A 113,970-nucleotide genomic window follows, 5' to 3' on the forward strand; every position below is an offset into this window, starting at 1 on the left:
CGGGCCCTAAGCGGTGCTGGCGGCGGCTTCCAAAGTGCTGATCTCGGCGGCGGCTTCGAGCTGCCGGGGGTGGTTCAGCCGGACCAGGGCTTCGTGGGCGGCCCTCAGGGTTTCCCGGGCCTCCTCGTGACGACCGAGGTGACGCAGGACGACGCCCAGCTCGAGCCGGGCGGTCTCGCTCCAGAAGGACATCGGGTTCGCCGCACGAAGGGTCAGCACCTCACGCAGTGGAGCCTCCGCCTCGCTCCACCGGCCTAGCGCGGCCAGGTCGTTGCCGACGTTCTGGCTGACCAGAGCCAGGTAGGAATTGCTCACTCCGGTCGGCCGCCCCGGGATGCCCGCCCGGCAGAGCGCCTCGCTGCGGCGGTGGATGGCCAGTGCCTCCTCAGGCCGGCCGTCCATGCGCAGGACCTGGCCGAGCGAGTTGAGGGCGGTGAGTTCGGCCAGCCTGCTCTCGCCGCAGGACAGCCCGGCGAACTGGGCCACCGACGACCTCAGCCGGGCGACGGCCTCCCCGGTCCGACCGAGCCGTTGGAGCGCCCCCGCGCCGTACCCGAGCGCCCAGCCCACCTGGAGCTCGTCGCCCGCCTCCCGGGCCGCCCCCAGAGCGGTGTCCGCTGCGGCCAGCGCTCCGGCGTAGTCGAAGACGCACATGTTGCGGGCCCAGGCGAGGTAGTTCAGCTGCACGGCCACCTCACGGGTGCTGCCCAGCGCCCGGGCGGAGTCGGCGGCCCGACCGAACACCTCGGCCCACAGCTCCCAGTCCATGGTGGCGTCGGAGAACCAGTGCATCGACTCCGCCGCGTCGACGACCTGCCGGTGACGGCCGGTCGACTGGGCGTGGCGCAGGGCCCCGAGCCACTGGGCCCGTTCCTCCTCCAGCCAGGCCCGGGCCTGGTCGCGGCCGACCGGCGCGGTGGCCGGGTCGGGGTCGCCTTCCGCGTCACCCTGGTCGGCGGCCGACCCGTACTCGGCCTCGAAGTGCAGGGCGGCGGCGGTGGCCCGGCGCAGCGTCCAGCGGGCGGCCCGGTCCTCGGCGGCGGCGATCTCCTCGGGCCCGTCCTCCTCGGCCGACTGCTCGGCGGCGAAGAGGCGCAGGAGGTCGTGGTAGCGGTAGCGGTCAGCGGTGGGGTGGGACTGGAGAAGGCCGGCGTCGACCAGGTCCTCGGCATACCGGGCGGCCGTGCGAGTGGGCAGGTCGGCCAGGAGGGCGGCGGTCTGAGGGCTGAAGTCGGGGCCGTCGGCCAGGCAGGAGCGTCGGAAGACGGTCCGTGCCTGCGGGCTCAGTTGCCGGTAGGAGAGGGCGAAGGCGGCCCGGACCTCGAGCGAACCGGCCTTCAGGGTGTCGAGGCGACCGCCTTGTTCGGCGAGTTGGGTGGCGAGTTTGGTGATGTGTTCGGTGGGGCGGGCGGCGAGGCGTTGTCCGGCGATGCGGACGGCGAGGGGGAGGTGGCCGCAGAGTTCGGCGAGGTCGCGGGCGGCTTGGGCCTCTTGTGTGACGCGATGGGGGCCGATGATGCGGGTGAGGAGTTCGACGGCTTCTTCGCGGCGGAGCAGGGCGAGTTCGGTGCGGTGGACGGCTTCGAGGCCGGCGAGGGCGTGCCGGCTGGTGACGAGGGTGAGGGAGGCGCCCTCCCCGGGCAGCAGAGGTCGTACCTGGTCCTCGTCCGCGGCGTTGTCCAACAGGAGCAGGACGCGTCGGTCGCGTAGGAGGGAGCGCAGGAGGCCGCTGCGGTCGTCGGTGTCGGCGGGTACGTCGGTGGAGCCGAGGGCGCGTAGCAGGCGGGCGAGGGCGTCGCGGGGTGGGGTGGGGTGCAGGTCCATGCCGCGCAGGTCGAGGTGGAACTGCCCGTCGGGGAAGTGGGGTGCCAGGGTGTGGGCGGCGTGCACGGCGAAGGCGGTCTTGCCCAGGCCGGGCTGCCCGCAGACCACCGCCACGGGCGGACGGTCGCGGTCGGGGTCGGACTGCTCGGCCAAGGCCGCCAGCCGCGCCAGGGCGGGCCCGCGGGCGGTGAAGTCGCGCAGGTCGCGCGGGAGCGCGAGGGTGTGGCGGAAGACGGGGTCCGGGGCGGTAGCGCCCGCCGGGCCGGCGCCCGCGTACGAGCCGGCCGCCGGCTCAGCCCCGGCCCGGCGCGCGCGGGGCCGTCCCCGGCTGGCGGCCCGTTCCAGTTCCTCGCTGCCGGTCGCGTCCAGCCCCAGCGCCGCGGCCAAGGCCGCCACGGTGCGCCGCTGGGGCCCCCGGGACCGGCCACGCTCCATGTCCGACAGGGCCCGCACGCTCACCCCCGCGGCGTGCGCGAGCTCCTCCTGGCTCTGCCCGGCGTCCGTGCGCAGGCGGAGCAGATGCTCGCCGAACCCGCCGGTGGCCGGTGTGTCCGTCCCCATGCCCGCTTGTCCCCCGGTGCTGCGCGGACCGGTCGGTCTTCCGGTCCTTTAGTCCGGCAGAAGTATGCCGGACCGTACTTCTGCCGGTGGAACTGCCTGGTCCGGATCGGCCCGCCGCGGTTGGCTGGGGCGACCCGGGAGGGAGCCCGACCAGCCCCCGCCCGGATCCGGTCCGTCACCGCTCCGCCCGCGCTCCCGCGTGCGGCTGCGCGCCGGGCACGGGGGACCTCCGTACACCCGGTCGCCGCCGTACCGCGCCCGCGGACGCCGGCGGCCGCTTCTACCAGGGGAATTTCACCATGAGAACCAGTGGTACCGCGTCCCGTCCGGGCGCCGACCGCCGTGCTCGCCTGCTGCGCCTGCTCGCCCTGCCGGTGCTCTCGCTCCTCGTCCTGGCCTCGGCGCTGACGGCTCCCACGGGGGCGGAGGCGGCGAGCAGCAAGTACGGGAACGCGCGCTACCACCAGTGGTCGTTCGTGACCTCGCACAACGCCTACGCCAACACCAACGTGAACTGGCCGTTTCCGGCGCCGAACCAGTCGCAGAGCATCAAGGAGCAGCTCGAGGGCGGGGTGCGCGGGCTGATGCTCGACACGTACGACCCCAAGGGAACCGGTCCCGTCGAGCTGTGCCACGGCGGCACGTCCCTGTGCTACGAGCAGTTCAACTCCGCACTGCTGACCGTCGTGAACTTCCTGCAGAAGAACCCGCAGGAAGTGGTGACGATCTTCCTGGAGAACTACGCGAGCCGCGAGACGCTCAGCAAGGCCGTCACCGACCTGCTGGACGCCAAGGGCGCCGGCAAGATGCTCTTCGACCAGAACGACTGGGGCATCTTCAGCAGCAACTGGCCGCGGCTGAAGGACATGGTCTCCGCCAACCAGCGCCTGGTGATCTTCCAGGACAGCTGGGGCGACGTGGCCGCCGGCTCCGGCACCCTGATGAACACGTGGTCGCACACCGTGGAGAACCGGTACAGCTACGGCCTGGGGCAGCCGTTCGGCTGCGAGTCGCGGAACGGCAACGCGCTGAACACGAACCCGATGCCGGGGACGACCGGCCTCACCCCGCTGTTCACCATGAACCAGTTCAGCTCGGACAACCCCGACCCGAAGGCCTACGCCAAGATCGACAACGGCACCCAGCTCAAGAGCCGGATCGAGAAGTCGTGTCGGCCCGCCGCGGGCGGCCGCAACCCGAACTTCGTCGCGGTGGACTACTACCAGCTCTCCGACAACTCGGGCCTCACGCCCGTGTCGGTGGTCGATGAGCTCAACCGCGACAACTACGTCTTCGAGCCCGACCCGGCGGTGTGGACCGTCAACGACGCCAAGCAGTACGTCAGCACCTACGGCACCAACCGCTGCATGGTGCGCGGCGACGAGTTCCCCGACGGCTCCGGCGGCCTGGTCACGCAGCGGGCCTGCGCGAACCCGGCGCCCAGCAGCCACCAGTGGACGGCCACCAAACCGAACTACGACGGCAAGGGCCACTACTGGATCAAGGCGGGCAACGGCTCCTGCCTGACCGTTCCGTACAACAACGGGACGCCGCCCGGCGCCGGCACGCAGCTCTTCTGGTGGCCCTGCGAGACCAAGTGGTTCTCCGGCAGCCAGCTGTGGAACGTCATGCCGACCAACACCGACAGCAACGGCCAGTCGCACGGCTACTACTTCATCAACCAGTGGACCGGCAAGTGCCTGACCCTGGACCCCGGCACGTCGACGGCCAAGGCCGGCAAGGTCACCCAGGCCGCCTGCCCCAAGCGCTGACGAGGACCGACGTACGACCGGACGCCCGGTCCGGCACCGCAGGTGGGTGGTGCCGGACCGGGCCGTTCCCGTGTCCGCCAGCGGTACTCAACCGTCAGCGCGGGCCGGGGCCGGTGCCCAGGGGTCGAACGCCCCAGCCGCCAGCTCGGCCAGCGCATCGGCGTCGGCGTCCGTCGACCAGCCGGACAACTGGTCATCGCCCTCGGCGTCCTTGGCGTCCTCGGCCAGGACCAGCCACGGGTCATCGAGCCGGAACCGAGCCGTAAGGCGCGCGGCGCCGACCACGACCAGCGAGGCCAGACGCAGCCTGACAAAAGGCGGATCCGCTCGGTCGCTGCCCCCGGACGAGCTACCGGCCGTCGGAGCGGGGCTGCCGACGAGCAGTGGCGTTACGCCAACGTGCAGTGTGAACCTCTGACTTACCTCTGAGCGCGGCCATCTCCGCGGGCCCCTGCACGATTCGGCACGACCCCGAGTCCTGGTCCACGAGGATGGGCCGATTCCCCCCGATCCTGATCTGGCGCCCTTGCTCGTCTCTCGCCGTGGGGTACCAGGTGAAGCCATAGACGCCCGTGACAGCCGGGGTCGCCCACAGGCCAAGCTCGAAGGCCCACTCGTCCCAGCGGTCGGTCATGGTCCGGCCGAACTCTTCCGCGAGTCTCCGTGCTTCGATCTCCTCCAAGAGGCCCCCTCCATCGCTCTCCACGGTCCTGTTGGAACCGGCGTAGGCACGTGGCTCCGATCACTACAACCCGCGAAGAGAGCCACCACGGCCGACCCCGGCGCGGCGCCCATTGCACCTGCGGATATCGTCGGTCGCCCACGACATCCCCGGGGGACACATGCACGCGCGAACGATCGTCTCGATGGCACTCGGCACCACGGCCCTGCTCACCATGACGGCCTGCGGACCCGGCGCGGAGAGCGCGAGCGGCACCTCGACACCGGCGGCCACGCCGTCCGCCGGGCTGGACACCCTGCCGGTCGACCAGATCCTCGCCAAGTCCGGCGCGGCCATGGACGCGCTCCAGTCGGTCCACGTCACCGGCACGCTGTCCAACACGGCGGACGGAAAGACCGCGGACGGAACGCCGGTGGCGGCGGGCACTTCGGTCAAGATGGACCTGGCCGTCGACAAGAAGGGCAACTGCCGGGGCACCGTGCAGATCGCGGGAACCGGGTCGCTCAGCATCATCAAGACCGCCGAGCTCGTCCACGTCAACGGGGACGCCGAGTTCTGGCGGAACATCGCCGCGCAGAAGAAGGCCTCGAAGAAGCAGGAGAACGCGGTGGTCGGCGCGTTCGCCGCGCACTGGGTGCGCATTCCCACGAGCAACCCGCAGGCCCGCCAGATGTCGGCCGCCTGCGACCAGGTCACCCCGTTGACGAGCGTGGGCGCGAACGCGGTCAAGGCCAAGGAGGCCGGGACCTCCCTGATCGACGGCAGGGCGGTGGTCGCGGTCTCCGCTCAGACCGCGCAAGGCCAGGAAGAGACCTACTGGATCGCCACCGAGGGCACCCCCCACCTCCTCAAGGCCCTGGTGGGCGGGGACACGGCCGGAGAGATCGCCTACTCGGCCTTCGACACCCCCGTCGACACCGCGCCCCCGGCGGACTCCGAGGTCATCGACATCGCGAAGCTCACGCCGGCCGGCGCAGGCTCCTGACCCTCCAGCGAGCGAAACGGTCTGTCCAGCAAGCCGGTTTCCACGCCCGGATCCGCAGCCTGATCGGCCGGGGCCTGTCCGTCAGCCGGCCCGATTGGGGACCAGCGGACGTAGGCGCGGAGCAGGGCGTCGTGCTCGGGGTGCCGGGGCGGCGGTCCGTTCCAGGTGCCGGGCAATCCGCACCGCGAGTTCGTCCCGGGGCTGTATTCCGCCATGAGCCGTTCGGGGCTTCGGGGCGCTGGACTGCGCGCTGCACGGGCCGGGTTGCGGACGGTTCGGGAGCGGATGCGGGCGAGCCGCCAGCACCGTACGATCCGGGTCCTCGCGCCGGCGCCTGCGCTGCGTGCCGGACTCGACGAGCAGGGGTGGCTGCGGAAGTGGGAACCCGTCCCCGAAGACGCACCCCGCTCCGGACAGACAGCCCTTCGGGGGCACCGGCGCCGGACGCGGGCTCGCCGGGCGGCTCAAGTTCCGGGGAGGATACGGCGCGTTTCGTAGGCCCACATCGCGATCTCGACCCGGTTACGGGCGCCGAGTTTGGCCATCAGGCTGGCCAGATGCGTCTTCACCGTGCTGAGGCTGATGTGCAGCGCATCGGCGATCTCGGTGTTGGTCAGCCCGCGAGCGACGGCCAGGAGCACCTGCTCCTCGCGGGCGGTGACGGCGGAGACCGGCTGGGCCACTGGGCGGCCGGCGGGCAGGTCCGCGAATGTCTTGAGCAGGCGGACGGTGACGCTGGGGGCGATGAGCGCCTCGCCGTCGGACGCCGAGCGTACGGCCTGGGCCAGGAGGTCCGGTCCCGTGTCTTTGAGGAGGAAACCGCGGGCGCCTGCGCGCAGCGCGCCGTAGACGTACTCGTCGAGGTCGAACGTGGTGATGACGACCACGGCCAGCGGGTCGGCGACGCCCGGACCGGCTATCAACCGGGTGGCCTCGAGCCCGTCGATCACGGGCATACGGATGTCGAACAGGCAGACGTCCGGGCGCAGTTCGCGGGCAAGACGTACCGATTCCCGTCCGTCGGCGGCCTCGCCGATCACCTCGATGCCGGGCTGGGCGTTCAGCATGATCCGCAGCCCGGTGCGGATGATGGTCTGGTCGTCAGCGACGAGGACGCGGATGGGCACGGCTCTCGGTCCTCCCTCTCGGCAGCTCGGCTTCGACGTGCCAGCCCTGGTCGGCGCCGGGACCAGCTCGTAGTTTGCCGCCGAGCAGGGTCGCGCGCTCGCGCAGTCCGGTAAGTCCGTATCCGTCGCGGCCCCGGCCGGTGCGTTGGCCGTTGTCGCGCACGCTCACCCGTACCGTGTGACGTTCGGCGGCGACCCGGACGACGACCTCGGTCGCGTCGATCGCATGGCGCATCGCGTTGGTCACCGACTCCTGCACGATGCGGTAGACGGCCGCGTCCACGGCCGGGGGCAGCGCGTCCAGCTCGCCGTCGAGTCCCAGGTCGACCCTGAGGCGGCCACCCGGGGTGCGCACCATGCGCTCCAGATCCGCGACGCCGGCAGGCGGCGCCAGATCGGCGCCGACGCCGCGATCGCGCAGCGCGGCGACCATGGCGCGCATTTCCTCCAGCGTGCGCGCCCCTTCCTCCTCGACCCCCTCCAGCGCCTCGACGGCGGCGGACGGGTCGGTGCCCGCGAGCACCCGGCCCGCCTGGGCGATGATCACCATGGCCGACACGTGGTGGGCCACCGTGTCGTGCAGTTCCCGGGCGAGCTGCTCGCGCTCGCGGGAGCGCACCTGATCCAACTGCCGCTCGCGCGCGGTCACTCGGAACCGCACGGCCGCCCCGACCACGCCGTTCAGCAGCAGGAAGGCGAAGCCCGCGACCTTTTCGACGAGCGGGGTCTCGTCCGTGACGGTCGCCAGGGTGCAGGCCACGAGGATCACCGCGCCGCCGAGCACGAGCTCCCGTCCCGATCCCCACCTGGGCAGCGCGTACACCAGCACGAGCACGACCGCGCCGGTGTCCAGGCCGACCGACTCGTGCGGTGCAGCGACGAGCGAGGCCACTTGAAGCAGGATCACCGAGCCGAACGCCAGCTTGACCATCGCCAGTGGACGGGTCCGGCGCCACAGGGTCAGCAGGCACAGCCATACGGCGAACACCACCGCCACCGGCCGCCACGCGACGTTCTCGCGCAGGGTGGCCTCCAGCGCCACACCGCCCAGGCCCACGGCGAGCAGCGCCCAGTCCCGCCACACCCGGGTGGGCGCGTCGGGCGGCCGGGGTTCGGTCCACAGGGTTCGCAGGTCGTCTCGTAGCACGGTTCTCAGCGTAGGCACCGCGTCGTGCCGCGCATCGGCCGAAAGGACGGGGCGTCACTCCGCCCTGGGGACGACGGATCCGCGGCCCGCGAGCCGATGCCGCAGAGCGCCGAGGCGACGAGCCTTGGGATCGGCGGCCGTACAAGCACGGCCGACGAGGTGGTTGGAGGACCCGATGCTCTCGAAAGCCCTGTTGCGTCTGGGCGGTAGTGCCGCCCGCCATCCCTGGCGGGTGATCGCGGCATGGCTGATCGCCGCCACGCTTGCCGTGCTCGCCGCGATCGCCTTCGGCGGGCGGACCGCGGACTCGATGACCGCTCCGGGGCTGGACTCTCAACGGGCCGCGGAACTGATCGAGCGGGCCGGCACCGGCCAGGAGGGGATGACCGCCCAAGTGGTCGTCACCCCCCTCGACCGCGGTGCGACGTTCTTCGACCAAGGCAGCGCGCGCACCGCTCTCACACGGCTGCAGACCGAGGTGGAGCGGCTGCCGCACGTGCTCGGCACGAGCGACCCGGCGGGGGCGCTCGACGCACGCGGGGACACCGCCGTGCGCGGCGGCCTTGTCTCGGCCGACGGGCGGATCGCAGTCGTCCGGGTGCAGTATCCCGACCAGAGCCGGCTGTCGGCCGACGACCTCGACGCCCTCGTCGATCTCGGCGACCGGCTGCGCGCCGAGCTGCCCCTGCGCATCGAGATGGGTGGGAACCTCTTCTACGCCTTCTCCGACCCCAACGGCGGCGTAAGCGAGTTGATCGGCATCCTCGCCGCGGCCGCGATCCTGTTCCTGGCGTTCGGTTCGCTCGTCGCCGCCGCGTTGCCGATCGGCATGGCGGTCTTCGGTCTGACCATCGGAGTTGCCACGATGACGGTCCTGGCGGGGGTGACGGACGTCCCGACCTTCGCCCCCGTCCTGGGCAGCATGGTCGGGCTCGGAGTGGGCATCGACTACGCGCTGTTCGTGCTCGCCAGGCACCGGGAGTACCTCGCGCGCGGGCTCGATCCCCACGAGGCGGCGGGGCGAGCGGTGGCCACGGCGGGGAGGCCCGTGGTCTTCGCCGGCGGCGTGGTCGTCGTATCGATCCTCGGCCTGGCGGTCGCGAACGTGCCGTTCATGACCGTGGGCGGGCTCGCCGTCTCGATCGTCGTTCTGATCATGGTGGTCGCGTCCGTGACGCTTCTGCCGGCCCTCCTCGGCGCCGCCGGCCCGCGCCTGGCCCGGACCGGCCGGATCGGCCGGGCCCTGCAGACCGGGAAGCCGGGCCGACGCGTGCGGCGGCGGGACACGGTGGCGGGCGCCGCTCCCGCCGCCGGTTGGCGGCGCTGGATCGGGCACGTCAGCCGGCACCCGGTGCTGTACGCGATCGGCGCGGCGGGTCTGCTGCTGACCGCGACGCTGCCCGTACTCGGCCTGCGGGTCGGCCTGCCCGACGACGGCTCACAGCCCCGCAGCCGTACCGAGCGCCGCGCCTACGACCTCGTCGCGGAGGGGTTCGGCCCGGGCACCAACGGTCCCCTCGTCATCGCCGCGGATCCCGCCGGTGATCCGGGAGTGCTGGACCGACTCGTCGGGGCGGTCTCGGCGGATCCGGGCATCGCATCCGTCTCGCCGACGCACATCGATCGGGCCACCGGCATCGCGACCCTCGTGGTGTTCCCGACCACCAGCCCTCAGGACAAGGCCACGGCCGACACCATCGCCCGGCTGCGCACCGGCGTGCTGCCCACGGCGACCGGGCACGGCCCGGCCAGGGCCCACGTCGGCGGCGCCACCGCGAGCCTGTCCGATGTGGGCCAACGCACCAGCCAACGCCTGCCGGTGCTCGTCGCCGCCGTGCTGGCGATGTCGTTCCTGCTGCTGATGCTGATCTTCCGCTCGATACTCGTACCGCTCAAAGCGGTACTGCTGAACCTGCTGAGCATCGGCGCGGCCAACGGCATCATGGTCGCCGTCTTCCAGTGGGGCTGGGGAGGCGCACTCATCGGGCTGGAAGCGACGGTTCCGATCGTGTCGTTCATCCCGACGTTCCTCTTCGCCATCCTGTTCGGCCTGTCGATGGACTACGAGGTGTTTCTCCTCTCCCGCGTACGCGAGGAGTACCTGCGCACCGGCGACAACGGCGCGGCGATCGTTGAGGGCATCTCGGACACCGCCCGGATCATCACCTCGGCCGCCCTCATCATGGTGGCGGTCTTCCTGTCCTTCGCCGTCGCCGAGGACCCCTCCACCAAGATGTTCGGGCTCGGTCTGGCCACGGCGATCTTCATCGACGCCACTGTTGTACGCATGGTGCTGGTACCGGCGACCATGACACTCCTCGGCCGGGCCAACTGGTGGCTGCCGGGGTGGCTGGACCGGATGCTTCCGCGCGGCCCGGTCGGCACCGACGGCACCGACGGGACCGACGCGGACGCGGACGCTGGATCCACGGGTGAGACCCACTCGTCCACGGCTGGTTGACCGTCCGCTCCTTGTAGATGCGCTCTCTCGCTTTCGTGTCAGTACGTGACCAGCACGTCCCTCACCCGACGACAGCGGACAGCCCCCGGTCTCTCACCTCCGTGACGGTGGCACCGCAGACGGCACGTCCCTCCGACCAGCACAACAAGCCAGTACCGGACAGCCGCACCACTGACACGAAACCGAGAGATCGCAGCCCGCGCGGAGGCGGAGAGCCTCCCGAAGTCGTCCGTCGACGCCGAGTTCTACGAACCGGAGGCCGGCCACCATGTCCCGCCGAACCGCGTCTGGCCTGCGTGGCTGTGCAGGAACCACCTCGTCACCGAGCGCCGCGAAGCACTGCGGCAGGTCGCCAACGGCATCGATCCACTCCACCCAGGCTCCCTCGCCAGCCCCGAGACGGAGCGGGTGGCCGTGAAGCTCGGTGTGTGGATCTCCGACACCAAGACCCGACGCGACCAACTCACCGCCGACCAGCTCACCGCCCTCGCGGAGCTTCGCATCCACTCGGCGCAGCAGCGAGTTGCACCCTGCCGGAAAATCCGCGGGAAAGGGCACCTCGGGCCCAGCCGTAAACGCCCCCCGCGCGCCTCCGGCGGGGCCTTCGCGCTGCTCCGATCCCAGCAGCGGCCCTCCAGGACGGTGGCCTCCGCGCAGCCGTGGACGCGACCACCTGGGACCTCATCGCATAGGGTCTGACCTGCGCATTTACCTCCAGATACCTAGGATGTATCTGCACTGGTGACGGCGTGAAAGCAGCTTCGGCTGCTTCGGCGACATCCGCTCACACAGACATGCTCAGGACGCCCCAGGGAGGGTGCTTCATGACCGAGTCCCGCAAACCCAGTCAGCCCGCGATCGTGAACGAGTACAACGCCAGCCACATCCAGGTACTCGAAGGCCACGAGGCGATACGCAGGCGCCCCGGCATGTACATCGGCTCAACCGGCGAGCGCGGCTTGAACCAGATGGTGTTCGAGGTCGTCACGTACGCCGTCAACGAGCACCTTGCCGGCCACGCCGACACCATCGACGTCACGATCACCGCGGACGGCGGCATTCGCGTCGCAGACAACGGCCGGGGCCTGCCCCTGGAGGTGGAGGAGGCCACCGGCAAGCCGGCCGTCGAACGCGAACTGACGGAGCTGTCCTTCGGCTCCAAGCCCCACACCGGCTACTGGGCCTCCGGTGGCATCAGCGGCCTGGGTCTGTGTGTAGTCAACGCGCTCTCGAGCCGTCTCACGGTCGAGGTCCACCGAGACGGCCACCGCTGGACCCAGGAGTACGAGAAGGGCGCCCGCATCACTTCCTTGACGAGGCACGAGGAAAGCAGCGGACACGGCACCGCGATTGCGTTCCTGCCCGACACAGGCATCTTCGAGACCACCCGGTACTCGTTCGCCACACTGTCGCAGCGCCTCCAGGAACTGGCCTTCCTCAACGGCGGCCTGGCCATCTCACTCACCGACGAGCGTCCGGAGCGACCGGTCCGCCACCACCACTCGGACGGCCTTCGGGCCTACGTCGCCCACCTCAGCCCCTACCCCCCGAGCCTCGTCCACTCCCCCGCCATCGCCTTCGAGTCGGCGAACCAGGACGAGACGATCCTCGTGCAGGTCGCCATGCAGTGGAACACCTGGTCGCCAGGAGAGTTCCGCTCCTTCGCTAACAGCACCCGCACCCAAGAGGGCAGCGCACACGAACAGGGCTTCCGCACCGCACTCACGGACCTCGTCAACGACTACGCGCGCCGTCAACGGCATCTGCGCGTGGACGACGAAGACATCACGGCCGAAGCCATCTACGAAGGCCTGACCGCGGTCGTCTCCGTAAAGCTCGCCCATCCTCTCTTCGAAGGCGCCACCAGGACCAAGCTCAGCAATCCCGAAGCGGACGCCTACGTCCAAGAAGTCGTCCGCGAGCACCTCGCCGACTGGCTCGACCACCACCCGGACGAAGCCGCGGTCATCATCCACCACATCCTCAACGCCTCTACCTGACGCGAGAAGGCACGACGAAGGACCTTCAGCCGGCGCGCACGCGTTCACCGCGGGCGGCTCCGCCACCGCGCTCACCGGCCTCGATCGTCACGTTGGGGTCGTCGCAGCCGGCATGAGTGGCGGCGAACGTGGCCAGGCAAGACGGGACACCGTGCTCCAGAAGGAGATCCCGGCTGGCCGCCTCGTGAGGTGATCCGGGCCCGGAGAGTTCCTCACGGTGCAAGGACTTGCCCACGTCATGGGTTGCCGCGAGGCCCCCGGACAGTTGATCGAGATGTCTGACGTCTCAACCACGCTGCTCAGGGGCCTCGTTGGATGTCCATCCTGCGGCACTCGACCTGCCACATGCGCGCGTGGAGTGGGTCACCATGCTCATCGTCATCCGTGAGGGCGACCGGCGCTGCAAGCTCCGCCCGTCCAGGCGCACGATGGTGGCACCGGTGTACCTACGTAGGCACACAACCTTGACAAAGATCGCTGCCGGGTTCGGGATCAGCGAGTCCACCGCCCACGCCCACACCAGCGCAGTCACCGACCTGCTCGCCCAACGTGCGCCAGGTCTACTGAAGGCCCTGCGCGAGGCCGACCCTCGCCCTGGAGCGTCAAGGCTGAAGAAGCTCATTGATCGATCGCTCTTCCGACACGAGGCTGAAGCGCATCAACGTATGGCAGGGAGAGAACTGCCACCTCTACGCCAGGGCTTGGTCCGTCTGCAAGAACGACTCGTCGCGTATCTGCAGCTGGGGAAACAGGCTTTCGGGGGCGACCGCTACCGACCACGCGGACACCGGGCGGGCGGTGGTCGTTCAGTACTTCGCGATCGCCGTCGCGGACGACGGCGTCGGCCTCGTGGTTCCTCTCGACGAGAGGACGCCGCGGGGGTGAAACGGCGAATAGACCTGCATCTGGCCGGCGTACGCCTCGGCCTCCGCAGGGAGCAGTGGCTCGCGGAGGGCTTGTACGTATCACCTGCCCTGTGGCGGCATCAAACGAGTTCGTATGCACCAGCCGAACACGGGCCGGTCACGGCCCCCGACGGCCTTGCCGTACAGGTGGCAGGACCGGACTGGGACGTGGTCCTGTCCGTCGAACTGCAGCCCGACGGGACGGCGGGTCTGGCATATCACGCACCCATGGGGTGGGTGCAGGAGCGCATGCGTGTCCGCTCCCTCGAATCATGGGACGCCCTGTTGGACAACGCCGTCCAGCGCGCATACGGCCTGCAGGTGCAGCACGCCCAGTTGCTCGCCACCAGTTGCACGACGGGCTGGCTCGACTGGTTGCACGGCGAGTTGTGGCTGCTGCCGGACTCCCTGGTCCGCATGCGTGGCGGATTCGTCGACTCCTTCGTGCACTCACTCAGCCCCGGCGTGCCGGAACACACCGCCACCACTGTGATCGGCTACGACCCGGCGGCCGTGCTGGAGGGGCACCGCACCAACAAGGTGATCCCCTTCGACGGCATCGCACACGCCCGTCTGCACCGCGGTCTCACCACGTCCGGCCTTGCCGTGACGATGACGGACGGCACCCGCCACAAACTGCTGTGGCTGTCCTCCGAACCAGCCCGCCGCATACTGACCGACCGGCTGCTGCCCGTACTCGGCTCCCGCCTGGTCCGGTGAACCGGCCCCACGTGGTGCACGACTGAGGGTGAAATGTGCCGTCCTGGCGGTGCGGCTGTTGTGTGATCACCGCATGGCTGTGCGGTCAGAGACCAGGCCGGCGATCGCCAGACGGGTGTCGTCGTAGTGCTCGCGACGTCCGATGTATCGCTGAAGGGTCCGCCACTGCTTGTGCTCGGCGTTGGCGTGCTCGACGCAGATCCGCTCTGAAGACTGCTGCTTGCGGGCCTGTGCCCATTGCGTGACGTACGAGGCCGGGGCGTCCTTGCCCGGCCTCTTCGGCGGTGCCTGGAGCTGATCGGGAAACCGTTTGGCCAGGCCCCGGTATCCGGAGTCTATTTTCGCCTTGACCGTGGGAAACCGATCGAACAAGTCACCGATCCTCTCGGTGTTTACCGCCATCTGATCGTGCATACGGCCTGGCCGAATCGCCCCCGTCCACAAAGTGCGACCCTTCTCGTCGGTAATGACGGTGGCCTTCTTGGTGTTTTGCCGCATCTTGCCGGAGATGAAGGCCCGGCGGCCGGGCTTGCCGGCCCTCGGGCGCCGTACCCGGATCTCGGTGCCGTCGAGCCGCAGCTCAACGCCCCGCGCGTCGGCATGGGCGAAGACATCGGCCAACGTACGCAGGCGCGATCCGGACTCGCCGGGTACCGCGAAGCCGCGCACGGCCAAGAGCGGGCGGATCTCATGGACAGCGCGGGTGATGATGGAGCGGTCGACGCCGTAGAGGACACCCAGAGCCACGTGCGGAAGCTGGAACCGCAGGACCACAAGGGTGGCAATCACCCGATCGGTGAATACCAGTTGATGGCCAGGCCCGCCTCCCTCGGCCCGCAGGCGGTCGTGACCTCGGCGTTCACGCAGCCGGGAGTCCTGCCGCGCCATCCACGGGACAGCCAACTCAGCGATGAGTGAACCGAGCTGTTTCCTCGGGATGCCAGTGCAGATGCGATGCGAAAGAGCCGTACGGGCCAAGACAGACGTCACAATCTCTTCAACCTATACGGCTCCCCTCATGCCATGGCCCAGCACGACGCTTCGTGTGAATTTGGGTCGCTTTTCGCCCGGCCTAATCGGAGTTGAGGCGGGAAGAGGTCGGGCTAAGCCCCTCACCACCGGAATTCACCGTCGTAGAGGCGTCGGTGCCACCATTCGGCATGCCACCGCAGGCGCCGGTAGGCGTGTGGGTCGGGCAAGGTCCGGCGGCGGAACTCTGCGTCCAGACACGCCACCACTCGCCCGAGTTCGGCGCGGGACGGCTGTGGAAGCGAACGCAACGCTTCTTGCAGAATGTCCCGGGCGTTCGCCGCGTCGACGAGCGAGGAATCCGGATGGGGAGAGGCTGGGAAGCACAGGTCCAGGTAGCGGCCGGGCTGTCGCAGGAACGCCCGGTAGTGCCTGAGCGCGGCTTCCACCGCCCCGTCCCACAAGCCGTCCCGCAGCCCGGCCCAGGAGTCACCGTGCTCACGCTCCGTACGCTGGATCTCGGCGCAGGTGCGCTCAGACAACCCCGGAATTCGACAGGTCCAAGGACTCCAAACGGGCGGGACCGGATATTCGGCGCGAAGCGCGCCTGGCCGTCTACGCGGCATGGACCTTTCGGTTGGTCGTCATGCTCGCGATCATGCCGGACGGCCTGACAGCCCACAAGGCCCTGCGGCCCCCACCGCCTCCCGGCAAACTCGCACCATCCGATCTTCCCGGCTTGCGCTCGCCAGCACCCCACTTGTCGAACGGAGCCTCGATGAACAGCCGCCCACGCCCCGCTTTGTCGCGGCCCCCCACATCGGCGATGCAGCGTGGAGGGCCACCGCCGTTGTCGTGCACGTCGCAGTTTGGCGAGGGGCTCGCCTCCCCAGGCCAGGCCTCCTGGACAAGCGCCCTTCGGCGTTGGGAGACAGATGGCTCAACGGCGTGCGCTTCGCAGGGGATCCGGGCAGCACCCTCGCCATCCCTGGCGCCAGCGAGCCCTCCCTCAGTGGTGGGCAAACTTCTCTGGGATTCTTCGCGGGCGGGTCGGGTGCCAGTTGGCCATGCTGAACTCGTCGCCGACGGGTGCAGCGATCTTGTCGACGCCTGTCAGCGCGGTGAGGGTGGTCCCCGGGGTGGCGCTGCCGGTGGTGGTGGTGGTGTTGCCGGGCTGTCCCGATGGTGCCGACCGCCGTTTCGTGGCCGCGGGTGAGGTCGCCCTGGTCCAGCTCCTGGCCGGCCGGCTCGCACACCTTCCGGTACCGGAACCGCCCACCGTCGGCGAAGCGGGACTGCCGGAAGGAGATCGCGTGGCTCTCGGTCGCCGGGTCCACCTTGATCGGGATGGCGACCCAAGGAGCGCACGAATAGTTCATCCGGCGCAAACGCTGTTTGCGAAGACGACAGCCTTGGGTAGCAGAGTTCGTGATGCACAGAATCCCCGGATCCTCATCTTCGACCTCACCCGATGCGATGCCGTGAACACTGAACTGATCATTGCGTCTATTTCTGCCGTTGTAGCCCTCGTGAGCGTAGCCTACAGCGCCCGAGTAGATAGAAGGAATTCTCTCCTCAGAGACGATCTGGAGCGACAGTCGGCCGAGCGTCATCGCACGCAGGAGCGGCAGGACGTTATGAGTCGGTATCGTGACCCGCTACTTTGGGCCGCCTTCGATTTTCAGTCGCGCCTCTTCAGCATTGCCGGTCAAGGTTTCTTGAGAGTGCACTTCATTCAACGTCATGACCAGGTCTATGCAGTCCGCAGCACCCTGCATGTGCTCGCCGAGTACCTCGGTTGGGTTGAGATTCTCAGGCGTCGCATCTATTTCCTTGATCTCGGCAACCAGGAAGCCAACCGTCGAGTTGTGGAGCTCTTTACGCGCATCGGAAACGTTCTGAACGACGACACCTATCCGGACACCCACTTTCAGTTGTTTCGCAGCGATCAGAGGGCCATCGGTGAACTGCTCATCACCGATGAAAAGGAGGCCGATCGCTGCATCGGATACGCAGAGTTCTGCGCCCGCCTGGAATCTGACCCAAAGTTCGCTGCTTGGTTCTCCCGCCTGTCCGACAGTGTCGTCAAGCTGGCCTCACTCCCCGGACGGCATCCACGCCTGGTGGACCTTCAAGTGGCCCTGATGGACTTGATTGACTATCTGGACCCGGAGCGAGAACGCTTCCCCCAGAAACGCCGATTCCGGTTGCATCACGTCGGACCTCCTGAGGGCTGAGACTCCGTTCACCGTGCTCCAGCTCGTCCTGGGCACCGGCAAGGCCGACCTGCAGTCCCTCGACCGCACCCGAACGATGCCGGTGTCTTCCGAATCAGGTCAGACGTCAGGTGTTGCGGTAGAACATCGTGCACAGCAGGACCGAGTTGTCGTTCACCAGCCAGGCGCGGTAGTCGGTGGAGTCGGTCTGGCTGCGGCGGCAGTTCGTGGCGCTCGCGTTGGCCGGGGCACGGTAGACGCCGGTGATGTGCAGGACGTAGTCGTAGGCGGCGGGGATTCTGGTGGCCTTGCAGTCCACGAGGGTGAAGGTGCCGAGCTCGACGCTGTTGCCCGGCCCCTTCCCGAGGACGCAGTAGCCGATGTGGAAGATGCGCGTCAGGCAGAGGTTGGTGCTCTTGTAGCGCCAGGACGCCCGGCCGGTGCCGCTGGGGCAGTCCCCGTTGACGACGGAGGCGACCTGTACGTGCGCCTGCTCGGTGTCGCACCGGACGGGGCCGGGCGGGACATCCACGTTCCACTTGTCCGGGTAGCCGGTGGCGTAGAGCGGCAGACAGGAACCCTGCTGGACGGCCAGGAAGGCCTCCTCGGTTCGGTCACGGGTGAGAGTGGGGGTGGGGGTCGGAGTGGGGCGGACCGCGTTACCCGTGCCCGAGCCCGTCTTCGCCTCCTGCGACGGGGTGACCGTGGGGGTACGCGTCGGCGTGGGCCTCTCGGACGGAGGGCGGGGTCCGCTGGGAGTGGAGGCGGGCGTGGTGGCCACGGAAGGGGCACCCCGCGCGTCGGCGGACGTCCCCTGCGTGAGCGTCCACGGCTGCCAGACGAGCAGCGCGACGGCCAGGAGCACGGCGGCGGCCCAGCCGGCCGTGCCGCTGCTCCCCCCTGCACCTCCTGCGCCGGCGTTCCGAGCCAGCCTGCGCAGCTCCGCTTCGCGGCGACGGCGGACCTCCTCGGCCCGGCGCTGCCGCTCCTGGCGGACGGCCGCCTCCCCCGGGTCGGTGAGTACGGGTATGCGCGGAGGCGCGTGCCCGGAGACGGCTCCACCCGCCGCGGAGCCGGCCGCGGTGCGGTCCGCGTCGAGGGCGCGCCCGTGGGCCTCGTACGCCGTGATCGTCGCCGTCCACTCCACCGGCAGCCGGCGCCGCCCGCGCCGGGGCACGGAAACGGCGGTCGCCAGGACGGTGGCCAGCTCGGGACGCCGGCGCGGATCGAACTCCAGGCACGGCTCGATCAACGGGGCCAGGCTGGTGGGCAGGCCGGTCAGGTCCAGTCTTCCGCCCTGGACATGGGCCAGCAGCACCATCGAGGACTCCGCCTCCCGGTACGGCGGGCGCCCCACGGCGAGGTGGAAGAGGGTGGCTCCCAGGGAGAAGACGTCCGACGCCTCGGTCGACGCCTCCCCGCGCGCCTGCTCCGGAGAGGTGAAGGCGACGGTGCCCAGGGTGAGCGACGTACGCGTGCGGTCCACGGCGTGCGAGATGCCGAAGTCGATCAGGAGCGGGCCGGTCAGCGGCAGCAGGATGTTCTGCGGTTTGACGTCGCGGTGGACGACCCCGCTGCCGTGCAGGGACATCAGCGCCTGCACCACTCCCGCGGCGACGGACGGCACGGCCCGGGCGGCCAGCGGACCCTGCTCGCGTACGAGATCGGCAAGGGACGGGGCGGGTACGTACTGGATGGCCATCCAGGGCCGCGCGGCGCCGGGGTCGGCGTCGAGGACGCGGGCGGTGTACGCGGCGTCGACGCGCCGGGCCAGGTCCACCTCCCGCGCGAACCGCTCCCGGTCGAGGCGCTCCACGGGGCCTTCGGCGAGCAGGGTCTTGACCGCGACGAGCGGGCCCCCCGCCGCCGGGCGCGCCAGATAGATCCGGCCCATGCCGCCGGAGGCGAGCCGCCACAGCAGGCGGTAGTCGCCGAGGCGTCGGGGATCTTCGGCGTCGAGACGCCGTACTGCGATGCCGGGCATGGCGGCCTCCGCTTCGGTCAGCGCCCGCAGGCGGACACGATGATCAGGAATGAGAGGCCGAGGACGGCCACCGTCGTGCAGCCCACACAGCCCATGCCTTCCCCGGCAGGGTCCTTGGCGGCGGTCTCCACCTGGCCGCCCGGGCGGAGTCCGGGGTGCCGGGTGGCGTAGTGGTCCGTGTGCCCGCGTTCGGCCTCGGACTCGGTGCCCCAGGGGGTCTTGAATCCACAATCGCCGCACCAGAACCGGTAGGTCATCACTCTTCTCCTCGGCTCTCCGGAGGGCGGCCGGTGGTGGTGGGGCGGGTGGCCGCCGGAGGACCTCCTCCTTCTCCGAGCGTGGTGTCCGCGCAGGTCGGGGTACAGGTCATGGGACCGGTCACGTATGACCGGTCGCCGCCCGCTACGCTCGCCTGCGGTCCGGGCCGGTCATCCGGCCCCGGTAGGGGGAGGGATCGTCGCGTGACGTCCGATCAACTCGTGCGACTGGCATCGTTGTTGAAGCTCATGCGGCAGCGGTCGGGGCTGACGCAGGAGCAGTTGGCCGCAAAGTCGGGGGTGAGCGAGAGCACCATCCGGCGGCTGGAGGGCGGCAGGGCCCCGAACCCGACGCTGCTCTCTTTGGAGAAGCTGCAGGAGGCGCTGGCGGCCGGGCCCGAGGACCGCAGGGAGCTGGTCGAGCTGCTCGCGAGCGGGCGCGGCGCTCCGGCTCACCCAGACGGGGTGGTGGGAGAGCCGGGCAGGGCGCATGGGGCAGGCGGGGCGGACGAGCCAGGCGGGGTGCAGCCCGGGCGGTTGCGGTCCCCCGCCGCCCCTTCCGCGGTGCTGGTCCGGGACGAGGTGCTGTCCGCGGCCCGTGACGTGGCACTGGAGATCCGGCGCCGCTGGCGGCTGGAGGAGGAACGGCGCCGGGTCCACGACCCCTTCCCGCTGCCGGTGCGGTGGCGGCGTACCGACCCCGCCCTCAGCGATCACGAGGCCAACGTCGAGCGTCTCCCGCCGGGCGTCGCGGCGCCCGACCCCGACGACCTGGGCGGCGACCTGGGCGGCGACCTGCCCATGGTGGCCGATTTCTACCGGCGCAGGCACTCCGGGCGCCTGGTGGTCCTCGGCCGGGCGGGCTCGGGCAAGTCCGTGCTCACGATCCGGTTCGTGCAGGACTTCCTGGAGACCCGGACCGCTCTGGACCGCGTACCCGTGATCTTCAGCATCGGCTCGTGGGACCCGACGGCCATGACCCTGCGCGCGTGGATGACCGAACGGCTCTTACGGGACCACCCGCACCTGGCGGCGCGTGCGGCGGGCACATCGATGGCCGGCGCCCTGATCGAGGCCGATCTCGTCCTGCCGGTCCTGGACGGGTTCGACGAGATGGCGGAGGGGCTGCGGGCCAGGGCCCTGGAGCGGCTCAACGAGTTCTCCTCGCCGCTCCTCCTGACCAGCCGGCGCGAGGAGTTCGCCGAGGCGGTGGACACGGCGGGAACGCCGCTGATCTGGGCCACCGTCATCGAGCTCGCGGACCTCACGGTCGACGACGTCGCCGCCTACCTGCCGCGGACCGCCCGGCGGAACGGGGGCCAGGGCGGCGGTTGCGGCCGGGGCGTGTGGGACGCGGTGACGGAGCGGCTGCGCGAGCGGTCCGAAGAGGGCGATGGCAACGGTGGCGGTGGCGGTGGCACAGCGGACCCCCTGACCGGAGCCCTGCGCACCCCGCTGATGACCGCCTTGGCCCGGACCCTCTACAGCGAACGGACCGGGGCCGACCCAGCCGAACTGCTGGACGCGAAGACGTTCCCCGACGAGAGCTCCATCGAGGAGCACCTGCTCGCCGGCTTCGTCCCGGCGGTCTACCGACGCCGTGCCCCGGGGGCGGAGCATGCGCGGGACTGGGATCCGGACCGGGCCGAGCAGTGGCTCGGCTACCTCGCTCACCACCTGGCACACCCGGACCGGGAACGGCAGGACCTCGCCTGGTGGGAGATCGGCGACTTCCTGCCGCGCCGGCAGCGCGTGCTGAGCGTGGCGCTGACCGCCACCCTCTGCGCCGCCCTCAGCACCTGGGTGATGGGCCTCCTGATCGGCGGGGTCCCCGCGTGGCGGACCCTGGTGGAGGGGGTGCTGATGGGCCCTGCGGCGGGGCTCGCGTTCGCGGCGGTGTACGGGGTCATGATCGCCCGGGGCGACGGAACCTTCGAGCCCACCCGTGTACGCCTGCGCCTGCCGGGCACCGGTCCGGGGCCGGATCTCGTACGGGGCACCGTGGCGCGTCGCCCGGGCGTACGGGGTCCGGCGCGCGCACCGCTGCGGGTGTTCACGGCGCGGTTCGGCACGGTCATGGCGGGCGGGTTCGTGATGGGCGTGGGCTGCGCCTGCGCCCTGGCGGTCGAGCGGGCACTGGCGTACGGGGACCTGGTGCTGAACCTCGAGGTCCTGGAGGGGTTGGCCGTGAACATGCTCGTCTTCGGCCTGATCTTCGGTGCGGGGACGGGGCTGGTCTTCGGGCTGCTGGCGGCTTTCGAAGCGCCGCTGGACGTCGCCTCCGTAGCGGACCCGATCAGCCTGCTCGCCGCCAACCGGGCCACCGTCCGCCGACAGGTCGTGGCGCTCGTGCCGCTGCTCGCCCTCTCGGTCGCGTTCGGCGGCTGGCTGATCGTGGCGCTGCTTGACGGCTTCCTAGGGGACCTGAGCTGGGAGGTGTGGGACGGGCTCTTCATAGGGGCCGTCGTCGGTCTTGGGGGCGGGCTGTCGTACGCGCTGTCGTTCACCGCGTGGGGGCGTTGGGTGGTGCGGGCCAGGCTGTGGCTGCCGTTGACGGGCAAACTGCCCTGGGACACGGCCGCGTTCCTGGACGACGCCTACCGGCGCGGGGTACTGCGCCAAGCGGGCGCGGTGTACCAGTTCCGCCACGTACGCCTCCAGCACCACCTGGGCCGCACGTACCGGCGCCGCCAGGCGCAGAGGTCGCAGCGGTGGGCGTCGGTGGGAGCGGGGCGCGGGCCGACCGCATTACCGAGGGGCGCGAGGCGGACGAGGCGGTGACGCGCGGCGCCAACCGGCGGCAGACGGTGCCAACCGGTGACAACCGGCCGTCTGCCGGGGTCATCTTGTCGGGACGTCAGCGGGGTTGCCTTCAGCAGCCTCATCGACCGCCGCTGATCTGCCTTGGCCCGCGCCGAGGACGGCGGCCCCGGCGCAGGGACGCGCAGCGCCGGCTCGGCGGCCTGCGGACGGTGCAGGGCGCCCGAGCGCCACACACTGCCCAGCACCACGGCCCAGGCCGGCACGGCCAAGGCCAAAGCCAAAGCCAGGCCCACGACCTCCTACCCGGGCCACGGCGCCCTCCACCCCGTCGCCGCCAGCGCGATCCCCCGCCAACACGCTGCCGCCAGCCGGGCGCTGCCTGCCCGTCAACACCATCCGCGTCCCTCGCCAGCTCTCTCCGGTCAGGCCCCGGGCCGTGCTCGCCATAGGTGTTCGCCGCGGCCCACGCCGCGTCCAGTGCCGCCTTCAGCGGGTCGGGGTCGGCGGCGGCGAGCACGGCGGGAAGAACGATGTGCGGCTGTGAGATCCGTAGAGGGCCACGCGGAGTTCCGGAGGTGTGCACCACCACGACACTGTGGTTCGCGCCCCCTCCCCCGGTCGGTGTCGGGCTGTCCTCGGCGGGCCCCGCCGGCATGAGCGCGCCCAGTCCCCCGCCGAGGCGCCGCCCGTCGTCCCCCGGCCTCGCGGCCGGGAGCGGCATCCACCCAGCCGCCGACGGGGAGGTCAGCGGACGGTACGGCGGTCGTTCGGGAGGTACCGCCGCGAGCACCGACGGCGCCGTGAGCGCCTGGGCGACCCACGAAACACCGCTCAGGCCGGCCGCCTCGCAGGCCCGCCGGGCAGCCAACAGGGCCACCGCGCGCTGGACCTCGGAGCCCACGGCATCCAGCGCGTGCACCAGATCTCTGTCGAACGGGCGCAGCCCGTGGACATTGCCGCCGACGCCGCGCGGTCTCTCGCTCGGCAGCCGACCGCCCCACTGCCAGCGCTCGTAGTCCAGTCGCTGCTCCTCGGCAGCCCGCTCCTGCGCCTGGCGGGCCAGGCGTTCGGTCTCGGCGCGCTGCTCCGGTGTAGGGGGTGGTGGAAGTTCGCTCGCGTGGTGGTGCCAGTAGGCGGCGTGTTGTGAGGTTTGGCGGATCACGCGGTCGGCGCGGGGCGGTGCGGGCCAGAACTGCAGGAGGTAGCTCTCCGCCTGTGGCTCCCCGGACACTCTGGTGTCGAGGTTCCGTCCCTCGTCCATCCCTTGGGCGCAGTAACGCACCCGGTAATCGGTCCGGGTCAGGTTCAGGTCCCACACGGCCTCGCCCGCACACTGCACCAAACCGGTGCTTTCCGACACGGGGTGGAAGGGCACCTCCACCACGTCTTCCCAGAACGGGTCCAGCGCGGGCTCCTCGTCGTGGACCTCCACATCGAAGGCGACGTTGCCCGTGTGCAGCCCGGTGATCAGCCAGAGCACACCCGGGACCGCCCTCCACAGCACGCCGACGGCATGGTGCCCTGGCACGAGCGGGGTACCGTGGCCGGTCCGGTGAGCAACCCCGGTCGGCCCCCGCTTCGCCAGAAGAGAGACCCTGCCCGTGTTGTTCCTTTCAGCGGCTCTGACGGCCGTCCTGGCCCTCTTCCTCGCGATAGCCGCCACGGGCCCTGTCTCCCGGCTCGGCACCGTCGTCTCCGTCGGTTCGATCGGCTGCGTCCTGTCGGCACTCCTGCTGGGCCCGTTCGCCGCGTTCTTGTGGGTTGTCTTCCTCGCCGTCGCCACGGCCGCCGTGCCTCCCATCGCCGTCGAGCAGACCCGAGGCCGACGGACGTGGTGGACAGCCCACCTGCTGGCGAGCGTGATCCTCGTCTGCGCGCTGCGGGTGGGCAACGAGGGGATGCTGCCGCTGTTCCTCCTGCTGTTCGGGCCCGGCGCGTGTGTCGCGGCTGCCCGCCCGGCCCTGCCGTTCCTCCCGGCCCGTACCGCCTGAGCTGTCCGTTGGGTGGCCCCGGAGTGACGGCGTGAGTACCCGCGCCTCACTGTCGGTGGCAGCAAGGCGATACCGCCCGGCTCCGCCCACCCGGCACCCGGGGCGTTTCCGTCGATGTCCTTGAGACAGACCTGTGGGCAGATCAAGGTGCGCCGGCCGGAGCTCGGGCAGGATGGCTCCGTGCAGACATCGGAGCTGATCGTGAGGGCCGCCGTGCTGGCCGAGCGGGGCTCCCGGCGGATCCTGGGCATCGCCGGACCGCCCGGAGCCGGGAAGTCGACGCTGGCCGCGCTGATCGAGGACGCGCTCGGGCCGGAGCGGGCCGTGGTGGTGCCGATGGACGGGTTCCACCTCGCGCAGGCCGAGCTGGAGAGGCTCGGGCGGGCCGAGCGCAAGGGTGCCCCGGACACGTTCGACGCGGCCGGGTACGTCTGCCTGCTCCGCCGGCTGCGGCAACCCGGCGGACCGGCCGTGTACGCACCGGCCTTCGATCGCTCCCTCGAGGAGCCGATCGCGGGGAGCATCGCTGTCGCCCCGGACGTCCCGCTGGTGATCACCGAGGGGAACTACCTGCTCCACGAGGCGCCGGAGTGGGCACCCGTACGGCCACTCCTGGACGAGGCCTGGTACCTGGCTCCGGAGGAGACCCTGCGCGTACGGCGCCTCGTCGACCGGCACGTCCGCCACGGCAAGGACCCGGCGTACGCGAGGGAGTGGGTGGCCCGGTCGGACGAGCCCAATGCCCGCCTCGTCGCACTGGGCCGCCACCGCGCCGACCTCGTCCTGGATGCCGGCTGACGCCCTCCGGCCCGGAGACCGGCGGAACCAGCAGTATCAGTGAGATCGATGACGGTCTCTGAGCCGGCCTGCCGGGGTCGGTGTCGGTTGGGCTCCTTCGCTCTCGCCTGTCCCAGAAGGGCGCCCCAGGCCCTTGTCCCGTAGGCCGAGGTCCAGGTCGACCCCGCCGAAGGAGGCCTCCTCACATACGCGCCGCACGCCGAATCCCTCCAAGCCGTCGACGACACGGGCAACAGCACGCCCGCCCCGACCGCGCACCACCGGGCCGGAGACGCCCACCTCCTGCGCAGCGACACCCCCGCACACCACAACCTCAGCCCGACGGCTCTACACCTGGTGCCGTGGCAGCCGATGTTCGCCCCGTAGTGCCTCAGATCGCGGACGGCACGTGTCTCGGTGAACGCGACGTCGGAAATCCGCCAGCGTGCTCGTGATCGGTCGAGTGAGAATCCGCTCATGACGGCTGAAGCGCAGGGAATCCGTATCCGGCATCGCGGGCATGAACCGCAGGTCCATCCCACCGCCTACGTCGCCCCTACGGCCACGCTCGTCGGTGATGTCCGCGTGGGGCCGAGGGCGAGGGTGATGTACGGTGCGGTGCTCGATGCCGAGGGGTCTCGGATCGAGGTCGGAGAGGCCGCGGTGATCTGCGAGAACGCGGTGTTGCGCGGGTCTGCGGTCGCCGGCGATCAGCCGGTGCTTGTCGCCGATCACGTCTTCGTGGGGCCGCATGCCACGCTGCTGGGCTGCGAGGTCGGCAGGTGCGTCTACGTGGCGACCGCGGCGACGGTCCTGCAGTGCGCACGGCTGGGGGCCGGCTCGGTTGTCGCTGTCGGCGCGCTCGTCCATGCGCGCACCGTCTTGCCGGACGAGTACTTCGTGCCGCCGCACACCGTGGCGCTTGACGCGCCGGTGCGGCTGCTGGCCCCTGGTGATCCGGGCCTGGCCGAGGCCGTCAGGCGGGTGGGCTTCGCGCAGGTGGCGTTCGGCGTCGAAGCGGAGTGGACCGACCGGATCAGCCGGTACGAGCACATCGCGGAGGTGCGCGTCGCCGAGTTCGGCACGCACGCGGACGATGAGGTTCTGAATCTCGAGTAGCGCCGCATCAGCGTGGACCGCATCAACACCCCGATGTGGCAACGACGGGGGCGGTTGGTGGCGTGTCGTCCGGCCTCCCGGCTACTTCGGGACGAGCGTGAACGGTTCGGGCTCGAGACCGTCCACGCACGTGGTGTCGGGCGCGGTCGGGCGAGCGAGGAAGGAGGTCGGCACGCTCTGCGCGCACGAGGACTGCTGGACCACCCAGTGGCCGATTCCGGGGACCTCCACGGCGGTCGAGCGGGACAGGTGGCGGGCCGCGTCCTTCGCCCAACTCGCGCCGGTCTTCACGTCGAACGTGCCGGAAATGACGAATGCCGGCACCGAGCTGACCGTAGCCACACGCTGGACCTTCGTGCGGTCCGGAACGTTCCGGATACCGCACGCCGGGTACTGGAAAGGCACCTGAGGCACCTTGGCCGGCATGCGGAGTGGTCACAACCCGTAGTCGGGCGCGGGCCCGGTCGCCGGCCGGGGCCGGCGGGCGGGCCCGCGCCGTCGCTCTCAGCGGCCCGGGGCCGCGGTGGTCAGAGCATGTTCTTGTAGATGTTCCACCCGGAGCCGAACTTCACCCGGGGAGCGAACGTGGCCGTACCGGTCTTGCCGGTCGAGGTGTACGTGTACACGTCGCCTCCCGGGAGCCGGGCCAACAGGTCGCCCTTGCTGTCGCCGTTGATGTCGCCCGGGACGAACAGCTTGTCGTACTGGTTGAAGCCGCTGCCGACCTGCTCCCGGGCGGCGAACGGCGCGCTGGCCGTGCCGGTGCCCTTGTAGAGGAAGAGGCCGCCGGCGGCGTCCCGGGCGAGCAGGTCGGGCCGCCCGTCCCCGGAGTAGTCGCCAGCGCCGACGAGGGTGTTGTAGACGTTCCAGCCGGTGCCGACCTTGATGGGCGTGCCGAACTTCGTGTACAGCCGGCCGTCACCGGGGTGCAGCCACAGGACGCCGGCGGAGTCACGGCTGACCAGGTCGCCCTTGCCGTCGCCCGTGAGGTCGCCGGGGCCGACCATCATGGTGTAGTTCCACGACGTACTGACCTTCACGCCGCGGACGTAGAGGTCGGTGCCGATGTTCTGCACGTAGCTGGCGTGGTTGTGGCTGTTGAGGCCCGTGGCGAACGTGTTGCGGGAGCCGGGTGTCTCCTTGCCGGCCTGGTACGCCGTCCCGTAGTAGGTGCCGTCGGCCAAGGCGTGGTACTTGACCAGTACGTTGTCTGCCTGGGTCATCAGGTTCTGGCCCTTGCCGAAGAGCGATGTGGTGCCCGCGCCGACGATGAACTTGTTGAGTTCGTAGCCGCTGCCGAAGTAGGCGGGTGCGGCGAACTTGCCGCCACCGATCGACTTGAACCAGTACTCCACGCCGTTGTGGTCGCGGGCGAGCAGGTCGCTGCGGCCGTCTCCGTCGCCATCGTCGGAGCCGGTGATCACGTTGTACTTGTTCCAGCCGGTGCCGACCTTGACACGCGGCTTGAGCGGGGCGGTGGCGCTGCCGGCTCCCTTGTGGAACCACAGCTCACCGGTCAGGGTGCGGGTGACGACGTCGCCGATGCCGTCGCCGTCGACATCGTTGGCGCCCACGATCTGGTCGTAGATCCCCCAGCCGGAGCCGACCTTGACCCGGGAGTTGAAGGGCCTGCTGACCGTCCCGGTTCCGGTGTACAGCCACAGGTCGCCGGCGGGGTCCCGGGCCAGCAGATCGGGGCGGCGGTCGCCGGTCAGATCGCCGGTGGCGATGATCCGGTTGTAGATCTGCCAGCCGCGGCCCGTCCACAGGGGCGCCGAGGTGCTCTTCACGCCCGCCTCGAGGAGCGTGAGCACGCCGTCGAACGTGAGCGAGAGGAGTTCGGGCTGGGTGGTGCCGCCGACGTCGCCGACCGGCAGCAGGTCCTTGAAGGAGGCCTCGGGATCCGGATCGGCCTTGTAGACCGTGTATTCGCTCCAGGCCCTGATCGACGACAGGTAGACGGCCGTGGCCTGGTCGTACTCCATGACGATCATGTCGCTGACGCCGTCGCCGTCGACGTCGTGCCGCGGCTTGGCGGCAGCGGCCACCCGGGCCGGGACCCGGGTCGGCATGACGACGGTCGGGAGCTTTTGACTTCCGTCCGTTCCGGTCACGGCGGACGGTCCCGGCTCCGGCACGGCCGGGCTCGGCACGGCCGGGCTCGGCACGGCCAAGCTCGGCGCGGCCAAGCTCGGCGCGGTGATGCTCGGCGTGGCAACGCTCGGCGCGGCGACGCTCGGCGCGGCAGCCAGGGCGCCGGCGGCCAGGGCGAGAACGCTCCCGACGGCCAGAGCGCGCAGCCGTCTGCGCTGCGGTGGCGTGCGGTGCGATGTAGTCAAGATCCCCCCTGAGGATCGAACCGTGGGGCTCTGCCCCGGCACACGTCATGTGTGTGCCGGGGATCACGCATCCGTGCGTGAACGGCCCCCGCTTCCGTCCGTACACGCTAAGCCCCGTCGCCGACATTCACGCGGGCACGATCACGCCGGTTCCCGTTCCCGGCACGTCAGTTGGGCTTCCCGCACCGGGAGAGTGGGGGGCCGCCCTGCGCGCACGGGTGGCGTGTGGACCGTCCCCGGCGTAGCGCAGCGGCGCCTCGCGCTCGGCGGTGTCGACGGGCCGGCCCCACCGCCGATGCCGACGAACGTCCCCGGTCCGGCGGACTCGGCAAGGACCCCGTACGCGCCCAGCGGTGGGCCGCCGCCTTCGCGGCGATCGATCCGGACTGAAACCCGGGCACGCCCGGGTGGACCGTGGACCGTGGACTGGCGGCGCCGGTACGCCTGCGACGACAGTGGAGGACCACTGGCACATCACGGCGCCCTCGTACCTGATGGAGGCTGGCAGTGGGCCGGGCTGCGTCCTCCGGGAGTCCCGTCCCGGCCAGGGCACCGCACCGGCCCACCCCTGCCGACCCGCCGGTCAGGGGGCGTCGACGAGTACCCGGCCGTCGGTCGGCACGATGGCCGCCAGTCCGTTCGCGTACGCGTTCTGCACGCGGGACCGCTCGGTCGCGTTGGGCACGGCGTTGGTGCAGGCCGTCCCGGCGCTGGACCCGGACATCAGCTGGGAGCACGGCCCCGGCTTGGTGTCCGGGAGGCCCAGGCTGTGGCCCAGCTCGTGCGCCGCGATGCGCGTCTTGTCGTACCCCTGGCTCACAGCCTGCGCGCCGAGTTCGACTCGCACCTGTCGCCCGGGACGCACCGGACCGAGGGTGGCCTGCGGCCAGCCGGTGGTGGCCACGATGACGATCTCGGCCCGGACCCCGGGCGGGGCCTCCACCAGCCGAACGTTGGTGACGTTCGCGTTCCAGGAAGCGACACCGGCCGTGATGGCCGCTTCCCAGCCGGCGGCCCGGCTGTCGTCGTATCGGAGTGTCACCACCGCTGCGGCGGCGTCCGGTATGGGCGTGGGTGCCGCGGTCGCGGCGGTTGCCGTCGCGAGGACCATTGCGGCGGCGGCGGTGCCGACTTTCAGCCAGGTGCCCAGAGACATGGTCGTCTTCCTTCATCCGTGGGGGGAGACCCGGCCCCTCGGCGGAACCGGGGCACTGGAGACGCCGCCACCGCCCGCCGGTGGCCCGCACGTTCGGACAGCCGCCCCTCCGGAGCCCTAAGAACGTAGCCCCGCACCCGACCGGCACGTCATGCACCTGCCAGCCAATTCCGGCAGGCACTCCAGCCGGTGCCCGGTGAGCGGGCGCCACCGCCCGTACAGCCTGGCCTTCTTCGGCGGCGAGCACTTTCAGGGCCGCGGCGGGCTTAGCGGGTGCCGTGCGCGAGGTTGAGGTGGTGGCGGGACTAACGTCGACGTCATGACTGCTGATTCTCTGCGCTCCGTCACCGTCGAGCGGACCGGTCCGGGCATGTTCACCGCGACCAACTCCCGCGGTGACACGATCACCTTCGGCACCGGATCCGGCGGGGGCTTCACCCCCGTCGAGCTCTTCCTCGCCGCGATCGGCGGCTGCTCCGCGGCGGACGTGGACGTCGCCACCAGCCGGCACGCCGAACCCACCGAGTTCTCCGTCGCCGTCCACGGGCACAAGGCCGAGGACGCGGGCGGCAACCACATGACCGACCTCCAGGTCGCCTTCACCGTCCGCTTCCCCGGAGGCGAGGGGGGCGACCGGGCCGCAGCGATCCTGCCGCGCGCCGTGAAGACCTCCCACGACAAGCTCTGCACGGTCAGCCGCACGGTGGAGGCCGGAACCCCGGTCGCCGTAAAGGTCATCGACACGCACTGACCAGCTGTGAGCGGATGACACAGCGCCGACTGAGGGGCTGTCCTCGGGCAGCCCCTTCCGCTCCACGAACGCCGCGCCCTGGGGCGGCACGAAGGATGCGCGGGGACCTGGCTCTCGGCGACGCGCGGGGCCGGGCGCTCCTCGGCCGCGACCGGGACGTCGAGGCGCGCGCGGACCCGCGGCAGGGACGGTCAGGGATGTGGCGGGTCTACGGGAGCTTCAGCCACGGGCTGGGGTACGGCAGCGTCCACGTTCCGGAAGAGGTCCAGTTGATCTGGGTGTAGTTGGCATACGCCTCACCGGTCTCGGCCGTTGTGTCGCGGCATGAAATCCCCCGTGCAACTCCCCTGCCGGATATCGGCAGGACGATGGGCCTCACGCTAGGACAAGCCGTGTTCTCCGGAGCACAGGCTTTGCGTGAAGTCGAGGATATTCAGAGCTTTACGAGGGCCGCCGCCGAAGGCACGTAGGTCATGGACTCTTGTCTCCGGGGCGGGCATCCTGCCCTGACCCATCAGCACGGATCAGGGGGCGCGCGTGGAGTCGGTGGTCGTGGACGGGGTGCGGATCGCGTACGAGCGAACAGGGCGAGGGCGGCCGGTGGTGCTGGCAGGTGGTACGGGGATGCCGCCGGTGGCATGGGAGCTGTGCGGGGTCCGTGAAGGCCTGGTGCGGGCGGGCTTCGAGGTGATCACCTATGCCGCGCGCGGTGTCGCCCCTTCCGACGCCCCCGCAGCGGTGTGCTCGATGGCGGACCTGGCCGGGGACCTGGCGGGGCTGATGGACGCCCTCGGCCTGACCGGCGCCGCGGTCGTGGGGTACTCGCTGGGGAGCTTCACCGTCGAGCTGCTGGCCCGTACGCGGCCCGACCTGGTGGCCTCCGCGGTGCTCATGGCGGGCGCCGGACCGGTCACCGGGGTCCTCGACGCGATGCTGGACGCGGAGGCCGAGCTGATCGCCGCGACCGGTCGGCTGCCCGCCGCGTTCACGCGCCTGCAGACCCTGCTCTCCAGCCTGCCGCCGGCCGTCCTGCGCGATGACGAGGAGCAGACCCGCACCTGGCTGGAGCTCCTCGGAGCCCAGGAAGGCCTCTGGACCTCGCCCGACGGGGAGGTGGGCCAGGCCACCGCAGCCGAAGCGTGGTTGCGCGACCCGCACCGCATGGCCGCGCTCGCCGACATCACCATCCCCGTGCTGGTCCTGGGCTTCGAGCACGACCTCTACTTCCCGCCGCACGCGTCCAAGGTCGCCGCCGACGCCCTGCCGCGAGGCGAACTCACCGTCATCGCCGGCGCCGCACACGCAGGGCTCCTCACGCACCCGAAGGAGACCGGCGCCGCGCTCCGTGCGTTCCTGACCCGCCAATGACACCTCCCCCACCCGCGCCGGCGGCGACGACTTGAGAGCGCTCGTCGCACCAGCACGGTCCAGGGGCTCTTTCCACGAGTCGGAGGTGCTGTTACTGGATGAACAGGCTCATGCCGGGGGCGGGGCGGACCAGCCGGCCCGGCAGGACGGCGCCCGTCACCCGCCCGTCGCAGTGGGGGCCCGACCACACGAAGGCGGTCTCGTCCGTGAAGTTGGCGACCTCCGAGGGCACGAAGTCTCCCAACGGGTAGCAGCCTGACGGGTCATGCACCGGCGCCCGATCGATGAACAGCACTCCGTTCGCCGCCTGTGCCGTACCCGGCGCCGCCAACGCCAGGGTCAGCGCCGCAGCGCACGCCCCCAGCACCCGCGCCACGCGTCGTGTTTCGCGCATCCCGGTCCACCTGCCTCTTTCGCCTTGCCGCAACCACTGTCGTCACTGAGGGTAGGGCATCCGTACTCACTGTGATGCACGGTCTGGAGGTGGGAGGGGGCGCGTGCTCGTGCGTGTGTTCACCGGGCGCTGGTCGTCTGCTCCGTGAGCTTGCCCTTGCGCAGGGTGAGGACGCGGTCGGACTGGGCGGCCAGTTGCTGCGAGTGGGTGACGACGACCACGCACTTGTCCTGCTGGTGGGCGAGGTCGCGGAAGGTGTCGATGATGCCCTGGGCGGTGTCCTCGTCGAGGTTTCCGGTGGGTTCGTCGGCGAAGAGGATGTCGACGTCGCAGGCGAGCGCGCGGGCGATGGCGACGCGCTGCTGCTGGCCGCCGGAGAGTTGCATGACGTTGCGGGCGGTTATCGCCTTGTCGAGGCCGATGCTCTCCAGCAGCTGCAGGGCTCGTGCCTTGCGGCTTCCGGTCGGGGGCTTCGCGCCGGTGATCTCCATGGCGGTGGTGACGTTCTGAAGGGCGGTCATGTAGGTGAGGAGGTTGTACTGCTGGAAGATCGTGGCGGCGTGTTTGTTGCGGTAGCGGCCCAGGCCGAGCGTGGTGAGGTCGTGACCGTCGAAGGTGATCGCGCCCTTGGTGGGGGTGTCGAGGCCGCTGGCGAGCGAGAGCAGGGTGGTCTTGCCGCTCCCCGAGGGGCCCAGGATGGTGTAGAAGGTGCCGCGTTCGAAGGAGTAGTCGACGTCCCTCAGGACCGTGGTCCTGCGGCGCTGGCCGGAGTAGGTGTGGCTGATGCCCGCGAGGCGCAGGGCGGGCGGGGGCGGGGTGGCGGTGGTCATGGCGGGTCACTTGCCCTTCGTGAGGATGGTGCGGGGGCTCAGGCGCAGTACGGACGCGGCCGGGACGGCGGTGGCGAGGAGGCCGATGCCGAGGCCGACGCCGCCGACCGTGGCGAGGTCCGCCGGATCGAGCGCGACGGTGATCTTGTCGATGGGGTCGGCGTTCTCCACGGGTTTGTCGTTCGGGTCGATGCCCTGGTCGAGTCCGGTGCTGCCGAGGGCCGGGGGCTTCCAGGAGCCGAGTTTCCGCTCGGCGGCGGAGGCTTCCTTGCCGAGCAGCGCCTGGCCGGCGCTCTGGGTCAGCTGCGGGGCGAGGAGGGCGCTCCCGCCGATGGCGATGACGGCGACGGCGACGATCTCCAGGACCTGCTGGGCGATGAGCCTGGACTTCTTCTCGCCGATCGCCAGCAGGACGCCGTACTCCGTGCGGCGCTGCTTGACGGCGAGGTTGACGAGGAGGGCGAGTACGGCCGCGCCCCCGAGGACCATCAGCCACATGGCGACGGTGGCCGTGGAGCGGATGCTCTTGAGGGGGCCGGTCATCTGCTGGACGGCCTTGTCGTTGGCGTCCAGCTTGAAGCCGGCGAGCGCCGCGCCCGCGATCCGCTTCGCCTCGCTCTTGAACGCGCCCTGCGCGTCCGCGTCCTGGAGGAGGAACGTCGCCTTGCCGACCTTCCTCGGTCCGCCGCCTTCGGAGCCGAGCACGGAGAGGCCGCCCACCGATCCGTACAGCATGTTGGCCGGGCTGATGCCGTATTCGGCGTCGGCCTCGGTGGTGGGGCGCGGATCGCGGTAGACGCCGCCCACGGTGAACTCCCCCGTGGTCTTCTCGTCGTTGCCGGTGAGGGTGATCTCGTCGCCGACCTCGAGGCCGTTCTGCCGGGCCAGGCGCTCCTCGATCAGGAGCCGCTTCGTGTCCTTGTCGGCGGCCGTGATGTGACCGCCGGACACGAGGGTGGACTTGCCGCTGCGGAAATCGGGCAGCAGCGAGGAGTCGAGTACTCCCATGCCCACGGTGCCACCGGGGCCCATGGGCTCCTTCGGTCCGCCGTCGACCAGTTTGTTCTTGCCCGTGAGGAGGGCTCGGTCCCACGTCGAGTACGTGTACTTCTGCACCTGGGGCAGGGCTCCGATCCTGTCGACCGTCGCGGCCTCGATGCTGGGCGCCTGGAGTTGCGCGGCGTTGCCCATCCGGCTCATGTCCATGTCGAGATTGACCTCGGCGCCGACCGAGCGTTTGGCGTCCCGTTCGGCGCGTGCCGTCGCGGCGTTGATCAGGACGCCCGCCAACACCATGACGGAGATGACGAGGAAGGTGGCGAGGGTGATCAGGGTGCGGCCCTTGCGGGCCCACAGGCTGAGCCCTGCACGTTTGACGAAGTTCATGGGGATCGGCTTTCTCGGTCCGTGCCGGAGGTCGGCTGTCCTGTGAGGCGGGGCGTGGGGCATGGGGCGGCTATGCGGTGTCGGTGAGGATGGAGCGGGGGTGCAGGCGCAGGATCCCGATGCCGGGGATGACGGTGGAGACCAGGGAGATCCCCAGCGCGATGCCGGCGACCTTGCCGACATCGGCCGGCTCGACCCGCACCGTCGGCCGGGCGATCTCGGTGTCCGGGGCGCGGGGCGCCGATACCGGCTTGTCGTCCTCTCGGCCGAGGAGTGCCTCACCGGCGCTCTGACCGGCCAGCGAGAGCGCCGAAGCGGCGAGTGCGACCGCGGGCAGGGCCACGGCCGCGACCTCCACGGCGTGCTGGCCGATGAGCTTCCACTTCTTCTCGCCCAGCGCGAGCAGCACTCCGAGCTCGGAGCGCCGCTCGCGGATCTGCAGCATCACGATGAGCCCGAGGATCAGCGCTCCGGCCAGGGCGATCACCCAGACGATCAGTCCGGCGAAGGTGCCGACGCGCTGGATGGGCAGGACCTGGTCCTTGTACGCCTTGTCGTTGACGCGGAAGTCGAAGCCGTCCTTGCCCAGGAGTTCCTCGGTCTGGGCGTGCAGCTGCCGGGCCCGGTCCGGCGAGCCGATCTTGAGCACCGCCGCGCTGACCGTCGCGGCGCCCGCGCCGAGCTTCTGCGCGGTGGCCACCGGGACGTACAGCGTGTTGCCGGGCAGCTGGTGCGGCGGCGTCCACACCGTCGGTTCCCGTGCCGGGTCCCGGAAGACGCCGACGACCGTCACGGGCGTCGTGCGCTCACCGTCCGCCGAGCGCAGGTGGAGGGTGTCGCCCACCTTCAGGCGGTTCTCGTCGGCCAGGCGCTGCTCGATCACGGCGACGTCGCGTCCCGCATCCTCGGGGGCGATGCCACGGCCCGACGTGAGCTCCGTCGAGCCGTACGAGAAGGGGAGCAGCATGCCCGAGTCCCGTACGCCGTTCACGGACAGCGCGCCCTTGCTGTCATCTGCCGCGGCGCCGCCCGGCTCCGGGGCCTTCGACGCCAGCGGCGTGAGGCCCTGCGCGCCGGCCCGCACCGGAACCTCCGCGTTGTAGCGGTGCACCGGGGCCAGTGCTCCGAGACGGTCGGCCAGGGCCGGGGTGAGTCCCTCCTTCCTGACGGTGACGTCGACGCCGATGGTGCGCTGCGCGTCGGCTTCCTGGCGGGCCGCGGCGGCCTTGAGGAGAAAGCCTCCGAGGAGCAGGGTGCAGATGACGAGGAAGATCGCGAGCAAGGCGGCGGTCTTGGACTTTCTGGCACCAAGGCTCGTCCCGGCACGCTTGACGAAGTTCATGCCGATGACGAAAGCAGCCCGCTGTTTGCTGGCAGATAAGCGTGTTACAGCGACATAAGGACGGGCTCCGCGAAACCGGCTGGTCACCCTTTCGACCAGTCCGGAGCACGCGCCTCCGCGTCCTTATCCGCCTGCAATCGCGATCTTGGTTTCCTGGAGCCATGAGAGTCCTGGTAGCCGAAGATCACCGTGTCCTCGCCCGCACCATCGCCACCGGTCTCCGCCGCCAGGCGATGGCTGTGGACATCGCCGCCACGGGCGACGAGGCCGAGCGGATGTGCCTGCTCACCTCCTACGACGTGCTGATCCTCGACCGCGACCTGCCCGTCATGAGCGGCGACGAGGTCTGCCGACGGCTGCGCGAGCTCACCGCCCCTCCCCGGATCCTGATGCTCACCGCTGCGGGCGAGCTCACCGACAGGGTCTACGGCCTCACCGAACTCGGCGCCGACGACTACCTGGCGAAGCCCTTCGACTTCACCGAACTCGTCGCCCGTGTGAGGGCGCTGAGCCGCCGTACGCCCAAGCAGCCCCCCGCCGTCCTCAGCTTCGGCAACATCACCCTGGACGAGACGCACCGCGAGGTGTCCGTGGCCGGAGTTCCACTCGAGCTGTCCCCGAAGGAGACGGCGGTCCTGCGCCTGCTGATGCGGGCCGGCGGAGCGCCGGTGGCCCACGACGAGATCGTCCGCACCGTCTGGGACCAGCACCTCGACACGCGCACCAGCGCGGTCCGCACCACCGTCAGCCGCCTGCGCGGCAAACTCGGGGACGCCTGCCTGATCCTCACCGACAAGGGAGAGGGATACCGGCTGTGCGACTGACCCCCCGGGCGCTCCTGCACAGGATGCCCTTCCGCACCCGGCTGGCCCTGGCCTTCTCCGGGCTCTTCCTGATCACCGGCATCCTCCTCCTCGCCTTCGTCGTGGTCCTCGCGCGCTACGGAACGGCCCAGCAGGTCCAGGGCATCTCGGTCACGTACGGCGACCTGCCGAGCGGGCGGGCCGACCCCTTCGAACCCGCGCAGCCGACCCGCCCGGACCTCACACGCGAACCTCCGAGTGACGTCGCCATGATCCAGAAGATCGACCAGACCGTGCGGGCCGTCCAGGACACCGCCCTGCGTCAGATGGTGCTCTGGTCCGCCGTCGGCCTCCTCGTCCTGGCGCTGCTCGCCGGGCTCCTCGGCTGGTGGCTCGCCGGACGCGCCCTGTACCCGGTCGCCTCCATGACCGACACCGTTCGCCGGATCAGCGAACAGAACTTGCACCAACGCCTGGCGCTCACCGGCCCCGACGACGAACTCCACCGCCTCGCCGACACCTTCGACACGATGCTCGACCGGCTCGAGCGGTCCTTCGAGAGCCAGCGCCGCTTCGTCGCCAACGCCTCCCACGAACTGAAAACACCTCTCGCGGTCCAGCGCACCACCCTTCAGGTCGGCCTCGCCGATCCCCTGCCCGACGGCCTCAGCGAAGTACGCGAAGACCTGCTCGGCGCCAACCGGGAGGCGGAACAGCTCATCAACGCGCTCCTGCTGCTGGCCCGCAGCGATCGCGGGCTGGAGAAGACCGAGCCCGTGGACCTCGTCGCCGCCACCCGGCTCGTGGCCGCCGAGCTCACCCCGCTCGCGGCCGAAGCGGGCCTGCACCTCGAGATCGACGCCGGGACCGATGCCGATTCCGATTCCGATGCCGGCGTTCCGCTGGTCGTTTCCGGTGACCCGGTCCTGCTGCGCCACCTGCTGACGAACCTGGTCCGCAATGCCATCCAGTACAACCACCCCGGCGGCCACGTCCTCGTAGCGCTCGCCCCTTCCTCCGTGACGGTGACCAACACCGGCGCCCGTGTCCCTGCCGACCGGATCCCCGACCTGTTCGAGCCCTTCCGGCGCCTCGACGGAGATCGCACCGCAACCACCGGCCACGGCCTGGGACTCTCCATCGCCGCCTCCATCGCCCGGGCACACCACGCCACCCTGACGGCCCGGCCGGGCCGGGAAGGTGGGCTGGCGCTCACCCTGCGCTTCCCGTGACCGGGTCCGTTCGTGGTCGGTGGGGCCGGTTCTCCAGGAGCCCGGGGTCCGGCTGGTCCCTCTGGCCCTGGACCTGCCCGGCCTGGAATCCGTGGCCGCTTCCTCGGGCGCCGTCCTGGCCGAAGGCCGGCCGCTGGACCTCCTCGTCAACAACGCGGGCATCATGGCCATCCCCGAGCGCCGCACCACCAAAGACGGATTCGAGCTCACGGTGGCGACCAATCACCTCGGCCACTTCGCCCTCACCGGTCACCTCGTCCCCGCCCTAGGCGCGAGCACGGCGCCGCGCGTGGTCACCGTCAGCGCGATGGTCGCCCGAAGCCGCTCGGCCCGACCGCCTGAACGACCTGCAGAGCGAGCAGCGCCACCGCCCGATGGCCGCCTACGCCAAGACCGACGCAGCCTCTGACCCGGCACTCGCCGACGCACTGTTAGGGACCTCCGAGCACCTCACCCAGGTCAGGTACCCGTAGCGGCGGTCAAGGAGCGAGCCCGGTGCGCGTGAAGTGTCCGCCCACGAAGCGCGCGTCCACGTGGTCGGGGTCGAGTTCGCCGTGCTCGGCCAGGAGCCCCGTCGCGTAGGACTCCGCGTCGTCCTGCGGCGCGTAGCCGAGGGCGCGGGCAGAGGTGAGGTCCCACCAGGCACGGGTGTTGGCGCTGATCCCGTGGACCACCGTGTGGCCGACGTCGGGAGCGGTCAGGGCGGCGTGGACCAGCCGGGCGCAGTCGGCCGGGCTCAGCCAGGTCGACAGCATCCGCACGGTGCGGGGGCGTTCGAAGCAGGAGCCGATGCGCACCGACACCGTCTCCACGCCGTACTTGTCCGCGTACAGGGAGGCCAGGCCCTCGCCGAAGGCCTTGGACAGTCCGTAGTAGGTGTCCGGCCGGACCGGCAGCTGCTCACCCGCGGGGAGGGGCCGGCCGGTGAGCGGGACGAATCCCTCGACGTGGTTGCTGCTGGCGAAGACCACGCGGCGCACGCCCTCCGCCCGTACCGCCTCGTAGAGGTGGTAGGTGCCGCGGATGTTGGCGTCGAGGACGGCCTCGAAGCCGTCCTCCAGGGAGATCCCGCCGAGGTGCACGACGGCGTCCACTCCGCGCACCGCCTCCCGCACGGCGTTGGTGTCCCGCAGGTCGAACGTGAGGCAGTCCGTGCCCCCGGCCCCGTCGACCGGCCGGATGTCGGCGAGGCGCAGCGTGTAGCCGTAGGCGGGCAGGAGCGGGCGCAGCAGGGTGGCGACACCGCCCGCGGCGCCGGTCAGCAGGATGGTGCGGGGACGGGTCATGCACGGAACTCCTTCGCCAGGGCCGCGAGCAGCGGCAGTCGTTCCCCGGGCAGCAGGCCGAGGTGGTAGAGGCTGAGCCGGGTCGCGCCCGCGGCGCGCAGCCGCCGTACGTGGGCGGGCAGCGCGGCCGGGTCGGCGGGGGGCAGGGCGGTGACGTACGCGTTCACCGGCAGGCCCGATTCGACGGCCTGCCACACCAGTTCGGCGCTCTCCGGTCCGGTGGGCCAGCACGGCACCAGGAGTGCGTCCGCGTCCGTGACGGCGCGTTCGGTGAGCCCGGGTGACGGGCCCGTCGCCCATGGGTCGGGGTGGGCGTGCAGGGTCACCTCCGCCCCGGGCAGCGTCGTCCGTACGGCGTCCAGGACCCGCCCGCGCAGGGCGTCGGCGGCCTCGTGCCTGACGCGCAGGAGTGCCTCCCCGAGCTCCGCCGGGAGGTCCTGCCCGCCGCGCAGGCGCCGTGTCACCCGGTCCGGATCCAGTCCGGCGGCCCGCCACGCGGCGCGGCAGGCCGCGCAGCAGCACACCGACAGGGCCCGCAGCTCCGCGGCCGTGTAGGCCCCGTCGGTCTTCTCGTGGCAGCCGGCGTGTACGGCGCCCAGCTGGCCCGCGGATTCCAGCGAAACCCCGCGCACCGCGTCCGGGGGCAGCTCGCGCAGGGCTTCGGCGGCGAGGGTGGCGCAGTACTCCCGGACCTCTTCCTGCGCGGGGCAGAGCGCGTAGGGGTAGGTCTCGCCGAAGCAGTTGGTGACGGCGAGGTCCGGGTGCCGGGTGCCCAGCAGGCTGTTGTGGGCCAGTACCAGCCAGGCGCTCACCGGAATGCCGGCCTCGGACAGGGCCAGTGCGGCGGCGGCCGCCGGGTCGGGGCCCTCCACCCAGGCGGCGCCGGTCGGTACCAGGCGGCGTCCCGCCCAGGCACCGGCCCGCACGGGGCGGTAGAGGGCGGAGTGCCGGGCGTCGACGAAGCGGTGGCCCGGGTGCAGCGGGGTGGCGGCGCGGGTGGAGTGGTAGCTGACGGCCAGGGTGACGGAGTCCAGCCCGGCTTCGCGGACACGGTCCGCGAAGCCGGGATCGCCGACGACGTCCCAGGGGTAGGCGTGGCCGGAGACCGTGGGGGACGCGTACGGGGGCCGGACCTCGGTCGGGGTCGGGGTCGGGGCGGAGGTCGGGGTCGGGGCGGAGGTCGGGGTCGGGGCGGAGGTCGGGGTCGGCGTCACCAACGCGGGCGCCTCTTCTCGTAGTCGGGGTCGAAGGTCTGCATGTAGCCGGTGTCGTCGCGCTCCCGGATGCCGCAGCGCAGGTAGTTCCCGTGCAGCCGGGCGAGCGCGTCGGGATCGAGCCGCACACCTAGGCCCGGCCGCTCGGGGACCAGGACCGAGCCGTCCTCGATCTCCAGCGGTTCGGCAAGCACGTCGGCCCCGCACTGCCAGGGCGTGTGGGTGTCCGCCGCGTAGGTCATCTCGGGCAGTGCCGCCCCGAGATGGGTCATGGCGGCCAGGCTGATCCCGAGGTGGCTGTTGGAGTGCATGGAGACGCCGACGCCGAACGTTCCGCAGATCGCGGCGAGTTCGACGGAGCGCCGCAGACCGCCCCAGTAGTGGTGGTCGGCCAGCACCACGTCGACGGCGCGCCGGCCGAAGCCCTCGGGGATGTCCTGGGTGCCGACCACGACCATGTTGGTGGCCAGCGGCATGGGAGCCGTCCGTGCCACCTCGGCCATGCCGGGTATTCCGGGAGTGGGGTCCTCCAAGTACTCCAGCAGGCCCTCGGTCTCCGCGGCCACCTTCGTCGACGTCTCCACGGTCCAGGCCTGGTTGGGGTCCAGTCGCAGCGGGTGATCGGGGAAGGCGTCGCGCAGGGCGCGGATCGCGTCGATCTCCTCCCCCGGCGGCCGCACGCCGCCCTTCAGCTTGAGCGAGCGGAAGCCGTAGGCGTCCACCATCGCCCTGGCCTGCGCCACGATCCCGTCCGGGTCCAGCGCCTCCCCGTACGGATCGGGGCCGGCCCATTTGTAGAAGAGGTACCCGGCGTACGGCACCCGGTCGCGGACCCGTCCGCCCAGCAGGTCGGCGACGGGCCGTCCCGCCAGCTGTCCCTGGAGGTCGAGGCAGGCCACCTCGAACGGGCTGAGCACCCGCAGCACGGTCTTCTCCGGGGTGGAGCCGCCCGTCAGTCCGTGCCGGTCCGGGGCGTCGGCGCCCCCGAGTACGGACCGGATCCGGCGCAGCAGGCCGTTCGTGTCGTACGGGTCCAGGCCCACCAGGGCTCCGGCGGCCTCCCGCAGCAGCGCGAGGTGCGGGGCGTCCCCGTAGGTCTCGCCGAGCCCTGTCAGCCCGTCGCCGCAGCGGAGTTCCACGATGGCGCGCAGGGCCCACGGCTGGTGCACCCCGGCGGAGTTGAGCAGGGGCGGGTCGGGGAACGCCACCGGGGTGACGACCACCTCCCTGATGCGCATCACACCTCCAGTGCGGCGAGGGCGGCGCGGCCGCGGGCGATGATGCCGGCGAGGAGGAGTTCGTGCTCCGGTGAGGCGTCCACGAGCGGCGGCCTGACGTGGCCCACGGCCAGACCGGCGAGCCGCGCACCGGCCTTGACCAGTGAGACGGCATATCCGGGCGCGGCGTCCCGCAGGGCGACGAACGGCAGGTAGAACTCGGCCAGCAGTGCCTGCACGGCCTCCGTGTTCCCGGCGCGCACCGCGCGGTGGAAGGCGGTGGCGATGTCGGGGGCGAAGCAGAGCACGGCCGAGGAGTAGCAGGCCACGCCGATGGCCTCGTAGGCCTGGACGGAGAGTTCGGCGGTGGGGAGGCCGTTGAGGAAGCCGAACTCGGCGGCGCGCGGGTGGCCACTGGTACGGATGGCGGTGACGAGGCGCAGCATGGCGTCGACGTCGCCGCGCCCGTCCTTGATCCCGGTGACGGTGGGGATGTCGAGGAGCCCGACGGCGGCGGCCTCGTCGAGGACGGCGTTGGCCCGCTGGTAGACGGTGATCGGGAGCGCGGTCGCGGCGGCGACGTAGCGGATGTGCTCGAGGAGCCCGGCCGGTGTGGAGGAGATGAGGTACGGCGGCAGGAGCAGCAGGCCGTCGGCGCCGCACTCGGCGGCGGTCGCGGCGAACTCGCCGGCCATCCGGGGGCCGCCGCCACAGCCGGCGACGACGGGGAGGCGGCCGTCGGCGACGCGGACGGCGGTGGCGACCACGTCGCGGTACTCGTCGGCGGAGAGTGCGGTGAACTCCCCGGTGCCGCAGGCCACGAAGAGGCCGGCCGGGCCGGCGGCGATCTGCTGCTCCAGGTGGTCGGCGAAGACGGCCAGGTCGACCTTGTCGTCGGTGGTGAACGGGGTCAGTGGAAAGGACAGCAGCCCTTGCAGGCGCATGGGTTCCCCTTGGGAGTGGGTGTGGGCGTGCGTGAGGAGGTGCGTGAGGGGGTGTGTGGGGGGCGCGTGGGCGTGTCAGCCCTTGACGGCGCCCGAGGTCAGGCCGCGCATGAACTGGCGCTGCATGGCGATGAAGGCGATGACGCTGGGCAGGAGGGCGAGAAGAGCGGCGGCCAGCAGCACGCCGATGCCGACCTCTTCGTCGGCACGCAAGGTGCGCAGGGCGAGCGGCAGGGTGAACTGCCGGGCGTCGGTGGCGACCAGCAGCGGCAGCATGTACTGGTCCCAGATCATGGTGAATCCGAAGATGCCGATGACTCCGAGAGCGGGTCTGCACAGCGGCAGGATCACCGACCAGAAGACCCGCAGGTCGCCGGCTCCGTCGAGGCGGGCGGCCTCTTCCAGCTCCACCGGGATCTCCTTCATGAACTCCGCGGTGACCAGGATGGAGAAGGCCCAGGCGCCGACCGGGATGATCATTCCCCAGAGGCTGCCGGTGAGCGACAGGTCGGAGAGGACCAGGGACAGCGGGATCGCGAGGATCTCCTCGGGCAGCATCATGGTGCTGAGGACGAGCAGGAACACGAGCCGCAGTCCCGGGAAGCGCTTGCGGGCCAGGGCGTAGGCCGCCGAGATGCTGACCCCGATCTGGAGCAGCAGCCCGCCGCCGACCACCAGGAAGGAGTTCAGCAGGTAGAGCAGTACGTCGCGGTCGATGGCGGCCCGGAAGTTCTCCAGTGTCGGCCTGGTCGGCAGCAGGGTCAGCGCGGTCGGGTCGGTGCTCCGGTTGAAGGCGCTGGCCAGCAGGGCCAGCAGCGGCCCCGCGAAGACCGTGACCAGCAGGGCGTACAGCGCCAGCTTGCCGAGGGTGGCGGCCGGACCGCGCCGCTCCTCCAGGCCCAGGGCGGTGTCGAGGCGGCTCACCGCGCCCCCTCCTTTCCGCGGGCACCGGAGAGCCGTACGGCCAGGGTCAGGGCGACGGACGCCGCGAGCAGCACCATCGATCCGGCGGCCGCGACGCCCAGCTCGTTGCGCTCGAGGCCGAGCTTGTAGATCAGGGTCATCAGCACCTCCGTGGAGCCGTTGGGCCCGCCGTTGGTGAGCAGGAAGATCTCGGTGAAGACCCGCAGCGAGCGGATCGCGGCGAGGGTGAACAGGATGACGAACGCCGGACGCAGGGCGGGCAGCGTGACGTGCCAGACGCGGCGCCGTACTCCGGCGCCGTCCGCGGCCGCGGCTTCGTAGAGGGTCCGGTCGACGCCGGCGAGCGCGGCGAGGAAGATCATCATGTCGTAGGGCGCACCGCGCCACACGCCCACCGCCATCACCGACCACAGTGCGCTGTCGGGGCTGTTCAGGAACTGCGAGGGTCCGGCGCCCAGCCAGCCCAGCAGGGTGTTGACGGCGCCGTCGGCGGCCGGGTGGTACAGGATCCGCCAGACTTCCGCGACGACCGCCATGGCGGTCACGGTCGGCAGGAAGACGGCGGTGCGGACGATCCACAGCCGCCGGGCGGTGCCCTCCAGCAACAGGGCGAGGACCAGGCCGAGCACGACCGAGCCGCCGGTCTGACCGACGGCCAGGACGAGCGTGTGCCCGATGGCGTCGAGGAAGGCCTCGTCGGTGACCACCTGCCCGTAGTTGGCCGTGCCCACCCACCGGTCACCGAGGTAGGGCCGCACCTCGTGGAAGCTCATCTCGATCGCCCGCCACATCGGCAGGAACTTGAAGAGCGCGAAGAGGAGCAGTGCCGGGGCGAGGAACAGCCAGGGGGTCAGCCACCCCCGCCGGGGGCGGGTCGGCCTGATCAGGACCCCGCCCCCTGCTTCTTCAGCTCCTCGGCGAACGAGGCGGCGAGCTTGCCCAGCACGGCTCCGGGGTCGGAACCGCAGTCGGCGACCATGCCGTTGAGCGCTTCCGCGGAGGCCTGGCGGAAGGGTGTCCACTCCTTCACCACGGGCGAGTAGCGGCCGGACGTGCGGTAGACCTCGTCGAAGACCTGCCAGCGGGTGTCCTGGCGGACGGCGGACAGCTGGACGGTCTTGCTGACGGGCAGCCGGACCACGTTGCCGGCGGTGTCCCCCGCCATGCCGGCGCTCTGTCCTTCGGCGCCGATGAGGAACTCGGCGTACTTCAGCTGGCCCTTGGGGTTCTTCGAGCCGGCCATCAGGTAGGTGTTCTCGCCCTCGGCGAGGACGGCGCTCTTGCCGCCCGGGCCGGGCGGCAGCGGGAGGACCTCGTACTTGTCCTTGCCCAGGGCCTTGTCGAAGCGGGCCATGTTGTAGGGGCCGGTGAGGTAGATGCCGCCCTTACCGGTCTCGAACAGCGGGTGCGCCTGGGTGGTCTCTGCGGTGACCGCGCCCGGTACGACGCTCTTGTCGGCGCAGAACTGGTCCTTGAGGTGGCGTGCGGCCGCGGCGGCCGCGGGGCTGTCGATCGCGGGCTTCAGGCTCTCGCCCTCGCCGGTGAAGTACTCGCCGCCCGCCGACCAGAGGAAGCTGGAGAAGTACCAGTCCATGTACCCGCGCTTGGTGGTGCCGGGGATGACGTAGCCGTAGGTGTCGGCCTTGCCGTTGCCGTCGGGGTCCCCGGTGGTGAAGGCCGTGGCGAGGGCATCGAGCTGGTCCCAGCCGGTGGGCGGTGCGATGCCCAGCTTCTCCCGCCAGTCCTTGCGCACGAAGAGGGCGAAGGTCTGCGCGGAGAAGGGCACGCCGTAGTACTTGCCGTCCGCGGCCCGGGCGGCCTCCCAGGAGCTGGGGATCAGCTGGTCGCCGCCGGCCACCTCGGACTGCCTGACCTCGCGGACCAGGCCTTGCTTGACGAGGGTGCCGAGCTGGGCGGTGTCGTTGACGATCAGGTCCGGCAGGTCCTTCTGCGCGGCGGCCTGCTGGAGCTTGGTCTCGAAGTCGTCGAACAGGGCGGTGACCTTGGCCTCGACTCCGGTGGCCTTGGTGAAGGCGGCGGCGAGGTCCTGGTGGGTCTTCTCGGTGGGCGAGCCGGGGGGCTTGCGGACCCAGATCTCGAGGGGGGCCTTGTCGTCCCCTCCGGCGCTGTCGGACCCGGCGTCCGCACCGCAGCCGGTGAGGGTCCCGAGGGCGAGTACGGCGGCAAGTGAGGCGGCCAGGACGGTGGGTGCTGCTCTGCGATCCGTGCGATCCGTGCGATTCATGAGAGGTGGACCCTCGTCTAGATATGTGGACAGGATCTGAGAATGTGGCTGCTCTGCAAGGGAAGGTAAGCGTCCGCTACCATGCCGGTCAACAGCCGTGCGGAACTTGGAGGATGTACATGCCCGAAGCAACGCCGGACGTCGCGACGGTCAAGTCCGCCGAGCGAACCGTGCGCATCCTGGAGGCACTTGCCTCCTCCTCGGAGAAGCTCACGGTGTCCGAGCTCCAGGAGCGCCTCGGGTACCCGCGCAGCAGCCTGCACGCACTCGTGCGGACCCTGCGCGAGCTCAAGTGGGTGGAGGCGGACGACAGCGGCTCCGCCTTCGGCGTCGGCCCGCACGCGCTGCTGTCCGGCACCGCCTACCTCGACCGGGATCCCGCTCTGCCGTACGCGCACGCCGTCATGGAGGACCTCCGCGAGGAGACGGGCTACACCGTCCACTTCGCCCGCCGGGACGACGCGTACGTCCTCTACCTCGCCAGCCGCGAGGCACGCGACAACGTCCGCGCCATCTCCCGGGTCGGCCGCCGGCTGCCCGCCCATCTGACCGCGCTGGGACAGGCGTTGCTCGCGGACCTCACCACCGAAGAGGTGGATTCGGTCCTGCCGGCCCACCTGGAGGCCTTCACCCCGAACACGGTCACCGACCGCACCGAGCTGTACGCCGAGCTGGCCCGCGTACGGGACCGGGGCTGGGCCCTGGAACGGGAGCAGGGCACCGCGGGGGTGGCCTGCCTGTCCGCGCCCGTGCACTACCGGATCCCCGCCTCGGACGCCATCAGCTGCTCGATGCCGGTGGCGGCCGCGACCGAGTTGGAGACCGCACGCGTCGCGAGGGCGGTGGTGGCTCATGCCACGGCCCTCGCGAACACGCTGCGCCGTCACGGCATCAGATGACCCGTCACCCTCAGGGGACGACCGGGACGTTGGTCAGGCCGACCGTCGCTCCCGTGACGGTGTTGGAGGAGTGGACGACGTTGGGCCGGGCGGAACACTGCGACACCGAGGTGACCTTGACGGCGTAGGCTCCGACGCCGCCGAGGTCCGAGGTGTTGTTCCGCCACACCGTTCCGCATCCGTTGGCGAAGGCCGGGGTGGTGGAGGGGTTGTGCGTCTCGTAGCCGTTGGCGAAGGTGCCCGGCGGGGCGAAGGTTCCCTTGTTGCCTTCGATCACGTAGTCGACGCCCTTGACGTCGACCCAGGAGTCGGCGGAGTTCTGCCCCGTGATCCCCCGGCCGTCGAAGGTGTTGCCCCGGATGGTTCCGGCGAAGGTCCCCTCCTTGATGTCGATGGCCTCCGCGGCCACGTAGGGGCCGATCCGGTTGTTCTCCACGAGCACCCGGTCGGAGCGGTCCACCCCGCCGGAGTTGCCGTGACAGCCCCAGTTGGAGCCCGCAGAGCCGAGGTAGACACCCTCTCCGTAGCCGGGCTGGACCAGGCCGGTGTGCTCGATGACGGAGTTGCGGATCACCCCGTCTGCGGAGGACCGCCGGAAGTGCACCCCCTCCTCGTCGACGTGGTGGACGTGCAGCCCGTCCGCCTTGACGTGGTGGGAGTTGTCGATCACCACGCCCTTCTTGGACTCCTTCACCGTGAAGCCGGCGAGGTTCCAGTACGGCGCCCCGTGCAGCCACAGCCCGTAGCCGGAATCCCAGCCCGTCGTGGGTACCGGGCAGGACGGGGCGTCGCCCGAGGGTCCGTCGTTGACGAGGACGGCCGTACGCGGCCCGGTCAGGGTGATCGGCGCGGCCGCGGTACCGGCCCGCTCGGTGACGAAGGACCCCCGGTACTCGCCGGCCGCCATCCGGATGGTCTGGCCGGGTGTGGCCGCGGCAAGCGCGCTCCGGAGCTCGGCCGAGGTGTCGACGTCGACCACGGGGCCGGGCGGGAGGGTGGTGGTCGGCGTGGGTGTGGGCGTGGGTGTCGGGGTCGGGGTCGGGGTCCCAGGGCCGCCGGCGCACGGCGCACCGTTGATCTTGCAGTTGAGCGGCAGCCCGAGGCCGGCGGCGTTGAAGCCGAAGCCCTTCGAGCCGCCCGGGGCGATGTCCCCGTTCCAGCCGACGTTGGTGAAGGTGAAGTGCTGCCCGCTCTGGGCCTTGTTCGCCGACCAGTGACTGCCGACCGTCGTTCCCGCGGGCAGGTCGAACTCCACCTTCCAGCCGGTGGCCGCGGCATCTCCCCCGTTGGTGACGGCCACGTCGGCTCCGTAGCCCGAGTCCCACACGCTGGTCTGCGTGATGCGGGCGGTGAGGCTGGGTGCGGCGGCCTGTGCGGGCAGGGTCAGGGCCCCCGCCGCCACCAGACCGGCCACGGTCGCCACGACGGCTCCCGGTATCGCTCTGCGCATGTTCGGCTCGCTTCCTACCGGCGGACGACGGTGAGTTGGTCGGGGAGGCCGAGCCCGGTCGCGTTGAAGCCGAAGCCCTTCTCCTGGCTGGCGGCGATGGCGCCGTTCCAGGCCACGTTGGTGAAGCCGAACCGCTGGCCGCTCTGCGTCTTGTTCGCCGACCAGTGGCTGGACACGCCGGTGCCGGAGGGCAGCGTGAACTCGACGTTCCAGCCCGAGACCGCAGTGGCGCAGTCGTTCTTGACGAACACGTCCATGCCGTAACCGCTGCTCCAGGCGCTCGTCCGGACGGTCCGCACGGTCAGGCAGCCTGCCGGCGAGGAGGTCGGTGTGGGGGTGGGCGTCGGCGTGGGGGTCGGCGTCGGCGTGGGCGTCGGCGTCGGCGTGGGGGTGGGCGTCGGCGTCGGCGTGGGGGTGGGCGTCGGAGTAGCGCCGCCCGTCAGGGACTTCAGGAAGAGCGAGGCCCCTGTGTCCGTCCTGGTGGCGTCCACACCGTGGCCGCCCGTGTAGTCCAGCCGTTCGCGGCCCGCCCAGTCGGGGATCGCCGTGCCGCTCTGGTCGAGGTGCTTCCACGCCGTGCCGCTCCAGCCGAACTGGTAGACCCGGCTGGTGTCGGAGTAGTACGGGGTGTAACCCGCCCCCGCGGCCGTCTGCTTGCTCATCGTGTTGTTGAAGAAGACGTTGCGCGGGCCGCTGGAGCCGGACCACTTCACCGCCTTCTTGCCCGCGCCCCACCAGATCGGGTACCAGGTGGAGGCGTCGGGGCCGCCGCCGCCCTCTTCACCGCAGTTCGCGCGGCAGTTGCCGGAGCGGTGGTCGAAGGGCACGGTCACCGTGTTGTTCTCGAAGAGGTTGTTGCGCTCCCAGCCCCCGTGCAGGTTCAGGTCGGAATCGAGGTCGTTTCCGATGACCACGTTCCCGGAGGCCGACCACTGGAAAGTGAAGTGGCGCAGGTTGCGGGAGGTGTTGCCCGCGTAGAGGGAGTCCCAGACGCGCGAGCCACGGAAGTATCCGTTGCCACCCTTGCCCTTGTTCCACGATCCGTCGAGCCGGTTGTCGACGATCTGGAGGTGGTACGCCTCCTCGGTGACGATCGGGTGCGAGCCGGTCATCTCCGTCCGGATGCCACGGACCCAGGAGTCGGCGGCCCATTTGAAGACGATGCCGTGCATCTCCTCGGCCGGCGCCATGTTGCCGTAGTTGAACTTCGCGTCCGCCGCGTCGAGTCCGGGGATCTGCTGGGTGAGTGCGAAGTCCTCAAAGCCGACGCCGAGGACCGGGTCGACGAGCGGCGCGGCCTTGGAGTCGTAGACCGCGCCCGCGATCGGCGCCGAGCCGTCCGATGTGGAGCTGACCGGGACGTCGAACTCCAGGGGCTTGTCCAGGGTCAGCGTGCGGTTGGCGGTGTCCACGGCCGCGACCGTGAAGATCTGCTGGCGCATGTGGATGTTCTGGAGCGTGCCGTCGGCGGGCTGGACGTCCTGCTGGGCGTAGAACTTCAGCGTGTTCGCCGCCCGGATGTTGACCAGTCCGCCCTGCCGGAAGCCACCGAGCGCCCCGGAGGAGGCCAGGTGCACGACCTTGTCCCCGGCGCGGGCCGCGAAGCCGGTGTCGCCCGCCTTGTCACGGAGCTTGAGCCCCGCCTTCCAGTGGACGTTGACGGTGCCCTCGAAGAGGTCCTTGCGGTTGGCGGGGGCCGCCGCGTACTCCGAGGCGTAGGCCGAGTGGACGCCGCGCGACTGGACGCGGAACAGGCCGCGGCCGGGCCAGATCCATCCGCCCTTGGCCGAGCCGGCGGTCATGCCGTCCTCGTCCCAGTCCGAGCCGTCCGGAGTGAGCGCGTCGTAGCGGGTGTTGGCGTCGGGCCGGAACACGAACCGGGTGCCGCCAGCGCCGCTGCCCGCCCCCCGCAGGGTGAGGTAGTCGGCGTCGACCGATATCTGCCGGCTCACGTCGAGGACGCCGGCGGGGAGGGTGATCAGCGACAGCTTGGTGTGGCCGGCGCCGGGCGAGCAGGTGGTGCGGATCTGGTCGATCGCCGCCTGGAGTCCGGCCGAATCGTCGGCTCCGTCGTTCGGCGTCACTCCGAGGCCGGCCAGTTCTGTGGGGGTGATCTGGCAGGCCGCGTCGGGGTTCGTCTCTGCGGGGCCGGGGAGGTCGGCGCCACCCCGGTATCCGGCCTTCGACCAGTCGTAGAGGCCGCTGACCGGCGTGCGCCGGTTGTTGTGGGACAGGTCGAGGCCGCTGGTCACAGCGGCGGAAGCGGTCGCGGCGGCGGCGTGAGCGCCGCCGTCCAGGGAGCCCAGGGTGGCGCCGGAGGCCATGAGCAGGGCCGTGGCGCCGCCGCATGCGGCGGCGGTTCTCCATCGTGCGGACAACGTTCCTCCTGCGATGGTGGGGGGAGAGTTGGGGAGGCAGCCGCGGTACATCGTGCTGGTAGACGTCCACTCGGTCAATGGCCGTCTCAGCATCAATTTACAGTCCACATATGTGGATTGAGGGCAGGAGTCTTGTAGCGGATCACGGGAGGCTGGTATCAATTCCATGCCGTTAGGAAACTTTCCTTACGATCGCAGGATCGTCAACGGGATGGAGGCATCTCGAGGCCGACAGTCCGCTCGTCGACCTGACCCGCACTCCCCGCATCGCGGCCGCGCCACCCCCGGAAACGACGGGAGGCCCGGCCCGCTCCGCCATGGGGCCGCCCGGGCCGCGCTCGTACCCCACTCCGCCCGCCGACACCCGTCGGCCGACGACCGCCTCAGCCGGCGTCGCGCAACGTCCGCGCGGGGAGGCCGAGTTCGCGCTCGGCCGTGGTGAACACCAAGGTGTCGAGGGCGGGGTGGGTGAACGGCCGTTCGTCGTTCACGTAGGAGCCGAGCCCGTCGATCGCGACGAGGATGACCACGCAGGCCCCCAGCGCATCGGCGGTGGTGAACTCGCCACTGCGCACGCCGTCCTCGATCACCGAGGTCAGGGTGTCGCGCATGATCGCTTCCTGTCCGGCGACGGCGCTCCGCAGGGTCGGCCGGTAGCGGGCGAGGTGGCGGGCGTTGAGCCAGAGCCGGCCGAGGTCGGTGAACTCCTCCCCTCCGAGACGGTGCAGGAGGCGGCTCAGCCTCCGCGTCGGCGGGAGCGCGGCCTCCTCTTCCGGGAGCAGGGCATCGCGTTCGCGGGCGACCGCCCGGACGAAGGCCTCGCACAGCAGATCGTCGACGGTCGGGAAGTAGTGACTGATCAGACCGGGCCGCACCCCGAGCTCGTCGGCGACGAGCTGCATGGTCACGCGCTCCAGACCCCGCTCGAGTGCGAGGCGGGCGGCGGTCCGGAGGATCTCCGTCCGCCGCTCCTCCGCGGTCTTGCGCGTCCGGGCGGGACGGGGGGTTGACGTCATGCGGAACAGCCTATTGGATGGCGCACCAACAGCTTATTGGTGTTGACACCAATAAGCTGGGTAGCCTGCGGCCCCTACCCTCCCGGACATCTCGGTGGCGAGGGCAGTGCCGTCTTCTCGCCTCCTCGAAGGGCCACTCATGCAGCGTTCCCCACAAGGCACCGACACGGCCGCGACCGCTCCCGGCCGCGACCGGGCCGGCTCGGTCGAGAGCCGCGGCATCGACGTCGTACCCGCCGCGGAGCGCCACGGCACGGCGCGCGAGCTGTTCTCCCTCTGGGCGGCACCGAACGTGAGCTACCTCAGCTTCGTGGTGGGCGGAACCCTCGTTCTGATGGGGATGTCGCTGGCCGAAGCGATGGCCGTCATCGTCGCCGGGAACTCCTTCTGGCTCCTGACCGGCTTCATCGCCGTCAGTGGCCCCGCCGCGGGCACCTCCGGTTCCGTGATCTCCCGCGCCATGTACGGGGTCGTGGGGAACAAGGTCGTGGTGGCCCTCACCGGCTGGCTGATCGCCTCGCTCTATCTCGCGCTGAACTGGTCGGCGGCCTCCACCGCCGGCCTCGGCCTTGCCGCCCGGCTCGGCCTGCCGCGGTCCGCGGCCCTGGACGCCGCGGTGGTCTGCCTGATCGCCGGCATCACGATCCTCATCGCCATATTCGGGCATGCGACGATCGTCCGCCTGTACGGCGTGCTCACCGTCCTCCTCACGCTGGTGTTCCTCACCCTGAGCGCGTTGGTCCTCGCGCACGCGGACTGGTCGTACACGCCGGCCGGACCGCTCACCGGGACGCAGCACCTGGTCGTCCTGGCCTCCGGGCTCACCATCGTCGCGTCCGCGCCGCTGTCGTACGCCAACAGCCCCGACCTCGCCCGCTACCTCCCGCAGCACACCAGCGGCCGGGCCATCACCCTGTGGACGGCGGCCGGCGCCTTCCTGCCGAGCGTCGCCTTCACGGCGATCGGGGCCCTCGCGGCCACCGCGCTCGACATGAGCGATCCACAGACCGCGCTGGAAAGCATCATGCCGCCCTGGTTCGTGCCCGCCTTCGTCGCTGCCGTCGTGGTGAACACCGTCGCGAACAACGGCATCACCGCCTACAGCTCCGGCCTCTCGATGCAGTCGATCGGTGTACGCCTGCCCCGCACGATCGCCGTGCTGGTCATCGGCGTCATGGGCACCGTCATGACCCTGTTCGCCCTGCTGGTCTTCGACTTCCTCGCCGCCGTCAACACCATGATGGAGCTGGTCGTGGTGATCACCGGTCCCTGCATGGCCGTCTACGCCACCGACATCATCCTGCGGCGCAACCGCTACGACGGACAGCAGCTCCACGACGAGAGCCGCACCAGCCCCTTCTGGTACCGCGGCGGCGTCAACTGGCCCGGCGTCCTCGCCACCCTGGCCGGCATCGGCGCGGCGACGCTCTGCGCCGGTTCCACGTCCTGGGCCGGACCCGTCTCCTCGGCGATGGGCGGCCTCAACCTCGCCGTGCCCGTCGGTGTCCTCGGCTCGGCGGTCCTGTACGGGGCCCTGACGCGCGCCTTCGGCACCCTCCCTCCCCCGACCGACCGGCACTGAAGGACCGACCATGAACGCCGACCTCATCGTGCGCGCCGCACGGATCGAGAACTTCGACGCCGCACCCGCCCCGTCCACGGCCTCCGTGGTGGCCGTCCAGGACGGCAGGATCGTCGCCGTCGGCGGCGAGGACCTCCTGCGCGAGCGGGCGGGCGCCGCCACCCGGGTGCTGGACTTCCCCGCAGCCACCCTGGTCCCGGGCCTGACCGATTCCCACGCCCACCCGGTGTGGGGAGCGATCGAGGTCGGCACCGGCCTGGACCTCGGCGGGGCGAGCACCCTCGACGAGGTCTGCGCACGGATCGCCGTCCGTCTCGCGGAGCAGCGAGGCCCCGCCTGGGTGACCGGCTTCGACCTCGACGTCAACGTCTTCGACGGGGAGCCCACCGGGCAGCCGCTGGAGCACCGCTTTCCAGGGGCGCCGATCTCGCTCATGACCCGCGACGCGCACTCCCTCGTGGTCAGCCCGGCCGTGATCGACCGGATGGGCCTGACCGGTACGGAGACCTTCGACGACGCCTCCCGGATCGTCATCGGCCCCGACGGCCGGCCCACCGGCTTCGTCCTCGAACTCCAGGCCATGGAGCTCGTGTTCGCCCACTATCCCGCCGTACCGCTCGCCGACGCCGTCCGGCACGTCACCGACCGACTGCGCGCGTTCGCCGCGACCGGCCTCACGGGCCTGCACGCGCTGGACTTCGCTTCGCCCTCCGAGGAGGTCTACCGCGCGATCGAGAGAGCGGGAGACCTGCCCGTACGCGTGCGCTGCTCACCGCTCGTACCGGCCGACTCCACGCGGGGGGACTGGGAGGCCGTGGTCGCCCAGCAGCGGCTCGCCGGTCGCCGCTGGCACGTCGCGGGCGCCAAGTTCATGCTGGACGGCACCGCCGACAACGGATCCGCCTGGTTCGAGCACCCCGACGTCTTCGGACAGAACCGCCTGCCGCTGTGGAAGGACGTGGAGGGCTACCGAGAGGCCGTCCGCTTCTTCACCGAGCACGACGTGCCCACCGCCACGCACGCCATCGGCGACCAGGCCGTCCGCACCGCCCTCGACGTGATCGAGGAGACCGGCCATGCCGCGTCCGCCCCCCACCGGATCGAGCACATCGAGTCGATCCCCGACGATCTGCTTCCCCGCTTCGCGGCCCTCGGCGTCGTCGCGGGTCTCCAGCCCGTCCACGCGACCCGGATGACCAGGGCGGACCGGAGCGACAACTGGTCCCACCGGATCGGCCCGGAGCGCGCCGCCCACGGCTGGCGCACCCGTGACCTGCTGGACCACGGTGCCGTCGTCGCCCTCGGATCCGACTGGCCCATCGGGATCGGGGACCCACGGACCGCCCTCTCCGACGCCCAGCTGCGACGCCCCGTCGACGAGCCGACGACCGTGCCCGTCCAGCCCGGCCAGCGGATCAGCGCCCGGGAGGCCTACGCGGGGATGACCCGCTCCCCCGCCATCGCCGCGGGCTCCGCCGGCCGCCTCGGCCGGATCGCCCCGGGCTACCTGGCCGACCTCACGGTGTTCGCCCGCAACCCCCTCGACCTGAGCCCCGAGGAACAGGCCGACAACCCCGTCCTCGCCACCGTCGTCGACGGTTCCGTCCTCCACCACACCGCCCAGGAATGCGCCTCGTGACCTCTGCCCCGTACCCCCGCCCCGAACACCGCCTCCACGTGAGCGTCGACGCTGCCGACCCGCGGGCCCGCGGCCGGTCCCGGGGCCGACAACTCGCCGACGGCCTGCACGGCGCGCTCGCCTCCTACGACGGTCTCTTCGCGCTCGCCGGCATCCGGCCCGCCACGGTCCGCTCCGACGCGGAGCTCGCGCTCGACGCCGTCGACGCCTTCCGCCCGGCGCTGCGCGAACAGATCGAAGGTATCGCCGACGCCGCTCGGGTCGAGCCCTGGCAGATCGCCGCCCTCAACGCCCGCACCGAGATCCTCGCCCGCAGCCGCGCCGTCCCGCCCGGCGAGTGCTCGACCATCGTGCGGCGCCTGCCGAGTCCCGGCGGCGCCACCACCCCGGTCGGCGTGCAGACCTGGGACTGGCACGTCGAGCTCAGCTCCTCCTGGCACACGATCGCCAGTGCCGGCGCGACGTACCGGTACGCCGGCATCACCGAGCACGGCATCCTCGCCAAGATCGGCGTGAACAGCGCCGGACTCGCCCTGCACTTCAACATCCTCGGACACCGGGACGACCGCGTCGGCGGCGTACCGGTACACGTCCTCGCCGCCGCCGTCCTCGAAGAGGCGGGCAGCACGGAGCACGCCCGGGAGATCCTTCTCCACGCCCCGCTCACCTCGTCCGGATCCTTCGCCCTCTTCGACGAGGACAGCGCCCTGCTCCTCGACCTCAGCCCGGTGGGGATCTTCGAGGTTCCCGAAGCGGCCCCGGGAACGCACTTGCGCACCAACCACTTCCTCACCGCCGTCCCGGCCGCGCACGAGAAGAGCTCGCTCTACCAGCCCGACTCCGGTGAGCGCTATGCGTTCCTCCGTGACCGGATCGAGCAGGCCCCCGTGGAGCGGGCCGAGGAACTGGTCGAGCGGCTGATCACCGGTCCGGGGGAACCACCGCTGACCTGCGTCCCCGACATGAACGCCCCGTCGGGGCACCGTTGGGCAAGTCTGGCCACCGTCGTCCTCGACCCCGCCACCCGCACGGCACAGGTACTCGACGGCACTCCCGCCGAACACGCGAGCCGCCCGTGGAGCACCCTGCGGGCGTGACCGCAGCGTGCCCGTGCCCATCCGCCGGCGGCGCATGGTGGGCACGTGCACATGGCCCGGGTGCGCGGCCGTCCTCGAAGCTGAACGTCCACGAGCGGCGCACCCGCGGCCGACCGCTCCATCGAGGGCGGCCGTCTCCACCCGCGACGCCTTCCCGCTGCACCCGAACGCCCAGGGCTCCCGTGCCTTCGGCCTGGCTCTGGCCGACGCCGTGCGTACGGACGCTTCGCATGCACGGTGGCCGCCAAGCCGAAGCCGGTGGCCCAGGACGCGAGCGAGGAGGACAAAATGAAAGCCTGACCTACACCCTCGCCATGGCAGACGAAGAGATCGGACGGATCTCGACGGAACTCGTCGCCGTACGCAAGGCCAACACCCTCGCCGTGTTCCACGCACAGAGCATGAGCGGCACGGCGGACCACCCCAAGAGCGTGGTCGAAGCCCAAGCCGGAAAGCTCGGCTGACCGTTCGTCCGACCATCCCGCTCACGCCTCGGGCGTCGGATCATCCGTGGTTTCCCAAGAGTTCGGCGCCGAGAGGGGTGACGGTGTGCACCACGGATCTGCCGCGTCGGCTCGTGGTGATCAGATGGGCGTTGCGCAGCACCGTCGCGTGCTCGCTGGCCGCTGCGAGCGACACGTTCAGGCGCCGCGCCAGCTCGCTGGTGCTGCACCCCTCGGTGGCCACTTGCAGTGCTGCGGCCCGAGTGCGCCCCAGCAAGGCACCCAGGGACTGCTCCGCGGCCTGCGCCGCACCCCACAGGGCAGTGCCAGCCGCTGCGTCACCGATGGTCGGAATGGCCAGTGTGGGCGCCGAGGTGTCGTCCTGCGAGTCCCACAGCAGTGCCGGGTCCCGCCACAGGAAGACCGTCGGCGCGATGACGAGACCGCGCCCCCCGAGGTGGACGTCGACGTGCCGGTGGTACTGCACCTCCAGTACCGGTGACCGCCACCGCACCAGCGGCACGCACATCCCCTCCAGCAGGCGTTCGATCCCGCCGTCGAGCAGCGTCCGCGCGAAGGTCGCCCGTACGCCCTCCACATGGGATCGCGCCCCGTTCCAATAGGGAGCTACGAGCGCCTCGTTGCAGGCGGCGAGCCCCGCGGCGAACTCCTTGCGGGCTTCGAGGTCGCCGGCCGCCAGGTCCCGGGCCCACGACAACTGCGAGGGGTGGAAGGCGATGTGCTCGAGCTCGGTCCGCAAACTGGCGGGCGACGCCCGAAGCAGGTTGTCGATTCCCTCCTCCAGGGACGGCGTGTCACCCATCAGGACCGTCAGGTCGATGTCCGGGCCGTCCACGGCCAGCAGGCTCGTGACCGGACGGGTCTGCGCGCCCAGCCGCCCGCGGACCGCCTTCTGCCAGGGGCGGAAGGGCAGGGCCTTGGCGGCGCAGTCGCGCAGCAGCCTCAGGCTGTACATCGTTTCCGCGGCCGCCCCTATCGTCGCGGCCACCCGGGTCCGAGCCAGGTCCTCGGCAGTGAAGTGAATGCGTAGCACCGGGCATCCTCCATCGCCGTCTACTCCGGCGCCACTTGATCGCCCATCGCAGTCTGTGCCCTGGCTGCGGCTCCGTCCAGGACATGTTTCGGCCAAGCCCCGCAGCGCGCGGGTTCGTGGGACCGCGGGGTGAACGCGATCCGTCAGCAGGTCTTTCGGTAAGGAGATCCGGGAGGTAGGTGCGCCAGTCGGAGCGGGAGAGGCCGGTTCCGGAGCGGGCGCAGACGGAGTCTGCGAGGCGGTCCGGGGTCACCTGGTGGGTGCGGACGGTGCTGTGTTCGCCTGCGCTGTGGAGGGTTCGGCCGTCGGGTGAGAAGGCGACGGCGACGATTCCGTCGCCGGGGGTCGGCAGCGGCGGTCCCAGAGGCCGGCCCGAGTTCACGTCCCAGAGCCGGAGCGTTCCGGAGGCGCCCGCCACGGCCAGGGTGTGGCCGTCGGGGGAAAAGGCCAGGGCGGTGACGGCCTTTGAGGAGTCGAGGCCGATCGCGTCCGCGCCGGCCGGGAGGGTCGCCAGGCGTCGCTCGGCCTCGCCGTCCCACAGGGTGACCCCGCCCGTCGTGTCACCGACGGCCAGGCGCGTGTTGTCGGGGCTGTAGGCCATCACTCCGCCCTGTTCCGTGGTGGGGCCCCGTTCGGTGCGTCGGCCGGTGGTGACGTCGAAGGTGTCCGAGGAGGTCGCGAGCAGTCGGCCGTCAGGGCGGACCGCGACCCGGGAGGACCGGTCGCTCCGCGGGTTCGGCACGGGGGAGGTCCGGTCCTTCGTGAGGTCCTGGGGGCGGGTCCGCTGTCCGCTCGCCACGTCCCGGACGTCCAGGGAGTCGACGCCCGCGCGCGTCGTGAGCAGGGACCGGCCGTCGGGTGAGACGGCCATGCCCGTGATGGGCAGCCGGGCGGCGAAGGGCGGTTCCGGGTCCGTGGGGAGGGGACGGGCCGTGTTCGCCGGCACGTCCCACAGCGTCGGCTCCTGGGGGCGCGTCGCGGTCGCCTCGCCTGCCGGCCGGTCCTCCCCCGCGTCGGAGCCTTCGGCGAAGTCGGTTCGGGCGTGGGCGAGGGTGCGTCCGTCGGGGCTGAGCGCGAGGAGGACGCGGCAGTCGTGTCGTGCGGGAGTTTCGGTGGGTTCCGGTGCGGCCTTCGGGCAGTCGGCCGGCGGGGTGCTGGCCGTGCGCCGGCCGTCGGCGACGGCGTAGGCCTCGAACCAGGTGCTGTCTCCCTGCCGGCGGTCGACCGCGACGGTCGTGGCGTCCGCGCTGAAGGTGCCCGTCGATGCCGGTTCGGGGTTCCAGTCCGCCGTCGCGGCCGTTCCGTAGGAGATCGTGCGCACCACGGTGTCCCCGAGCCGGCGTTCGGTCAGGTACCTGATGACGCCGTCCTTCGGGTCGATCCGGAGCTGGGAGGCGGCCCCGTTGGTGAGGGAGTACCGGAAGACCGGCCGTTCGGGCGCGGAGAGTCGCCACATCAGGATCTCCCGGCCGTCGACGGCCGCGGCGAACCGGCCGTCGGGGCTGGTGGTCATCTCGGTCAGGCCGGGGTGGTTGATCCCGGCCGGTTCCCGGCCCGTGACCGGGTCCCACAGGCTCAGGCCGCCCGGCTCCTGGGCCGCGAGGACGGCGCCGTCACCAGTGAAGCGGAACGCGTCCACGGCGCACGCTCCGGGCCGGGAGGCGGGGAGCTCGGCGCGCCGGGCCACGTCCCAGACCTTCAGGGGCACGTCGGCCCGTTCGAAGGCGCCGACCGCGTCCCCTCCCCGGGCGCACAGGGCGAGGTGGCGTCCGTCCGGGCTGAGCGCCCACATCGGATGCCGCCCGGTCGGCACCTCCAGCAGGGTGCGGCCGCTCCGTACGTCCCGGAGCGAGAGCCGGCCGGTGGCACCGTCCATGTCCAGGTCGGCGACGACCTGTTCGGCGGCCGTCCAGCCGATGGAAGCGCCCACCGGGTGGGGCACGGCGTCGAGCGCCGTCCCGGACACCAGGTCCAGCCGTCGCGCCCCGCTCTCGGATGCGGGCTCCGTCTCCGCCCGGCCCCCCTGCACCAGCGCGGTGCGGCCGTCCGGGGAGATTCCGCGGAACAGGGCCAGCGGGTCGAGGGCCGTCTCCGGTCCGACGGCCGTCTTCTTCGTGACGTCCCAGGCGCGCAGGGAGTCCACGTCGACGGCTACCGCGATCCGGCCGTCCGCGCTCAGCCGGACCGGAGACGCGGGGTGGGAGGTCCAGGGCCCCGCCTCGTCCGGTACGTCGTAGGCGTCGGACTCGGCCTGGCCGGACGCCGCCAGCAGCGCCGACCGGGTCTCGGCGGTCTCGGCGACCCGCCAGGCGGCCACGCTCAGCCGCATCGCCAGGGCGGGGTCGGAGCCCCGTAGGCCCTGGGCCACGGCTGCCAGCTGGGCGGCGGCCAGTTCCTCCCCCTTGGCCTTGCGGATCGCGGCGTCGACCCGCTGCCGGACGTTGTCGCGGCCCTGCTGCCAGGCGGTCGTGCTCACCACCGTGAGGAGGACGAGGAGGAGGCCGACGACGGAGGTGACGCCGCGACGGATCCGGCGCGTACGGGCGCGGGACGCCAGGCCCGCACGCAGGAACTCCCGCTCCGTCGGGATCAGCTCGGCGGAGCGGCCCGCGTCGTCGGCGAACGTGGCCTCGGCCTCGGCCAGTTCGCCTCCGCGCAGGAGCGCCCCGGTGTCGCGTCGGCGGGTCAGCCAGTTCTGGGTGGCCTGGGTCAACCGGCGGTGGCGCCGCAGCCGTTCGCGATCGGTGTCGATCCAGCCGCGCAGCCGCGGCCACGCGGTGATCAGGGCCTCGTGCGCCAGGTCCACGACGTCCCGGTCCAGGGTGACGAGCCGGGCTCGGGCCAGCCGGTCCAGTACGGCTGCCGCTTCGGCGGCCTCCGGCGAGTCCGGGGGCACGAGGGTGTCGCGGGGTACGGGCCGCCGGGTGTCGGGGGCTCCGTCGCCGGGGGTGATCAGGTTCAGCAGGAGGCGACGCGCGACGGGGGCGCGGTCGGGCCCGAGTGCCGCGTAGACCTCCTCGGCGGTCTGGGCCAGGGCTCCGCGCAGACCACCGGCCGCCTCGTGTCCGGCCAGGGTCAGCGTGCGCCCGCGGCGGCGCCGCCAGGTCTCGAGCAGGGCGTGGGAGAGCAGCGGCAGGCTGCCGGGTTCGCGGGTGACCTCTTCCACGAGCCGGGCCGTGAGGGCGCGTTCGACGGTGAGACCGGCCGCTGCCGCGGGACGCACGATCGCGCCGCGCATCTCCTCGGCGGTCAGCGGGCCCACGGGGAGGGCCGCGGCCCGGGCGGCCTCGGCCAGGGCGGGGTGGGCCAGGCAGTTCGCGTAGAAGTCGGCGCGCACGGCGAGCACCACGCGGATCCGGCTTCCGGGGTGGCGGGCGGCGAGGAGGGCCGCGAGGAAGTCCCGTCGTTCGTCGGGGTCCGTGCAGAGGGTGAAGACCTCCTCGAACTGGTCGACGATCAGCCAGGTCTCGCCGTCTCCGGCGGCGGGGGTGAGTACCGGCGCGTGGGTCCGCATCGGGTGTTCGCCCGGGGTGAGGACGCGCAGGGCCGCGGCGGGTGGCAGCGGTGGTGCGGAGCGGCGCAGTCGCGGGATGAGACCGGCCCGCAGCAGGGAGGACTTGCCGCTGCCGGAGGGGCCGAGGACGACGGCGAAGCGGTGTGCGGCGACCAGGGCGGTCAGTTGGTCGGTCAGCTGTTCCCGGCCGAAGAACACGGCCTCGTCCTCGGGTTCGAAGCGCGTCAGGCCCCGGTAGGGCGCAGTTCCCCCGCTGTCGGCGCCGAGTTCGAGGGAGGCCAGGGCTTCGGTCGCTGCTTCGGCCGCGGCCGCGCGCCACCGGCGTTCCCATTCCGTCCGGGCGCCGCCGCAGACCTCGGCGTAGGCCAGCGTCACGGGCAGGCTCGGGAGCCGGTTTCCGGCGGCGGCCTGGGAGAGGGCCGTCACCGAAAAGCCGGCCCGCGCGGACAGTTCCCGGTAGGGAACGGAGCCGGCCGCGCGGCGCAGTGCGCGGAGCTCGGCGGCGAACCGGGCGGCGGGACCGGCTTGTGGGTCGAGCGCCTTCTCCGGCCTTCCCGCACCGCGTCCCATGTGGTCCCCTCCCCCGGGATCAAGATCATTTCCACCGTATGCGGGGGCACCAGCAGCCACAAGGGCCTCTTCGGCCACGGAAAACAATTGTTCAGCCGCCCGGATCGAGGCTGCTGAACAATCCGCGAGCCGGTGGACTGCTGCCGTACCCCGGTCGCCGAGCGGCCCGGACGGCCCGCCCCGCCCACCCCTGCTTCTCCCCCTGGAGGCTGGTGGGACACGGGCCGACCGGTCCCCGGCGACCGGTGTCACCCCCCGACTACGGGGCGCGCGCCACGGCTCCGGCCGTCGTGCGTGCCTTCAACAGGAGCAGAGTTGTTCACACGGACCCACAGGCCTCGACAAGCCGCGGGGGCCCTCGCCCTCGCCACCGCCGTCGTCGCCCTCAGCACGGGGCTGACCAGCCCCGCGGGGGCGGCACCCGCCGCCTCCCCCACCAGGAGCACCACGGGCGCCCCCGTGACCGTCACGCTGATCACCGGCGACCGGGTGACCGTCAACAGCAGCGGCGCCGTCGTTCGCTTCGAGCCCGGCAAGGGCCGCGAGCGCGTACCGGTGCAGATCGAGCGGGCCGACGGCCGGACCCTGGTCCTGCCCGCCGACGCCCGGGCCCTGCTGGCCGCCGGCAAGCTGGACCGGCGGCTCTTCGACGTCACCACGCTCGCCGACCCGACCCTGCGCGCACTGCACCGCGGCGGACTCGGCCTGATCGTCCAGTACGAGGGCTCCGCCGGGGCAGCGCGTGCGGAACTGCGGTCCGCCGCCGGCCACGGTGCGGGGCGCGTCCTCCAGACCGTCAACGCCGAAGCCGTCAAGGCATCGCCCGCTGACGCCACGAAGGTCTGGGAGGCCCTGACGGAGCCCACCGCGCGCGGCCTCCGCGCCGCCGGCGCCGGCATCGGCAAGGTCTGGCTGGACGGCGTGCGCAAGGCGAGCCTGGACAAGAGCACGAAGCAGATCGGCGCCGACCGGGCCTGGCAGGCCGGGTTCGACGGCACGGGCGTGAAGATCGCCGTCCTGGACACCGGTGTCGACAAGACCCACGCGGACCTGAAGAGCCAGGTCGTCGGGGAGAAGAACTTCTCCGACTCCCCCGACACCACCGACCGCGTCGGCCACGGCACCCACGTGGCCTCCATCGCGGCCGGGACCGGGGCCGCGTCCGGCGGGGCGATGAAGGGCGTCGCGCCCGGTGCCAAGGTGATCAGCGGCAAGGTCCTCGACGACCGGGGCTACGGCTCCGATTCCGCGGTCATCGCGGGCATGGAGTGGGCCGTCGCCGAGGGTGCGGCCGTCGTCAACCTCAGCCTCGGAAGCCGCGACTTCCCCGGCGTGGACCCGGTCGAGGCCACCGTGGACCGGCTGTCGGCGGAGAAGGGTGTCCTGTTCGCCGTCGCCGCGGGCAACAACGGTGCCGGCGAGTCCACGGTCGGCTCGCCCGGCAGCGCCGACGCCGCCCTGACCGTCGGCGCCGTCGACGGCAAGGACGCCCTCGCGGACTTCTCCAGCAGGGGCCCTCGCGTAGGCGACGGCGCGGTCAAGCCCGACCTCACCGCGCCCGGCGTGGGCATCACGGCCGCGGCGGCCAGGGGGAGCAAGCTCGACACCGACCCCGGGGCCCAGCACCCCGTCCCCGGCTACCTGGTGCTCAACGGCACCTCCATGGCCACCCCGCACGTGGCCGGAGCGGCGGCGCTCCTGAAGCAGAAGAACCCCGGCTGGACCGGCACCGAGCTCAAGGGCGCGCTGACCGCGTCCACGAAGGACGGCGCGGTCGGCGTCCAGCAACAGGGCACCGGCCGCGTGCAGGTGGACAAGGCCCTGACCCAGACGGTGATCACCGAGCAGCCGTCGGTCTCCCTCGGCACGGCCCAGTGGCCGCACGCCGACGACAAGCCCCTCACCAAGAAGATCGCCTACCGCAACCTCGGCACCACCGACATCACGCTCGACCTCGCGGTGACCGGCACCGACTCCCACGGCAAGCCCGCCCCGTCCGGGTTCTTCGCGCTCGGCGCCACCAAGGTGACCGTGCCCGCAGGGGGCCGGGCCGAGGTCGACCTGGCCGCGGACACCCGGCTCGGCGACGTCGACGGCGCGTTCTCCGGCTACGTCACCGCCACCGGGGGCGGCCAGTCCGTCCGTACGGGCGCGGCGGCCGTCCGCGAGGCCGAGGCGTACGACGTCACGATCGCGACCGTCGACCGCGACGGCGCCCCTGCCCGCGAGTTCTCCCACTCCCTGTTCGGAATCGGCGGCGCCGCCGACGGCATATGGACGGGCGTCAGCAACGAGTCCGGCTCCGGCACCCTGCGTCTGCCCAAGGGCACCTACGCCCTCCACGGCGCCGTGTACCAGGACGCCTCGGACCTCACCAAGGGCGTCGACTGGCTGGTCCAGCCGCGGCTGGAGGTCTCCGGAACCACCAAGGTCACGGTCGACGCGCGCACCGCGAAGCCGGTGGACATCACCGTTCCCGGTCTGGCCACGGCCGACTTCGCCCTGCCGTACTACCAGCAGAAGGTCGGCGAAGGCCACCTCGGCAACGGCTGGGTCCTCCCCAAGGGGTACACCGGGTTCCGCTCCGCCCACATGGGGCCGGCCGTGACCGACGGTTCGCTCACGCAGAGCTGGCTCGCGACCTTCCTCAAGGCGCCGGCCTCCCAGTACAACGTTGCCCTCGGCGGCGTGACGAAGCGTCTCGCCACCGGGTACAAGCGGCACCTGAAGGAGACCGAACTGGCGAAGCTCACCGTAGGGATGGGCGCGTCCGCCCCCGGCAAGTCCGGCTACGCCTACGCCGCCCCCACCCTGCCCGGCATGTCCCAGGGCGACTTCTACGGGGCCGTCCAGCCCGCTCCCGGCACCCGTACGCTCCTGCTCTCCGCCCTCGACGGCGCGACCTGGCGGAGCGGGTTCTGGCAGCTCGGCGCCCCCGACGGGGACGGCAACCAGGGCATCGAGGCGGACCTGGCCGCCCTGGAGCCGAAGCGCTACGCGGCCGGCTCCTCCCACCGCGAGACCTTCAACACCGGAGTCTTCTCACCGCTCCTGGGCGCCCCGGGCCTGGGCGTGTTCCGCAGCGCACCCGACCCGGAGACGGGCAAGCAGACCATCACCGGCGCGGTGCCGCTGTTCGGCGACGGCGCCGGCCACGCGGGCTCCTCGGCGCTCACCAAGACCGCCACCACCCTGTACCGCAACGGGATCAAGGTCGCCGAGAACGAGGACCCGCTGAGCGGCTGGGAGCCCTTCACGGTCGACGGCGCCGACGCCGAGTACCGACTGGCCACCTCCGTGGAGCGGTCCCCGGACGTCTCCGCCGTCTCCACCCGCATCGACACGAGCTTCACCTTCCGCTCGCGTCAGGTCGCCGCCCAGACCTCGCTCCCGGTCTCGACGGTGCGCTTCCGGGCCCCGCTCGACATCGCCTCCCGCGCCCCGGCGGGCAAGGTCACCCGGATCCCCGTGACCGTGCAGGGAGCGGCCTCCGGGAAGAACCTCAAGTCGCTCACGATCTCCGTGAGCCTCGACGGCGGCACGACCTGGAAGCAGGTCAAGGTCACCGACGGAGCGTTCTCCGTCCGGAACCCCGCGAAGGACCAGGGCATCTCCTTCCGGGCCCGGGTCACCGACAAGCAGGGCAACGTCTCCGAGGTCACGGTCATCAACGCCTACCTGGGCAAGTGATCCCGCTTCCCTGAGCCCCGAGCGCCCGCCCGTCACGACACGTGGCGGGCGGGCGCTCGGGCGTCAGGACCGCCGTCCCCGGTGTTCCGCCGGCCGTCGGTGGAGAGGGGGGAGGAGAGAAGGAGGGGGAGAGGGGGAGGCCGGACTCCACCCCCATTTCCACCCCTGGGTCCAGGTGCCGCGCGCCGCCCCGTAGCAGCCTTGAGGGCATGACAACGACCGAGTGGATCACCGACATCGCCCTCATCCTGATCGTCTTCCGGCAGCTTCGGGAAGGGCGGCTCGACCTCAAGTCCTTCCTGATCCCGCTGGGGATCGTGGCCTTCGTGGCCTACTCGTACCTGGACACCATCCCCACGGCGGGCAATGACCTGGCGCTGATCGCGGTCCTGGTGGGCGCGGGCGCCGCGCTCGGCATCGCGGGCGGCGTCTACACCCGGATCCGGACGGTCGACGGGCACGTCCTCATCAAGGCCGGAGTGGTGTCGGCGGTCCTGTGGGTCGTGGGCATGGGCGCGCGGATGGGTTTCCAGCTGTGGGTCGAGCACGGCGGTGGCGCCGATGTCGCCCGGTTCAGCGTCACCCACCAGATCACCGGCGACAAGGCCTGGGTGGCGGCGTTCGTCCTCATGGCCGTCACCGAGGTGGTCACGCGGCTGGCGACGATCTTCATCCGGAGCCGCACCCACACGGTGGCCCGCCCCGTGCCGGTGCTCGACCGCACGGCCTGACCGTGCAGTATGTTCGGCCCATGCCCCCGCGCGAGAGCCCACCGCCCCTCGGGTCGGCAGCCTCCCCGGAGGCCGCCCAGCGTCCCGTTCCCGGACAGGATCCACGGGTCCGGTGGGCCATGACCCTGGCGGTCATCGTCGTCGGAGTCGTGACGATCCGGCCCATGGGCTTCACCGGCCAGGGCCTGGCCGTCCTCGTCCTCTTCGTGCTCAACACGGCAGCGCTACTGGCCCGGGGCCTGCCCGAGAACGCCGCGACCCAGCGGTTCGCCCCCGCCTGGCTGGCTGCCGGTGTCCTCGCGGCGGCCACCCTCATCGGTGTCAGCAGCAGCGGAACGGGCTACCTCTTCGCCTTCTTCCTCACCGGTCACATCGGCTACCGGCTGGAGACCAGGTGGGCCCTGGCCCTCGCAGGACTCTGCAGCGCGCTCTGCGCCGGCGTCCTGTACCTCCACCTCGGGCCGGGAGACCCGCAACTGCCCTGGGTACTCGGCCTCGCCACCGGCGCCCCCGTCCTGATCGGCATCCTCAACCACAGTCAGCGCCAGGCCGTAAGGGCGGCGATCGCAGCGTCCGAGTCGGCCGAACGCGCCGCCCGCGCCGAGGCGCGGACGGCCGTGCTGAGCGAACGCGGCCGGATCGCGCGGGACGTGCACGACGTACTGGCGCACTCGCTGGCCGGGATCAACATGCAGCTGGAACTGACCGACGCGCTGATCGACACCGGCGACCTCGAGAAGGTCCGGGAGGCCAACTCCAAGGCCCACGCCCTGGTCAAAGAGAGCCTGAAGCAGGCGCAGTGGACCGTGCACGCGCTGCGCGAAGACGCGCTGCCGCTCGTGGAGAGCCTGGCCGCGATGGTCGAATCCTCCGGTCACCACGACGCCCTCACCGTCAGCGGCACGGCCCGCGAGCTCCCGTCCCGCGTGACCCAGAACCTGCTGCGGATCGCCCAGGAGGCACTGACCAACGCCGCGCGGCACGCGCCCGGAGGAGACGTCCGCGTGGAGCTGGGGTTCGCCGCGGCGTCGACGACCCTGGCGGTCCGCAACCGCCCCGGCACCCGCGAGGTGCACGCGGGGCCCGGCAGCGGGATGGGGCTGATCGGAATGCGCGAACGCGTCGCGCTCCTGGACGGAACCGTCACGGCGGGACCGGTCACCGAAGGACCGGACCGGGACGGCTGGCACGTGGAGGCAGTGATCCCGGGATGAGCGAACCGACCGAAGAACAGCAGAAGCTGAGGGTGGTCGTCGCCGACGACCAGGCCGCCGTCCGGGAGCCGCTCGCCGCGGTGCTCGGCCTGTCCGGTGACATCGACGTCGTCGCGGCCGCAGCGGACGGAACCGAGGTGCTGACGGCAGTCGCCGCCGGGCCCGTGGACGTCGTCCTGATGGACCTGAGGATGCCGGTCATGGACGGGATCGAAACGACCCGCCGCCTGAGCGAGCAGTACCCGCAGGTGGCCGTAGTTGTCCTCACCACGTTCGCCGACGACGACTCGATCCTGAGCGCGCTGGGCGCGGGAGCCCGTGGGTACCTGACCAAGAACGCGGGACGCCAGGACATCACCCGGGCCATTCGGGCCGCTGCGGCCGGTCAGTCCGTGCTCGACCGCGAAGTGCAGGACCGGCTGCTCGCCTCCGCCAGGGGCACGACCACGAAGGCCTCCGAGCCGGGACCCGCCCTGCCCGAGGACCTCACTCCCCGCGAGCGCGAGGTGCTCGCGCTGATCGGGCAGGGCCTGCCCAACCGGGGGATCGCCGAGCGGCTCTTCATCAGCGAGGCCACCGTCAAGACCCACATCAACAACCTGTTCGCCAAGGCGGGCATCCGCGACCGGGCGGCCGCCGTGCGGCGCGCCATCGAGTCGGGTCTGGCCTGACGCCGTCGCGTCCTTCCTTCCCAGGGCGTCTACGGGCGGGCCTTCCACGAGCGGGCCTTCCACCAGCGGGCTTCGAGCGGGCTTCTACGGGCGGCATGCCGGTGGAAGCGCGCTCGAAGCCCGCTGGAAGGCATGCCACAGCCCTGTTCACGCCCTTTACCTGCTGGTAACTTACGGCGCGGTTACCACTGGTAACGCATACCCCCCTGTGATCCATCGAGCGAATCCGAGGGACTCATGCACCGCATCGCCATGGGGAAGCTGGCAACCGCACTGGCCACCACTCTGGCCGTCACCGCCGTTACGGCCTCCACCGCCACGGCCGCCCCCGCGGCCCCTGCCGCCTCACCGACGGCGGCGGCCGAGGCGACGGACGACTCGTTCTACACCTACGACGGCAGCACGCCCCTGTCCTCGTACGCACCCGGCACCGTGCTCAAGACGCGGACGCTGCAGTACCACGTCGTCGGCATCCCGACACCGGTCAAAGCGATCCAGTTGCTCTTCCGCACCGTGGACGCACAGGGCCGCCCGTCCGCCGGGGTGACCTCGGTCGTGCGCAGCCTCACGGGGGACGGCAGCAGAGCCGTGTCGTACCAGTCGTTCTACGATTCCCTCAACCCGGCGGACTCACCGTCCCGGGCCATCGCGGGCGACGTCTCGCTCGGGGGCCTGATCGCGAACGGCGAGTCCCTCCTCCTGGTGCCACTGCTGCTGTCGGGCTACAACGTCATCATCCCGGACACCGAGGGACAGACCGCCGACTTCGCGGCCGGCCCGGAGTACGGAACCACCACCCTGGACTCGATCCGGGCCGCGAGCCGGTCCCCGGAGACCGGCCTGAACTCCGGCACCCGGATCGGCCTGGCCGGCTATTCGGGCGGAGCCATCGCCACCCACTGGGCGGCCGCCCTCGCGCCGGGCTACGCACCGGACGTCGACCAGAGACTCGTGGGCTACGCCGAGGGCGGGCTGCTCGTCGCCCCCGCGCACAACCTCAAGTACGTCAGCGGCAGCACCATTTGGGCCGGTGTCGCGCCCATGGCCGTCCTCGGGGCCGCACGCTCCTACGACATCGACTTCGCGCCCTACCTCAACAGCTACGGTGCGCAGGTGTTCAAGGAGCTCGAACGCGGGTCGATCATCAACGCCCTCGGCCAGTACCCGGGACTGACCTGGAAGAAGATGGTGAAGCCGCAGTACGCGAACCCGAACTCGGTGCCCGCCTTCGTCGAGGCCGTGAACAAGCTCAACCTCGGCTCGGCCCCCACTCCCAGCGCCCCCGGGTTCATCGTGCAGGGCGGCGGAGGCGTCCTGGAGGGCACCTTCAGCAACCTCCCGGGCATCGGACGCGGTGACGGGGTCATGGTCGCCGGAGACGTGCGCGCGCTGGCCCGGCAGTACTGCGACAAGGGCAACACCTCGCTCAAGTACACGCAGTACGACCTGCTCAGCCATGTCGGCGCCGCCGTACCGTGGGCACCTTCCGCGCTGGGCTGGCTCAACGACAGGTTCGCGGGCAAGACGGCCCCGTCCGACTGCGGCCGGATCCCCGCGGGCAACTCGCTCGCGCCGGAGGTGGCCACAACGGCGCCCTAGGGGCGCCCGTCGCTTCACGCGGCCGCGGGAGGGGTGACGAGCCGCGAGACGGTCCGTCACCCCTCCCGCGACGTCCGCCGGTCGGCAACGATTCCGTTCCGCCGGAGGTAATCCGGCCAAAAGACTACCGGCGCGATGCGACATGTGAAATTTTACATGTCACACATCAGTCGCCCGTGTATTCCAGCACGCGGCCACAACGGCCCCGGAGGCCCCCGCAGATGCATCCCTTCCGGATATCGAAGGCCACGACGCGCAGACTTCCCGCGCTGGGCGCGGCCGTCTTCCTTGCGCTCGGCCTGTTCGCGCCCCAGAGTCAGGCCGCCTCCGCCGGCGCCACGCCCCCGGCCGGTGCGTACGCACGGGGAACCGCGGCCCCGGCGCCGCGCTCGATCCCGGTCCCCAAGTCGCCCGATGCGATGAGCAACGGCTCGCGCTTCCGGATCTCCTCGCAGGACAGCACCGAGGAGTCCACCGCCCCCGCCCCGACCGTCGCGCCCGTACAGCCGGCCAAGTCCGGCAAGGACGGCCGGCGGTCCTCGGCTGCCGCCGGGGACGAGTGCGGTGACCTCTCCGGCGTGATCAACGCGACCGGCAGCACCCTGGTCCAGCAGCTCAAGGCGCTCCCCCGGATCACCTGTACGTACCCGCTGTTCGGCCTCACCGGGGAGAACGCGCGCAAGGCCTTCAACGAAGCCCAGATGGTGACCGTCGCGGGCGCGCTGCGCGATGCCTCGGCGACCTATTCGGGCAGCAACAGCGCCTCCGTCGGGCAGTTGGTGCTGTTCCTGCGGGCCGGCTACTACGTGCAGGACAACAACGGCGACGTCGTCGGCCCGTACGGCACGGCGCTCGACGGTGCCGCGCGCGGCGCGCTGGACGCCTTCTTCGCCTCCCCGCGCAGCAAGGACGTCACGGACGCCAACGGCGAGATCCTCAACGAGGTCGTCACCCTGATCGACAGCACCCACGCCGCCGGCCGCTACGCCGGCGTCGTCAAGTGGATGCTCGGCAGCTACGACGGCACGTGGCCCGGCCAGATGAACCTCGCGATGCAGCACGTCGAGTGGGTCGTCGAGAACGGCTTCAAGGCCAAGAACGACGACCGCGGCTGGCGGGCCGCCCTCAAGGCCGACCCCGCCATCCTCGACGCCTGGGCCGGCTTCATCACGCGCAACGAAGCGCAGCTGAACCGCCTGGACGTCGTCAGCAACGTCGGTCGCTTCCTCGGCTACGCCCTCGACGTCCCCGAGCTCAAGGAGCGGCTCCGGCCGCTGCTCAAGGACCTGATCAACCGATACCCGAACGTCGGCCCCACCGCGCCGATCACCATGAACCTGGGCTGGTACACGCGCCAGTACGACCGGGGCAACTGCGCGGCCTACGGCATCTGCGACCTGGGCGAGCGGGTGCTCCCGGCGATCCTGCCGATCCAGCACACGTGCACCCCGGGCCTGAAGATCCGCGCCCAGGACATGTCCCCCGGACAGCTGGCCGCCACCTGCACCAGCCTCGTCAACCAGGACGCCTACTTCCACCGGGTCATCGGCGACAAGGGCGCGATCCCCGGTGACGTGAACACCAACCTCGAGGTCGTCGTCTTCGACGACTACACCAACTACTCGCTGTACGCCTGGGCCATCTACAACATCGACGTGGACAACGGCGGCATGTACGAGGAGGGCAACCCCGCCGCCGCCGGCAACCAGGCCCGCTTCATCGCCCACGAGGCCCACTGGCTGCGTCCGGACTTCCAGATCTGGAACCTCAACCACGAGTACACCCACTACCTCGACGGCCGCTACAACATGGCGGGCGACTTCGAGGCAGGCATCGTCACGCCGACCATCTGGTGGGTCGAGGGCATCGCCGAGAACATCTCGTTCGGCTACCGGGGCGAGCGCAACGCCGACGCGATCGCCGAGGCCCGCAAGGGCACGTACAAGCTCAGCGACTTGTTCGACACCGTCTACGGTCAGGACGCGGACCCCGAGGTCAACTCGAACCGGGTCTACCGCTGGGGCTGGCTCGCGGTCCGCTACATGCTCCAGGCCCACCCCGCCGACGTCGAGACCGTGCTGGGCAAGTACCGCACCGGTGACTGGAACGGCGCCCGCACCTTCCTCAAGCAGACCATCGGCACCACCTACGACGCCGGTTTCGCCACCTGGCTGACGACGGCCTGCGCGACCAACGACTGCGGCCCCCTGCCGGAGGCCCCGTCCACCCCGCTGTGCACCATCAGTGACCCCCGCCAGTTCGACAAGAACTGCCGCCGGGACAACCTCGCGGCCACCGCCGGGAACTACAGCTACCACTTCGTGTACCTGCCGGCCGGCGTCAAGCAGCTGACCATCACCAGCAGCGGCGGCACCGGCAATGCCGACCTGTACTACGGCGGCAGCAGCTGGGCCACCACGAGCAGTTACCAGGCGAAGTCCACGAACGCCGGCAACGGCGAGACCCTGACGGTGGACAACCCGCCTTCCGGGTGGGTCTACTTCAGCCTCGCCGCCGCGCAGAACTTCAGCGGGGTGAGCCTCTCCACGCAGTCCAAGTGAGCCGGCCCGGCCGGTCCGCCCCGTCACGGGGTGGACCGGCCGAGTGCCTTACGGACGCCAGTCCTCCGCTCCCTCCCTGCGGCCTGCTGCGACTGCGGGCCGATCCAGCCCGTGAACATCTCACCGCCGGGGCTCCGGGGGAAGCAACTGCACCTGGCGCCCCGCACGTTCAGCACCCGAGCGTGACCTCGTGGACCACCGGGTTGGCCGCGCGGGGGAACGCGGCCACACCGAAGGTGCCGCGAACGGTCGCACCGCACGGTGCGGTGACGGCGGGAGCGCGTACCTCGAGGGTGGCACCGGCGAACAGGAGCGGCTTGACCTGCGTCTGGGGCGGGGCGGCTCCGACGACCTCCACGGACAGGGTGGTGAGCAGCTCCTTGACCGCGGGCTGCGGGCTGCCCGGGGAGGGAGGGCCGGCCAGTCCGACCTTCCCGTAGAACGTGATGGTCGTACCGGTGACCTCCGCGCACAGCCGTGTGGCCAGTCCGGCCTGGAGGCCGGAGTTCCCGCAGGAGGCGACCGTCTCGATGACGGCTGCCGGCGGGGCGGCGGCGGCCGGGGTGATCGTGCAGAGGGCCAGAACCAGGGCAGTGGATGCGAGCAGGGCTAAGCGGTTCATCGCGGTTCGTTCTCCTAGTGAGGGAGCGCCGTCCAAGGGTTCTCGGCTGACGCTTATGACATGTGATATTTCACATGCTACTAGAACGGAACATGTGCGGGATCTGAACTCCGCCGGGCCGCATGGCGACACTCACGTCGGGGCCGGCCCGATACGGCAGCAGGGCCCGGGCCGCGCGTCGCGGTCCGGGCCCTGCCCCTTGCGGTGCCGCCTTGCGGCGACGGTGCGTCAGCTCTGTGCGGTGGCGGCGTCCGCCGACCCTGCGCCCTCGGCCACGCCTGCCTTCTCGCGCATCTTGCGCACCAGCTCCGCCTTCTGGTCGGCCGCACCCTGGCGGTCGAGGTTGCGGTGCGGACCGTTGTTCTGCCGTTCGGCGCGGGACTGCCTCTTGCGCTGGCCGCCGCCCTGGCCGACGGGGTTGTTGATGTTCTTGCTCACGGTCACAGGTTCTCCAGGTAAGGGTGTGAAGCGATCTACGGATTCATCGGTGAGGGACAAGCGGCGACGTCGAAGAACGTCAGCAGAGGCCCATCACGCTCTCACTCGTAAATCGGCGTCTGGAAGAACATGACAACGTTACCCGGTTCCGTCGGCCCCGCGTACCAGCTCTCACCGGCACCCGCCGGTGGTCGCCGCGCGCTTGGGGCGGGCGGGGTTACAGCGGGTCGCCGAGGGGTCCGTACTGCTCTTGGAGGTTCTCGGCCCAGTGGGCGGCGAAGTCCGGCTGTGTGCCGTCGGCATCGGTGAAGCCGTACTCCTCGTACAGGCCCCAGGTGGCCAGGGCCCGCCCGCTCTTGGCCATGACGTCGGGGTCGGCTGCCAGTGCGGCGACGGCCCGGCCGAGGTAGGCCGGGGTCTCGGAGTGGGCGAAGTCCGGGTCCTGGGCCGCGCCGTCGCGCCAGTTGGCCTCGGTGACGCCGAAGTGTTCCAGCATGGCTTCGGAGCGAAGGAAGCCGGGCGTGATGGCCACGGCCGCGACACCGTGGGGCCGCAGCTCGGCGGCCTGGGCGACGGCGAGGCGGATGACCGCGGACTTCGCCAGGTCGTAGAAGAACGTGCCGCGATAGCGGGCGGTGTTGCCGTCGGTGACTTCCACGACCAGGCCGCTCTTGCGGGCGACCATGAGGGGGAGCGCGAACCGGCTGGTGATGACGTGGGTCTCCACCGCTTGGCGCAGCAGCCGTAGACCGGTGTCCAGGTCCTGCTCCCACAGGGGGTGTTCCCAGTCGGTCAGCGGGTCTCCGCCCCATACGGAGTTCACCAGGATGTCGAGCCGTCCGTCCTGTTCGGCGGCGATCTTCTCGACGAGGGCCCGGACCTCGTCGGGACGGCTGTGGTCGGTGCGTGCGGGAATGCCCAGGCCGCCTGCCGCGGTGACCTTCTCGGCGGTCTGCTCGATGGTTTCCGGGCGGTCCAGGTCGGAGCGCCCACCCGTACTGCTGCGGCCGGTGACGTACACCGTGGCGCCGGCGGCGCCGAGCTCGACGGCGATGCCCCGTCCGCCGCCGCGGGTACCGCCGGCGACGAGGGCCACCTTTCCGGCCAGCGGCCGTGCGTCGGTCTTCATGATTCCTCCAGGTCGTGGCCGTCTCGGAGCGGAAGGTGCGGGGACAGTGCGGCGTCGAGCTCCTGCCGGAGCCGTTCTTCGAGGGCGCCTTCGCGTTCGAGCGCCCAGGTCAGGCCCGCGCCGGCGATGACCACCTGGACGGTGCGGGCCAGCGCCGCCGTATCGGTTTCCGAGCGGAGCTCGCCCGTGCCGGCCGCCTCCGTCAGCAGTTCCTCGATCGTGCGCCGGTGCGTGCGGTGGATGGCCAGCGCACGCTCGTAGAGCTGCGGATCGGCAAGATCCATGCACAGGAACGCCAGATGATGGGCGAAGCTTTCCGGCGTGGCCATCACGGCCGCCGACTCCACCGTCAGGGCCGCCAGGGCCCCGAGCGCCGAGTCGTGCGACTGACGTACGCGCCCGGCCGTCTCGGTCGCGTCCCTCTCGGACTGGTCGGCGAGGGCCAGGAGCAGACCGCGCTTGGAACCGAACCGCTGCACCAGGGTCCCGGGCACCAACCCGACCTCGCCGGCCACGGCGGCCAAGGTGAGACCCGCCGGACCCACCCGGCCCATGACCTGCGCCGCCGCACGCAGGATGACCACATCCTCGACCCCTCGGGGACGCCCCACCACTGCCACCTCCATAAGTAAATGCACGTTCATTTATTAAAGCACGCAGGTCCTTCCCACGGCTACGGCATGGGAAGGACGACGGTCCGGGTGGCCCGCGGTCAGCGGCGGCCGGTGGCCAGGACGATGAGGAACTGCCCGCCACCGGACTGGATGTCGGCGGTCACCGGCATCCCCGGTACCAGGCGGGAGAACCGGTCCACCAGCCAGTCCGCCGCCTCCTGGGCGTCCTTCTTGGTCGGACAACGGCCCACCATCTCGCGGCCGCCCTTGCGCTCCAGCCTCTCGGCGACGGCGATCAGCGGCGCGGGTTCGACCACGTACAGGCGCTCGGGCCAGGCGATGACCACCTTGACGGCGCCCTTGCGGGTGTTGCATCCGCGGTGCGCGAGCCGTTCGGCGACCTTCGCCTTCCGGTCGGCGGTCCGGCTGTCGACGCTGGGCCCCCGGGGGTCGTTCACCGACTCGTCGGGGTCGACCGGTTCGTCGCACACCCAGCACCGCCAGCCGTCACGTTCGGCCACATCATCAAGGAGACTCATCCGAGCAAAGTACCTGCCCGGACGCCACCCCGCGTACCGGGGCCCGCGCACGAGGGCTCAGGTCGGCGGCCGGGGTGGTGGGGTCATCGCCCATCGGATCGACCGCGTGAGCGCCTGCCCGGACAGCCGTACGCAGGTGTCCATCGGGGCGGGTGCGGGGCGCAGGCCGAGCATGCCCGGCGCCCACGGGGGCAGCAGGGCGATCGCGTTCGCGGCGAGCAGCGCGTACGGAGCCCGGGCCGGCCAGGGCAGGGGTGGGTGGCGGAGCAGGAAGCGCGCTGCTTCGAGTGCTTCGGGCGTGGCCCGCAACTCCGGCCGGTACGCGGCCAGCAGGGCCTGGAGCGAGGACCGGTCTCGGGGTGGGTCCACCACGCCGAGGGCTGCCGCCACCCTCGCGGTGTCGGCGACGTAGGCGTCGTACCCGGCTGCGTCCCACGGGTGCGCGCCGAAGCGCTCGTGTGCGCGGAGGAAGCTGTCGACCTCCGCCGCGTGCACCCAGCCCAGCAGGTGGGGATCGGCTGCGCAGTAGGGCTCGCCCTCCGCCGTGGTGCCCCGTACCCGCTCGTGGACCGCTCGGACGCCGTCGACGGCGAGCTGCGCGTCCTGCGCCGTGCCGTAGGTGGTGAAGGCGAGGAACGTGCTGGTGCGCTGGAGCCTGCCCCAGGGGTCGCCGCGGAAGCCGGAGTGCGCCGCGACGGCGCTCATGGCGAGGGGGTGCAGGGACTGCAGGAGGAGGGCGCTGAGGCCTCCGATGAACATCGAGGCGTCACCGTGGACCGTGCGGATGGGGCGGTCGGGGCCGAACCAGCGGGGGCCGGGGGTGGTGTGGATCCGTGCCCGGTTGGCGGGGCCCGATGGTCCCGCGACCCGGCTGAACAGCGTCGAACCGAGCCTCTCCCGTAGGGTCCGGTCACCGGCCGAGGACGTGTCCATGGTGGTGTCCTGCCCGCCCGGGGCCCGGTTCAATGCTTGTCCGTGGCGCGGCTGAGCGCGCCCGGCCACCATGCGGCCGGGCCGATGTCCCGGACGAGGGCCGGTACCAGGAGGGACCGGACGACGAGGGTGTCGAGCAGTACGCCGAAGGCCACGATGAAGGCGATCTGGAGCATGAACGCCAGTGGGATGACGGCGAGCGCGGCGAACGTGGCGGCGAGGACGACACCCGCGGAGGTGATCACGCCGCCGGTGGCCACCAGGCCTCGCAGTACTCCCCGGCGGGTGCCGTGCAGGAGGGATTCCTCGCGGACGCGGGTCATCAGGAAGATGTTGTAGTCGACCCCGAGGGCCACGAGGAAGACGAAGCCGTAGAGGGGTACGGAGGAGTCGGTCCCGCTGAAGCCGAGGAGCCGCTGGAACACGATCGCGGAGATGCCGAGGGTCGCGACGAAGCTGAGGGCGACGGTGGCGACCAGGAGGAGGGGCATCAGCAGCGAGCGCAGCAGCCCTACGAGGATGATCAGGATGATCACCAGGACGACGGGGATGATGAGCGCACGGTCCTGCGCGGCGGTGCGCTGGGTGTCGTACTGCTGCGCGCTGTATCCGCCGACGATCGCGTCGGCGTCCGGCACGGCGTGGAGCGCCTGACGCAGTCGGACGACGGTCTCCTGCGCCGCCCTGCCGTCCGAGGCTGCTTCGAGCGTGACGTCGAGGCGGACCCTCCCGTCCGCCACGAGCGGTGCGCCGCCCGGCGGCCCCGGTGCGAAGGGGGTGACCGCGGCGACGCCTTCGGTACGCTCGGCGGCGCGCGCGACCTGGTCGAGCCGGTCGGCGTCCGCGATCACGACGGCCGGGTTGCCCGATCCGCCGGGGAAGTGCTCGCTCAGGGTCTGCTGGGCAGCCACCGACGGGGCGTCGTTCACGAAGATCTCGTCCAGCGGCACGCCCTTCGCGTTGAGCGTGGGGGCGAAGGCCGCGCAGGCCAGGAGGACGGCGAGGCTGAGGGCCCAGACCCTGCGCGGGGCCCGGTCCACCACGGCCGCCACCTTCTTCCAGATTCCGTGGCCGGCACCGTCCTCGGCGGTGTGCCCGATCTTGGCGGGCCAGTAGGCGGCGCGGCCGAGCAGGACGAGGACGGCGGGCAGGAAGGTGAGGGTGCTCAGCACCGCGCACACGATGCCGATCGCCCCCACCGGGCCGAGGGCGCGGTTGTTGGTGAGGTCGCTCAGCAGGAGGGCGAGCAGGCCGAGGGCGACGGTGCCCGCGCTCGCCGTGATGGGGCCGGCGGACCGGCGCAGGGCGGCCCGTACGGCGGCGAACCGGTCGGAGCGGGCCTGGAGTTCCTCGCGGAAGCGTGCCGTGAGAAGCAAGGCGTAATCGGTGGCCGCGCCGATCACGAGGATCGAGAGGATGCCCTGCACCTGCCCGTCGACGCGGACGATGCCGCGGTCGGCCAGCGCGTAGACGAGTCCGCAGGCGAGTCCCAGGGCGAACACGGCCCCGACGATGATCACCACGGGGAGCAGCAGGCTGCGGTAGACCAGCAGGAGGATCAGCAGGACGGCGACGAGGGCAACGGCCAGCAGGAGTCCGTCGATTCCGGCGAAGGCATCGGCCAGATCGGCCCGGCTCGCCGCGGGACCGGCCAACTGCGCAACGGTGCCCGGGACCTTCGCCGCGGCCGCCGCGATCTCCTCCAGGGTGCGGGGCAGCTCCTCCCCCAGATCGGGCTCGAGCGGTACGACGCCCTGCAGCGCCCGGCCGTCGGCGGAGAGGACGGCCGCGGACGCGGCCGAGGCGGGCGGCAGGCCTGCGCCGCTCAGTCCGGCCAGGGCCCGCGTGGCGTCCTCCTGTTGCCGGGGGCCCAGCTTCCCGCCCGGTGTCTTCGCCGTCCACACGACGATCACCGGCAGGCTCTCGTCCTGCCGGAAGGCCTTCTGCGCCTCGACCACCCTGGTGGACTCGGCGCTGCGGGGCAGGAAGGCGGTCTGGTCGTTGGTGGCCACCTCGCCGAGCTTCCCCGCGTACGGACCCAGCCCGCCTCCGACGAGCAGCCATGCCACGACGAGGACGGCAGGGATCAGCCATCGGGTGAACCGTGGTGAGGCGGACATGACGCTCCCGGGCATCCAGCGAGGAGTTGCGTGGCCCGGCGGTATTTGCTCGGACCCCATGTATTCGCCGGCGAGGGCCGGAACGGATGCGGACCGGCCGAGGATTCAGCGCCCGGGTGCTCTCAGGTCGCCGAATTACTCGTTCACGGTGGCATGTCTACCTCCCGCAGGACCAGCCGACCGTCCTTCCGAGCATGCCACCGCCTGCCACGGGCCCGCTACCGGCCTCCCGCAGCCGCTCCTTCCGCGTTGCGCCGGAGGCCGTCGCGGAGGCGGGAGGCCTGGGTGACCAGGCGGGAGCGGCCGGGTCGGGAGGCGGCCTCGGCGAGGCCCGTCGGCTCGGGCGACGCCGCTCCCGACTGCTCCACGCAGTCGGCTGCCGTCGCGAGGAGGTCCCCCGTGCCCCCCGGGTCGGCCGTGCCGGTGAGCAGCACGGGGAGAACGGCGGCCAGGACGGCCCAGGTGGTCGTGCAGGCTCCGGTGGCGGCGGCGGTGCGCAGCGAGTCGGCGAGCCGGTTGGGTTTGACCGTGCCCAGGTTCAGGAGTTCGCCCAGGTCGCCGCCCAGGCGGCCCGCGTCCAGCTCCTCCCGGGCCGCGAGGGTGAGCAGCGCGTCCACGGCCCGGAGCCGGTCCTCCGGGTGGCGGGCGCCGAGGCCGGTGGCCACGGCGAGGTGCAGGGCCGGCCCCGCGGGTCCGCCGGCCGCGGCGAGCTCCGGGAGCGCGGCGAGGCCACCGCGCCCTTCGTGGACGGCGCAGGCCGTGACCTCGGGGAGCCACCAGGCGGCCAGGGTCTCCCGGTCCTCGGGCCAGGCCGCGATCAGCAGGGCGTCGGGGTCTTCGCCGCCGTCCCAGCAGCGGTCGGTGGCCTTTCGGGCCTGCGCCAGTTCGTGGAACGTGGCCGGGAACTCGCGGAGCAGGGTCGTGCGTTCCGCCGTGTCGAGCACGAGGTGCGCGGGGGTTTCGCCGTACGCGTACGGCACGGCCGACGCGGTGCGGCGGGTGAGGGCCGCGGGCTCGCCGGCCTCTTCGAGCCAGGCCGCCAGCCTGTCCCCCTCCGGTGTGCCGAGAGCTGCTGCTGCAGGAACGGCGGCGGGGTCACGGCGTACCCGCAGCAGGGCCTGCGCGAAGTCCACCGGGGCGGGCTGTTCGCCGACGCTCCGGTACTCGGCGAGTCGCTCGACGAGCACCCGGGGATCCAAGGTGCCGGTCTGCCCGGTGGGCGTGGCGAGCAGGAAGGGCAGCGGCCGGGTCGTGAGGTGCCGCGCCGCCTCGACCAGGCGGGCGTGGCGGGCGACGGCGAACGCGGTGTGGTGACAGTCGCTGCGCCAGCTCACGAACGCCTCCGGCTGCTCCCCCGACGGATGCGCGTCCAGGACGGCGGCGGCGACGTGCGCGAGTCCGGCCAGGTCGCCGCCGTACCGGCGGGACCGGGCGGGATCGAGCCACCACTGGTCGGCGAGCGCCGGGCGCAGCGCTTCGGCGAGGGCGGAGCGGTCCCGGTGCGCGTGTCGGACCAGGCCGTCCAGGGCGCGCTCGAACTCCTCGACGGTCGTGGTACGGGAGTTGATGGCGGCCGCGACGAGTTCCACGGTCTCCGCGACGGTCCCGGGGGCCGGGGCGAGCGGGAGCGCGGCCGGGGGCGGCGGAAGGATCTCCCGGTAGGGAGCGGTCTCCTCGGCGGGGACGGCCGCGTCCTGCCCGAGGAGTTCCACGGCACGGGCCCGGTGTGCCGGACTCAGCGACCGGGCCTGCTCGGCGAGTTCGGCGCGCAGGGCGGGGTCGTCGGTGAGGTGGAGGGCGGTCAGTTTGAGCGCCCGCTCCTGGATGTCGGTGTCGGGGTGGCCGAAGGCTTCGCCGAGCACCGGCAGCAGCTCGGGGGCGGCCGCCGGGTCACGGCGCAGCTCCTTGCCGATCAGCACCAGCTGGGCGCGGACGAGCTTCTTCTCGGGGCGGAAGAGGACGGCTGCCGACATCTCGGCCAGCAGTCCGGGGGTGAGGTGGCCCGCCGCGGCGAGCCGGGCGAGTATCTGCTGGGCGTGCCCGGCCACCGGGGACGGGGCGTCGGCGGTCAGCGCGATCCAGTCGGCGGCGCGTTCGCGCTCTTCTTCTTCGGTCGGCCGGAGCGCCTGCCAGATGGCCTGGTAGGGCTTCAACTGGGTGTACTTGCCGCCGCGCAGCAGGCGGGCCGTACAGCCGTCGAGGAGGACGGCTCGGTCCACGATGCCGTCCGTCGCCAGGCCGGCGAGGGCTGCCGGCCAGTGGTGGGGATCGTCCGGGTCACAGCGCCAGCCGAGGAACCGGACCGGCTCGGCGGTCTCGAAGAGGCACGGCACGAGGGCGCCGACGTGGGGGTCGCTGCGCAGGGCGAGGGCGAGCGGGGTGCGGGAGGTGCCCACGGCCTCGGCCCAGCCCTCGACGCAGCCGTCGGTGGTGGGCATCGGACAGTCGGCGAGCCGGACGAGTTCGCTGATCAGCGGGTAGTCCTGCTCGACGGTGGAGGCCCGGGCGGCCAGCCGGTGGGCGAGGTCGCCGAGCCACCCCGCGTCCCGGTCGGCCAGGACGTCGAGCAGGACGCCGACCGGCACTTGCTGCCAGCGGCGCATGTCCCGGGCGCCGATCCATGCGGCGGCGGCTGCCGCACCGGTGTGGCAGCCGGCTCCGGCGACCACCAGGGCCGGGCTCATCAGGTCCCGTTGCTGCCAGCCGTCCCAGCCCTGGGCCCGCAGTTCGGCGCGCAGCTCCTTCAGACCGACGAGCAGCTCGCGGCGCTGCGTACGGTCCAACAGCTTGAGGAGGCCGGGCAGTTCGGCGGTACGTCCGTTGCGCACCGCCGCGAGGGCGCGGTGGGTGGAAGCCTGCTCGGGGGCGGAGGTGAGGTTCATCGTGCGGCTCCGGTGGAAGCGGTGTCGGCGGCAGTGGTGGTGGCGGTGGCGGCCCGGAGAGCCATCCGGGTGGCGAGGGCATGCTTACAAGGGCCGCGGCGGCCCCGGTGGTCGGCCCACCACTGGCAGGTGCAGCTGAGGGCGCCTCCGGACTCGCGCACCTGGTAGCGGCGTTCACCGGAGGCCACGACGGAGGTGCCGGGGCGGTCCAGGGTGACCGCGCCGGCCGTGAGCAACGCGCGGGCGGCGACGAGGCGCGGGTTGTGGCGTTCGGCGCGCCGGGCGTCGTAGGGCAGCTCGCGGTGGAAGTAGGCGGCTTCGGCGATGTCGTAGCCGACCCGTCCGGCGGTGCCGAGGCGGGTGAGTGCGGCCCGGACCCGTGCGACCGGGAGGCCCGACTGGTCGGCGAGGTCCGCCGGGTCGATGCGCGGTTCCCAGGCGAGCAGGACGGAGATCAGCTCGGCGTCCTCGGCCGCCTCATCGGTCGCGAGGGCCTCCAGGACGGCGCCCTCGCCGGAGAATCCGCGGTCTGCCTCCGGGGAGAGGGTGAGGGTGAGCCGCATGCCGGGCAGGCCGATCTCCCACGCGGAGGCGGTGGGGTTGGCTCCGTCCGCCGCAGGACCGTACACGCGCAGGCCGGTGGCCTGTCGCAGTACCCGCTGGAGGGCGGCGAGGCGCTCGGGGCCGGGCAGGCAGACCGCGCCGGGGACGGGCCGGGTGGTGGGGCGCAGGGTACGGCCCGCGGGGACCACCCAGAGCGGGCCGCCCGCGGCTCCGCCGCCCGACGCGGTGCGCGGGAGGGAGCGCAGGAATCGGGCGGTCTCGGTGGGGCCGAGTTCGGCACGCAGGTCGAACCCGGTGGTGATGGCCTGGGACTCGGCGAAGCCGCGCAGCCAGCGGTCGGGCAGCGGCACCTTCTTCTCGACGACGGCGCCGTCCAGGGTGGTGACGGCCATCTCGTCGGGGCCGACCCGCAGGTGCAGCGGGTCGTCGCCGGTGAGCCGGGACAGCGCCTCGCGCAGCGGGTTGTTGACGTCGACATTGGTGGTGCCGTGGCCGGTGTCGGCGCCGCGCAGCCCCTCGGGCAGCACGTCGAGCCGGGCGTACACACCGCAGCAACCGGAGAAGGATTCGAAGCGCAACCGGTCGCCGTTGCCGGTGACCACCGGGTCGAGCGAGGCGCGCAGGGTGCGGCGGAAGTAGCGGGCCGCGGCCACGTCCGCGACGGCGAGCAGCGCGCGGGCGGCCGCCTGAGGGGCACTCAGGAACCCGGCGAAGAACTGCGGGTGGTCCTCTGCCCCGGCCGGGGTCAGACCGCCCGCGGTCTCCAGGCCGAGGGCCCGGCCCGCCTCGGCGGAGGTCAGCGAGGAGGGGCGCGCGTAGGCGAAAGTGTGTGCGGTTCGCGTCATGAACGGGACGTTAGGCGGAGCCACTGACAACGCCGCCGGGGCAGTGGACGACGCGGGGACCGGGGACAGGACCACCCCTGCCGCCTATACGGGCTCCTCGTACAACTCGACCTCGAAGGGCCCGCGATCGCGTAGCAGTCCGAGACGCTTCTCCATGGCGGCGAACCACTGGTCGAGGTCCGCATCGGTGTCGTGGAAGTACCAGGAGTCGAAGCTTCCCGCGGCATCCAGGGCGGGTTCGGGCTCATAGCGGAGTTCGCAGTGGACCTGTACGTAGTGGTCGTGCTCGCCGTCGTCATCGTTGACGCCGAACTGCCGGGTGAGGTCCAGCGTGAACATCGGCCGCCCGGTGAAGGCGTACGTACCGTACTGGAAGAGCAAGCCGTCGGACTCGGCGGACGGCACCGCGCCGAAGCGGTGCTGCGCGAAGCGCACCCAGGCCAGCCATGCGGCTCGAGTGGTCAGCTCGGTCGTGGCCGAACGGCCCACGGCAAGCTCGGCACGCAGCAGGGCGAGTGCTTCTTCTTTCCGTTGTTTCCTGTGCACGCCGGCTCTCCTCGCATCGTGAACCAGCACCTTAGCGGCGTGGAGACGGCTCACATCCTGCTCTGGTCACGGAGGCGTCCGCCGAAGGGCGGGCGGCTCGAGAATTCGTTTGGCGGGCCGCGGCGACCGCTGATATTTTCCCGGAGGCCGTGCAAGAGAACGAGGAGGTGGTACCCGTGAACGCTGTATCGACATGGGTGCTCCCCTCCGGGGTCACGGTCGGACGCTAGATCGTCCGGGAGCGCCTCTCCGAGCACTCCCGAAAGGCACGACCATGGAATTCACTTCTGCGCAGCGTCTTGACGACGGCTCCCTCGAGCGCGAATTCACCCTCGGCGAGATCCCCGGCACCCTGTGGACGCCCGAATCCGCCGTACCTGTCCCGCTGATCCTGATGGCCCACAACAACGGCCTGCCCAGGAACCAATCCCGGCTGGTGGCCCGGGCCCGGCACTCCGCGGCGGCCGGCTACGCGGTGGCCACCATCGACGCCGCCGGGTGCGGTGACCGGCCCCGTTCCGCCGCCGACGAGCAGGCGCGCGGCGAACTCCGCCGGGCGATGCAGGCCGGCGAGCCGGCCGAGGAGATCTTCGAGTCCCTGGTCGGCTCGCTGGTCGAGAAGGCGGTCCCGGAATGGCGGACCACCCTGGACGCCCTCCTTGCGCTGCCCGGGATCGGCGGCCCGGTCGGGTACTCGGGATGGATGGCCCTGGGCATCCGCCTGGCGGCGGTCGAGCCGCGCATCGCCGCCGCCAGCTTCTTCGCCGGGGTTTCGTGCCCCGCGCCCAGCACGAGGAGGCCCGGCAGGTCACCGTTCCGCTGCTCTTGCTGCTGCAGTGGGACGACGAGGGGAACCCCCGGCAGCGGGCCCTGGACCTGTTCGACGCCTTCGGCAGCAAGGAGAAGACGCTGCACGCCAATCCGGGCGGGCACACCGGTACCCCGTGGTTCGAGGTGGAGGACGGCAGCCGGTTCTTCGACCGGCACCTGAAGTAGCACCGGGCCGTAGGAAGGGAAGCGCCCCCCTGCCCCCCTGCCCTCCTGTCCCCGTCCTATTCGGTGACGGTGTCGTCGCACAGCGGCTTCGGGGGCGCCTTCTCGATCACGTCCCGCCAGTAGTCGGCCTCCCCGGCCGGACCACGGCGTGCGGGCTGGACCAGCGTGGCGAACGTCGTCGTCCCCGGATGCGCCTCCAGGTCCCCGGGGCCGATCGCGACCACGTACGGCTGCCCCGGCTCCATGATCACCTCTCGGCTCGAGGTGCCCACCGTGAACGAGCCGGGCGCACCGCCGGGTTCCACCCGCTGCGAGACGCCGATGGCCGGGGCGAACTTCCCCTTCATCGTCTCCACGATCCGTACCGGCGTCGTGACCAGCTGGGGGTTCTCGGCTCCAACCGCCTTCGGGTCGTGCGCCGCCTCGCCGGTGGCCTCGACCACGGCGATGCCCTGGGCGTAGGTCGCCACCTCGGAATCCGTACTTTCGGGGGGCGCGCCGCACAAGCTCTCCGTATACACCTCTCCACTCCCCACCCAGACGTACCAACCGCCGGTTCCGAGGAGCAGGGCGGCCACGGCCCCGCCCATCACCCACGTCTTCATGTTCACGATCCTGCTCAGGGCCTTGGTCTTGGTCTCGGTCTCGGTCTCGGTCATGGTCAGCCCCACAGTTTCGAGTAGTTGGCCCTGTCGACGTCCTGCGGAAGGTCGAAGTACGCGTGGGCGCCCGGCCACATCAGGGACCGCACGTAACCCGGCCCGCCCGCGTCGGACTTGTGACACAGCCCCAGGGCGTGGCCCAGCTCGTGCGCGGCGATCTGCCGGCGCTTGGTCTGGTCGGCACTCTTCATCGCCGCCGTGTTGAAGCGGATGTAGTCGGTCTGCCCGGGGCCTCCCCGGTAGTTCCATTTCGCGGCGGCGGTGTCCTTGGGGTCGTTGTAGTCCACGAACTCCAAGTCGTTGACCGTGCTCGCCGAGTCCGGGGCCAGCTTGATCTTGTGGCCCGCGTACTGCCACGCCTTGAGCGCGTGCTTGTACTCGTCGGCGTAGGCCGTGGTCGCCGTCCATCTGATCTCGCCGTCGTCCACCGAGCTGTACGACCGCGACTCGGACTCGCCCTTGACGCACGGCGCGGCGGCGACGGCTGCCGCCGGGGGCGGGGCGGTCAGGAGCAGGGCGGCAGCCGCCGATAAGGCCGCGAACAGTCGCTTCATCCCGTTTACGGTAGGGCCCCGAACGGCGGGGCCGATCGTTTCACCTCCCCCGCAAGGGCATGTTCCCCCGCCCCCGGAGCGGCAACGCCCGAACGCGTTCGAGGTGCCGCCCGTTGGTGCGTACGGCCGTGCGAACCGGTGCGGCGGGCCAGCGCAGGGGTTCGCTCAGCTCCATGTCGCGCACGCGGCGATACCGCGGACTGCCGCGTTCCCCCTCGGCGCGCGGCAGGTTGCGGCGCTCGCGCCGGGTGACGGGGACGCCGTCAGGCGCTGAGCCGGCCTGCCGCCAGGGCCTCCTTGACCTCGCGCGCCACGCGGGCCGCGTCGTCCGGGTTGTGCACCACGTCCGTGTGGTTCATGTCGATGACGAGGACCTCGCTGGCCGAGTAGTGCTTGTTCACCCAGTCGTCATAGCCGGCCCAGAGCGTCCGGTAGTACTCGACGAGGCTCTCGTCCTGCTCGAAATCGCGCCCCCGCAGCCCGATGCGGTGCAACACCGTCTCGAAGTCCGCCTTGAGGTAGACCATGAGGTCGGGCGCCTTGCGGTACGGCAGGCCGTCGATCTCGCGCATCATCTCGCCCAGCAGTCCCTCGTAGACCTGCATCTCGAGGGAGCTGATCCGGCCGAGGTCGTGATTGACCTTGGCGAAGTACCAGTCCTCGTAGATCGACCGGTCCAGGACGTTGTCACCCTGCTTGTACGCCTCCTTGATCGCGGCGAAGCGCGTCTGCAGGAAGTACAGCTGGAGGAGGAAGGGGTAGCGCTTCGCCTCGATCTCCTCGGGGCTCGCCGTGTAGAAGAGCGGGAGGATCGGATTGTCTTCCACGCTCTCGTAGAAGACTTCGCTGCCCAGCTCCTTGGCGAGCAGTTCGGCCACGCTCGTCTTGCCGATTCCGATCATGCCTCCGACGCAGATCACTGGCATTCCTCACTTCTCCCTGGGGGTCTTCTGTTCGCGGGCGCGTGGGCCGGGCGCCCCACCCCACTGAGACGCGTGTCGGCGGTCGCTCGATTCCCCATGATCGTCGTGATCTTCATGATCAGCGTCATGCGGTCCCTGCCCGGGCCGAAGCCCCCGGAGACAGGGATCCCTCCCCGGCGGGCCGGACCAACCGCCCCCTGGGTGCCGCGGACAGCGACGAGCCACCACCCCGCGGTCGCCTTGAAGCATAAATGACGCCGCGCCGCGGGCCCGCCCGGGCGCCGGCACCCGCTCCACCCCGCCCTTGTGCAGGCTGTCCACGCCGAGATCTCCCCGGCACCCCGCAGGACGGCTCCCCCCTCGAAGTGCCCGTCAGATCGACCCGTCCCAGCCATTGACTGAAATTTCCGTCAGTCCCTACTGTGAGCGCACCGATCGCCCCTGGAACGTCAGGGCCGCCGACGGATTCATGCAAGCTTCCGCGTACAGGAGCCCACATGGCCCCAGTTACCTCTCCCGCGCACGACTCCGCATCCCCTGCGGGTATCGAACAGCACTCGATCGACTGGGTGCCCCTATCCGAACGGCACGGCAAACCCTCGAGCGTCGGGGCCATCTGGTTCGTCGGCAGCCTCAACCTCACCGGCCTGGCGACCGGCGTCGTGACGCTCTCCATGGGCGCTTCGCTCGTCTGGACGGTGATCGCCACCGTCCTCGGCTCGCTCTTCGGCACGTTCTTCATGGCATTCCACTCGGCCCAGGGCCCTCAACTGGGCCTGCCCCAACTGGTGCAGTCCCGCCCCCAGTTCGGGTACCTGGGTGCCGCCTTCACCGTGTGGGTGTTCGCCTTGATCAACTACGTGGCCTTCAACACCTCCGACGCCCTGCTGTCCGGCCAGGCCCTGAACATGCTCACCGGGATTCCCAACGGGATCGGCTATGCGATGGCCGCCGTGGTGGCGGCCGTGATCGCCCTGTTCGGATACGAATGGATCCACCGCCTGAACAAATGGCTCACCTGGCCCTTCGTCGCGATCACCGCGGCGATCACCGGGGCGGCCCTGTTCGGCGGAGGGCTGCCGGACGGCGTCTGGGACGCCGGCCCGTTCGACCTCGCCCCGTTCATGCTCGTGTTCGTCTTCGTCGCGGGCTTCCAGCTCGGCTGGGCACCGTACGTCTCGGACTACTCGCGCTACCTCAGGCCCGACGTCCCCGTGCGCAGCACCTTCTGGTGGACCTACCTGCCCAGTGCGATCTCCGGGATCTGGGTGTTCGTCCTCGGGGCCGTGGTCTCGGCCGGCGCCCCCGAGGGAGCCGACCCGGTGACCGCCCTGAAGCTGGCGGCCGACCGGTTGTTCAGCGGGTTCGGCACGGTCGCCGTCGTCGTACTGCTGGTCGGACTGCTCTCCATCATGGCGATCAACCAGTACGGCGGCAGCCTCACCATGATCTCGATCATGGACTCGTTCCGGCCGGTCAAGCCGACGCGCGCCATCCGGGTCGCGACGATCGGGATCATGATGGTGGCCGTCGGGACGGTCTCCATCCTCGTCGGCATCGATCAGTTCAACTGGTTCTTCGCCAACGTGGTGGTGGTGCTTGCGTACCTCTTCATCCCGTGGACGGCCATCAACCTGGTCGACTTCTTCTTCGTCCGGCGCGGCCAGTACGTCGTCAAGGAGATCTTCAACCCACGCGGCATATACGGCCGATGGGGATGGCGAGGAAACCTCTCCTACGGCATCGGCCTGGCCTGCATGGCCCCGTTCATGGTCATCACCGGCCTGTACGTCGGCCCCGTGGCGGAGAACCTCGGCGGCGTCGACTACTCGATCTTCGTCGGCCTGCCGGTGTCCGGCGTCCTCTACCGGCTCTTCGCCCGAAGCCTCGACCTGGACGCCGAACGCCGGATGGTCCGAGAGGAGGGGCTGCTGGCACCGCTCCACTGAACGACCCGCGCCTGCACCTACAGGACCTCCACGAGCACGAGTAGGAGCACCACGTGACCTCAGAGAACGACGGCCGCAAGGCCGCCATCAGCCGCAGGACCCTCCTGGCCCGCACCGGAGCGGCCGCGGCCGCGCTGGCGGTGCCGGCCCTCGGCGGCATCCAGCCCGCCATGGCCGCCTCCTGGCGCGTGCCCGGGGAAGAGACCCCGCACAAGCGGACCTGGATGGCCTGGCCCTCGAGCTCCACGATCTGGGGCGGCACGCTGTCCAGGATCCAGTCCGACATCGCCAAGCTCGCCAAGGAGGTCGCCAAGTACGAGCAGGTCATCATGTGCGCGGACGGCTCCTCGGCCGCATCACAGGCCAGGAGCATGTGCGGGTCCACCGTCACGGTGATCAGCTCGGTTCCCGTCTCGGACTGCTGGACGCGGGACACCGGCCCGCTGTTCCGCGTCGACGGTACCGGCGGCCTGGACGCCATCGGCCTGAACTTCAACGCCTGGGGCGAGAACGCCACGAGCTTCTACGGGATCCCCGCCTCCGCCTACAACAAGGACCGCGCGGTCGCGCAGAACCTCGCCGCCCACAACGGCGTCCCGTTCGCCAGGGCGGCCGTGGTCGGCGAAGGGGGCGGCGTGGAGTACGACGGCGACGGCACGCTGATGGCGACGGAGAGCTGTTGGGTGAACTCCAATCGGAACCCCGGCAAGACGCGAAGCCAGATCGAGGCGGAGCTGCTCTCCCGGTTCGGCGCCTCGAAGATGATCTGGCTGCCCGGCGTCACCGGGGAGGACGTCACCGACGGCCACATCGACGGCACCGCCCGCTACATCAAGCCCGGGGTGGTGATGGTGCAGTTGGCCGGCGCGGTGCGGCCGGCCGTCTGGACCGCCAACGCCAACGCCATCCGCGACGTGCTGGTGAACGCGACCGACGCCCGGGGGCGCCGACTCCAAGTCCTCACCATCGAAGGCCCCGACGTCCTGCCGCGGATCTCACGGGGCAAGCAGGCGGCGTTCCTCAGCTCCTACATGAACTGGACGGTGACCAACCAAGCGGTGATCACCACCCAGTTCGGCGACACCGCCAAGGACGCGGCGGCCAAGACGGCCATCGCGGCCGCCTACGGCAGGCCCGTCGTACAGCTCAACCTCGACAACCTCTACGGGAACGGCGGCGGTGGCGCGCACTGCGTCACGATGCAGGAGCCCAACCGCTGAGCAACGGTCCCGGGTCTCACACCGGAGACGCGGGCCCGCCCGGCGATGCACGAAATCGTTACTGACTGAATTTTCAGTTCAGTCCAGGATGTGGGACGCATCACCTGTCTCTTGTTCACCAGGGAGTCCCATGAACAACATGGCCTGGCCGGCGCTTTCCTCGGTGTGGGGCAACAGCCTCGGCGCGGTGCGCAGGGACATCGCCAAGGTGGCGTACGCGATCTCGCGCTACGAGCCGGTCGTGCTGCTAGCCCGCCCCCAGCCAGGCCGCGGGACGCCGCTCCTCCAGGCGAACCGCACCCTGTTCGCCAGGTCCGGTCGGCGGCCGGCGAGACGGCCTCCTGTCCGGCTTCAGAGCGAGCCGTCCAGAGGCCCTGCCGATGGACGGGCGACAGCGAATGACCGCCGAAATCCTCGCGTGTTACCTGCTGGTAGGCAATGATGGCGGGCGACCATCCACACGGCGGAGGCTGAGGCAGCGGTGACGACTTTCGACGGACCGACGATCGTGCACGCGTTCCGGGACGACGCCCTGGGAGAGCACGACGCCGTCGGTCTCGCCGCGGCGATCCGGCGGGGCGAGGTCTCCCCCGCCGAGGCCGCCCGGGACGCCCGGGCGCGGGTGCGGGCGGTCGACGCACGACTGGGTGCGGTCCAGGTGCACGCCGACGGCCCGGCCCACACCGCCGGGACGGGCGGCGCCTTCGCCGGGGTGCCGACCTTCGTCAAGGACAACACCGATTACCAGGGCCTCCCGACGGGCCACGGCAGCGCCTCCTTCCGGCCGAAGGCCGCCAAGCAGCACGCGCCGTTCACCCGGCAGCTCCTGAGCAGCGGCGTCACGGTCCTGGGCAAGACCCGGCTGCCCGAGTTCGGGTTCAGCCCGACCACCGAGTACGACGGTGCGGAGCCGGTGCGCAACCCGTGGCACACGGACTACTCGGCGGGCGGTTCCTCGGGCGGCAGCGCCGCGCTGGTCGCTGCCGGTGCGGTGCCGATCGCGCACGCCAACGACGGCGGTGGCTCGATCCGGATACCCGCGGCCTGCTGCGGGCTCGTCGGCCTGAAGCCGAGCCGTGGACGGGTCGTGGCGAGTGCCCTGGGCCGCCAACTGCCGCTCGACATCATCTCCGACGGAGTCGTGAGCCGTTCCGTGCGGGACGCCGCCGCGTTCCTCGCCGCCGCGGAGACGTACCGGCGGAGTCCCGGACTGCCGCCCGTGGGCCTGGTCGAAGGACCCTCGGCTCGACGGTTGCGCATCGGGTTCGTCCTGGACTCGCCGAACGGCGTGCACTCCGACGCCTCCACCCGGGCGGCGGTCACGGAGACCGTGGCGACGCTCGAACGGCTCGGGCACACGGTGGAGCCGGTGGAGTTGGGCATGGATCCGAGCTTCACCGACGACTTCCTCACCTACTGGGGGATGCTGTCCTTCCTCCTCGGCGTCACGGGCCGGACCCTCGGCGCGGACTTCGACCGGCGCCGCATGGACGGCCTCAGCCGGGGGTTGCGCGAGGAGTACCTGCGGAACTGGCGGCGGACTCCCGGCGTCCTGCGGCGGTTGAAGCGCACGAAGGAGGCTTACGCGGCGTCCTTCCGCGGGCTCGACCTCGTGATGTCGCCGGTGCTCGCCCACACCACGCCGCCGATCGGCCACCTCAGCCCGACCGTTCCCTACGCGAAGCTGATCGAGCGGATCCTCGCGTACGTGGCGTTCACGCCGGTCGACAACGTCGTCGGCACTCCGTCGATCTCCGTCCCCTCCGCCGCGGCGACCCCGGACGGCCTGCCCGTCGGCGTCATGTTCGCCGCGCGTCCCGGCGGTGAGCGCAAGCTGCTGGAGATCGCGTTCGAGCTGGAGGCGGACCGGCCCTTCCGGCGCATCCAGGACCAGTGACGTCGGCACTCTGCACGAGGAGCGGGGCGGGGCCTGCGCCCGCTACCCGGCGGCGGGCGGCAGGTGCTCCACGCGGAGGGGCTCGAAGGCGATCCGGGTCAGTGCCCCGTCCTCCGTCCATCGCACCTCGATGGAACCTCGGTCCGCCGTCACCGCGGTGACCATCTCGGTCATCACCGCGGTGACCATCTCGGTCATCACCTCGGTGACCGCTTCGGGCATCGGCTCCGGACCGGGTTCGCCGGTGAGCGAGACCAGCGCCGCGTAGAGGCGCGTTCCGCCGCCCTCGGCCGTCAGGCGGGGCACGCTCGCCCACCGCGTGAAGGCGGTCCCGGCCGGCGCCCTCGCCTCGTCGCGCGCCTCCCAGCCGTACACCGGGTGGAGCTCCGAGCGCAGCGGCTCCTCGGGTCCCGTGGCCCAGCCCGTCTGTTCCACGCGGGCTCCGTACGGGGCTCCGTACACCCGGTGCACGCGCAGTTCGTGCCGGCCGCGGACGAAGGTGACGCTCTCCACGCGCAGGCCCGGGACGGTGGGCGGGCCGCCCGGGAACACCGGCCGGTGCCAGGAGGCGGCCCAGCCCCAGCCGCTGCCCTGACCGGTCCCCAGCGGGTGGATGCGCCGCCGGACACTGCGGGCGCCCGCGACGACCACGGCAAGGTGGTTGTCCGGGGTGTTGGCGATCGCGGTGGGGCCGCTGCGGGTGGAGTAGGCCTGGCGGGAGTAGAGCGGGTCCTCGTCGCGGGCCGCTTCCGGCTGGTCCGGCCCGACGTGGTCGCTGCCGTGGTTGTGCAGTCGTACGATCCCGTCGGCGCGGGTGGACTGGACGAGCAACCCGGGCGCGGCCAGGGCGAGCACCTGGTCGGGGCCCTCGCTGGGCGCGGGCTGCTCCGTCTCCGTCCACAGCGGGTGCGTCGCCGGGGCGAGCAGGCAGACGAAGGCCTTGGAGGCCCAGTACGGCGAGGCCGGACCCGAATAGCGTTGGAGGGTCGCCCCGTGCGGGCCGTGCCAGCCGAGGCCGAGCAGGCCGTCGGCGCCGACGGCGCCCCGGTCCAGGAAGTAGCGCAGCGAGCCGCTGATCAGTCGGCGCGAGGTGCCGGGGGTGAGCGGGGTGTGGCCGGTGACCGCGCCGAGGCCGACGGCGGATGCCGCGGCGAAGCGGTAGGTGAGGGAGCGCCCGAAGTGGATCGGCGCCCCGTCCGCCCCGAAGAGGAGGGAGAAGCCGTCCAGATGGGCCCGCAGACGGTCACCGTGCGGGGCCGGTCCGTCCGGCACGGCGGGGCGGGGGCCGTCGGGTTGGGTGCCGAGGTGGGCGTCGGGTTGGGTGCCGAGGTGGGCGTCGAGTCGAGTGCCGAGGTGCGCGTCGAGCACCGGATAAAGGTGCAGCGCCCAGCCGTTGTAGTGGTCGAAGGCCCTGCCGTCGCCGTCGGCGTACCAGCCCTGGCCGCCGTACCAGCCCTCCAGGAGGTCGAGGGCCCGGCTGCGGGCCCTGGCCGTCTCGGTGTCGCCGCGGCCCACGGATTCCAGGAAGCCGGCCACGGTGTACGGGAAGAGGTACCAGTTGTTGGGGCTGGGCACGTGGCGCAGGGCTCCGCGCAGCCACTCCTCGGCGCGGTCCTGCACCGCGCCGTCGAGGCGGTCCCACAGCCACGGCCGGGTCAGCCGGAGCCCGAGGGCCACCGACGCCGACTCGACCATCGGCTGGCCGCCCGCGTGCACGTCGCGGATGACCGGCCAGGACTCCGCATCGTCGCGGCCCGGCGTCCGGGTTCCCGCCGCCAGCCCGTCCGCGTACCGCTCCAGCCAGCCGTACGGGTCCGCTCCCCCGACCCCCGACACCCGGAACGCCGCGGCGAGGAAGGTGCGTGCGTAGCCTTCGAGCCCGTCGGAGCGTACGCCCGAGGCCGACGGCCGTCCCGGCAGGTCGAGCAGGGCCCCGCGCGGCGTGGCCCACCGCCAGGCCGCGCGCAGCAGCCCGTCGGCCACCGCCTCCCAATGCGCGCGGGTGTAGCCGGTGTACGGGCTCGACGCGCGGTCTTCGCGGGGCAGTCCGGGAAGGGTCATGCGGGGATCTTGATCGAACGGCCGGATCGGGTCAAGGGAGCGGATCCAGGGAGTGGATCAAGGGTTCAAGGGCCGGTCGAAACGATCCGCCGGGTATCGGGCCACGGCGATCGGACGGGGCTCAGGCCGCCGCGTCCCAGGCCGTCGTCAGCCCGTCCAGCCACGCGGGCGGCAGCTCCGCCGCGTCCCATTCCTCCCGCAGCGCCTGTGGCTCGGCGGCGAGCCGTTCGAGCACGGCGATGCTCGTGGCGGAGTGGACGAGCGAGAAGCGGCCGTGCACCGTGATGGCGCTGCCCGCTCCGAACGTCGCGAACAGCCGCCCCAGCCGGGCCCGGTGTTCCTCGGTGAACTCCGTCAGCCGCCCGGCGTACCGGGCCCGCTGCCGCGGGCTCATCGTGGCGAGGACGGCGGTGAGCACCTCCTCGGTCGCCTCCGGATCCAGTTCCGAGACCTCGGCGAACGACAGGTACAGGGGCGTGAGCGCCACTTGCGTCCGCTCCACCTCCATGCGCCTGGCCCGCGGGGGTTGGCCGGCCGCGTCCTCGTCCCCCTCCGGGCTGACCACCCGGAGCAGGGTCCGCTCGGTGACGGCCCCCAGCTCCGCCAGCACGTCCCCGGCTCCGTCGAGCCACCCCGAGTCGTACGGCTCGCCCTTGTCCCCCGGCGCACTCCGGTCCCGGCCGCTCAGTTCCTCGTACGCGAGCGCCAGCGCTCCCGCCTCCAGCAGGCCGGTCAGTTCGCGCGCGTCATCGGAAGGGACCCCTGCGCGCGCGAGGAGTTGCAGGAGCGTCGTCCTCGCGTTGTCGACGCTGATCTCGTCCGGCCACTGCCGTCCCTCGTCGGCCCCGCTCATCAGATCCTCTCCGTTCTCGGCCACCGCACCGCCCGGCACTCCATTGTGACCGAGCGTTGTCGAGGAGGCCGGACCCCGCGTTCCCCGGTTCGTTCCCGCAGCTGCGGGAACCGGCTTCCTGAGCTGGGACTCTATGCGCCCGCGCGCTGTTGTCGAGCAGTTTCCCTGCATCCGGCAATCTACCCATAACCTGCACCCGGACCGCCGCGCCCGCCTCCACGCGCGCCCTCGCAGGAGAAGCCGCTACACCTCCCGTACGTACGCTCCGGCGCGCGCGGCCGCCGCCGCAGCGGCCGCCGCGCGGTCGGCCTCGGCGTCGTCCAGTGGGAGGGTCGTGGTCAGGAGGCGGTAGTAGAGGGGGGCGGACACCGCTCGGATCACCTCGTGCGGGTCGGTACCCCCGGGCACCTCGCCTCGGGCCACGGCCTCCCGGACGCACTGCGCCCACTCCTCGACGCGCACGGCGTAGAACCCGTGCAGGGATTCCGCCGCCTTCGGGTCGCAGGTGGCGGCCGCGATCACCGCCTTGAACAGGGCCCCTTGCCGCGGGTCGGCCAGGGTGCGGCACACCAGCCGGGCGTTGGCCGTCAGGTCCCCGAGGAGCGAGCCCGTCTCCGCCCGCGGTACGGACTGTTGCGCCATGTCCAGCAGCACGTCGGCCACGAGGCCGGCGACGGTGCCCCAGCGGCGGTAGACGGTCGTCTTCCCGACGTCGGCGCGCCGCGCGATGTCGGCGAGGTCCAGGTGCGCGAAACCCCGCTCGGCCAGGACGTCCTCGGCGGCCCGGAGCACCGCTTCCCGCACCCGCGCCGTACGCCCTCCGGGCCGCGCGCTCCCCGGGCCGGCGCCCGGCTCGGCCCCCGGTCCGGCCGAGCCGGCCACCCGGTCCGGCCCTGCTGCGGCGAACTCCATAACGGGACTCCAGTTCCATTAAGCGATGGGACTTGATACGCTCGGGCCATCTTAACGGAACCGCAGCCCCATTAGATGGGGTCGCGGGTGATGAGGGGATGCGTCATGGAGTACAGGCGGCTGGGGACGTCCGGGCTTCTGGTGCCGGAACTGAGCTTCGGAGCGGGCACCTTCGGCGGGCAGGGGCCGCTCTTCGGCGCCTGGGGCGACACCGGCGTGCAGCAGGCGCGCCGCCTCGTGGACATCTGCATCGACGCCGGAGTCACGATGTTCGACACCGCCGACGTCTACTCCGCCGGCGCCTCGGAAGAGGTCCTGGGAGCCGCCCTCAAGGGGCGCCGGGACCAGGTGCTCATCTCCACCAAGGCCGGTCTGCCCATGGGCGACGGCCCGGACGGGGCGGGGACCTCGCGGTCCCGTCTGATCACGTCCGTCGACGACGCGCTGCGCCGCCTGGACACCGACCACATCGACCTCTTCCAACTGCACGCCTTCGACGCCGGCACTCCCGTCGAGGAGGTGCTGTCCACCCTGGACGACCTGGTCCGGGCGGGAAAGATCCGCTACACCGGCATCTCCAACTTCTCCGGTTGGCAGGCGATGAAGTCCCTCGCCGCGGCCGACCGGCACGGCCGCCCGCGCTACGTCGCCCATCAGGTCCACTACTCCCTCGTCGGCCGCGACTACGAATGGGAGCTCATGCCCCTCGGGCTCGACCAGGGGCTGGGCGCGATCGTCTGGAGCCCGCTCGGCTGGGGCCGGCTCACGGGCAGGATCCGCCGCGGCCGGCCGCTGCCGGCCGGGAGCAGGTTGCACGACACCGCCGACTACGGCCCGCCGGTCGAGGAGGAGTACCTCTACCGTGTCGTCGACGCCCTGGACGAGGTCGCCGCGGAGACGGGCAGGGCCGTCCCCCAGATCGCCCTGCGGTGGCTGCTCCAGCGGCCGACCGTGTCCTCGGTCATCGTCGGCGCCCGCAACGAGGAGCAACTGCGCCAGAACCTCGGCGCCGTGGGCTGGACGCTCACCGCGGAGCAGATGGCGAAGCTGGACGCGGCGAGCAGCCGGACGGCCCCCTACCCCTACTTCCCGTACCAGCGGCAGGAGGGCTTCGCCCGCCTCAACCCGCCGGCGGTCTGACACGCGCCCCGTGCGCGGGCCTTCAGCCGAGCCACAGGATGTTCAGGACGGACAGCCGGTGCAGGGGCCGGTTGATCCAGTAGGTGAGCGACAGCCGGCCGACGGAGGCCAGTCGCACGTCGTGTCCTTCGGGGTCGTCGGGGTTCCACTGGCGGAATCCCCAGGGGTCGACCACGGCGGCGTCCAGGACGTCCCAGACCGTGTTCTCGGCGTCCTCGGGCAGGCCGTCGAGAACCTTTGCGGCCGGCCCGGAGAAGCGGATCGCGTACGGCTGTCCGGTCACCGGCGTCTGCTCCGCGGTACGGCCGTCTCCACGAAGGCGCTGTCGTCGTAACCGGAAGCGACGAACGCGTCGACCTCGGGGGCGGAGGCGAGGCGGGCCTGCCAGACCTGGAGGGTCTCGTACAGCACGGCGAGCGAGAAGGTGCCGCGGGACTCCTCCAGGGCGGCGGTCCACTCCCGTTCGAAGGCCGGCACCCACTGCGGGGCCCGGCGGTCGGCACGGAGCCGGTCCAGGAGTTCGGCCGGGGCTCCCGGAGCGGGGGCGTACGGCGTGACGGTGGCGTGGTCGGGCTGCGCGCTCATCGGCTGTTCCTCCCGGCGGGTCGTACCGCCACGGTACGCGCACCAGGACGCCCGGGATGCGGGCATGGCCGGATCCCCCCGCGCAGGGGCGCCCGACGGACGGGCACCTGACGCCCGCTCATGGCGAGCCGCTCGTCAGGAAGGCTGCCACCGCGGCCCTGGTGAGGGTCCGGTAGCGGTGCTCCGCCGTCTCGGCCGTGAAGTGGCCCGCGAGCTCCAGGGTGATCGAGCCGTGGGCGGCCGCCCAGATGATGTCCGTGACCTCGTCGACGTCCGCGTCCGGGCGGAAGACGCCGGTCGCCACGCAGGCCCGTACGGCTTCGCGCAGGACCTCCAGGCTGGCGGCGGCGATCGCGCGGGCCTCGGGAGTGGGGGTGAAACCGGGGATGAGGCCGGCGAACATGACCTGGTAGAGGTTGCGTTCGGTCAGGGCGTTCTCGCGGTAGGCGCGGCCCAGGTCGGCCAGGTGGGTGGGCGGGTCGGCGGACGGGGGGACTGCCTCCAGACTGCGGCGCAGGCGGGCGAAACCCTCCTGGTACAGGGCCTCGGCGATGCCGTCCTTCGCGCCGAAGTGGCGGTAGAGGACGGTGGTCGAGCAGCCGGCCGCGGTGGCGATGCGGCGCATCGTCAGGGCGGCCGCGCCCTCTGCGGCGAGGAGCTGGGCGGCCAGGTCGAGGAGGGCGGCGCGGAGCGCTTCCTGGCCCTGGGCCTGGGTGCGGGTGTAGAGGTCGCCGCTCATGCCGACTGCCAGTCACCGAGGGGGCGGTAGATCGGGATGCCCGCTTCGGTGAGCGCGGTGCGCTTGGCGAAGTACTCGTCGCCCATCGGGTCCAGGCCGCGCAGGGGCATGGTTCCGCGCCAGATCGTCAGGTCCTCCGGGGCGAGCTGCTCGGCGCGCGCGAAGTGCGCTTCGGCTTCGGCCGCGCGGCCGTCCCGGTGGAGCCACAGGGCCAGGGCCGCTTCGGTACGGGCCGACTGCTGGGTGGCCGTGGCACGGCGGGTGTGCCGGGCGACGTCCTCGTCGGACAGCCCGCTGTCGCCGGTGAGGACCCAGCGGTCGAGTGCGGCCAGCGCCGCGCCGGAGTCCAGGCCGGACAGTTCGCGGAACAGGTCGGTCGCGAACTGCGTGTCGTGGGGACGGGCCACCTTCCCCTCCTCGTCGATCCACAGGACGGTCGGGACGTTCAGGACGTCGTAGAGGTCGGACACGAGGCCGTCGGTGTCGATCAGTGCGGGGTGGGTCACCGCGGCCTCGGCGATCCACGGCGCGGCGTCGGCGGCGCGGCGGTCCACGGCGACGCTGAGGACGCTGAATCCGTGCTCGGCGAGTGCGGCGTGGCGGCGCTCCCATTCGGGGAGGTCGTAGCGGCAGCCGCACCACGAGCCCCAGAAGACCAGGGCGACCTTGCGACCGCGAAGGTCGCTCAGCGAGTGCGGCACGCCGTCGACGTCGGGGAGGGTGAAGTCGGGGGCGGTGGCGCCGGCGAGGGCCTGTGACCGCTCCTGCGCGGAGACTCCGAGGGCGATCACCCCGGTGTCCGTCGCGACCGGGCGGTCGAGGATCCCGGCGAACGCCACCGGGTCGAGCAGGCCGTCGTGTTCGGCCCGGGCGGCGGCGGAGACGGGCACGCACAGGTCGCCGCGGCACCATCCGTGCGGCTTGCGGACCCAGCCGAGGGCCTCTTCGACCGCCTCGGGGGCCAGGAGGACACGGCCCTCCGGGCCCGCCTGCGCGGCTACGACGGTTTCCCTGCCGTCGTCCAGGATCGTGACGTGCGCGCTGTCCATGACAACCCCCGCTGCCCTCGCGAAAAAACCTCGTGATGAGAAAGTAACATCGTTATTCCTTGTGTGGCAAGGGCATCTGGGCGGCGCCTTCGGGGCTTCCGTACGCTGGCGGCATGCGTACGCGTCCCACCTTGAGCTGGACCCCGACCGCGGACCTGCCGCCCGGCACCACGGACCCGGGGCCGGTCGCCGACGCGCTGCGGGCCGGCGGGGTGCTGGTGCTCAGCGGGGCCGGGATGTCCACGGAGTCGGGCATCCCCGACTACCGGGGTGAGCGCGGCAGCCTGCGTCGGCACACGCCCATGACCTACCAGGAGTTCACCGCGAGCGCTCAGGCACGGCGCCGGTACTGGGCGCGCGGCCACCTCGGCTGGCGCACGTTCGGGCGCGCCGCGCCCAACGCCGGACACCGGGCCGTCGCGGCCTTCGGGCGCGCCGGGATCCTCGCGGGCGTGATCACCCAGAACGTCGACGGACTGCACCAGGCCGCCGGCAGCGAGGGGGTGGTGGAGCTCCACGGAAGCCTGAACCGGGTCGTCTGCCTCTCCTGCGGCGCCCTCAGCACCCGGCAGGAGCTCGCCCGACGGCTGGAGGAGGCCAACACGGGCTTCGAGCCCACGCCCGCCGCGCTGAACCCGGACGGCGACGCCGACCTCACCGACGACCAGGTCCGCGGCTTCCGCCCGGCGCCCTGCGCGCTGTGCGGCGGCATCCTCAAACCGGACGTGGTGTTCTTCGGTGAGAGCGTCCCGCCGGAGCGCGTCGGACACTGCCGCGAACTGGTCGAGGCGGCGACCTCGCTGCTGGTCCTGGGCTCCTCGCTGACGGTGATGTCCGGGCTCCGGTTCGTCCGCCAGGCGGCGCAGGCCGGGAAGCCCGTACTGATCGTCAACCGGGACCCCACCCGCGGCGACCGCCACGCCCTCACCCGGGTCGCGCTCCCCCTGGGCACGACCCTCACCGCCCTGGCCGACGGGTTGGGCCTCCCCCTGGACGAGCGGGCCACCCACCTCTGAGGGGGCCCCTTCTCCCCCGTGCGCCCGTGGAGGCGGGGGCACGGCGGGGCCGGCGCGTCAGGCCAGCGGGCCGAGCACCTCCTGGGATTCGATGAGTCCCTGGTCGCTCGGGGGCTTCCCGTCGCCGAAGACCCGTACCGCCTGGCGCGCCCTGAACTCGGCGTGCGCCTCGGCGGGCTTCGCGTAGCCGTGCCGGGTGCGGGCCTGTTCGGGGGTGAGGACCTCCTTGGTGCGGGGAGGAACGCCGAGCTTGACGGGCGCGACCACCGTGACCGTGGAGGGGGAGAGCATCCCCAGCAGGAACAGTTCGACCCGGGGGCTGAGGTGGGCGAGCGCGAAGGAGATCCGCATGACCGGGACGACGAGCACGTCCAGGAGGCGCGACTGCCGGATCTGCGCCATCTCCCGCATCCAGCGCGGCATGGTGGCGATGGTGGCGATCCGGTGCGTCCGCGCCACGACCGTCCGGGCGGGCTTCATCCACCACGCGGTCGGCGGGAGGACGAGGCCGGTGTCGAGGAGGTGGTTCATGGCCTGCCGGGCGATCGGGCTGGCCTCCAGCTGCGGGCGCATGCGCTCGAAGTACGCCCGGATGCCCGCCCGGTCGCGCGGGACGTCGTCGGGCGAGCAGGTCTGGAACTCCGCGGCGAGGGCGCAGGACTCCCAGTACTCCTTCTCCTCCTCGGCGGTGAGCTTGCCGGGCCCGTACTTCTCGTAGGCGTAGAGGATCGAGTGCCAGCCGGTGAGCTGTATCCACAGCTGCGAGGCGGGGTCGTTGGCGTCGTAGGTGCCCTCTCCATAGGGCAGGTGGCCGATGGCCTTCGAGTGGACCTTGACCAGGACGTCCGCCGCCTTGCACACCTGGTCCGAGCCGGCGAAGGCCACCATGGCGAAGTAGCGCAGCGTGCGGTCGTAGCGGGTGCGGGTGCGCTCGTAGATGCCCTGGGTGCCGTGGACCGCGGCCACCAGCGGCGGGTCGAGCTCCTCCACGACCACGGAGCGCTGGAAGCCCACCGTGGGCGCCGTCGGATAGCTCCACACCTTCCAGACCACCGATCCGGGACCGAAGAACCCGTAGTCCGCGTGCGGTTCGACCTCTTTGCCGTTCAGTCGGGCCATCAGGCCGCTCCCTCTGTGTTCTTGGCAGCGGGTGCGTACCGCTCCCCCAATAAGACAGGACTGTCTTAAATTAAGACACGACTGTCGTAAGATGCCAAGGTGTCGACACCGACGTCTCCCACCGACAGGCCGCGCAGGCGGCGCCCCTACGCTCCGCGCGTCCCGATCGCCGAACGCCGCGAGCAACTGCTCGACGCCGCCCTCGCCGTGATCGTGAGCGACGGCTACGGCCGGGTGTCGATCGACGCGATCGCCAAGCGGGCGCAGGTCGCCCGCTCCGTGGTCTACGGGGCCTTCGAGGACCTCGACGACCTGCTGCTCACCCTCCTCGACCGGCAGCAGGAGCGCGCGTTCACCCGCCTGCTCGCGAGCGTTCCCGACGCCCTCCGCACCCGCGACCCGGTCGACTTCGCCTGCGAGGCGGTGCACCGGATGGCGGCCATGCTGCGGGAGGACCCGGACACCTGGCGCCTGATCCTGCTGACTCCGGCGACCACTCCCCCGGCCGTCCACGCACGCATCGAAGCCGACCGGGAGCGGTTCCGGCGCCGGGTCGCCGCATGGATCGAGTCCGCGCCGGCCACGGCAGGGCCCGCACCGGACCCCGAGGTCCTCGCCCACGCGCTGGTCGCCTCCGCGGAACACTTCGCGCGCCTCGCGCTGACCTCCGCCGCAGCGATCGACGCCACCCGGCTCGCCGGCCAGCTGCGGCTCCTGCTCGGCGGCATCTGGCCCTAGGTAGCGGACCGGCCCGGTATCGGGCCGGCCGCCACGCCCGGTGCCCCGGTCCACGCCGGATCGGCCGCATCCGTCCCATACTGGGCAGGCGCGGGAACCTGGCCGCGCGATCCGCCGACCGCCCCGGGACCAGGCCCGCAACCCGCCCCACCCCGTGTGCCGGGGGTGCTCGACCCGTCGGGAGCAGGAGTCGACTCCGCAACTGCGGCTTTCGCCCGAAGGCCCGCCTCCGCCCCGCAGGCGCTACGTCGTCGCGGCCGTGGGGTGCGCCGCGGGGATGGTCGGTCTGGACCAGACCGTCGTCGCTGTCGCCCTCGATCCGATGGCGCGCAGCCTCGGGCTCACCACCTTCATGATGCACGGCGTGGTGCTCGTCTACGTCCTCGCGCTGGCCGCGTTCGTACCGGTCGGAGGCATGCTGGCCCGCAGGATCGGCCGACTGACCACCTTCCGGGCCGGCGCCGCCCTCTTCGCCATCGCGTCGGGGCTCTGTGCGCTCGCCCCGCCGGGGGACGCCGCCGAGCCGTACCTGGTCGCGGTCAGGGCCGTGCAGGGCGTCGGCGGCGCGCTGATGATGCCGGTGACCACATCCGTGATCGCGGACGTGTACGAGGAACGGTCCCGGGGCAGGGCCCTGGCCGTCTACGCCGGTCTGGCACAGCTCTTCCTCGTCCTGGGACCGATCGTGGGCGCGGTCCTCACGCAACTCTTCGGCTGGCGCTCGGTCTTCCTCGTCAACCTGCCCGTCGGCGCCGCGTGCCTGTGGATGATCTCGCGGGCACGGCTGAGCAACCGGGCGGGGGGCGGCTCGCTGTCCGTGGTGCAGCCCCTCGTGGTGATCTTCTCCCTGGTGGTGCTCATCCTCGGGCTCTACCAGTGCGGTGTCTGGGGCTTCACCGACGTCAGGACGCTCACCGCACTCACGATCGGAGCCGGGGCGATGCTCGTGGCGGTGCGGCTCATCCTGAGGTCCCCCCGGCCCCTTCTCGACCTGCGGCTCCTGGGCATCCGCCCGTACGCCGCGGCCGCGGCGCTCACCTTCCTGGTGCAGGGACCCCAGCTGATCGTGCTGGTGCACGGCACGGTGTACCTGCGCCGGAGCATGGGCTTCTCGCTCCTCGCCACCGGGACCGCCCTGCTGCCCCTGGTCGCGGCCTCCGCGGCGGGAACCTTCCTCTCCGGGTACCTGCTGGACCGCTACCGCTCGGTCCGGGTGCCCGTCCTGCTCGGCCTGGCGGCGGCCACCGTCGGCGCGGCGGCCTGGACGGCCGTCCTGCCGTCGCTCGCGTACCCGTGGCAGGTCCCGGCGATGCTCCTCGCGGGGTTCGGGATGGGCCTGCCGGTTCCCGCCCTGAGCGCCGAACTCATGCGCGTGGTTCCCCCGGACAAGCGGGGGGACGCCTCAGTCCTGCGCCAGAGCATCCGGCAACTGGGCGGAGCGGTCGGGCTCGCGGCGGCGGGGGCCGTGGCGCTGGCGGTCAACGAGAACTCCGCCGACGAGGCCGGCGTCGTCACCGTCGCCGCGACCTCGGCGTCCTTCATGGTCGCGAGCTGCGTCCTGGTCTTCGCCCTGCCGCTGGCGGCCGTCACCCTGCCGCGCAGGGCGGCCCGTACGGGCGGACACCGGAACGCGGACGGGCGGCCCGGCCCGCCGTCCCCGTAACGGCGCAACGGGCCGGCACGGCCGCTCCTTCAGCGCAGCCAGACCGCGGTGTCCCGGGGCAGGGCGCCGTTCTCCACGAGGCCGCTCGCGATCAGGACTTCGGTGTGCTCCGGCAGCGGGACCGGGCCGTCGGCGAGGTTCACCAGGCAGCGTACGGAGGACCCCGCCGCGGTGCGGGCGAAGGCGAGTAGGCCCGGCCGGGCGGGCAGCCAGGTGAATCCACCGTCGAGCAGGGCCGGTTGGGCGGACCGCAGCGCCAGCGCCCGGCGGTAGAAGCCGAGCATCGAGTCCGGGTCCGCGCTCTGCACGCGCACGCTCCGCGCGGCCCACTCGGCCGGCCGCGGCAGCCAGCTCCGCGCGTCCGGTGCCTCGTCTCCCCACGGGAGCGGTACCCGGCAGCCGTCCCGGCCGAGGTCCTCCCCTCCGCTCTGGAAGAACGCCGGGTCCTGGCGGAGCTCCGGCGGGATGTCCTCGATCTCCTCGAGGCCCAGCTCGTCGCCCTGGTAGACGTAGACGCAGCCGGGCAGGGCCATCGTCAGCAGGGCCGCGGCCCGGGCCCGGCGCCGCCCGAGGCCGAGGTCGGCGGGGACGCCGTGCACGCGGCGGCCGTCGAGGGCGTACGAGGTGTCGGGGCGGCCGTATCGGGTGACGTGGCGGGTGGTGTCGTGGTTCGAGAGGACCCAGGTGGCGGCGGCGCCGACCGGGGCGTGCTCGGCGCGCGTGGAATCAATGACCGTGCGCAGCGCGGTCGCGTCCCAGGGGCTCTGGAGGAAGGGGAAGTTGAACGCCGTGTGCAGTTCGTCGGGGCGCAGGTACCGGGCGAAGCGCTCCGGGTCGGAGGTCCACACCTCGCCCACGAAGACCGGTTCGTGGGCGTAGGAGTCGAGGACCTTGTGCCAGGCGCGGTAGATGTCGTGGACGCCGTCCTGGTCTGCCCAGGGGACGGGCCCGCCCTCGTGGTCGGGTAGTTCCGGGTCCTTGACGAGGTTGTCGGCGACGTCGATGCGGAAGCCGTCCACGCCCCGGTCGAGCCAGAACCGCAGGATCGACTCGAACTCCGCGCGGACCTCGGGGTTTTCCCAGTTGAAGTCGGGCTGTTCGGGAGCGAACCGGTGCAGGTACCACTCGCCGGGCGTGCCGTCGGCCTCGGTCACCCGCCGCCAGCCGGGGCCGCCGAAGGCGGACTGCCAGTTGTTGGGCGGCAGTTCGCCGTGCTCGCCGCGACCGGGGCGGAACCAGAAGCGCGCGCGTTCGGGCGAGCCGGGGCCGGCCTCGACGGCCGCGCGGAACCAGGGGTGTCGGTCGGAGCAGTGGTTGGGAACGATGTCGACGATGACCCGGATGCCCGCGTCGTGCGCCTCGGACAGCAGCGCCTCGGCCTCCGCCAGGGTGCCGAACACCGGGTCGATGTCCCGGTAGTCGGCGATGTCGTACCCGCCGTCGGCCATCGGGGACGGGTACCACGGGCTGATCCACACCGCGTCCACGCCGAGCCGCCGCAGGTACGGAAGGCGCGCACGGATCCCGGCCAGGTCACCGATCCCGTCGCCGTTGCCGTCCGCGAAACTGCGCGGATAGATCTGGTAGATCGCTGCACTCCGCCACCAGTCGGAGGGTGCCGGGGAAGGGGGTTCGGAGGCCGCGGGGAAGGCCTCGGGACGGGCCTCGGGGGTCTGCATGCGGCGAATCTAGAGAGCGCTTTCTACGACGTCAACGGGTGTGCCGGAAAACTCATGATCGCAATCGGGGCTCGGGCGCCGGGCTCACGCCGTCACGGGGGTCGGGGCGGTCCGGGCGCGGAACGTACGACGGTAGGCGTCCGGCGGAACGCCCACCGTGCGGGCGAAGTGGCGGCGCAAGGTGGTGGCGGTGCCCATGCCGGTGGCCGTCGCGATGACGTCGACGGTGTCGCCGGTGGTTTCCAGAAGTTCCTGCGCGCGGCGGATGCGCTGGGTGAGCAGCCACTGCAACGGGGTGGTCCCGGTCACCGATTTGAAGTGGCGGCCCAGGTGACGTGAGCTCATCCGGGCCCGGCGCGCCAGATCTTCCACGGTGAGCGGCTCGTCGAGGCGTTGCAGCGCCCAGGGGAAGAGGTCGGCGAGCGGGTGGTTGCCGGGGGCGGGCACGGGGGTGGTGACGAACTGGGACTGGCCGCCGTCGCGGTGCGGCGCCACGACCAGGCGGCGGGCGATCTTGTTGGCGACGGCTGAGCCGTGGTCGAGGCGCACCAGGTGCAGGCACAGGTCCATGGCGGCGGCCTTGCCGGCGGAGGTCAGCACGCTGCCGTTGTCCACGTAGAGGACGTCGGGGTCCACGGTGACGAGGGGGTGCCGCCGGGCCAGTTCGTCGGTGTGCGCCCAGTGCGTGGTCGCGCGCTTGCCGTCCAGCAGGCCGGCGGCGGCCAGGACGAAGGCGCCCGTGCACAGGGAGGCCACGCGCGCGCCGGCTCGGTGGGCCGCGCGCACCGCGTCGATCAGCTCGGCCGGCGGGTCCCGGTCGACGTCGGCCCAGCCGGGGACGATCACGGTGTCCGCTCGCGCGAGGTGGTCGAGTCCGTGGTCGGGTTCCAGGCTGAAGCGGTCGATCCGTACGGCGGCCGGTCCGCAGAGCGAGAACTCGTACCAGGGGTCCACGAGGTGGGTCAGGTCGGAGCCGAAGACCTCGCAGGCCAGGGAGAGCTCGAAGTGCAGCATGCCGTTGGTGACGGCCAGCGCGACGGTGGTCATGTCCGGAAGTGTACGGGTCGTGTCGTTCCGGACAGTGGTCTCCGGGCGGAGCTCCGCGACAGGATGTTCACGACAGAGCGCGGCGGGCCTCGAGGGCGTGCGGCGGTCATCCGGGTACGGGCGAACGACGGGGAGCGGGACCATGGGATCAGGCCGGACGGTGGCGGTGTTCGGGGCCTACGGGCACACCGGGCGGTTCGTGGTGGCGGAGCTGGTGGAGCGCGGGTTCGTGCCGGTGCTCTCGGGCCGCGACGGCGAGAAGCTGAAGGCGCTGGCGTACGAGACCGGTCTGGAGGCCCGGCCGGCGACGGTGGGCGACCCTGACGCGCTGGACCGCGCGCTGGCCGGCACGGCGGCCGTGATCAACGCCGCGGGGCCCTTCGCCTCGACGACGGGTCCCGTGATCGAGGCGGCCCTGCGGGCCGGGATCCCGTACCTGGACGTGGCCGCAGAGCTCGAGGCCAACATCGACACCTTCGCGCACTTCGCCGACCGGGCGCGGGAGGCCGGTGCGGTGATCGTGCCGGCGATGGCCTTCTTCGGCGGCCTGGGCGACCTGCTGGCCACCGCGGCGATGGACGACTGGACCGAGGCCGAGGAGGCGCACATCGCGTACGCCCTGAGCAGCTGGCACCCCACCGCCGGGACCCGGCTGTCGGGCGCGGTCTCGCGGGAGCGGCGCGGTGAGCGGCGCATGCGGTACGCGGGCGGGCAGTGGGAGTACCGCACCGACGCCGCACCGACCCTCGAATGGCGGTTCCCCGAGCCGATGGGTGCCCGGCAGGTGATCGGGGAGTTCACGATGGCCGACGTCGTGACCGTGCCCAGCCACCTGTCGATCCCGGACGTGACCACCTACATGACGGTCGAGGCGGTCCGCGACATCGCGGCCCCCGGCACGCCGGCCCCGACGGCGACCGACGAGAGCGGACGGTCCGAGCAGACCTTCCTCGTCGACGCGGTCGTCCGCTCGGGCGGCGCCGAACGCCGCGCCGTCGCCCGCGGGCAGGACATCTACGCCGTCACGGCCCCCCTCGTCGTGGAGGCCCTGGATCGCGTCCTGACCGGCCGGACCCGCACGGTCGGCGTCGCCTCCGCGGGCGAGATCTTCGACGCGCCCGACTTCCTGCGCGCGCTGGCCCCGCACATCACCCTGGAGCTGCTCCCGTAGGGGAGGAGAATGTGACGTCTTGCGAACGGACGGGGTCGGGGCCGCCCACGGACGGTCAAGGTGATCGACAATGGGTCGGCGCCCTGCCTGCACGGTTGAGAGGAACCCTTGATGACCACACCGCGGGACTTTTTGATCATTGCCATGGCCCCGGAGTCCGGCCGGGCCGTCGAACAGGGTGACCTGTCGCTCGCGCTCGCGGGGGCCGAGGCGGTCGACCTCCTCGCCGCTCGGGCCATCGGGCTGGACGGCGATCGCATCGTGCCCGGCGAGCGGGCGGCGCTGGGTGACCCCCTGTTGGACGCGGCAGCGGCGTCGCTGGTCCGCGAGGAGCCCTACGAGTCCGTCGCCGACTGGCTGTGGCGCAGGGGGCTCGGGCTGTCCGCAAGCTATCAGGCCGTGCTCGAGGAGGAGGGGCAGCTCGTACGCCAACGCCGCCGCGGGTTCTCCCTCCGGGCCGGCGATCTGGTGCCTGCCGACTCGGCTGCCCGACGGCAGGCCGAGGAGCGGTGGCGGTCGAAGGAACCCGTGCTCGTGCTCCTGGCGGAGGCGCTCGAGGGCGGCGGCGACCGGGGCGCAGACGCTCCGGACGTGGCGGACGACGCCGTCGCGACGGTCCTGGCCGCCGTCAACGACGCATTGGTGGAGCTGGCGGGCGTACGGCAACGCCGGGCCATCGAGAACGCCGCCTTCGACAACATCTGGCGCGGCAGCGGCGGTTGAGGACTCAGGGAGACGCCGGCGGGGCGCCGTCGACGGCCCACCACCACGCGATCGATGCGATCGGCGGGGGTGTGAGGGGGGTGTCGTCCGGTGGGCCGTACGCGGCTCCGGCTCCTCGGGGCTGGTGGTGGTCGCCGTCCGGTTGCCCGGGGTGGTAGCGGGAGGTCGCCGCGCACCAGTCCCGTACGCCGCAGACGTACTGGGTGAGCACGTCCAGATACCGCTGGATCCGCGGGTCCGCCGAGGCCTTCGCGGTCTGCTCCCCCAGGTGCAGGAACCGGCGGGCGATCAAGTCCCGCAGTGCGGAGGCGGCTTGTAGGCCCTGCCCGGGTCCGGGTCTGTGCGGGCCGTCCAGGAGGGCGATCAAGTTGCCGCTGCGGCTGCCGCGTTGGCTCTCCTTCGCGAAGGAGTGGATGTCGGTGTCGACCACGACGATGCCCGCCGCCATCTCGGTCAGCGCGCGGATCCGCGCGTCCTCCCACAGCGGTGCGGGCAGCGCGGCCCCGATCGCGTCCAGGAGCACGGGAACGGCCAGGGCCGCTCCCGAGTGCAGGCGGGTGAGCAGGTAGTCGCTCACGTCCTGCGGACTTCCCGGCGCCGTCGGGGCAGCGCCCGTGCCGGCCTCGGCGAGGAAGTAGCCGCGCATCGCGTCGACCCATCTCCTGACCTGTACCGGGGTCGCGAGCGCCTCCACGCGGAGCCGGATGTCGCGCAGGGCCAGGCAGAAGGGATCTTCGCCGAGGGGAATCCCGGGGGCCTCGATCGTCCGCTGGAGGCGCGCGACCATCGTGAGCATCTCCGTCGGGGTGAGGCCCGGGAAGTCCTCGTCGCAGTGGTCGTCGAAGGCGAACACCCACACGGCGAGGTCGCTGAGCAACTGGGCCGCGAACGGGTCGGCGTAGGGGGCGATCCTCACCGCGATCCGGTTCAGCCCCGCGGTCATCCGCGCGCTGCGCTCCGGCCCCCCGCCCAGGCCGAACCGGTTCATGAACTCCACTGAGCGTGCGTCGAGATCGGTCCCGCCCGGGCAAAGGGCCTTCGGACGGGGCAGGCGTTCCGGCGGGGCGTGCCGGCCACGGCCGTCGGTGTGGTCGGCTTCGTGCGTCCGCGTTCCTGGCATGCGTCGTGCTCCCGGGTGGCGGTGTCTCGCGGAGTGGGCGCTCGGTCGCGGCCCATCTCATTGAACGCAGAACGTTTTCTGGGCCACAACGGGCAACCGGGAGCACGCGTGGGGCGCCAGGAGCGCGACACGCGCCGCCCGCGCCCCGCCTGCCGCCCGCCCGCCCGGGAGCTCCGCACACGGGGTCCCGGAGCGGGCGGCAGAGCACCGGGGCCGGAACGTGCCTACGCTGGAACGGTCCACTGCGAGGTGAGGCCATGGCAACGAAACACGGAGCCGCAATCCGCCCGAGGCGTCGGACGCCCGTGGTCGCCATCGTCGTCTCCGCCGTTGCCGCCACCTGCCTGGTTGCCGCCGGTCCGCAGGACGGTTCCTGCCGGACGGCTCCGCCGGACAGCTTCTGGCACGCTGCCGTGGACACGCTTCCCGTGCACCCGGACTCGGCCCGGTACGTCGCCTCGATCGGCGCCGCGGAGCCCCTGCACCCGGACTTCGGGGCGGGGCTCGTCGACGGTCAGCCCTTCGGCATCCCGATCACCGTCTCGGACACGACGGTGCCGGAATCGAAGGTCACGCTGGACATCGCCGAGGAGAGCGACACGTCCGGGTACCGGATCCCCCAGAACGCCGGGATCGAGAACGGTCCGGCGAGCACCGGGGACCGTCACGTCGTCGTCTGGGACCGGGCCCTGTGCAAGTCCTACGAGCTCTGGAACGCGACACAGCAGGGCGACAACGCCTGGCACGCCGGCTCGGGCGCGGTTTTCGACCTGCGGAGCAACGAACTGCGGCCCGCCGACTGGACCTCTGCCGATGCCGCCGGCCTCGCCATCCTGCCCGGGCTCGTCCGCTACGACGAGGCCGCGGGCGGGCTGGTCGACCACGCGATCCGGATGACCGTGCCCCGCACGGACCAGAGCTACGTCTGGCCGGCACGGCACCAGGCGGGTGCCGCGGCGGACGACTCGCTGCCGCCCATGGGACTGCGGCTGCGGCTCAAGAGCTCGGTGGACACCTCGGGCCTGGGCCCGCAGGCCCTGGCCGTCGCCGAGGCGCTCAAGAAGTACGGGGCCATCGTCGCCGACAACGGGTCGGCCTGGTACCTCACCGGCGAGGAGAACCCCGGCTGGGACAATGACCAGCTGGGCGCGCTCAAGGGCTTCAAGGGGTCGGACTTCGAGGCGGTCGACGCGTCAATGCTCCAGCAGTCCCCGGACTCCGGAGCCGTGGCACCCCGCTGACGGCGGATGTCCGCCGTCCCCACGGCCCCTCGGCCCGTCGGCCAGACGGCGGAGGGCGGACCGCAGACCGCAGATTTCAGATTTCAGATTTCAGGGAGGAACGCTCCTCATGCGCGCAGAAGCATCCACGGCGGCGCGGAAAGGAGCCTTCATCGCGGTCGCCGTCGCCCTGTTCTGCATCCAGCTCGACTTCTTCGCGCTCAACCTCGCCATCCCCGGCATCGCGGCGGAGCTCGGCGTCACCGTGTCGGCGGCGCAGTGGACCTTGTCCGCGTACATGCTCGCCATCGGCTGCTTCTTCATCATCGGAGGCCGGGTGGGCGACGTCTTCGGCCGGCGGGGCACGCTGCTGGCGGGAACCGCCCTGTTCACCGCGGGAACCGTGGGCTGCGCCCTGGCTCCCGGCCTCGGCCCGCTGGTCGGGGCCCGGATCGCCCAGGGGGTGGGCGCGGCGTTCGTCTTCCCGGTGGCCGTGTCGGTGATCACCAACACCTTTCCCGAGGAGTCCCGTGCCAAGGCCTTGGGCGGCGTGTTCGGCGTCGCCAACATCGGCACCGCCATCGGCCCCTTCGTGGGCGGCGGGTTCACCGAGGGGCCCGGCTGGCGCTGGATCTTCTGGCTGATGGCGCCGCTGAGCCTGCTCTCGCTGATCACCGCCCTCGTGTACGTACCGGACTCGCGCGATGCGGCGGCGCCGCGCGAGCTCGACGTGCTCGGCTGCGCCCTGATCGTCGGTGCGCTGGCCGCCCTCACCCTGACCGTGGAGCGCGGGGATGCCTGGGGGTGGAGCAGTACCCGGGTCTTCCTCGGCTTCGCGGTGACGGTGGTGAGCGGCGGGCTGTTCCTGGTACGGGAGCGGCTGGCCCGGCACCCGCTGGTCGATCTGGGGCTCTTCCGCGACGTCCCGTACGTCCTGGTCACCGGGATGGGCACGCTCACGAACATGGGTTACGGAGTCACCGTCTTCCTCGCCACCCTCTACCTCCAGGGCGTACGGGGGCTCTCACCGCTCCTGGCCGGCACGGTCTTCCTGGCCCCGGCCCTGCTCGTGGCGCTCAGCGGGCCGCTGGGGGCGCGGCTGGGTCGGCACATGCGGCCGACGACGGTGATGGCACTGGCCGGGATCGGCGCGGGCACGGGGATGTACGCGCTGACCCAGGTCGGCGCCTGGTGGCTGTACGTACCGGTGTTCGCGTGGTGCGGCCTGGGCCTCGGGCTGGGCTGGACCTACGCCAGCGTGGCGACGCAGCAGCTCGTCGCTCCGGCCAGGGCCGGGGAGGCATCGGGGGTGCTCCTGACCTTCCTGGTCACCGGAGGTGCGATCGCGCTGGCCGGGACGGCCGCGGGGATCTCGGCGATGACGCCGCAGCGCTCGCCCGAGGAGGCCTACGACGTGATCCTGCGGCTGGGGGGTGCGGCCGTCCTCGCCACGGCGGTGCTCGTCCTGGGCGTACGCCATCGGGTCGCCGCGCAGGGCCGTAGCCGGTGACACGCCGCGGGGGCGGCGGACGTCACCGTCCGACCGCCCCCGCGCTCCGGCTCGGGCCGGATGGTCCTGCTAGGCGCCGAGGTGGGCACCCTTGACCCACTCCGCCTCGCCGTCCTTCGCACAGGTGGAGGTGTAGGCGGGGCCGAAGGGCGCCGGGATGGCGGCCGCGGAAGAGCAGTTGGACGAGAAGGCCTTGTGACCGCCCGAGAAGTAGTCGATGTCGACACCGTCGTTGGCCAGGGCCGCGCCGGCGCCGCCCAGCAGGATGCCGGCAGCGAGGACGGAGGCGGTGACGGCAGAGCGAATACGCATTGGTTCCCCTAAGAACTCAAGGATCTGGTGACGCTCCCATGGGCGGATGCGTCAGCCGATTCAACGCCCGGCGGAGCCGACAGGAACGACCGTTCACTCGAACGCCACGGGCGAAACGTTTCGACACGTCACATGGCCCTTGGTGCGGCCTTGTTCGGGTCCGGACTCGGACCCTTCGTCGGGGATCGGAGCCATGATCGATTGTCAGTGGCGGGTGAGACGGTAGGAGCATCCAGTCGGAAACGAGGGGGAGCTTCCATGTCCGGAAACCAGAACTACATCAACCACGTCGCTCTTGTGTTGGACGCCAGTTCGTCCATGTCCCACCTGAGCCGCAAGGTCGTCGAGGTCGCCGACCAGCAGATCGCGTACCTGGCCCGCCGGTCGGGTGAACTGGACCAGGAGACCCGCGTCACGGTGTACGTCTTCGCGGACAAGGTGGAGTGCGTCGTCTACGACAAGGACGTGCTCCGGATGCCGTCGCTGAAGCAGCTGTACCGGACCGGTGGGATGACGGCGCTGCTCGCCGCCTCGCTGAAGTCGCAGCGCGAGCTGGCGCAGACGGCTCAGCTGTACGGCGACCACAGCTTCCTGACGTTCGTGCTGACCGACGGGCAGGAGAACGCCAGCCACCGCTGCCCCGACGCCCCTGCCCGGAATCCGCGCGACCTGGTGAAGGCCGTGGCCGAGATGATCGAGACGCAGGAGGACAACTGGACGCTGGCCGTCCTCGTACCGGACCAGATGGGCAAGCGCGAGGCCATGCAGTGCGGGTTCCCCAAGGAGAACATCGCCATCTGGGACGCCACGAGCACGCAGGGTCTGGAGGAGGCCGGGCAGGTCATCAAGGACGCCACCGAGAAGTTCATGGTGGGCCGGGCGAAGGGCATCCGGGGATCGCGGGCCGTGTTCTCCACGGGCGCGGAGGTGGTCAACAAGGACACCATCAAGGCAGCCGGCCTCACTCCGGCGGATCCCTCCGCGTACGCGCTGATCCCGGTGGCCCGCGACGCGGCGATCCGGGAATGGGTCGTCGAATCCGGGCACACCTACCGCACCGGTGGAGCGTTCTACCAGCTGAGCAAGCCCGAGAAGATCCAGGCGAAGAAGCAGATCGCGGTGCTGGAGAAGAAGACGGACCGGGTGTACACGGGCCCGGAGGCCCGGGCGCTGCTCGGACTGCCGGCCGTGGAGGCGCGGGTCAAGCCGGACCACAACGACGAGTTCACGATCTTCGTCCAGAGCACCAGCGTCAACCGGAAGCTCGTATCGAACACCCGTCTGCTGCTGATGGTCTGACCCCTCCGCCGGTCTGACCCCTCCGCCACGCCCGGGTCGTCGCCCCGGTGTCCGGCCCGAAAGCCGGGCACCGGGCGCCGGGGCCCGGATGGCGGGGTGAAAGGGGGCGGAGGAGGCTGGGGGTATGCGATGGCGCGTGCCAGGTGCGGCGGTGGCCGTGGTGGCCGCCCTCCTGCTGGTGGCCGCCGCGCCGCCGCCCGGCGGCGATGACACCGAGCAGCGGGTGGACATCGGCGGCGGGCGGAGCCTGTACCTCCGCTGCGCGGGCTCGGGGAGCCCGACCGTGGTGCTGGTCGCCGGGCTGCACGAGGCCTCCGACTCGTGGACCCTGACCGACACCTCACCACCCGTGCCGAAGGCCCCGGCGGTGCTGCCGGGTGTCGCGGCGTTCACCCGGGTGTGCACCTACGACCGACCGGGGACCATCCGCTACACGCAGCCGCCGAAGCTCACCGACCGCAGCACGCCCGTACGGGGCACCCGGGCCGTGGCCTCCATGGTCCAGGACCTGGACCGGGTGCTGACCGCCGGGCGCGTGCCCGGTCCGTACCTGCTGGTGGGGCACTCCTTCGGCGGGATGCTCGCGCTGCGCTACGCGCAGGAGCATCCGGAGCGGACGCGCGGGCTCGTCCTGGTCGACGCGCTGGGGCCGGCGCTGAAGCCCGCGATGGGGGCGGACTGGGCAGCGTACGTGGAAGCGCTGCGGCATCCCGGTACGCCCTTCGACGCCGATCCGGAGTTCGAGCAGGTCGACATCGAGGGCGGGGTCACCGCCATCGACC

The 113,970-nt window shown here is 71.7% G+C and carries 94 protein-coding genes and 3 pseudogenes (2 of these 97 running past the window's edge); 45 read left to right on the forward strand and 52 right to left on the reverse strand.

Going from position 1 to position 113,970, the window contains the following annotated elements:
- Positions 1–10, forward strand: partial view of a hypothetical protein gene (locus ACE1OC_RS00535; protein WP_407835229.1) — the final stretch only. Its footprint begins 362 nt before the window's first position; the window shows 10 of its 372 coding nt (coding positions 363–372); the start codon falls outside the window, past its left edge; it ends in the stop codon at positions 8–10.
- On the opposite strand, the gene ACE1OC_RS00540 is transcribed toward ACE1OC_RS00535, so the two are convergent.
- On the reverse strand, positions 7–2,385 hold the full coding sequence (locus ACE1OC_RS00540) for a tetratricopeptide repeat protein (RefSeq protein ID WP_407835230.1): 2,379 nt from the start codon (positions 2,383–2,385) through the stop codon (positions 7–9). The genes ACE1OC_RS00535 and ACE1OC_RS00540 overlap by 4 nt on opposite strands.
- Before the next feature lie 299 nt (positions 2,386–2,684).
- Here ACE1OC_RS00540 and ACE1OC_RS00545 point away from each other — a divergent pair, with 299 nt between their 5' ends.
- Positions 2,685–4,157 carry a phosphatidylinositol-specific phospholipase C domain-containing protein gene (locus ACE1OC_RS00545; RefSeq protein WP_407835231.1) on the forward strand — a complete coding sequence of 491 codons (1,473 nt, stop codon included), beginning with the start codon at positions 2,685–2,687 and terminating at the stop codon, positions 4,155–4,157.
- Positions 4,158–4,244: 87 nt separating this feature from the next.
- On the opposite strand, the gene ACE1OC_RS00550 is transcribed toward ACE1OC_RS00545, so the two are convergent.
- The gene (locus tag ACE1OC_RS00550; RefSeq protein WP_407835232.1) at positions 4,245–4,442 is read right to left on the reverse strand and encodes a hypothetical protein; all 198 of its coding nucleotides are present in this window, start codon (positions 4,440–4,442) and stop codon (positions 4,245–4,247) included.
- Between the two features lie 581 nt (positions 4,443–5,023).
- On the opposite strand from ACE1OC_RS00550, the gene ACE1OC_RS00555 reads away from it, so the two are divergent.
- On the forward strand, positions 5,024–5,824 hold the full coding sequence (locus ACE1OC_RS00555) for a hypothetical protein (RefSeq protein ID WP_407835233.1): 801 nt from the start codon (positions 5,024–5,026) through the stop codon (positions 5,822–5,824).
- A gap of 464 nt (positions 5,825–6,288) precedes the next feature.
- Here the strand turns inward: ACE1OC_RS00555 and ACE1OC_RS00560 are convergent, their stop codons facing one another.
- Both ACE1OC_RS00560 and ACE1OC_RS00565 read right to left on the reverse strand, forming a co-directional pair.
- On the reverse strand, positions 6,289–6,951 hold the full coding sequence (locus tag ACE1OC_RS00560; protein WP_407835234.1) for a response regulator: 663 nt from the start codon (positions 6,949–6,951) through the stop codon (positions 6,289–6,291).
- The gene (locus ACE1OC_RS00565) at positions 6,926–8,098 is read right to left on the reverse strand and encodes a sensor histidine kinase (protein ID WP_407835235.1); all 1,173 of its coding nucleotides are present in this window, start codon (positions 8,096–8,098) and stop codon (positions 6,926–6,928) included. The genes ACE1OC_RS00560 and ACE1OC_RS00565 overlap by 26 nt, the downstream gene beginning before the upstream one ends.
- A gap of 175 nt (positions 8,099–8,273) precedes the next feature.
- Here ACE1OC_RS00565 and ACE1OC_RS00570 point away from each other — a divergent pair, with 175 nt between their 5' ends.
- From ACE1OC_RS00570 to ACE1OC_RS00595, 6 genes and pseudogenes are all read left to right on the forward strand, one after another.
- On the forward strand, positions 8,274–10,559 hold the full coding sequence (locus tag ACE1OC_RS00570; RefSeq protein ID WP_407835236.1) for an MMPL family transporter: 2,286 nt from the start codon (positions 8,274–8,276) through the stop codon (positions 10,557–10,559).
- A 201-nt stretch (positions 10,560–10,760) separates the two neighbouring features.
- A pseudogene (locus ACE1OC_RS00575) lies at positions 10,761–10,952 on the forward strand (hypothetical protein); the annotation flags it as partial.
- Between the two features lie 431 nt (positions 10,953–11,383).
- On the forward strand, positions 11,384–12,559 hold the full coding sequence (locus ACE1OC_RS00580; RefSeq protein WP_407835237.1) for an ATP-binding protein: 1,176 nt from the start codon (positions 11,384–11,386) through the stop codon (positions 12,557–12,559).
- Positions 12,560–12,870: 311 nt separating this feature from the next.
- Positions 12,871–13,149, forward strand: a pseudogene (locus ACE1OC_RS00585) (helix-turn-helix domain-containing protein); the annotation flags it as partial.
- Between the two features lie 31 nt (positions 13,150–13,180).
- Positions 13,181–13,444 carry a hypothetical protein gene (locus tag ACE1OC_RS00590; RefSeq protein ID WP_407841850.1) on the forward strand — a complete coding sequence of 88 codons (264 nt, stop codon included), beginning with the start codon at positions 13,181–13,183 and terminating at the stop codon, positions 13,442–13,444.
- 248 nt (positions 13,445–13,692) lie between these two features.
- Positions 13,693–14,184, forward strand: coding sequence for a hypothetical protein (locus ACE1OC_RS00595; RefSeq protein ID WP_407841851.1), 492 nt, complete (start codon positions 13,693–13,695; stop codon positions 14,182–14,184).
- A gap of 66 nt (positions 14,185–14,250) precedes the next feature.
- Here ACE1OC_RS00595 and ACE1OC_RS00600 read toward each other — a convergent pair whose 3' ends face one another.
- Together ACE1OC_RS00600 and ACE1OC_RS00605 are read right to left on the reverse strand one after the other, a co-directional pair.
- Entirely contained in the window at positions 14,251–15,174 is a 924-nt protein-coding gene (locus ACE1OC_RS00600; RefSeq protein WP_407835238.1) for a transposase family protein, read from the reverse strand.
- 122 nt (positions 15,175–15,296) lie between these two features.
- Positions 15,297–15,695 (reverse strand): hypothetical protein, encoded by a 399-nt coding sequence (locus ACE1OC_RS00605; protein WP_407835239.1) that lies wholly within the window; start codon positions 15,693–15,695, stop codon positions 15,297–15,299.
- 525 nt (positions 15,696–16,220) lie between these two features.
- Between ACE1OC_RS00605 and ACE1OC_RS00610 the strand changes: the two genes are divergently transcribed.
- Positions 16,221–17,390, forward strand: coding sequence for a hypothetical protein (locus ACE1OC_RS00610; protein WP_407835240.1), 1,170 nt, complete (start codon positions 16,221–16,223; stop codon positions 17,388–17,390).
- A gap of 106 nt (positions 17,391–17,496) precedes the next feature.
- Here ACE1OC_RS00610 and ACE1OC_RS00615 read toward each other — a convergent pair whose 3' ends face one another.
- Entirely contained in the window at positions 17,497–19,353 is a 1,857-nt protein-coding gene (locus ACE1OC_RS00615) for a serine/threonine-protein kinase (RefSeq protein ID WP_407835241.1), read from the reverse strand.
- Positions 19,354–19,370: 17 nt separating this feature from the next.
- Entirely contained in the window at positions 19,371–19,610 is a 240-nt protein-coding gene (locus ACE1OC_RS00620) for a hypothetical protein (protein ID WP_407835242.1), read from the reverse strand.
- A gap of 204 nt (positions 19,611–19,814) precedes the next feature.
- Here ACE1OC_RS00620 and ACE1OC_RS00625 point away from each other — a divergent pair, with 204 nt between their 5' ends.
- The 4 genes from ACE1OC_RS00625 (at position 19,815) to ACE1OC_RS00640 (ending at position 26,260) form a co-directional block, all read left to right on the forward strand.
- On the forward strand, positions 19,815–22,391 hold the full coding sequence (locus tag ACE1OC_RS00625) for a helix-turn-helix domain-containing protein (RefSeq protein ID WP_407835243.1): 2,577 nt from the start codon (positions 19,815–19,817) through the stop codon (positions 22,389–22,391).
- 1,586 nt (positions 22,392–23,977) lie between these two features.
- Positions 23,978–24,364 (forward strand): hypothetical protein, encoded by a 387-nt coding sequence (locus tag ACE1OC_RS00630; RefSeq protein ID WP_407835244.1) that lies wholly within the window; start codon positions 23,978–23,980, stop codon positions 24,362–24,364.
- A 180-nt stretch (positions 24,365–24,544) separates the two neighbouring features.
- The gene (locus tag ACE1OC_RS00635; protein ID WP_407835245.1) at positions 24,545–25,162 is read left to right on the forward strand and encodes a nucleoside/nucleotide kinase family protein; all 618 of its coding nucleotides are present in this window, start codon (positions 24,545–24,547) and stop codon (positions 25,160–25,162) included.
- A gap of 456 nt (positions 25,163–25,618) precedes the next feature.
- On the forward strand, positions 25,619–26,260 hold the full coding sequence (locus ACE1OC_RS00640; protein ID WP_407835246.1) for a gamma carbonic anhydrase family protein: 642 nt from the start codon (positions 25,619–25,621) through the stop codon (positions 26,258–26,260).
- An 81-nt stretch (positions 26,261–26,341) separates the two neighbouring features.
- On the opposite strand, the gene ACE1OC_RS00645 is transcribed toward ACE1OC_RS00640, so the two are convergent.
- The 3 genes from ACE1OC_RS00645 to ACE1OC_RS00655 form a co-directional block, all read right to left on the reverse strand.
- Positions 26,342–26,686 (reverse strand): alpha/beta hydrolase, encoded by a 345-nt coding sequence (locus ACE1OC_RS00645; protein ID WP_407835247.1) that lies wholly within the window; start codon positions 26,684–26,686, stop codon positions 26,342–26,344.
- A 101-nt stretch (positions 26,687–26,787) separates the two neighbouring features.
- Positions 26,788–28,599: an FG-GAP repeat domain-containing protein gene (locus ACE1OC_RS00650; RefSeq protein WP_407835248.1), complete on the reverse strand. Its 1,812-nt coding sequence runs from the start codon at positions 28,597–28,599 to the stop codon at positions 26,788–26,790.
- Positions 28,600–29,182: 583 nt separating this feature from the next.
- The gene (locus tag ACE1OC_RS00655) at positions 29,183–29,755 is read right to left on the reverse strand and encodes a snapalysin family zinc-dependent metalloprotease (protein WP_407835249.1); all 573 of its coding nucleotides are present in this window, start codon (positions 29,753–29,755) and stop codon (positions 29,183–29,185) included.
- 319 nt (positions 29,756–30,074) lie between these two features.
- On the opposite strand from ACE1OC_RS00655, the gene ACE1OC_RS00660 reads away from it, so the two are divergent.
- From ACE1OC_RS00660 to ACE1OC_RS00670, 3 genes are all read left to right on the forward strand, one after another.
- Positions 30,075–30,506: an OsmC family protein gene (locus tag ACE1OC_RS00660; protein WP_407835250.1), complete on the forward strand. Its 432-nt coding sequence runs from the start codon at positions 30,075–30,077 to the stop codon at positions 30,504–30,506.
- 95 nt (positions 30,507–30,601) lie between these two features.
- Positions 30,602–30,790, forward strand: coding sequence for a hypothetical protein (locus ACE1OC_RS00665; RefSeq protein ID WP_407835251.1), 189 nt, complete (start codon positions 30,602–30,604; stop codon positions 30,788–30,790).
- 253 nt (positions 30,791–31,043) lie between these two features.
- Entirely contained in the window at positions 31,044–31,874 is an 831-nt protein-coding gene (locus ACE1OC_RS00670) for an alpha/beta fold hydrolase (protein ID WP_407835252.1), read from the forward strand.
- A 91-nt stretch (positions 31,875–31,965) separates the two neighbouring features.
- Here ACE1OC_RS00670 and ACE1OC_RS00675 read toward each other — a convergent pair whose 3' ends face one another.
- The 4 genes from ACE1OC_RS00675 to ACE1OC_RS00690 form a co-directional block, all read right to left on the reverse strand.
- Positions 31,966–32,268 (reverse strand): hypothetical protein, encoded by a 303-nt coding sequence (locus ACE1OC_RS00675; protein WP_407835253.1) that lies wholly within the window; start codon positions 32,266–32,268, stop codon positions 31,966–31,968.
- A 119-nt stretch (positions 32,269–32,387) separates the two neighbouring features.
- A complete protein-coding gene (locus ACE1OC_RS00680) occupies positions 32,388–33,098 on the reverse strand; it encodes an ABC transporter ATP-binding protein (protein ID WP_407835254.1) in 711 nt (236 codons plus the stop codon).
- A 6-nt stretch (positions 33,099–33,104) separates the two neighbouring features.
- Positions 33,105–34,484 carry an ABC transporter permease gene (locus ACE1OC_RS00685; RefSeq protein WP_407835255.1) on the reverse strand — a complete coding sequence of 460 codons (1,380 nt, stop codon included), beginning with the start codon at positions 34,482–34,484 and terminating at the stop codon, positions 33,105–33,107.
- 70 nt (positions 34,485–34,554) lie between these two features.
- Complete coding sequence (locus ACE1OC_RS00690; protein WP_407835256.1) at positions 34,555–35,826, reverse strand: ABC transporter permease; 1,272 nt, start codon at positions 35,824–35,826, stop codon at positions 34,555–34,557.
- Between the two features lie 161 nt (positions 35,827–35,987).
- Here ACE1OC_RS00690 and ACE1OC_RS00695 point away from each other — a divergent pair, with 161 nt between their 5' ends.
- From ACE1OC_RS00695 to ACE1OC_RS00705, 3 genes are read left to right on the forward strand one after another with little or no spacing between them, the layout of a single operon-like run.
- Positions 35,988–36,650, forward strand: a complete 663-nt coding sequence (locus tag ACE1OC_RS00695) for a response regulator transcription factor (protein ID WP_407835257.1) — start codon at positions 35,988–35,990, stop codon at positions 36,648–36,650.
- Positions 36,641–37,861 (forward strand): sensor histidine kinase, encoded by a 1,221-nt coding sequence (locus ACE1OC_RS00700; RefSeq protein ID WP_407835258.1) that lies wholly within the window; start codon positions 36,641–36,643, stop codon positions 37,859–37,861. The genes ACE1OC_RS00695 and ACE1OC_RS00700 overlap by 10 nt, the downstream gene beginning before the upstream one ends.
- 19 nt (positions 37,862–37,880) lie before the next feature.
- Positions 37,881–38,270, forward strand: a complete 390-nt coding sequence (locus ACE1OC_RS00705; protein WP_407835259.1) for an SDR family NAD(P)-dependent oxidoreductase — start codon at positions 37,881–37,883, stop codon at positions 38,268–38,270.
- A 70-nt stretch (positions 38,271–38,340) separates the two neighbouring features.
- On the opposite strand, the gene ACE1OC_RS00710 is transcribed toward ACE1OC_RS00705, so the two are convergent.
- The 7 genes from ACE1OC_RS00710 to ACE1OC_RS00740 all read right to left on the reverse strand — a co-directional run bounded on the left by ACE1OC_RS00710 (position 38,341) and on the right by ACE1OC_RS00740 (position 45,691).
- Positions 38,341–39,147, reverse strand: a complete 807-nt coding sequence (locus ACE1OC_RS00710) for an NAD-dependent epimerase/dehydratase family protein (RefSeq protein WP_407835260.1) — start codon at positions 39,145–39,147, stop codon at positions 38,341–38,343.
- On the reverse strand, positions 39,144–40,361 hold the full coding sequence (locus ACE1OC_RS00715; RefSeq protein ID WP_407835261.1) for a hypothetical protein: 1,218 nt from the start codon (positions 40,359–40,361) through the stop codon (positions 39,144–39,146). Before ACE1OC_RS00715 ends, ACE1OC_RS00710 begins: the two co-directional genes overlap by 4 nt.
- A complete protein-coding gene (locus ACE1OC_RS00720; RefSeq protein WP_407835262.1) occupies positions 40,358–41,599 on the reverse strand; it encodes a glucarate dehydratase family protein in 1,242 nt (413 codons plus the stop codon). The genes ACE1OC_RS00715 and ACE1OC_RS00720 overlap by 4 nt, the downstream gene beginning before the upstream one ends.
- Positions 41,599–42,522, reverse strand: coding sequence for a 5-dehydro-4-deoxyglucarate dehydratase (locus ACE1OC_RS00725; RefSeq protein WP_407835263.1), 924 nt, complete (start codon positions 42,520–42,522; stop codon positions 41,599–41,601). Before ACE1OC_RS00725 ends, ACE1OC_RS00720 begins: the two co-directional genes overlap by 1 nt.
- A gap of 75 nt (positions 42,523–42,597) precedes the next feature.
- On the reverse strand, positions 42,598–43,446 hold the full coding sequence (locus ACE1OC_RS00730) for a carbohydrate ABC transporter permease (RefSeq protein WP_407835264.1): 849 nt from the start codon (positions 43,444–43,446) through the stop codon (positions 42,598–42,600).
- Complete coding sequence (locus ACE1OC_RS00735) at positions 43,443–44,237, reverse strand: carbohydrate ABC transporter permease (protein WP_407835265.1); 795 nt, start codon at positions 44,235–44,237, stop codon at positions 43,443–43,445. The genes ACE1OC_RS00730 and ACE1OC_RS00735 overlap by 4 nt, the downstream gene beginning before the upstream one ends.
- Positions 44,238–44,329: 92 nt before the next feature.
- Complete coding sequence (locus ACE1OC_RS00740) at positions 44,330–45,691, reverse strand: sugar ABC transporter substrate-binding protein (RefSeq protein WP_407835266.1); 1,362 nt, start codon at positions 45,689–45,691, stop codon at positions 44,330–44,332.
- Between the two features lie 119 nt (positions 45,692–45,810).
- Between ACE1OC_RS00740 and ACE1OC_RS00745 the strand changes: the two genes are divergently transcribed.
- Positions 45,811–46,590 (forward strand): IclR family transcriptional regulator, encoded by a 780-nt coding sequence (locus tag ACE1OC_RS00745; RefSeq protein ID WP_407835267.1) that lies wholly within the window; start codon positions 45,811–45,813, stop codon positions 46,588–46,590.
- 10 nt (positions 46,591–46,600) lie between these two features.
- On the opposite strand, the gene ACE1OC_RS00750 is transcribed toward ACE1OC_RS00745, so the two are convergent.
- From ACE1OC_RS00750 to ACE1OC_RS00760, 3 genes are all read right to left on the reverse strand, one after another.
- Positions 46,601–48,040 carry a cellulose binding domain-containing protein gene (locus ACE1OC_RS00750; RefSeq protein WP_407835268.1) on the reverse strand — a complete coding sequence of 480 codons (1,440 nt, stop codon included), beginning with the start codon at positions 48,038–48,040 and terminating at the stop codon, positions 46,601–46,603.
- Positions 48,041–48,054: 14 nt separating this feature from the next.
- The gene (locus tag ACE1OC_RS00755) at positions 48,055–50,418 is read right to left on the reverse strand and encodes a cellulose binding domain-containing protein (RefSeq protein ID WP_407835269.1); all 2,364 of its coding nucleotides are present in this window, start codon (positions 50,416–50,418) and stop codon (positions 48,055–48,057) included.
- A 383-nt stretch (positions 50,419–50,801) separates the two neighbouring features.
- Positions 50,802–51,434, reverse strand: coding sequence for a TetR/AcrR family transcriptional regulator (locus tag ACE1OC_RS00760; protein WP_407835270.1), 633 nt, complete (start codon positions 51,432–51,434; stop codon positions 50,802–50,804).
- Between the two features lie 139 nt (positions 51,435–51,573).
- On the opposite strand from ACE1OC_RS00760, the gene ACE1OC_RS00765 reads away from it, so the two are divergent.
- The 4 genes from ACE1OC_RS00765 (at position 51,574) to ACE1OC_RS00780 (ending at position 56,216) form a co-directional block, all read left to right on the forward strand.
- On the forward strand, positions 51,574–53,016 hold the full coding sequence (locus ACE1OC_RS00765) for a purine-cytosine permease family protein (RefSeq protein WP_407835271.1): 1,443 nt from the start codon (positions 51,574–51,576) through the stop codon (positions 53,014–53,016).
- Between the two features lie 10 nt (positions 53,017–53,026).
- Positions 53,027–54,655 (forward strand): amidohydrolase, encoded by a 1,629-nt coding sequence (locus ACE1OC_RS00770; protein WP_407835272.1) that lies wholly within the window; start codon positions 53,027–53,029, stop codon positions 54,653–54,655.
- A complete protein-coding gene (locus tag ACE1OC_RS00775) occupies positions 54,643–55,752 on the forward strand; it encodes a C45 family autoproteolytic acyltransferase/hydolase (RefSeq protein ID WP_407835273.1) in 1,110 nt (369 codons plus the stop codon). The genes ACE1OC_RS00770 and ACE1OC_RS00775 overlap by 13 nt, the downstream gene beginning before the upstream one ends.
- Before the next feature lie 314 nt (positions 55,753–56,066).
- Positions 56,067–56,216, forward strand: coding sequence for a hypothetical protein (locus ACE1OC_RS00780; RefSeq protein WP_407835274.1), 150 nt, complete (start codon positions 56,067–56,069; stop codon positions 56,214–56,216).
- Between the two features lie 40 nt (positions 56,217–56,256).
- On the opposite strand, the gene ACE1OC_RS00785 is transcribed toward ACE1OC_RS00780, so the two are convergent.
- Positions 56,257–57,018, reverse strand: coding sequence for an ArsR/SmtB family transcription factor (locus ACE1OC_RS00785; RefSeq protein WP_407841449.1), 762 nt, complete (start codon positions 57,016–57,018; stop codon positions 56,257–56,259).
- Positions 57,011–61,333 carry a DNA-binding protein gene (locus ACE1OC_RS00790; protein ID WP_407835275.1) on the reverse strand — a complete coding sequence of 1,441 codons (4,323 nt, stop codon included), beginning with the start codon at positions 61,331–61,333 and terminating at the stop codon, positions 57,011–57,013. Before ACE1OC_RS00790 ends, ACE1OC_RS00785 begins: the two co-directional genes overlap by 8 nt.
- A 315-nt stretch (positions 61,334–61,648) precedes the next feature.
- On the opposite strand from ACE1OC_RS00790, the gene ACE1OC_RS00795 reads away from it, so the two are divergent.
- From ACE1OC_RS00795 to ACE1OC_RS00820, 6 genes are all read left to right on the forward strand, one after another.
- On the forward strand, positions 61,649–65,023 hold the full coding sequence (locus ACE1OC_RS00795) for a S8 family peptidase (protein WP_407835276.1): 3,375 nt from the start codon (positions 61,649–61,651) through the stop codon (positions 65,021–65,023).
- 209 nt (positions 65,024–65,232) lie between these two features.
- Entirely contained in the window at positions 65,233–65,754 is a 522-nt protein-coding gene (locus ACE1OC_RS00800) for a hypothetical protein (protein WP_407835277.1), read from the forward strand.
- A 20-nt stretch (positions 65,755–65,774) separates the two neighbouring features.
- Positions 65,775–66,968 (forward strand): sensor histidine kinase, encoded by a 1,194-nt coding sequence (locus ACE1OC_RS00805; protein WP_407835278.1) that lies wholly within the window; start codon positions 65,775–65,777, stop codon positions 66,966–66,968.
- The gene (locus tag ACE1OC_RS00810; RefSeq protein ID WP_407835279.1) at positions 66,965–67,639 is read left to right on the forward strand and encodes a response regulator transcription factor; all 675 of its coding nucleotides are present in this window, start codon (positions 66,965–66,967) and stop codon (positions 67,637–67,639) included. Before ACE1OC_RS00805 ends, ACE1OC_RS00810 begins: the two co-directional genes overlap by 4 nt.
- Positions 67,640–67,891: 252 nt before the next feature.
- On the forward strand, positions 67,892–69,238 hold the full coding sequence (locus tag ACE1OC_RS00815; RefSeq protein WP_407835280.1) for a lipase family protein: 1,347 nt from the start codon (positions 67,892–67,894) through the stop codon (positions 69,236–69,238).
- Positions 69,239–69,459: 221 nt separating this feature from the next.
- Complete coding sequence (locus ACE1OC_RS00820; RefSeq protein ID WP_407835281.1) at positions 69,460–71,799, forward strand: collagenase; 2,340 nt, start codon at positions 69,460–69,462, stop codon at positions 71,797–71,799.
- A gap of 169 nt (positions 71,800–71,968) precedes the next feature.
- On the opposite strand, the gene ACE1OC_RS00825 is transcribed toward ACE1OC_RS00820, so the two are convergent.
- The 10 genes from ACE1OC_RS00825 to ACE1OC_RS00870 form a co-directional block, all read right to left on the reverse strand.
- Positions 71,969–72,421 (reverse strand): hypothetical protein, encoded by a 453-nt coding sequence (locus ACE1OC_RS00825; protein ID WP_407835282.1) that lies wholly within the window; start codon positions 72,419–72,421, stop codon positions 71,969–71,971.
- 228 nt (positions 72,422–72,649) lie between these two features.
- Entirely contained in the window at positions 72,650–72,865 is a 216-nt protein-coding gene (locus tag ACE1OC_RS00830) for a DUF6243 family protein (RefSeq protein WP_407835283.1), read from the reverse strand.
- Positions 72,866–73,076: 211 nt separating this feature from the next.
- A complete protein-coding gene (locus ACE1OC_RS00835; RefSeq protein ID WP_407835284.1) occupies positions 73,077–73,988 on the reverse strand; it encodes an SDR family oxidoreductase in 912 nt (303 codons plus the stop codon).
- Positions 73,985–74,599 (reverse strand): TetR/AcrR family transcriptional regulator, encoded by a 615-nt coding sequence (locus tag ACE1OC_RS00840; RefSeq protein WP_407835285.1) that lies wholly within the window; start codon positions 74,597–74,599, stop codon positions 73,985–73,987. The genes ACE1OC_RS00835 and ACE1OC_RS00840 overlap by 4 nt, the downstream gene beginning before the upstream one ends.
- 101 nt (positions 74,600–74,700) lie before the next feature.
- Entirely contained in the window at positions 74,701–75,141 is a 441-nt protein-coding gene (locus ACE1OC_RS00845) for a hypothetical protein (RefSeq protein WP_250743404.1), read from the reverse strand.
- 57 nt (positions 75,142–75,198) lie between these two features.
- Entirely contained in the window at positions 75,199–76,074 is an 876-nt protein-coding gene (locus tag ACE1OC_RS00850) for an oxygenase MpaB family protein (RefSeq protein WP_407835286.1), read from the reverse strand.
- Between the two features lie 29 nt (positions 76,075–76,103).
- Positions 76,104–78,194 (reverse strand): MMPL family transporter, encoded by a 2,091-nt coding sequence (locus tag ACE1OC_RS00855; protein ID WP_407835287.1) that lies wholly within the window; start codon positions 78,192–78,194, stop codon positions 76,104–76,106.
- Positions 78,195–78,412: 218 nt separating this feature from the next.
- Positions 78,413–81,076, reverse strand: a complete 2,664-nt coding sequence (locus ACE1OC_RS00860) for a DUF6493 family protein (RefSeq protein WP_407835288.1) — start codon at positions 81,074–81,076, stop codon at positions 78,413–78,415.
- Positions 81,073–82,485: an SWIM zinc finger family protein gene (locus tag ACE1OC_RS00865; protein ID WP_407835289.1), complete on the reverse strand. Its 1,413-nt coding sequence runs from the start codon at positions 82,483–82,485 to the stop codon at positions 81,073–81,075. Before ACE1OC_RS00865 ends, ACE1OC_RS00860 begins: the two co-directional genes overlap by 4 nt.
- A gap of 84 nt (positions 82,486–82,569) precedes the next feature.
- On the reverse strand, positions 82,570–83,031 hold the full coding sequence (locus tag ACE1OC_RS00870) for a hypothetical protein (RefSeq protein ID WP_407835290.1): 462 nt from the start codon (positions 83,029–83,031) through the stop codon (positions 82,570–82,572).
- 274 nt (positions 83,032–83,305) lie between these two features.
- Between ACE1OC_RS00870 and ACE1OC_RS00875 the strand changes: the two are divergent.
- Positions 83,306–84,027, forward strand: a pseudogene (locus ACE1OC_RS00875) (dienelactone hydrolase family protein).
- A 56-nt stretch (positions 84,028–84,083) separates the two neighbouring features.
- Here the strand turns inward: ACE1OC_RS00875 and ACE1OC_RS00880 are convergent.
- The 3 genes from ACE1OC_RS00880 to ACE1OC_RS00890 form a co-directional block, all read right to left on the reverse strand.
- The gene (locus tag ACE1OC_RS00880) at positions 84,084–84,686 is read right to left on the reverse strand and encodes a hypothetical protein (RefSeq protein ID WP_407835291.1); all 603 of its coding nucleotides are present in this window, start codon (positions 84,684–84,686) and stop codon (positions 84,084–84,086) included.
- Positions 84,687–84,688: 2 nt separating this feature from the next.
- A complete protein-coding gene (locus ACE1OC_RS00885) occupies positions 84,689–85,243 on the reverse strand; it encodes a matrixin family metalloprotease (RefSeq protein WP_407835292.1) in 555 nt (184 codons plus the stop codon).
- A gap of 263 nt (positions 85,244–85,506) precedes the next feature.
- Positions 85,507–86,169, reverse strand: coding sequence for a deoxynucleoside kinase (locus ACE1OC_RS00890; RefSeq protein ID WP_407835293.1), 663 nt, complete (start codon positions 86,167–86,169; stop codon positions 85,507–85,509).
- Positions 86,170–86,663: 494 nt separating this feature from the next.
- On the opposite strand from ACE1OC_RS00890, the gene ACE1OC_RS00895 reads away from it, so the two are divergent.
- The 3 genes from ACE1OC_RS00895 to ACE1OC_RS00905 all read left to right on the forward strand — a co-directional run bounded on the left by ACE1OC_RS00895 (position 86,664) and on the right by ACE1OC_RS00905 (position 91,232).
- Positions 86,664–88,115: a purine-cytosine permease family protein gene (locus tag ACE1OC_RS00895; RefSeq protein ID WP_407835294.1), complete on the forward strand. Its 1,452-nt coding sequence runs from the start codon at positions 86,664–86,666 to the stop codon at positions 88,113–88,115.
- Between the two features lie 53 nt (positions 88,116–88,168).
- Entirely contained in the window at positions 88,169–89,335 is a 1,167-nt protein-coding gene (locus tag ACE1OC_RS00900; RefSeq protein ID WP_407835295.1) for an agmatine deiminase family protein, read from the forward strand.
- A gap of 481 nt (positions 89,336–89,816) precedes the next feature.
- Positions 89,817–91,232 (forward strand): amidase, encoded by a 1,416-nt coding sequence (locus tag ACE1OC_RS00905; protein ID WP_407835296.1) that lies wholly within the window; start codon positions 89,817–89,819, stop codon positions 91,230–91,232.
- 42 nt (positions 91,233–91,274) lie between these two features.
- On the opposite strand, the gene ACE1OC_RS00910 is transcribed toward ACE1OC_RS00905, so the two are convergent.
- The 3 genes from ACE1OC_RS00910 to ACE1OC_RS00920 all read right to left on the reverse strand — a co-directional run bounded on the left by ACE1OC_RS00910 (position 91,275) and on the right by ACE1OC_RS00920 (position 95,058).
- Entirely contained in the window at positions 91,275–93,293 is a 2,019-nt protein-coding gene (locus ACE1OC_RS00910) for a DUF2264 domain-containing protein (RefSeq protein ID WP_407835297.1), read from the reverse strand.
- Positions 93,294–93,414: 121 nt separating this feature from the next.
- Complete coding sequence (locus ACE1OC_RS00915) at positions 93,415–94,170, reverse strand: hypothetical protein (RefSeq protein WP_407835298.1); 756 nt, start codon at positions 94,168–94,170, stop codon at positions 93,415–93,417.
- Between the two features lie 219 nt (positions 94,171–94,389).
- Entirely contained in the window at positions 94,390–95,058 is a 669-nt protein-coding gene (locus ACE1OC_RS00920) for a TetR/AcrR family transcriptional regulator (protein WP_407835299.1), read from the reverse strand.
- Between the two features lie 105 nt (positions 95,059–95,163).
- Between ACE1OC_RS00920 and ACE1OC_RS00925 the strand changes: the two genes are divergently transcribed.
- A complete protein-coding gene (locus tag ACE1OC_RS00925) occupies positions 95,164–96,198 on the forward strand; it encodes an aldo/keto reductase (protein ID WP_407835300.1) in 1,035 nt (344 codons plus the stop codon).
- 22 nt (positions 96,199–96,220) lie between these two features.
- Here the strand turns inward: ACE1OC_RS00925 and ACE1OC_RS00930 are convergent, their stop codons facing one another.
- The 4 genes from ACE1OC_RS00930 to ACE1OC_RS00945 form a co-directional block, all read right to left on the reverse strand.
- Positions 96,221–96,481 carry a hypothetical protein gene (locus ACE1OC_RS00930; protein WP_407835301.1) on the reverse strand — a complete coding sequence of 87 codons (261 nt, stop codon included), beginning with the start codon at positions 96,479–96,481 and terminating at the stop codon, positions 96,221–96,223.
- Complete coding sequence (locus tag ACE1OC_RS00935) at positions 96,478–96,783, reverse strand: DUF6247 family protein (RefSeq protein ID WP_407835302.1); 306 nt, start codon at positions 96,781–96,783, stop codon at positions 96,478–96,480. The genes ACE1OC_RS00930 and ACE1OC_RS00935 overlap by 4 nt, the downstream gene beginning before the upstream one ends.
- Before the next feature lie 118 nt (positions 96,784–96,901).
- A complete protein-coding gene (locus ACE1OC_RS00940) occupies positions 96,902–97,522 on the reverse strand; it encodes a TetR/AcrR family transcriptional regulator (RefSeq protein ID WP_407835303.1) in 621 nt (206 codons plus the stop codon).
- Positions 97,519–98,571 carry a redoxin domain-containing protein gene (locus ACE1OC_RS00945; protein ID WP_407835304.1) on the reverse strand — a complete coding sequence of 351 codons (1,053 nt, stop codon included), beginning with the start codon at positions 98,569–98,571 and terminating at the stop codon, positions 97,519–97,521. The genes ACE1OC_RS00940 and ACE1OC_RS00945 overlap by 4 nt, the downstream gene beginning before the upstream one ends.
- Before the next feature lie 113 nt (positions 98,572–98,684).
- Here ACE1OC_RS00945 and ACE1OC_RS00950 point away from each other — a divergent pair, with 113 nt between their 5' ends.
- A complete protein-coding gene (locus tag ACE1OC_RS00950; RefSeq protein ID WP_407835305.1) occupies positions 98,685–99,587 on the forward strand; it encodes an NAD-dependent protein deacetylase in 903 nt (300 codons plus the stop codon).
- Between the two features lie 57 nt (positions 99,588–99,644).
- Here the strand turns inward: ACE1OC_RS00950 and ACE1OC_RS00955 are convergent, their stop codons facing one another.
- Positions 99,645–100,706, reverse strand: a complete 1,062-nt coding sequence (locus ACE1OC_RS00955) for an oxygenase MpaB family protein (RefSeq protein WP_407835306.1) — start codon at positions 100,704–100,706, stop codon at positions 99,645–99,647.
- Between the two features lie 99 nt (positions 100,707–100,805).
- On the opposite strand from ACE1OC_RS00955, the gene ACE1OC_RS00960 reads away from it, so the two are divergent.
- On the forward strand, positions 100,806–101,444 hold the full coding sequence (locus ACE1OC_RS00960) for a TetR/AcrR family transcriptional regulator (RefSeq protein ID WP_407835307.1): 639 nt from the start codon (positions 100,806–100,808) through the stop codon (positions 101,442–101,444).
- 277 nt (positions 101,445–101,721) lie between these two features.
- On the forward strand, positions 101,722–103,107 hold the full coding sequence (locus ACE1OC_RS00965) for an MFS transporter (protein WP_407835308.1): 1,386 nt from the start codon (positions 101,722–101,724) through the stop codon (positions 103,105–103,107).
- Between the two features lie 29 nt (positions 103,108–103,136).
- Here ACE1OC_RS00965 and ACE1OC_RS00970 read toward each other — a convergent pair whose 3' ends face one another.
- Positions 103,137–104,786 (reverse strand): glycoside hydrolase family 13 protein, encoded by a 1,650-nt coding sequence (locus ACE1OC_RS00970; protein WP_407835309.1) that lies wholly within the window; start codon positions 104,784–104,786, stop codon positions 103,137–103,139.
- Between the two features lie 84 nt (positions 104,787–104,870).
- Positions 104,871–105,833 (reverse strand): helix-turn-helix domain-containing protein, encoded by a 963-nt coding sequence (locus tag ACE1OC_RS00975; RefSeq protein ID WP_407835310.1) that lies wholly within the window; start codon positions 105,831–105,833, stop codon positions 104,871–104,873.
- Between the two features lie 142 nt (positions 105,834–105,975).
- On the opposite strand from ACE1OC_RS00975, the gene ACE1OC_RS00980 reads away from it, so the two are divergent.
- Both ACE1OC_RS00980 and ACE1OC_RS00985 read left to right on the forward strand, forming a co-directional pair.
- Entirely contained in the window at positions 105,976–107,004 is a 1,029-nt protein-coding gene (locus ACE1OC_RS00980) for a saccharopine dehydrogenase family protein (protein WP_407835311.1), read from the forward strand.
- A 111-nt stretch (positions 107,005–107,115) separates the two neighbouring features.
- The gene (locus ACE1OC_RS00985) at positions 107,116–107,727 is read left to right on the forward strand and encodes a GOLPH3/VPS74 family protein (RefSeq protein ID WP_407835312.1); all 612 of its coding nucleotides are present in this window, start codon (positions 107,116–107,118) and stop codon (positions 107,725–107,727) included.
- Between the two features lie 4 nt (positions 107,728–107,731).
- On the opposite strand, the gene ACE1OC_RS00990 is transcribed toward ACE1OC_RS00985, so the two are convergent.
- Positions 107,732–108,715 (reverse strand): terpene synthase family protein, encoded by a 984-nt coding sequence (locus ACE1OC_RS00990; protein ID WP_407835313.1) that lies wholly within the window; start codon positions 108,713–108,715, stop codon positions 107,732–107,734.
- 389 nt (positions 108,716–109,104) lie between these two features.
- On the opposite strand from ACE1OC_RS00990, the gene ACE1OC_RS00995 reads away from it, so the two are divergent.
- Both ACE1OC_RS00995 and ACE1OC_RS01000 read left to right on the forward strand, forming a co-directional pair.
- Entirely contained in the window at positions 109,105–110,088 is a 984-nt protein-coding gene (locus tag ACE1OC_RS00995; RefSeq protein WP_407835314.1) for a hypothetical protein, read from the forward strand.
- Positions 110,089–110,197: 109 nt separating this feature from the next.
- Positions 110,198–111,577 carry an MFS transporter gene (locus ACE1OC_RS01000; RefSeq protein ID WP_407835315.1) on the forward strand — a complete coding sequence of 460 codons (1,380 nt, stop codon included), beginning with the start codon at positions 110,198–110,200 and terminating at the stop codon, positions 111,575–111,577.
- A gap of 69 nt (positions 111,578–111,646) precedes the next feature.
- Here ACE1OC_RS01000 and ACE1OC_RS01005 read toward each other — a convergent pair whose 3' ends face one another.
- A complete protein-coding gene (locus ACE1OC_RS01005) occupies positions 111,647–111,889 on the reverse strand; it encodes a hypothetical protein (protein ID WP_274551343.1) in 243 nt (80 codons plus the stop codon).
- A gap of 258 nt (positions 111,890–112,147) precedes the next feature.
- Between ACE1OC_RS01005 and ACE1OC_RS01010 the strand changes: the two genes are divergently transcribed.
- Entirely contained in the window at positions 112,148–113,188 is a 1,041-nt protein-coding gene (locus ACE1OC_RS01010; RefSeq protein ID WP_407835316.1) for a vWA domain-containing protein, read from the forward strand.
- A gap of 124 nt (positions 113,189–113,312) precedes the next feature.
- Positions 113,313–113,970: the 5' portion of an alpha/beta fold hydrolase gene (locus ACE1OC_RS01015; protein WP_407835317.1), read on the forward strand. Its footprint extends 281 nt past the window's final position; only the first 658 of its 939 coding nucleotides appear in the window; the start codon lies at positions 113,313–113,315; its stop codon lies off the right edge, out of view.

It is taken from the genome of Streptomyces stoeckheimensis, assembly GCF_045822005.1.
Classification (GTDB): Bacteria; Actinomycetota; Actinomycetes; order Streptomycetales; family Streptomycetaceae; genus Streptomyces; species Streptomyces stoeckheimensis.

What these genes read in the sequence shown, in the direction of transcription:
- ACE1OC_RS00540 (WP_407835230.1), bottom strand. Translation starts at nt 2,385, where the DNA reads ATGGGGACGGACACACCGGCCACCGGCGGGTTCGGCGAGCATCTGCTC.
- ACE1OC_RS00545 (WP_407835231.1), top strand. Translation starts at nt 2,685, where the DNA reads ATGAGAACCAGTGGTACCGCGTCCCGTCCGGGCGCCGACCGCCGTGCT.
- ACE1OC_RS00555 (WP_407835233.1), top strand. Translation starts at nt 5,024, where the DNA reads ATGGCACTCGGCACCACGGCCCTGCTCACCATGACGGCCTGCGGACCC.
- ACE1OC_RS00570 (WP_407835236.1), top strand. Translation starts at nt 8,274, where the DNA reads ATGCTCTCGAAAGCCCTGTTGCGTCTGGGCGGTAGTGCCGCCCGCCAT.
- ACE1OC_RS00580 (WP_407835237.1), top strand. Translation starts at nt 11,384, where the DNA reads ATGACCGAGTCCCGCAAACCCAGTCAGCCCGCGATCGTGAACGAGTAC.
- ACE1OC_RS00595 (WP_407841851.1), top strand. Translation starts at nt 13,693, where the DNA reads ATGGGGTGGGTGCAGGAGCGCATGCGTGTCCGCTCCCTCGAATCATGG.
- ACE1OC_RS00610 (WP_407835240.1), top strand. Translation starts at nt 16,221, where the DNA reads ATGCTGAACTCGTCGCCGACGGGTGCAGCGATCTTGTCGACGCCTGTC.
- ACE1OC_RS00615 (WP_407835241.1), bottom strand. Translation starts at nt 19,353, where the DNA reads ATGCCCGGCATCGCAGTACGGCGTCTCGACGCCGAAGATCCCCGACGC.
- ACE1OC_RS00620 (WP_407835242.1), bottom strand. Translation starts at nt 19,610, where the DNA reads ATGACCTACCGGTTCTGGTGCGGCGATTGTGGATTCAAGACCCCCTGG.
- ACE1OC_RS00640 (WP_407835246.1), top strand. Translation starts at nt 25,619, where the DNA reads ATGACGGCTGAAGCGCAGGGAATCCGTATCCGGCATCGCGGGCATGAA.
- ACE1OC_RS00645 (WP_407835247.1), bottom strand. Translation starts at nt 26,686, where the DNA reads ATGCCGGCCAAGGTGCCTCAGGTGCCTTTCCAGTACCCGGCGTGCGGT.
- ACE1OC_RS00655 (WP_407835249.1), bottom strand. Translation starts at nt 29,755, where the DNA reads ATGTCTCTGGGCACCTGGCTGAAAGTCGGCACCGCCGCCGCCGCAATG.
- ACE1OC_RS00660 (WP_407835250.1), top strand. Translation starts at nt 30,075, where the DNA reads ATGACTGCTGATTCTCTGCGCTCCGTCACCGTCGAGCGGACCGGTCCG.
- ACE1OC_RS00665 (WP_407835251.1), top strand. Translation starts at nt 30,602, where the DNA reads ATGCGCGGGGACCTGGCTCTCGGCGACGCGCGGGGCCGGGCGCTCCTC.
- ACE1OC_RS00675 (WP_407835253.1), bottom strand. Translation starts at nt 32,268, where the DNA reads ATGCGCGAAACACGACGCGTGGCGCGGGTGCTGGGGGCGTGCGCTGCG.
- ACE1OC_RS00680 (WP_407835254.1), bottom strand. Translation starts at nt 33,098, where the DNA reads ATGACCACCGCCACCCCGCCCCCGCCCGCCCTGCGCCTCGCGGGCATC.
- ACE1OC_RS00685 (WP_407835255.1), bottom strand. Translation starts at nt 34,484, where the DNA reads ATGAACTTCGTCAAACGTGCAGGGCTCAGCCTGTGGGCCCGCAAGGGC.
- ACE1OC_RS00690 (WP_407835256.1), bottom strand. Translation starts at nt 35,826, where the DNA reads ATGAACTTCGTCAAGCGTGCCGGGACGAGCCTTGGTGCCAGAAAGTCC.
- ACE1OC_RS00695 (WP_407835257.1), top strand. Translation starts at nt 35,988, where the DNA reads ATGAGAGTCCTGGTAGCCGAAGATCACCGTGTCCTCGCCCGCACCATC.
- ACE1OC_RS00710 (WP_407835260.1), bottom strand. Translation starts at nt 39,147, where the DNA reads ATGACCCGTCCCCGCACCATCCTGCTGACCGGCGCCGCGGGCGGTGTC.
- ACE1OC_RS00720 (WP_407835262.1), bottom strand. Translation starts at nt 41,599, where the DNA reads ATGCGCATCAGGGAGGTGGTCGTCACCCCGGTGGCGTTCCCCGACCCG.
- ACE1OC_RS00725 (WP_407835263.1), bottom strand. Translation starts at nt 42,522, where the DNA reads ATGCGCCTGCAAGGGCTGCTGTCCTTTCCACTGACCCCGTTCACCACC.
- ACE1OC_RS00735 (WP_407835265.1), bottom strand. Translation starts at nt 44,237, where the DNA reads ATGTGGCGGGCGATCGAGATGAGCTTCCACGAGGTGCGGCCCTACCTC.
- ACE1OC_RS00740 (WP_407835266.1), bottom strand. Translation starts at nt 45,691, where the DNA reads ATGAATCGCACGGATCGCACGGATCGCAGAGCAGCACCCACCGTCCTG.
- ACE1OC_RS00745 (WP_407835267.1), top strand. Translation starts at nt 45,811, where the DNA reads ATGCCCGAAGCAACGCCGGACGTCGCGACGGTCAAGTCCGCCGAGCGA.
- ACE1OC_RS00750 (WP_407835268.1), bottom strand. Translation starts at nt 48,040, where the DNA reads ATGCGCAGAGCGATACCGGGAGCCGTCGTGGCGACCGTGGCCGGTCTG.
- ACE1OC_RS00760 (WP_407835270.1), bottom strand. Translation starts at nt 51,434, where the DNA reads ATGACGTCAACCCCCCGTCCCGCCCGGACGCGCAAGACCGCGGAGGAG.
- ACE1OC_RS00765 (WP_407835271.1), top strand. Translation starts at nt 51,574, where the DNA reads ATGCAGCGTTCCCCACAAGGCACCGACACGGCCGCGACCGCTCCCGGC.
- ACE1OC_RS00770 (WP_407835272.1), top strand. Translation starts at nt 53,027, where the DNA reads ATGAACGCCGACCTCATCGTGCGCGCCGCACGGATCGAGAACTTCGAC.
- ACE1OC_RS00775 (WP_407835273.1), top strand. Translation starts at nt 54,643, where the DNA reads ATGCGCCTCGTGACCTCTGCCCCGTACCCCCGCCCCGAACACCGCCTC.
- ACE1OC_RS00780 (WP_407835274.1), top strand. Translation starts at nt 56,067, where the DNA reads ATGGCAGACGAAGAGATCGGACGGATCTCGACGGAACTCGTCGCCGTA.
- ACE1OC_RS00785 (WP_407841449.1), bottom strand. Translation starts at nt 57,018, where the DNA reads ATGGGTGACACGCCGTCCCTGGAGGAGGGAATCGACAACCTGCTTCGG.
- ACE1OC_RS00790 (WP_407835275.1), bottom strand. Translation starts at nt 61,333, where the DNA reads ATGGGACGCGGTGCGGGAAGGCCGGAGAAGGCGCTCGACCCACAAGCC.
- ACE1OC_RS00800 (WP_407835277.1), top strand. Translation starts at nt 65,233, where the DNA reads ATGACAACGACCGAGTGGATCACCGACATCGCCCTCATCCTGATCGTC.
- ACE1OC_RS00805 (WP_407835278.1), top strand. Translation starts at nt 65,775, where the DNA reads ATGCCCCCGCGCGAGAGCCCACCGCCCCTCGGGTCGGCAGCCTCCCCG.
- ACE1OC_RS00810 (WP_407835279.1), top strand. Translation starts at nt 66,965, where the DNA reads ATGAGCGAACCGACCGAAGAACAGCAGAAGCTGAGGGTGGTCGTCGCC.
- ACE1OC_RS00815 (WP_407835280.1), top strand. Translation starts at nt 67,892, where the DNA reads ATGGGGAAGCTGGCAACCGCACTGGCCACCACTCTGGCCGTCACCGCC.
- ACE1OC_RS00820 (WP_407835281.1), top strand. Translation starts at nt 69,460, where the DNA reads ATGCATCCCTTCCGGATATCGAAGGCCACGACGCGCAGACTTCCCGCG.
- ACE1OC_RS00825 (WP_407835282.1), bottom strand. Translation starts at nt 72,421, where the DNA reads ATGAACCGCTTAGCCCTGCTCGCATCCACTGCCCTGGTTCTGGCCCTC.
- ACE1OC_RS00835 (WP_407835284.1), bottom strand. Translation starts at nt 73,988, where the DNA reads ATGAAGACCGACGCACGGCCGCTGGCCGGAAAGGTGGCCCTCGTCGCC.
- ACE1OC_RS00845 (WP_250743404.1), bottom strand. Translation starts at nt 75,141, where the DNA reads ATGAGTCTCCTTGATGATGTGGCCGAACGTGACGGCTGGCGGTGCTGG.
- ACE1OC_RS00850 (WP_407835286.1), bottom strand. Translation starts at nt 76,074, where the DNA reads ATGGACACGTCCTCGGCCGGTGACCGGACCCTACGGGAGAGGCTCGGT.
- ACE1OC_RS00855 (WP_407835287.1), bottom strand. Translation starts at nt 78,194, where the DNA reads ATGTCCGCCTCACCACGGTTCACCCGATGGCTGATCCCTGCCGTCCTC.
- ACE1OC_RS00860 (WP_407835288.1), bottom strand. Translation starts at nt 81,076, where the DNA reads ATGAACCTCACCTCCGCCCCCGAGCAGGCTTCCACCCACCGCGCCCTC.
- ACE1OC_RS00865 (WP_407835289.1), bottom strand. Translation starts at nt 82,485, where the DNA reads ATGACGCGAACCGCACACACTTTCGCCTACGCGCGCCCCTCCTCGCTG.
- ACE1OC_RS00880 (WP_407835291.1), bottom strand. Translation starts at nt 84,686, where the DNA reads ATGACCGAGACCGAGACCGAGACCAAGACCAAGGCCCTGAGCAGGATC.
- ACE1OC_RS00885 (WP_407835292.1), bottom strand. Translation starts at nt 85,243, where the DNA reads ATGAAGCGACTGTTCGCGGCCTTATCGGCGGCTGCCGCCCTGCTCCTG.
- ACE1OC_RS00890 (WP_407835293.1), bottom strand. Translation starts at nt 86,169, where the DNA reads ATGCCAGTGATCTGCGTCGGAGGCATGATCGGAATCGGCAAGACGAGC.
- ACE1OC_RS00895 (WP_407835294.1), top strand. Translation starts at nt 86,664, where the DNA reads ATGGCCCCAGTTACCTCTCCCGCGCACGACTCCGCATCCCCTGCGGGT.
- ACE1OC_RS00910 (WP_407835297.1), bottom strand. Translation starts at nt 93,293, where the DNA reads ATGACCCTTCCCGGACTGCCCCGCGAAGACCGCGCGTCGAGCCCGTAC.
- ACE1OC_RS00920 (WP_407835299.1), bottom strand. Translation starts at nt 95,058, where the DNA reads ATGGAGTTCGCCGCAGCAGGGCCGGACCGGGTGGCCGGCTCGGCCGGA.
- ACE1OC_RS00925 (WP_407835300.1), top strand. Translation starts at nt 95,164, where the DNA reads ATGGAGTACAGGCGGCTGGGGACGTCCGGGCTTCTGGTGCCGGAACTG.
- ACE1OC_RS00935 (WP_407835302.1), bottom strand. Translation starts at nt 96,783, where the DNA reads ATGAGCGCGCAGCCCGACCACGCCACCGTCACGCCGTACGCCCCCGCT.
- ACE1OC_RS00940 (WP_407835303.1), bottom strand. Translation starts at nt 97,522, where the DNA reads ATGAGCGGCGACCTCTACACCCGCACCCAGGCCCAGGGCCAGGAAGCG.
- ACE1OC_RS00945 (WP_407835304.1), bottom strand. Translation starts at nt 98,571, where the DNA reads ATGGACAGCGCGCACGTCACGATCCTGGACGACGGCAGGGAAACCGTC.
- ACE1OC_RS00950 (WP_407835305.1), top strand. Translation starts at nt 98,685, where the DNA reads ATGCGTACGCGTCCCACCTTGAGCTGGACCCCGACCGCGGACCTGCCG.
- ACE1OC_RS00955 (WP_407835306.1), bottom strand. Translation starts at nt 100,706, where the DNA reads ATGGCCCGACTGAACGGCAAAGAGGTCGAACCGCACGCGGACTACGGG.
- ACE1OC_RS00965 (WP_407835308.1), top strand. Translation starts at nt 101,722, where the DNA reads ATGGTCGGTCTGGACCAGACCGTCGTCGCTGTCGCCCTCGATCCGATG.
- ACE1OC_RS00970 (WP_407835309.1), bottom strand. Translation starts at nt 104,786, where the DNA reads ATGCAGACCCCCGAGGCCCGTCCCGAGGCCTTCCCCGCGGCCTCCGAA.
- ACE1OC_RS00975 (WP_407835310.1), bottom strand. Translation starts at nt 105,833, where the DNA reads ATGACCACCGTCGCGCTGGCCGTCACCAACGGCATGCTGCACTTCGAG.
- ACE1OC_RS00980 (WP_407835311.1), top strand. Translation starts at nt 105,976, where the DNA reads ATGGGATCAGGCCGGACGGTGGCGGTGTTCGGGGCCTACGGGCACACC.
- ACE1OC_RS00985 (WP_407835312.1), top strand. Translation starts at nt 107,116, where the DNA reads ATGACCACACCGCGGGACTTTTTGATCATTGCCATGGCCCCGGAGTCC.
- ACE1OC_RS00990 (WP_407835313.1), bottom strand. Translation starts at nt 108,715, where the DNA reads ATGAACCGGTTCGGCCTGGGCGGGGGGCCGGAGCGCAGCGCGCGGATG.
- ACE1OC_RS00995 (WP_407835314.1), top strand. Translation starts at nt 109,105, where the DNA reads ATGGCAACGAAACACGGAGCCGCAATCCGCCCGAGGCGTCGGACGCCC.
- ACE1OC_RS01000 (WP_407835315.1), top strand. Translation starts at nt 110,198, where the DNA reads ATGCGCGCAGAAGCATCCACGGCGGCGCGGAAAGGAGCCTTCATCGCG.
- ACE1OC_RS01005 (WP_274551343.1), bottom strand. Translation starts at nt 111,889, where the DNA reads ATGCGTATTCGCTCTGCCGTCACCGCCTCCGTCCTCGCTGCCGGCATC.
- ACE1OC_RS01010 (WP_407835316.1), top strand. Translation starts at nt 112,148, where the DNA reads ATGTCCGGAAACCAGAACTACATCAACCACGTCGCTCTTGTGTTGGAC.